At 62.2% G+C, this 110,882-nt stretch carries 122 protein-coding genes (2 of these 122 only partly in view); 37 read left to right on the top strand and 85 right to left on the bottom strand.

Going from position 1 to position 110,882, the window contains the following annotated elements:
- From Clow_RS02765 to upp, 5 genes are all read right to left on the bottom strand, one after another.
- Window positions 1–1,624, bottom strand: the start of a protein-coding gene (locus tag Clow_RS02765; RefSeq protein WP_245625672.1) for a pyruvate carboxylase. It extends 1,805 nt beyond the left edge of the window; the window shows 1,624 of its 3,429 coding nt (coding positions 1–1,624); its start codon is at window positions 1,622–1,624; its stop codon lies beyond the left edge, outside the window.
- An 87-nt stretch (window positions 1,625–1,711) separates the two neighbouring features.
- On the bottom strand, window positions 1,712–3,121 hold the full coding sequence (locus Clow_RS02760; RefSeq protein ID WP_156334548.1) for an NAD(P)H-quinone dehydrogenase: 1,410 nt from the start codon (window positions 3,119–3,121) through the stop codon (window positions 1,712–1,714).
- Between the two features lie 144 nt (window positions 3,122–3,265).
- Window positions 3,266–4,462: an amidohydrolase gene (locus tag Clow_RS02755; RefSeq protein WP_245625671.1), complete on the bottom strand. Its 1,197-nt coding sequence runs from the start codon at window positions 4,460–4,462 to the stop codon at window positions 3,266–3,268.
- A gap of 97 nt (window positions 4,463–4,559) precedes the next feature.
- The gene (locus tag Clow_RS02750; protein ID WP_156334546.1) at window positions 4,560–4,979 is read right to left on the bottom strand and encodes a helix-turn-helix domain-containing protein; all 420 of its coding nucleotides are present in this window, start codon (window positions 4,977–4,979) and stop codon (window positions 4,560–4,562) included.
- A 148-nt stretch (window positions 4,980–5,127) separates the two neighbouring features.
- Window positions 5,128–5,763 (bottom strand): uracil phosphoribosyltransferase, encoded by a 636-nt coding sequence (gene upp / locus Clow_RS02745; protein WP_055175871.1) that lies wholly within the window; start codon window positions 5,761–5,763, stop codon window positions 5,128–5,130.
- A gap of 76 nt (window positions 5,764–5,839) precedes the next feature.
- Here upp and Clow_RS02740 point away from each other — a divergent pair, with 76 nt between their 5' ends.
- The 4 genes from Clow_RS02740 (at window position 5,840) to Clow_RS02725 (ending at window position 9,665) form a co-directional block, all read left to right on the top strand.
- The gene (locus Clow_RS02740; protein WP_055175868.1) at window positions 5,840–6,127 is read left to right on the top strand and encodes a hypothetical protein; all 288 of its coding nucleotides are present in this window, start codon (window positions 5,840–5,842) and stop codon (window positions 6,125–6,127) included.
- Window positions 6,124–7,008: a C40 family peptidase gene (locus Clow_RS02735; RefSeq protein ID WP_055175865.1), complete on the top strand. Its 885-nt coding sequence runs from the start codon at window positions 6,124–6,126 to the stop codon at window positions 7,006–7,008. Before Clow_RS02740 ends, Clow_RS02735 begins: the two co-directional genes overlap by 4 nt.
- A gap of 22 nt (window positions 7,009–7,030) precedes the next feature.
- Entirely contained in the window at window positions 7,031–8,260 is a 1,230-nt protein-coding gene (locus Clow_RS02730) for a hypothetical protein (protein ID WP_055175862.1), read from the top strand.
- Window positions 8,261–8,327: 67 nt separating this feature from the next.
- A complete protein-coding gene (locus Clow_RS02725; protein ID WP_055175859.1) occupies window positions 8,328–9,665 on the top strand; it encodes a D-alanyl-D-alanine carboxypeptidase family protein in 1,338 nt (445 codons plus the stop codon).
- Here the strand turns inward: Clow_RS02725 and Clow_RS02720 are convergent.
- From Clow_RS02720 to trpS, 3 genes are all read right to left on the bottom strand, one after another.
- On the bottom strand, window positions 9,634–9,855 hold the full coding sequence (locus tag Clow_RS02720) for a hypothetical protein (protein WP_055175858.1): 222 nt from the start codon (window positions 9,853–9,855) through the stop codon (window positions 9,634–9,636). The genes Clow_RS02725 and Clow_RS02720 overlap by 32 nt on opposite strands.
- Before the next feature lie 19 nt (window positions 9,856–9,874).
- Window positions 9,875–10,957 carry a YhjD/YihY/BrkB family envelope integrity protein gene (locus Clow_RS02715; protein ID WP_055175854.1) on the bottom strand — a complete coding sequence of 361 codons (1,083 nt, stop codon included), beginning with the start codon at window positions 10,955–10,957 and terminating at the stop codon, window positions 9,875–9,877.
- An 89-nt stretch (window positions 10,958–11,046) separates the two neighbouring features.
- Window positions 11,047–12,069 carry a tryptophan--tRNA ligase gene (gene trpS / locus Clow_RS02710; protein WP_055175851.1) on the bottom strand — a complete coding sequence of 341 codons (1,023 nt, stop codon included), beginning with the start codon at window positions 12,067–12,069 and terminating at the stop codon, window positions 11,047–11,049.
- Window positions 12,070–12,172: 103 nt separating this feature from the next.
- Here trpS and Clow_RS02705 point away from each other — a divergent pair, with 103 nt between their 5' ends.
- From Clow_RS02705 to Clow_RS02695, 3 genes are read left to right on the top strand one after another with little or no spacing between them, the layout of a single operon-like run.
- Entirely contained in the window at window positions 12,173–12,544 is a 372-nt protein-coding gene (locus tag Clow_RS02705) for a GntR family transcriptional regulator (RefSeq protein WP_055175848.1), read from the top strand.
- Entirely contained in the window at window positions 12,531–13,349 is an 819-nt protein-coding gene (locus tag Clow_RS02700) for an ATP-binding cassette domain-containing protein (RefSeq protein ID WP_055175845.1), read from the top strand. The genes Clow_RS02705 and Clow_RS02700 overlap by 14 nt, the downstream gene beginning before the upstream one ends.
- Window positions 13,342–13,962, top strand: a complete 621-nt coding sequence (locus Clow_RS02695) for a hypothetical protein (RefSeq protein WP_055175842.1) — start codon at window positions 13,342–13,344, stop codon at window positions 13,960–13,962. Before Clow_RS02700 ends, Clow_RS02695 begins: the two co-directional genes overlap by 8 nt.
- 100 nt (window positions 13,963–14,062) lie before the next feature.
- Here the strand turns inward: Clow_RS02695 and Clow_RS02690 are convergent, their stop codons facing one another.
- The 3 genes from Clow_RS02690 to Clow_RS02680 form a co-directional block, all read right to left on the bottom strand.
- On the bottom strand, window positions 14,063–14,239 hold the full coding sequence (locus Clow_RS02690) for a hypothetical protein (protein WP_245625670.1): 177 nt from the start codon (window positions 14,237–14,239) through the stop codon (window positions 14,063–14,065).
- Between the two features lie 72 nt (window positions 14,240–14,311).
- Complete coding sequence (locus Clow_RS02685; RefSeq protein ID WP_055175836.1) at window positions 14,312–15,190, bottom strand: trimeric intracellular cation channel family protein; 879 nt, start codon at window positions 15,188–15,190, stop codon at window positions 14,312–14,314.
- Entirely contained in the window at window positions 15,190–16,101 is a 912-nt protein-coding gene (locus tag Clow_RS02680; RefSeq protein WP_055176309.1) for an exodeoxyribonuclease III, read from the bottom strand. The genes Clow_RS02685 and Clow_RS02680 overlap by 1 nt, the downstream gene beginning before the upstream one ends.
- A gap of 93 nt (window positions 16,102–16,194) precedes the next feature.
- Between Clow_RS02680 and Clow_RS02675 the strand changes: the two genes are divergently transcribed.
- The 4 genes from Clow_RS02675 to Clow_RS02660 all read left to right on the top strand — a co-directional run bounded on the left by Clow_RS02675 (window position 16,195) and on the right by Clow_RS02660 (window position 20,538).
- The gene (locus Clow_RS02675) at window positions 16,195–17,088 is read left to right on the top strand and encodes a siderophore-interacting protein (RefSeq protein WP_245625669.1); all 894 of its coding nucleotides are present in this window, start codon (window positions 16,195–16,197) and stop codon (window positions 17,086–17,088) included.
- A 92-nt stretch (window positions 17,089–17,180) separates the two neighbouring features.
- Window positions 17,181–19,400: an NADP-dependent isocitrate dehydrogenase gene (locus Clow_RS02670; protein ID WP_055175832.1), complete on the top strand. Its 2,220-nt coding sequence runs from the start codon at window positions 17,181–17,183 to the stop codon at window positions 19,398–19,400.
- Between the two features lie 153 nt (window positions 19,401–19,553).
- Window positions 19,554–20,042: a hypothetical protein gene (locus Clow_RS02665; RefSeq protein ID WP_055175830.1), complete on the top strand. Its 489-nt coding sequence runs from the start codon at window positions 19,554–19,556 to the stop codon at window positions 20,040–20,042.
- Between the two features lie 94 nt (window positions 20,043–20,136).
- The gene (locus tag Clow_RS02660) at window positions 20,137–20,538 is read left to right on the top strand and encodes a hypothetical protein (protein ID WP_055175827.1); all 402 of its coding nucleotides are present in this window, start codon (window positions 20,137–20,139) and stop codon (window positions 20,536–20,538) included.
- Here Clow_RS02660 and Clow_RS02655 read toward each other — a convergent pair.
- Both Clow_RS02655 and Clow_RS02650 read right to left on the bottom strand, forming a co-directional pair.
- Window positions 20,535–20,732 (bottom strand): YbdD/YjiX family protein, encoded by a 198-nt coding sequence (locus tag Clow_RS02655; protein WP_055175824.1) that lies wholly within the window; start codon window positions 20,730–20,732, stop codon window positions 20,535–20,537. The two genes, Clow_RS02660 and Clow_RS02655, sit on opposite strands and share 4 nt — an antisense overlap.
- Entirely contained in the window at window positions 20,729–22,924 is a 2,196-nt protein-coding gene (locus tag Clow_RS02650) for a carbon starvation CstA family protein (RefSeq protein ID WP_245625668.1), read from the bottom strand. The genes Clow_RS02655 and Clow_RS02650 overlap by 4 nt, the downstream gene beginning before the upstream one ends.
- A 178-nt stretch (window positions 22,925–23,102) precedes the next feature.
- Between Clow_RS02650 and Clow_RS02645 the strand changes: the two genes are divergently transcribed.
- A complete protein-coding gene (locus Clow_RS02645) occupies window positions 23,103–24,419 on the top strand; it encodes an O-acetylhomoserine/O-acetylserine sulfhydrylase (protein WP_055175821.1) in 1,317 nt (438 codons plus the stop codon).
- Window positions 24,420–24,516: 97 nt separating this feature from the next.
- Here Clow_RS02645 and Clow_RS11290 read toward each other — a convergent pair whose 3' ends face one another.
- Window positions 24,517–25,035 carry a TetR/AcrR family transcriptional regulator gene (locus tag Clow_RS11290; protein WP_082418479.1) on the bottom strand — a complete coding sequence of 173 codons (519 nt, stop codon included), beginning with the start codon at window positions 25,033–25,035 and terminating at the stop codon, window positions 24,517–24,519.
- A gap of 92 nt (window positions 25,036–25,127) precedes the next feature.
- Here Clow_RS11290 and Clow_RS11630 point away from each other — a divergent pair, with 92 nt between their 5' ends.
- From Clow_RS11630 to metX, 3 genes are all read left to right on the top strand, one after another.
- Window positions 25,128–25,901, top strand: coding sequence for a hypothetical protein (locus tag Clow_RS11630; RefSeq protein ID WP_156334544.1), 774 nt, complete (start codon window positions 25,128–25,130; stop codon window positions 25,899–25,901).
- Window positions 25,902–26,014: 113 nt separating this feature from the next.
- The gene (locus Clow_RS02640) at window positions 26,015–26,464 is read left to right on the top strand and encodes a DUF4442 domain-containing protein (protein ID WP_055175819.1); all 450 of its coding nucleotides are present in this window, start codon (window positions 26,015–26,017) and stop codon (window positions 26,462–26,464) included.
- Between the two features lie 87 nt (window positions 26,465–26,551).
- Window positions 26,552–27,697: a homoserine O-acetyltransferase MetX gene (metX, locus tag Clow_RS02635; protein WP_055175816.1), complete on the top strand. Its 1,146-nt coding sequence runs from the start codon at window positions 26,552–26,554 to the stop codon at window positions 27,695–27,697.
- A 19-nt stretch (window positions 27,698–27,716) separates the two neighbouring features.
- On the opposite strand, the gene Clow_RS02630 is transcribed toward metX, so the two are convergent.
- Both Clow_RS02630 and Clow_RS02625 read right to left on the bottom strand, forming a co-directional pair.
- Window positions 27,717–28,043 carry a DUF3017 domain-containing protein gene (locus tag Clow_RS02630; RefSeq protein WP_055175813.1) on the bottom strand — a complete coding sequence of 109 codons (327 nt, stop codon included), beginning with the start codon at window positions 28,041–28,043 and terminating at the stop codon, window positions 27,717–27,719.
- Window positions 28,033–28,890, bottom strand: a complete 858-nt coding sequence (locus Clow_RS02625) for a bifunctional methylenetetrahydrofolate dehydrogenase/methenyltetrahydrofolate cyclohydrolase (protein WP_156334542.1) — start codon at window positions 28,888–28,890, stop codon at window positions 28,033–28,035. The genes Clow_RS02630 and Clow_RS02625 overlap by 11 nt, the downstream gene beginning before the upstream one ends.
- A 44-nt stretch (window positions 28,891–28,934) precedes the next feature.
- Between Clow_RS02625 and Clow_RS02620 the strand changes: the two genes are divergently transcribed.
- The 7 genes from Clow_RS02620 to Clow_RS02595 all read left to right on the top strand — a co-directional run bounded on the left by Clow_RS02620 (window position 28,935) and on the right by Clow_RS02595 (window position 35,397).
- Window positions 28,935–29,408, top strand: a complete 474-nt coding sequence (locus Clow_RS02620) for a tRNA (cytidine(34)-2'-O)-methyltransferase (RefSeq protein WP_055175809.1) — start codon at window positions 28,935–28,937, stop codon at window positions 29,406–29,408.
- Between the two features lie 112 nt (window positions 29,409–29,520).
- On the top strand, window positions 29,521–30,384 hold the full coding sequence (locus Clow_RS02615) for a MetQ/NlpA family ABC transporter substrate-binding protein (RefSeq protein WP_055175806.1): 864 nt from the start codon (window positions 29,521–29,523) through the stop codon (window positions 30,382–30,384).
- 27 nt (window positions 30,385–30,411) lie between these two features.
- The gene (locus tag Clow_RS02610) at window positions 30,412–31,461 is read left to right on the top strand and encodes a methionine ABC transporter ATP-binding protein (protein WP_055175803.1); all 1,050 of its coding nucleotides are present in this window, start codon (window positions 30,412–30,414) and stop codon (window positions 31,459–31,461) included.
- On the top strand, window positions 31,458–32,135 hold the full coding sequence (locus tag Clow_RS02605) for a methionine ABC transporter permease (protein WP_055175801.1): 678 nt from the start codon (window positions 31,458–31,460) through the stop codon (window positions 32,133–32,135). The genes Clow_RS02610 and Clow_RS02605 overlap by 4 nt, the downstream gene beginning before the upstream one ends.
- Before the next feature lie 249 nt (window positions 32,136–32,384).
- Complete coding sequence (locus Clow_RS11285) at window positions 32,385–32,687, top strand: lactococcin 972 family bacteriocin (protein ID WP_082418478.1); 303 nt, start codon at window positions 32,385–32,387, stop codon at window positions 32,685–32,687.
- 66 nt (window positions 32,688–32,753) lie between these two features.
- Window positions 32,754–34,739 (top strand): hypothetical protein, encoded by a 1,986-nt coding sequence (locus Clow_RS02600; RefSeq protein WP_055175798.1) that lies wholly within the window; start codon window positions 32,754–32,756, stop codon window positions 34,737–34,739.
- A gap of 13 nt (window positions 34,740–34,752) precedes the next feature.
- On the top strand, window positions 34,753–35,397 hold the full coding sequence (locus tag Clow_RS02595) for an ABC transporter ATP-binding protein (protein WP_055175795.1): 645 nt from the start codon (window positions 34,753–34,755) through the stop codon (window positions 35,395–35,397).
- Here the strand turns inward: Clow_RS02595 and Clow_RS02590 are convergent.
- From Clow_RS02590 to Clow_RS02575, 4 genes are read right to left on the bottom strand one after another with little or no spacing between them, the layout of a single operon-like run.
- Entirely contained in the window at window positions 35,394–36,278 is an 885-nt protein-coding gene (locus Clow_RS02590) for a ferredoxin family protein (RefSeq protein ID WP_082418477.1), read from the bottom strand. The genes Clow_RS02595 and Clow_RS02590 overlap by 4 nt on opposite strands.
- 20 nt (window positions 36,279–36,298) lie before the next feature.
- Window positions 36,299–37,225 (bottom strand): iron-siderophore ABC transporter substrate-binding protein, encoded by a 927-nt coding sequence (locus tag Clow_RS02585; RefSeq protein ID WP_069724551.1) that lies wholly within the window; start codon window positions 37,223–37,225, stop codon window positions 36,299–36,301.
- A gap of 35 nt (window positions 37,226–37,260) precedes the next feature.
- Entirely contained in the window at window positions 37,261–38,403 is a 1,143-nt protein-coding gene (locus tag Clow_RS02580) for a hypothetical protein (RefSeq protein WP_055175792.1), read from the bottom strand.
- Window positions 38,403–38,972 carry an ABC transporter ATP-binding protein gene (locus Clow_RS02575; protein ID WP_245625667.1) on the bottom strand — a complete coding sequence of 190 codons (570 nt, stop codon included), beginning with the start codon at window positions 38,970–38,972 and terminating at the stop codon, window positions 38,403–38,405. The genes Clow_RS02580 and Clow_RS02575 overlap by 1 nt, the downstream gene beginning before the upstream one ends.
- Window positions 38,973–39,046: 74 nt before the next feature.
- Between Clow_RS02575 and Clow_RS02570 the strand changes: the two genes are divergently transcribed.
- Genes Clow_RS02570 through Clow_RS02560 form a run of 3 tightly spaced genes read left to right on the top strand, consistent with a single transcriptional unit; the run spans window position 39,047 to window position 41,310 of the window.
- Window positions 39,047–39,688, top strand: a complete 642-nt coding sequence (locus tag Clow_RS02570) for an AMIN-like domain-containing (lipo)protein (RefSeq protein WP_055175786.1) — start codon at window positions 39,047–39,049, stop codon at window positions 39,686–39,688.
- Window positions 39,689–39,697: 9 nt separating this feature from the next.
- On the top strand, window positions 39,698–40,138 hold the full coding sequence (locus Clow_RS02565; RefSeq protein ID WP_055175783.1) for a hypothetical protein: 441 nt from the start codon (window positions 39,698–39,700) through the stop codon (window positions 40,136–40,138).
- 59 nt (window positions 40,139–40,197) lie between these two features.
- Window positions 40,198–41,310, top strand: coding sequence for an AAA family ATPase (locus Clow_RS02560; protein WP_055175780.1), 1,113 nt, complete (start codon window positions 40,198–40,200; stop codon window positions 41,308–41,310).
- 22 nt (window positions 41,311–41,332) lie between these two features.
- Here Clow_RS02560 and Clow_RS02555 read toward each other — a convergent pair whose 3' ends face one another.
- From Clow_RS02555 to guaB, 7 genes are all read right to left on the bottom strand, one after another.
- The gene (locus tag Clow_RS02555; protein ID WP_069724564.1) at window positions 41,333–41,752 is read right to left on the bottom strand and encodes an imm68 putative immunity domain-containing protein; all 420 of its coding nucleotides are present in this window, start codon (window positions 41,750–41,752) and stop codon (window positions 41,333–41,335) included.
- A gap of 267 nt (window positions 41,753–42,019) precedes the next feature.
- Window positions 42,020–42,481, bottom strand: a complete 462-nt coding sequence (locus Clow_RS02550) for a DIP1984 family protein (protein WP_055175774.1) — start codon at window positions 42,479–42,481, stop codon at window positions 42,020–42,022.
- A gap of 4 nt (window positions 42,482–42,485) precedes the next feature.
- Window positions 42,486–44,066, bottom strand: a complete 1,581-nt coding sequence (guaA, locus tag Clow_RS02545) for a glutamine-hydrolyzing GMP synthase (RefSeq protein ID WP_055175771.1) — start codon at window positions 44,064–44,066, stop codon at window positions 42,486–42,488.
- Between the two features lie 56 nt (window positions 44,067–44,122).
- Complete coding sequence (locus Clow_RS02540; RefSeq protein WP_055175769.1) at window positions 44,123–44,320, bottom strand: hypothetical protein; 198 nt, start codon at window positions 44,318–44,320, stop codon at window positions 44,123–44,125.
- A gap of 32 nt (window positions 44,321–44,352) precedes the next feature.
- Window positions 44,353–45,195, bottom strand: coding sequence for a GAF domain-containing protein (locus tag Clow_RS02535; RefSeq protein WP_055175767.1), 843 nt, complete (start codon window positions 45,193–45,195; stop codon window positions 44,353–44,355).
- Window positions 45,196–45,219: 24 nt separating this feature from the next.
- Complete coding sequence (locus tag Clow_RS02530) at window positions 45,220–46,362, bottom strand: GuaB3 family IMP dehydrogenase-related protein (protein WP_055175764.1); 1,143 nt, start codon at window positions 46,360–46,362, stop codon at window positions 45,220–45,222.
- Between the two features lie 24 nt (window positions 46,363–46,386).
- Window positions 46,387–47,904 (bottom strand): IMP dehydrogenase, encoded by a 1,518-nt coding sequence (gene guaB / locus Clow_RS02525; RefSeq protein WP_055175761.1) that lies wholly within the window; start codon window positions 47,902–47,904, stop codon window positions 46,387–46,389.
- A 211-nt stretch (window positions 47,905–48,115) separates the two neighbouring features.
- On the opposite strand from guaB, the gene Clow_RS02520 reads away from it, so the two are divergent.
- Together Clow_RS02520 and Clow_RS02515 are read left to right on the top strand one after the other, a co-directional pair.
- Window positions 48,116–48,487: a DUF5319 domain-containing protein gene (locus tag Clow_RS02520; RefSeq protein ID WP_055175759.1), complete on the top strand. Its 372-nt coding sequence runs from the start codon at window positions 48,116–48,118 to the stop codon at window positions 48,485–48,487.
- A gap of 203 nt (window positions 48,488–48,690) precedes the next feature.
- Window positions 48,691–49,746: an alpha/beta hydrolase gene (locus Clow_RS02515; RefSeq protein ID WP_211256911.1), complete on the top strand. Its 1,056-nt coding sequence runs from the start codon at window positions 48,691–48,693 to the stop codon at window positions 49,744–49,746.
- A gap of 51 nt (window positions 49,747–49,797) precedes the next feature.
- On the opposite strand, the gene Clow_RS11280 is transcribed toward Clow_RS02515, so the two are convergent.
- The 4 genes from Clow_RS11280 to Clow_RS02500 are packed head-to-tail and all read right to left on the bottom strand — an operon-like array spanning window position 49,798 to window position 52,225.
- Complete coding sequence (locus Clow_RS11280) at window positions 49,798–50,151, bottom strand: type II toxin-antitoxin system death-on-curing family toxin (RefSeq protein ID WP_082418476.1); 354 nt, start codon at window positions 50,149–50,151, stop codon at window positions 49,798–49,800.
- A 23-nt stretch (window positions 50,152–50,174) separates the two neighbouring features.
- Window positions 50,175–50,741 (bottom strand): Panacea domain-containing protein, encoded by a 567-nt coding sequence (locus Clow_RS02510; RefSeq protein ID WP_211256910.1) that lies wholly within the window; start codon window positions 50,739–50,741, stop codon window positions 50,175–50,177.
- Between the two features lie 33 nt (window positions 50,742–50,774).
- The gene (locus tag Clow_RS02505) at window positions 50,775–51,665 is read right to left on the bottom strand and encodes a hypothetical protein (RefSeq protein WP_211256909.1); all 891 of its coding nucleotides are present in this window, start codon (window positions 51,663–51,665) and stop codon (window positions 50,775–50,777) included.
- On the bottom strand, window positions 51,665–52,225 hold the full coding sequence (locus Clow_RS02500) for a sigma-70 family RNA polymerase sigma factor (RefSeq protein WP_055175748.1): 561 nt from the start codon (window positions 52,223–52,225) through the stop codon (window positions 51,665–51,667). Before Clow_RS02500 ends, Clow_RS02505 begins: the two co-directional genes overlap by 1 nt.
- A 251-nt stretch (window positions 52,226–52,476) precedes the next feature.
- Between Clow_RS02500 and Clow_RS11275 the strand changes: the two genes are divergently transcribed.
- On the top strand, window positions 52,477–52,827 hold the full coding sequence (locus Clow_RS11275) for a WhiB family transcriptional regulator (protein WP_082418475.1): 351 nt from the start codon (window positions 52,477–52,479) through the stop codon (window positions 52,825–52,827).
- Here the strand turns inward: Clow_RS11275 and Clow_RS02495 are convergent.
- Together Clow_RS02495 and Clow_RS02490 are read right to left on the bottom strand one after the other, a co-directional pair.
- Window positions 52,758–54,470 (bottom strand): glycoside hydrolase family 13 protein, encoded by a 1,713-nt coding sequence (locus Clow_RS02495; RefSeq protein ID WP_055175745.1) that lies wholly within the window; start codon window positions 54,468–54,470, stop codon window positions 52,758–52,760. The genes Clow_RS11275 and Clow_RS02495 overlap by 70 nt on opposite strands.
- A gap of 2 nt (window positions 54,471–54,472) precedes the next feature.
- On the bottom strand, window positions 54,473–55,342 hold the full coding sequence (locus tag Clow_RS02490) for an endonuclease/exonuclease/phosphatase family protein (protein ID WP_055175742.1): 870 nt from the start codon (window positions 55,340–55,342) through the stop codon (window positions 54,473–54,475).
- 216 nt (window positions 55,343–55,558) lie between these two features.
- Here Clow_RS02490 and Clow_RS02485 point away from each other — a divergent pair, with 216 nt between their 5' ends.
- The 3 genes from Clow_RS02485 to Clow_RS02475 are packed head-to-tail and all read left to right on the top strand — an operon-like array spanning window position 55,559 to window position 58,814.
- On the top strand, window positions 55,559–57,505 hold the full coding sequence (locus tag Clow_RS02485; RefSeq protein WP_082418501.1) for a PTS sugar transporter subunit IIBC: 1,947 nt from the start codon (window positions 55,559–55,561) through the stop codon (window positions 57,503–57,505).
- 51 nt (window positions 57,506–57,556) lie between these two features.
- The gene (locus tag Clow_RS02480; protein ID WP_156334540.1) at window positions 57,557–58,360 is read left to right on the top strand and encodes a MurR/RpiR family transcriptional regulator; all 804 of its coding nucleotides are present in this window, start codon (window positions 57,557–57,559) and stop codon (window positions 58,358–58,360) included.
- Entirely contained in the window at window positions 58,344–58,814 is a 471-nt protein-coding gene (locus tag Clow_RS02475) for a hypothetical protein (RefSeq protein ID WP_055175736.1), read from the top strand. The genes Clow_RS02480 and Clow_RS02475 overlap by 17 nt, the downstream gene beginning before the upstream one ends.
- A gap of 89 nt (window positions 58,815–58,903) precedes the next feature.
- Here the strand turns inward: Clow_RS02475 and Clow_RS02470 are convergent, their stop codons facing one another.
- From Clow_RS02470 to groES, 4 genes are all read right to left on the bottom strand, one after another.
- Window positions 58,904–59,206 (bottom strand): pentapeptide repeat-containing protein, encoded by a 303-nt coding sequence (locus Clow_RS02470; RefSeq protein WP_169786561.1) that lies wholly within the window; start codon window positions 59,204–59,206, stop codon window positions 58,904–58,906.
- A 44-nt stretch (window positions 59,207–59,250) separates the two neighbouring features.
- Entirely contained in the window at window positions 59,251–59,619 is a 369-nt protein-coding gene (locus tag Clow_RS11885; protein ID WP_169786560.1) for a hypothetical protein, read from the bottom strand.
- Window positions 59,620–59,999: 380 nt separating this feature from the next.
- Entirely contained in the window at window positions 60,000–61,613 is a 1,614-nt protein-coding gene (groL, locus tag Clow_RS02465; protein ID WP_055175730.1) for a chaperonin GroEL, read from the bottom strand.
- 10 nt (window positions 61,614–61,623) lie between these two features.
- Window positions 61,624–61,923 (bottom strand): co-chaperone GroES, encoded by a 300-nt coding sequence (gene groES / locus Clow_RS02460; RefSeq protein WP_055175727.1) that lies wholly within the window; start codon window positions 61,921–61,923, stop codon window positions 61,624–61,626.
- Between the two features lie 220 nt (window positions 61,924–62,143).
- On the opposite strand from groES, the gene Clow_RS02455 reads away from it, so the two are divergent.
- Window positions 62,144–63,529: an amino acid permease gene (locus Clow_RS02455; RefSeq protein ID WP_055175725.1), complete on the top strand. Its 1,386-nt coding sequence runs from the start codon at window positions 62,144–62,146 to the stop codon at window positions 63,527–63,529.
- Here the strand turns inward: Clow_RS02455 and Clow_RS02450 are convergent.
- The 16 genes from Clow_RS02450 to glmS all read right to left on the bottom strand — a co-directional run bounded on the left by Clow_RS02450 (window position 63,526) and on the right by glmS (window position 78,298).
- Window positions 63,526–64,035, bottom strand: coding sequence for a GNAT family N-acetyltransferase (locus Clow_RS02450; RefSeq protein WP_055175722.1), 510 nt, complete (start codon window positions 64,033–64,035; stop codon window positions 63,526–63,528). The genes Clow_RS02455 and Clow_RS02450 overlap by 4 nt on opposite strands.
- A complete protein-coding gene (locus Clow_RS02445) occupies window positions 64,025–65,314 on the bottom strand; it encodes an MFS transporter (RefSeq protein WP_069724563.1) in 1,290 nt (429 codons plus the stop codon). Before Clow_RS02445 ends, Clow_RS02450 begins: the two co-directional genes overlap by 11 nt.
- A gap of 36 nt (window positions 65,315–65,350) precedes the next feature.
- Window positions 65,351–65,731, bottom strand: a complete 381-nt coding sequence (locus Clow_RS02440; protein WP_069724550.1) for a hypothetical protein — start codon at window positions 65,729–65,731, stop codon at window positions 65,351–65,353.
- A gap of 80 nt (window positions 65,732–65,811) precedes the next feature.
- The gene (locus Clow_RS02435) at window positions 65,812–66,588 is read right to left on the bottom strand and encodes an ABC transporter permease (RefSeq protein WP_055175710.1); all 777 of its coding nucleotides are present in this window, start codon (window positions 66,586–66,588) and stop codon (window positions 65,812–65,814) included.
- Complete coding sequence (locus tag Clow_RS02430; RefSeq protein ID WP_069724549.1) at window positions 66,588–67,322, bottom strand: hypothetical protein; 735 nt, start codon at window positions 67,320–67,322, stop codon at window positions 66,588–66,590. Before Clow_RS02430 ends, Clow_RS02435 begins: the two co-directional genes overlap by 1 nt.
- Window positions 67,319–68,287, bottom strand: a complete 969-nt coding sequence (locus Clow_RS02425; protein ID WP_055175704.1) for an ABC transporter ATP-binding protein — start codon at window positions 68,285–68,287, stop codon at window positions 67,319–67,321. Before Clow_RS02425 ends, Clow_RS02430 begins: the two co-directional genes overlap by 4 nt.
- 93 nt (window positions 68,288–68,380) lie before the next feature.
- Window positions 68,381–69,424 carry a tRNA (adenosine(37)-N6)-threonylcarbamoyltransferase complex transferase subunit TsaD gene (gene tsaD / locus Clow_RS02420; RefSeq protein WP_055175701.1) on the bottom strand — a complete coding sequence of 348 codons (1,044 nt, stop codon included), beginning with the start codon at window positions 69,422–69,424 and terminating at the stop codon, window positions 68,381–68,383.
- Window positions 69,421–69,888 carry a ribosomal protein S18-alanine N-acetyltransferase gene (gene rimI / locus Clow_RS02415; protein ID WP_055175698.1) on the bottom strand — a complete coding sequence of 156 codons (468 nt, stop codon included), beginning with the start codon at window positions 69,886–69,888 and terminating at the stop codon, window positions 69,421–69,423. The genes tsaD and rimI overlap by 4 nt, the downstream gene beginning before the upstream one ends.
- On the bottom strand, window positions 69,867–70,550 hold the full coding sequence (gene tsaB / locus Clow_RS02410) for a tRNA (adenosine(37)-N6)-threonylcarbamoyltransferase complex dimerization subunit type 1 TsaB (protein WP_055175696.1): 684 nt from the start codon (window positions 70,548–70,550) through the stop codon (window positions 69,867–69,869). The genes rimI and tsaB overlap by 22 nt, the downstream gene beginning before the upstream one ends.
- A gap of 31 nt (window positions 70,551–70,581) precedes the next feature.
- Entirely contained in the window at window positions 70,582–71,793 is a 1,212-nt protein-coding gene (locus Clow_RS02405) for a Dyp-type peroxidase (protein ID WP_055175693.1), read from the bottom strand.
- Window positions 71,793–72,962 (bottom strand): iron uptake system protein EfeO, encoded by a 1,170-nt coding sequence (efeO, locus tag Clow_RS02400; protein ID WP_055175690.1) that lies wholly within the window; start codon window positions 72,960–72,962, stop codon window positions 71,793–71,795. The genes Clow_RS02405 and efeO overlap by 1 nt, the downstream gene beginning before the upstream one ends.
- Window positions 72,963–72,965: 3 nt before the next feature.
- Window positions 72,966–73,922, bottom strand: a complete 957-nt coding sequence (gene efeU / locus Clow_RS02395) for an iron uptake transporter permease EfeU (RefSeq protein ID WP_055175687.1) — start codon at window positions 73,920–73,922, stop codon at window positions 72,966–72,968.
- 178 nt (window positions 73,923–74,100) lie between these two features.
- Window positions 74,101–74,721 (bottom strand): vitamin K epoxide reductase family protein, encoded by a 621-nt coding sequence (locus Clow_RS02390; protein WP_055175685.1) that lies wholly within the window; start codon window positions 74,719–74,721, stop codon window positions 74,101–74,103.
- A 45-nt stretch (window positions 74,722–74,766) separates the two neighbouring features.
- Window positions 74,767–75,279, bottom strand: coding sequence for a tRNA (adenosine(37)-N6)-threonylcarbamoyltransferase complex ATPase subunit type 1 TsaE (gene tsaE, locus Clow_RS02385; RefSeq protein WP_055175681.1), 513 nt, complete (start codon window positions 75,277–75,279; stop codon window positions 74,767–74,769).
- Entirely contained in the window at window positions 75,276–76,409 is a 1,134-nt protein-coding gene (gene alr / locus Clow_RS02380; RefSeq protein WP_055175678.1) for an alanine racemase, read from the bottom strand. Before alr ends, tsaE begins: the two co-directional genes overlap by 4 nt.
- Window positions 76,410–76,435: 26 nt before the next feature.
- On the bottom strand, window positions 76,436–78,298 hold the full coding sequence (glmS, locus tag Clow_RS02375) for a glutamine--fructose-6-phosphate transaminase (isomerizing) (RefSeq protein WP_082418468.1): 1,863 nt from the start codon (window positions 78,296–78,298) through the stop codon (window positions 76,436–76,438).
- 194 nt (window positions 78,299–78,492) lie between these two features.
- Here glmS and Clow_RS02370 point away from each other — a divergent pair, with 194 nt between their 5' ends.
- Window positions 78,493–79,338 carry a dienelactone hydrolase family protein gene (locus Clow_RS02370; RefSeq protein WP_055175676.1) on the top strand — a complete coding sequence of 282 codons (846 nt, stop codon included), beginning with the start codon at window positions 78,493–78,495 and terminating at the stop codon, window positions 79,336–79,338.
- A gap of 18 nt (window positions 79,339–79,356) precedes the next feature.
- Here Clow_RS02370 and Clow_RS11625 read toward each other — a convergent pair whose 3' ends face one another.
- Entirely contained in the window at window positions 79,357–79,635 is a 279-nt protein-coding gene (locus Clow_RS11625) for a hypothetical protein (protein WP_156334538.1), read from the bottom strand.
- A 1,478-nt stretch (window positions 79,636–81,113) separates the two neighbouring features.
- Between Clow_RS11625 and Clow_RS02365 the strand changes: the two genes are divergently transcribed.
- Window positions 81,114–81,329, top strand: a complete 216-nt coding sequence (locus Clow_RS02365; RefSeq protein WP_055175673.1) for a hypothetical protein — start codon at window positions 81,114–81,116, stop codon at window positions 81,327–81,329.
- A gap of 206 nt (window positions 81,330–81,535) precedes the next feature.
- Here the strand turns inward: Clow_RS02365 and Clow_RS02360 are convergent, their stop codons facing one another.
- The 9 genes from Clow_RS02360 to Clow_RS12005 all read right to left on the bottom strand — a co-directional run bounded on the left by Clow_RS02360 (window position 81,536) and on the right by Clow_RS12005 (window position 90,043).
- On the bottom strand, window positions 81,536–81,835 hold the full coding sequence (locus tag Clow_RS02360; RefSeq protein WP_156334536.1) for a hypothetical protein: 300 nt from the start codon (window positions 81,833–81,835) through the stop codon (window positions 81,536–81,538).
- 101 nt (window positions 81,836–81,936) lie between these two features.
- Window positions 81,937–83,280, bottom strand: coding sequence for a phosphoglucosamine mutase (gene glmM / locus Clow_RS02355; RefSeq protein ID WP_055175669.1), 1,344 nt, complete (start codon window positions 83,278–83,280; stop codon window positions 81,937–81,939).
- A 102-nt stretch (window positions 83,281–83,382) separates the two neighbouring features.
- Window positions 83,383–83,928 carry a 30S ribosomal protein S9 gene (gene rpsI, locus Clow_RS02350; protein ID WP_082418466.1) on the bottom strand — a complete coding sequence of 182 codons (546 nt, stop codon included), beginning with the start codon at window positions 83,926–83,928 and terminating at the stop codon, window positions 83,383–83,385.
- Window positions 83,925–84,368 carry a 50S ribosomal protein L13 gene (rplM, locus tag Clow_RS02345; RefSeq protein WP_055175667.1) on the bottom strand — a complete coding sequence of 148 codons (444 nt, stop codon included), beginning with the start codon at window positions 84,366–84,368 and terminating at the stop codon, window positions 83,925–83,927. The genes rpsI and rplM overlap by 4 nt, the downstream gene beginning before the upstream one ends.
- A 249-nt stretch (window positions 84,369–84,617) precedes the next feature.
- The gene (locus Clow_RS02340; RefSeq protein WP_055175665.1) at window positions 84,618–84,905 is read right to left on the bottom strand and encodes a WXG100 family type VII secretion target; all 288 of its coding nucleotides are present in this window, start codon (window positions 84,903–84,905) and stop codon (window positions 84,618–84,620) included.
- A 44-nt stretch (window positions 84,906–84,949) separates the two neighbouring features.
- The gene (locus tag Clow_RS02335; RefSeq protein WP_055175661.1) at window positions 84,950–85,267 is read right to left on the bottom strand and encodes a WXG100 family type VII secretion target; all 318 of its coding nucleotides are present in this window, start codon (window positions 85,265–85,267) and stop codon (window positions 84,950–84,952) included.
- A 175-nt stretch (window positions 85,268–85,442) separates the two neighbouring features.
- A complete protein-coding gene (locus tag Clow_RS02330) occupies window positions 85,443–86,426 on the bottom strand; it encodes a type VII secretion-associated protein (protein WP_055175658.1) in 984 nt (327 codons plus the stop codon).
- Window positions 86,423–89,077 (bottom strand): type VII secretion protein EccCb, encoded by a 2,655-nt coding sequence (eccCb, locus tag Clow_RS02325; protein WP_245625666.1) that lies wholly within the window; start codon window positions 89,075–89,077, stop codon window positions 86,423–86,425. The genes Clow_RS02330 and eccCb overlap by 4 nt, the downstream gene beginning before the upstream one ends.
- Window positions 89,078–90,043, bottom strand: coding sequence for a hypothetical protein (locus Clow_RS12005; protein WP_245625665.1), 966 nt, complete (start codon window positions 90,041–90,043; stop codon window positions 89,078–89,080).
- A gap of 154 nt (window positions 90,044–90,197) precedes the next feature.
- Here Clow_RS12005 and eccD point away from each other — a divergent pair, with 154 nt between their 5' ends.
- Together eccD and Clow_RS02315 are read left to right on the top strand one after the other, a co-directional pair.
- Window positions 90,198–91,526 (top strand): type VII secretion integral membrane protein EccD, encoded by a 1,329-nt coding sequence (eccD, locus tag Clow_RS02320; RefSeq protein ID WP_055175656.1) that lies wholly within the window; start codon window positions 90,198–90,200, stop codon window positions 91,524–91,526.
- A complete protein-coding gene (locus Clow_RS02315; RefSeq protein WP_082418465.1) occupies window positions 91,523–92,716 on the top strand; it encodes a S8 family serine peptidase in 1,194 nt (397 codons plus the stop codon). Before eccD ends, Clow_RS02315 begins: the two co-directional genes overlap by 4 nt.
- On the opposite strand, the gene eccB is transcribed toward Clow_RS02315, so the two are convergent.
- The 22 genes from eccB to Clow_RS02205 form a co-directional block, all read right to left on the bottom strand.
- Window positions 92,713–94,020 (bottom strand): type VII secretion protein EccB, encoded by a 1,308-nt coding sequence (eccB, locus tag Clow_RS02310; RefSeq protein WP_055175652.1) that lies wholly within the window; start codon window positions 94,018–94,020, stop codon window positions 92,713–92,715. The two genes, Clow_RS02315 and eccB, sit on opposite strands and share 4 nt — an antisense overlap.
- Before the next feature lie 72 nt (window positions 94,021–94,092).
- Window positions 94,093–96,609 carry a DUF6541 family protein gene (locus Clow_RS02305; protein WP_055175649.1) on the bottom strand — a complete coding sequence of 839 codons (2,517 nt, stop codon included), beginning with the start codon at window positions 96,607–96,609 and terminating at the stop codon, window positions 94,093–94,095.
- Window positions 96,610–96,638: 29 nt separating this feature from the next.
- Window positions 96,639–97,520, bottom strand: a complete 882-nt coding sequence (gene truA, locus Clow_RS02300) for a tRNA pseudouridine(38-40) synthase TruA (protein WP_055176289.1) — start codon at window positions 97,518–97,520, stop codon at window positions 96,639–96,641.
- The gene (locus tag Clow_RS02295; protein WP_055175646.1) at window positions 97,517–98,164 is read right to left on the bottom strand and encodes a hypothetical protein; all 648 of its coding nucleotides are present in this window, start codon (window positions 98,162–98,164) and stop codon (window positions 97,517–97,519) included. The genes truA and Clow_RS02295 overlap by 4 nt, the downstream gene beginning before the upstream one ends.
- Before the next feature lie 127 nt (window positions 98,165–98,291).
- Window positions 98,292–98,774 (bottom strand): 50S ribosomal protein L17, encoded by a 483-nt coding sequence (gene rplQ / locus Clow_RS02290; protein ID WP_055175643.1) that lies wholly within the window; start codon window positions 98,772–98,774, stop codon window positions 98,292–98,294.
- 39 nt (window positions 98,775–98,813) lie between these two features.
- Window positions 98,814–99,830, bottom strand: coding sequence for a DNA-directed RNA polymerase subunit alpha (locus Clow_RS02285; RefSeq protein ID WP_055175640.1), 1,017 nt, complete (start codon window positions 99,828–99,830; stop codon window positions 98,814–98,816).
- Window positions 99,831–99,899: 69 nt separating this feature from the next.
- Complete coding sequence (gene rpsD, locus Clow_RS02280; protein ID WP_055175637.1) at window positions 99,900–100,505, bottom strand: 30S ribosomal protein S4; 606 nt, start codon at window positions 100,503–100,505, stop codon at window positions 99,900–99,902.
- Window positions 100,506–100,527: 22 nt separating this feature from the next.
- On the bottom strand, window positions 100,528–100,932 hold the full coding sequence (rpsK, locus tag Clow_RS02275) for a 30S ribosomal protein S11 (RefSeq protein WP_055122250.1): 405 nt from the start codon (window positions 100,930–100,932) through the stop codon (window positions 100,528–100,530).
- A gap of 3 nt (window positions 100,933–100,935) precedes the next feature.
- Window positions 100,936–101,304, bottom strand: a complete 369-nt coding sequence (gene rpsM / locus Clow_RS02270) for a 30S ribosomal protein S13 (protein WP_018118369.1) — start codon at window positions 101,302–101,304, stop codon at window positions 100,936–100,938.
- 185 nt (window positions 101,305–101,489) lie between these two features.
- Entirely contained in the window at window positions 101,490–101,708 is a 219-nt protein-coding gene (infA, locus tag Clow_RS02265; RefSeq protein WP_018118368.1) for a translation initiation factor IF-1, read from the bottom strand.
- 195 nt (window positions 101,709–101,903) lie between these two features.
- Complete coding sequence (locus Clow_RS02260) at window positions 101,904–102,728, bottom strand: L,D-transpeptidase (protein WP_069724548.1); 825 nt, start codon at window positions 102,726–102,728, stop codon at window positions 101,904–101,906.
- Window positions 102,729–102,763: 35 nt separating this feature from the next.
- Window positions 102,764–103,564: a type I methionyl aminopeptidase gene (map, locus tag Clow_RS02255; RefSeq protein ID WP_055175632.1), complete on the bottom strand. Its 801-nt coding sequence runs from the start codon at window positions 103,562–103,564 to the stop codon at window positions 102,764–102,766.
- A 153-nt stretch (window positions 103,565–103,717) separates the two neighbouring features.
- On the bottom strand, window positions 103,718–104,269 hold the full coding sequence (locus tag Clow_RS02250) for an adenylate kinase (RefSeq protein WP_055175630.1): 552 nt from the start codon (window positions 104,267–104,269) through the stop codon (window positions 103,718–103,720).
- Entirely contained in the window at window positions 104,266–105,591 is a 1,326-nt protein-coding gene (gene secY / locus Clow_RS02245; protein ID WP_055175627.1) for a preprotein translocase subunit SecY, read from the bottom strand. Before secY ends, Clow_RS02250 begins: the two co-directional genes overlap by 4 nt.
- Before the next feature lie 178 nt (window positions 105,592–105,769).
- Window positions 105,770–106,135 (bottom strand): hypothetical protein, encoded by a 366-nt coding sequence (locus Clow_RS02240; RefSeq protein WP_055175624.1) that lies wholly within the window; start codon window positions 106,133–106,135, stop codon window positions 105,770–105,772.
- Window positions 106,136–106,269: 134 nt separating this feature from the next.
- The gene (gene rplO, locus Clow_RS02235; protein ID WP_055175621.1) at window positions 106,270–106,719 is read right to left on the bottom strand and encodes a 50S ribosomal protein L15; all 450 of its coding nucleotides are present in this window, start codon (window positions 106,717–106,719) and stop codon (window positions 106,270–106,272) included.
- A gap of 7 nt (window positions 106,720–106,726) precedes the next feature.
- On the bottom strand, window positions 106,727–106,912 hold the full coding sequence (gene rpmD, locus Clow_RS02230; RefSeq protein ID WP_055122255.1) for a 50S ribosomal protein L30: 186 nt from the start codon (window positions 106,910–106,912) through the stop codon (window positions 106,727–106,729).
- Between the two features lie 2 nt (window positions 106,913–106,914).
- Window positions 106,915–107,541: a 30S ribosomal protein S5 gene (gene rpsE / locus Clow_RS02225; protein ID WP_055175618.1), complete on the bottom strand. Its 627-nt coding sequence runs from the start codon at window positions 107,539–107,541 to the stop codon at window positions 106,915–106,917.
- A 40-nt stretch (window positions 107,542–107,581) separates the two neighbouring features.
- Entirely contained in the window at window positions 107,582–107,989 is a 408-nt protein-coding gene (gene rplR, locus Clow_RS02220; protein WP_055175615.1) for a 50S ribosomal protein L18, read from the bottom strand.
- Window positions 107,990–107,991: 2 nt separating this feature from the next.
- Window positions 107,992–108,528, bottom strand: a complete 537-nt coding sequence (rplF, locus tag Clow_RS02215; protein WP_055175611.1) for a 50S ribosomal protein L6 — start codon at window positions 108,526–108,528, stop codon at window positions 107,992–107,994.
- A gap of 19 nt (window positions 108,529–108,547) precedes the next feature.
- Window positions 108,548–108,946, bottom strand: coding sequence for a 30S ribosomal protein S8 (rpsH, locus tag Clow_RS02210; protein ID WP_055175607.1), 399 nt, complete (start codon window positions 108,944–108,946; stop codon window positions 108,548–108,550).
- Between the two features lie 333 nt (window positions 108,947–109,279).
- Window positions 109,280–110,575: a lipase family protein gene (locus tag Clow_RS02205; RefSeq protein ID WP_069724547.1), complete on the bottom strand. Its 1,296-nt coding sequence runs from the start codon at window positions 110,573–110,575 to the stop codon at window positions 109,280–109,282.
- Between the two features lie 179 nt (window positions 110,576–110,754).
- On the opposite strand from Clow_RS02205, the gene cynS reads away from it, so the two are divergent.
- Window positions 110,755–110,882, top strand: partial view of a cyanase gene (gene cynS / locus Clow_RS02200; protein ID WP_055175603.1) — the 5' end (the start) only. Its footprint extends 337 nt past the window's final position; the window shows 128 of its 465 coding nt (coding positions 1–128); the start codon lies at window positions 110,755–110,757; its stop codon lies beyond the right edge, outside the window.

The following is a 110,882-nucleotide window of genomic DNA, read 5'->3' as shown; positions in this document are numbered from 1 at the left end:
TGGTATCCGTAAGCGCCAGGGCGTCCTGGGAACGCAGTTTCTCGGCAAAGCGCTGGGGGCCAAGGTGCAGCAGTTCATCGCGGGAACCGCGTTGCAGGGGCTCGTCGGGGAGCTCGGGCAGTTTATCCAGCGGGTTGAGGTCGGTGGGGCGCGGACCGTGGGGCTTATTCACGGTGACGTCCGCCAGGTAGTCGAGAATCCGCGAGGGTTCATCGTCGGCGGGCGGGGCCTGGAGCAACCAGGGGTGATCCGCGATGAAGGAGGTGGCGATGCGCTCATGCTGGAAGTCCTCCTCGCGCAGCAGGGCGCGCAGGAAACCGATGTTGGTGGCCACGCCGGAGACGGTGAACTCCGCCAGGGCGCGCTGGGCGCGGGCCACGGCGGTGGCAAAATCCGAGCCGCGGCAGGTCATCTTCACCAGCATGGAATCGAAGTTCGGGGTGATCTCGCCACCCAACATGGCCGCGCCGTCCAGGCGCACGCCCGCGCCACCCGGGCTGCGGTAAGCCGTGATCGTGCCGGTATCCGGGCGGAAGCCGTTATTGGGGTCCTCGGTGGTGATGCGGCATTGCAGGGCCGCGCCGTGAGTGACGATCTTCTCCTGGCTCAGCCCCAGATCCTCCAGGGTGGCCCCGGCCGCCAGGCGCAGCTGCGCCTTCACCAGGTCCACCTGGGTGACCTCCTCGGTCACCGTGTGCTCCACCTGGATACGCGGGTTCATCTCAATGAACACGTGGTTGCCCTGGTCATCCACCAGGAACTCCACGGTGCCCGCCCCCTGGTAGCCGATGTGCTCGGCAAAGGCCACGGCATCGGCGCAGATGCGCTCGCGCAACTCGGGGTTAAGGTGCTGGGCCGGGGCGATCTCCACCACCTTTTGGTGGCGGCGCTGCAAGGAGCAATCGCGCTCGTAGAGGTGAATCACGTTGCCCGCGGCATCACCCAGAATCTGTACCTCGATGTGCTGGGGGTTGACCACCGCGCGCTCCAGGTACACGCGGCCATCGCCAAAGGCTGCCGACGCCTCCCTCGACGCCTCCGCAGCCAGCGCGGGTAGTTCCTCCGGGCTGCCCACGAAGCGCATGCCGCGCCCGCCGCCACCGGCCACGGCCTTCACGAAGATGGGAAACTCGCGATCCTTAGCCATCTCCACCAGGTCGTCAATGTTCTCGGAGGGCTCGGAATCATCGAGGATCGGCAGGCCCGCCTCGCGGGCGGCCTCCACGGCGGCGGCCTTATCGCCGGTGAGGTCCAGCACCTCGGCGGGCGGGCCGATGAAGGTCAGGCCATTTTCCACGCAGCGGCGGGCTAGGGTGGCGTTCTCGGAGAGGAAGCCGTAGCCGGGGTAGATGGCATCGGCTCCGGTCTGCTTGGCGGCGCGAATCACCTCGTCGATGTTGAGGTAAGCCTTCACCGGGGAATCCCCGGCACCAATGCACACGGCCTCGGAGGCAAAGGAACGGTGGAAGGAGTTGCGATCCTCGGCGGGGTACACCGCCACTGTTTCCGCGCCCACCTCGTAGGCGGCGCGGAAGGCCCGCACGGCGATCTCGCCTCGGTTGGCTACGAGGATTTTTTCAAATGTGGGCAGGGATTGCGCTACCACAGCGATGTCCTTTCTCACAGATGTGAGTGTGAGCGGTGTTAAAAAGCTACTGCGTAGTGTAACGCACCGCCGGGACGCCGCTTTGCGCTTCCCCTGCCTGCCGGATTAGCCCAGGTCGTCGTGGGAAACCAGGCGGCGGGCTGCCTCCGTGATGGAGCCCGAAAGCGAGGGGTACACGGCAAAGGAATCCGCCAGGGAGTTCACCGTAAGGTTATTATTCACCGCCACGGAAATGGGCAGAATCAGCTCCGAGGCCGTGGGGGCCACGATTGCGCCGCCGATGATGATGCCGGAGTGCTCGCGGCAGAAGAGCTTGACAAAGCCGTGGCGCAGCGAACGCATCTTGGCGCGCGGGTTGGTTTGCAACGGCAGGGTAATGCTGCGGGCGCGCACCTCACCGGATTCGATCTGGTGCTGGGTCACGCCCACCGAGGCGATCTCCGGGCGGGTGAACACGGCGGTGGCCACCGTCTTAAGGCGCAGCGGGGATACCCCCTCACCCAGGGCGTGATACATGGCGATGCGCCCCTGCATGGCCGCCACGGAGGCCAGGGGGAAGAGGTCGGTGCAGTCACCGGCGGCGTACACGCCGGCCACGTTGGTGCGCGATACGCGGTCCACGTGGATATGCCCGGAGGGGGTCACCTCCACACCCACGCCTTCGAGCCCCAGATCCTTGGTGCTGGGCACCGAGCCCACCGTCATCAGGGCGTGGGAGCCCTCGATCTCGCGGCCGTCGGCGGTGCGCACCACCACGCCGGAGCCGGTGTTGACCACCTCGTCCACGCGGGCATGCTTCACCAGCTTCACGCCACGCTCGGAGAGCACCGTTTCCAGCACGTCGGCGGCGTCGGCGTCGTCGTGGGGCAAAATGCGATCGCGGGAGGCCACCATCGTCACCTGCACGCCCAGCTCCGCAAAGGCGGAAACGAACTCCGCGCCGGTCACGCCGGAGCCCACCACGATGAGGTGTTCGGGCATTTCTTCGAGGTCATAGACCTGCTGCCAGGTAAAAATGCGCTCCCCATCGGGGCGGGCACCGGGCAAAATGCGCGGGCGCGCGCCCGTGGCCAGGAGCACCAGATCACATTCGAGGATTTCCTCGGTGCCATCGGCGTTGTGAGTGGCCTTGATGTAGTGGGTGGTCTGCTTGGGCTTGTAATCGTCAAAGCGGGCGATACCGTCGATCACCCGCACCCCAATGCGCTCCAACTGGGCGCGAATGTCCCCGGACTGGTCGTTCGCCAGGGAACGTACACGCTTATTCAGGGCGTCGATGTCCAGGCGAGCCTCGGTGACGTCCTTGCCCAGGCCCATCGCGTCGGCGCGGCGCAAGTCGGTCTTAATATTGGCGCCGGCGATGAAGGACTTGGAGGGCACGCAATCGTGAATCACCGCCGAGCCTCCCGGCCCGTCGTTTTCCACCAGGGTGATCTCCGCGCCGTACTTCGCTCCCGCCAGGGCGGCCTCATAACCTGCCGGGCCGCCGCCGATGATAACGATGCGCTTGGACAAGGGGTAACCTCCACAAATGCTTATTGTCGTTTTTGGTATTCCACGGGGTGCAGTGCGCCTGCAAGTCTAACCCACCCGCCCCCGCGCCTCCCGCTAACGGCTATTCCGCGCTATTTCCCACCGGGCTCTACGACGCCCCCGCTGCTACCCCTCGCCAAAGCGATGCCGCTGTACTACCTCGGCAAAAAGGCGCACCCCCATATCCACGGCGCGCTCGTCCACCCGCAGATCGCCCTGGTGCAAATCCTGGGGGTTACCTTCCCCGGACCAACAGCCCAGCCGCGCCATCGCCCCCGACGTTTTTTGCAGGTACCAGGAGAAATCCTCGCCGCCCGAGGATTGCGGGGCCTCCGTCACCGCCTGCGGGTCGAGGTGCGTGGCCCCCTCCGCCAGGATCGCGGTGGCCGCGGCGTCGTTAAGCACCGGGGGCACCCCGCGCAGATAATCCAGCCGGTGCGCGCAGCCCGTGGGGGCGAGCACCTGGGTTACCAACTGTTCGATCAGCGGTTGGGCGGTGCGCCATACGCCCATGTCTGCCGTGCGCAGCGTTCCGCTGAGGCGGCCCGCCTGCGGAATGGCATTGGGGGCGTCGCCCGCCTTGATAGAGCCAAAGACCAGCACGGTTCCGGTGCGCGGGTCCACTCGGCGCGAAAGCAAGCCGGGCAAGTCCGTGACCAGCTTGGAGAGCCCATAAACCACATCGGCAGAAAGGTGCGGGCGCGAGCTGTGTCCGCCGGGGCCGGTGACGTCGATGGTGAGCAGATCGGTGGCGGAGGTAATCGCCCCGCTGCGCAGCCCCACCTTGCCCACCGGGAGCTTCGGCTCCACGTGCAGCGCATAGATCGCCCCCACGCCATCGAGGGCACCGGCGGCGATCACCTCGGAGGCTCCGCCCGCCAGCACCTCCTCGGCGGGTTGGAAAATCACCCGCACCGGGGGCACCTGCTCCCCGCTTTCGCTTTTCGACGCCACCTCGGCCAAGGCGCAGGCCAGCGCGAGCGCGATAGTCGTGTGCACATCGTGCCCGCAGGCGTGCGACACCCCGGCGGCGGTGGAGGAAAAGGGCAGACCCGTGACCTCCCGCACCGGGAGGGCATCAATATCCGCCCGGAACGCCAGCCTGGGGATGGAGGCGTCCTGGGCACCCACATCCACGGTGAGCCCCGTGCCCGGCAATAACCGCGGCTCTAGGCCGTGCTCGCGCAGCACCTCGGCAAGAAAAGCCGTGGTGGAGTGCTCCTCATGGGAGAGTTCCGGGTGAGCATGTAAGTGACGGCGCCACGATATTACTTCGTCGCGGTGGGCGGTTAGCCATGCTCTCACGTGGTCTGCCAGGCGCACGGGTCTCTCTCGCCTCCTCATCGGTGCCATCAACGCGGCTACTTTTCAGCGTTATCAGCGTTAAGCGTATTTGGCTATAGTAGCGCCCCCGATGAGCTCACTGTTGATCCCCTTCGGATTCCTGCTTCCAGCGCTGCCACTGCGCAACAAGCTCGCGCGGCCGGAACGCGAGGGTATCCTCCTCCGAGTTCGGCCAGGCAAAGGAAACCTCAATCCCCTCGCGCGAGTGGCAAATGAGATCCACCGAGTGCCCCACGCCGGGAAGTAATACCGCGGGTGGAACCTGAAGAGCCCGGGCTAGCTTGTACACGGTGGAAAGTACCGGATCGGAGGATTTGGTACTGGTGTTCTCGTTGCGTTCGAGATTGCTTACCTGATTGCGGCTTATTCCTGCGAGATCCGCAAGCTCCTGTTGGCTGAGCCCACGCATTAACCGCAGCTCTTTGAGATTGCGTCCCAGGGCATGCCCGTAGCTCGCCCATTGGACCCAATTTTCCTCGCCGCTCATAGCGACCATCCTGCCCACTACAACAGGAATTGTCTGCCAATTACATTGTGCAGGCTTGGTTTCTCCCTCGCTTTATATCCAAAAGTACGCACCAGGGCATCGGGATTAAGTTCACCTTCATGCACATACAGGGAGGAAAATGCTCTTCACGCCACACCTAGAGATCAATATTCCGCGGGCCATAAAGACGATCGCCGGCGTCCCCCAATCCCGGAACAATGTACGCATCCTCGTTGAGGCCGGGGTCCACGGTGGCGGTCACGAGCCGCACGGGCAGCCCGGACTCCGCCAGAGCGTCCACCCCCGGTTGCGCGGAGACCATGCACACCGCCGTAATATCCGTGGCTCCGCGCTCGGCTAAGAGACGCACCGCGTGCAACAGAGAACCCCCGGTGGCCAGCATGGGGTCCACCACGAATACCGCGCGCCCCCGCAAATCCTCCGGCAGGGCCTCCAGATAAGGCACGGGTTCGTGGGTGGTTTCATCGCGCGCCAAGCCGATGAACCCCACCTGAGCATCCGGGATCATCGACAGCGCGGGATCAATCATGCCCAGCCCGGCGCGAATCACGGGAACGATAATCGGGGGATTTTCCAGGCGAGTACCGCGCGCGATAGCCACCGGGGTTTCGGTATCAAAGTGCTCCACGGGCAGATCGCGGGCGGCCTCGTAGATGAGCATGGCCCCTAGGTCCGCCAGCGCGGCGCGGAAAGCTGCGTTATCACTGCGATGATCGCGCATGATGGTCAAACGGGAGGCGGCAAGCGGGTGGTCAATCACGGTGATGTCCATGCTGCCTATCCTAAGCCGCGTGGCCCCATTCTGATTTCACGGGAACCGTTCCACGGTGGGGGCAGTCTAAGAGACCATGCTTAGTATTGATCTCTCCCACGCCCGCCGCCTGGCCGCGGAACTCGCGCACTGCTGCGCTCCCCAGCCCGCCCCCGCCTTTTCCATTCCTCCCTCCGTGCCCGCCACCGAGGCTTTTCAGTCCCAGCTAACCCAGGCGGTAGACGCATTACACCAGCGTCACGACGCCCTCCTAGCTCACGGTCGGCGCCTCGCCGAGGATTCCCTGCACGCGGTGGACCGCATGGAGGACCACGATTCCGGCCTGGCTCACCACCTCGATACTCAGCGGAGGGCACTGCCGTGATAGCGCTTCTGCCTTATCTTTCCACCCTCGCGCGCTTGGTTCCCGCGCCTTTGCCCCTACCCGCGCTGCGCGAGGTACCCGATCTCCAAGCGGCTACTCCCCTGGGACGCTATTTTCGGCCCGACCCCTTTCCTCTTACCGATCACGCCCAAGCGCTCCTGCGCGATAGGCAACGCACCCTCAATCTGGCCGGGGCCGGTGACCACCTCATCGCAGCGGCTCGCGGCGATCTCCTGCGCATAGCCCTCGATCTCCTCAATAAAATCCCCCTCCTGGCGGCTCAGGCCGCCGGTGGCCCCGCCGCCTGGGCCACGCTCCAAGCCCAGGCCCGCCTGTGGGGAGAACAAGCCCTTGCCGCCGCCCAGCAGCGCAGCACACAATTAGAGGCCGATCTCGCCCCCGTGGCCGCACAACTGGCTGATACCCCGGAGCAGCCAGAAGCCATTCCCCGCGCGCCAGAAGCACAACCTGCCGAAGCTCCCCCAGAGTCCACCCCCACAGAGCCGACCCCCACAGAACCAAGCAGCTCCGACCCCACCGGCTCGGGTGAGCAGGCAGTGGCCGCGGCACGCAGCGCGATCGGCACCCCGTATTCCTGGGGTGGCACCACCCCCGAGGGCTTCGATTGCTCCGGGCTCACGCAATGGGCGTGGCGGCAGGCCGGGGTGGAACTTCCCCGCCTCGCCCAAGATCAGGCGGTGGGCCGCCCGGTAGATGCCTCGGAACTACAACCCGGCGACCTAGCCGTGTGGGATGGGCACGTGGCTATGTATTCGGGAAACGGCATGATGATCGAGGCGGGCGACCCCGTTCAGGAGAACCCCGTGCGCACCTCCAATATGGGAATGACCTTTCAGGGGTTCTACCGCCCCACCGGCTAGCCCCTCGGGTACAATCCCCGCCATGAGCATGAGAGCTATCCTCCCCGTGAAGCTATCTCTAACCGAGGGCGATTACTACACCCTGTGGGCACCGGAATGGCGCGAACACGGTTCCAAGTGGCAGGGCTTCCTCGGCGCGGGGGAAAAGCTCTATTTCTTTGAGTCTCCCGCCGCCATGCTGGCCTTCCTGGAATCCGGCGCCTCCCACGACCTCACCGATCATCCCCGCTGGCAGGCCTTTGCTCAGTTGCCGGACAATCGGGTGGAGCCCTCCAAGCGCGAGGTCTTTGACATCATCGGCATGCCTTCCCTCCTGGCTCAACGCGCCTCCTACGACAATGTGGCGTCCGTGGCCGCCACCATGCGCATTACCCGCGCCCTGGCGGAGGTGAGCGGGGCACCCGAGGCCACGCGCTTCTTCTCCTCCCACTCCATTCTGGGCAACCTAGAGCGCGGTTTTGAGCACTACCGGGGCGATAACGGCCAGCAAGAGTGGTCCGGCGTGGGCCGCGTGGTGCTGAATAACTGGGAAAAGGTCGTGCGCGATCTCGATTCCACCTTCGAGGTCATTACCCCCGAGGAATCCCAGGTTGCCCAGGCCAAGGAGCGCCTGGAACAGGCTCTCGCCGCGGCAGAGGAAAATCGCTTGAAGGAAGAGAAGCGGGAGAAGGAGGCCCAGGCTGCCGCCGACCCCTACGACTCCACCGTGTGGGCCGCCGCTGGCATTGACCCCATCAAGATCAGCATTGACGGCAGCACCCTGTACACGCTGCGCACCTATCTCAATGGCTCCCCGGTATTCCTGGGCCGCTACGGGGAGATTTTCACCTTCAATAACCGCAAGGCCCTGGTGCGCTGGCTCATCTCCAACGAGAACCACGATCTCGCCTCCGCCTCCACCTGGGAGGACGTGCTCACCGCCGCCAATGGTGGCGAGCTAGAGGTCACCGTGCACGCGGATAATGTGTACTCCTTCAATGGCATGGAGAACGCCATCACCAAGAGCGTGGACTCCGTGGACACCGCACAGATGGCCCGCTGCTACGAACTGCTTGCCGACGCCGCCGACTGGGCCGGGGATGATTCCCTCAACTCCTTCTTCCTCGCCCACCCCAGGATGCAGGACTACATCTCCTACATGCTCGGCTCCACCGAGTCCGCCGGCTACGTGCCTTCTGCACCCTTTACCCAGCACTCCAATGACTGGCGCGAGATGGAGCAAATGCTGGTCAAGCGCTTCTCGCGCACCTAAATTACCCCGATGAACACGCCGTGGTGATGCGAGGATTAATACTCGGGGCCGTCTAGGATATGTCACGATGTTGAACTCCACCGCCCGTCGTATCCTGGCCACCACCTGTGTGCTCATGCCCCTCGGCCTGAGCACGGTGCTCCCCGCCGCAGCCCAGCAGGCAACGCCGCCCAACTCCGCTCCCTCTACGGGCGGCGCGGCGGCGCTGATTCAGCAGGCCCCCGGCGTCGATAGCTCGGCGGATCATGCGGAGGATTCCGCCAACCAGGAAGAGGCCACCGACACCCCGGAGCGTGAGGCCGCGCCGGATACCAATTCCTGCCCGCACGCGCAGCGCCCCGGCGATCCCACCACGACCTCCGAGGCCCTTGCCCCTGGGCAGCAGGCTCCCACCCCGCCGCCGGTGACCTATCGGGGTTCCTGCGGGGTGACGGCGGCGCCCGGATACCGCGTTCCGGAGGAACAAACCGCGAGTGCTTGGCTGGTTTTTGATATTGATTCCGGCGAAGTCATCGCGCAGAAGGACCCCCACGGGCGTTACCGCCCGGCCAGCGTCATTAAGGTGCTGCTTGCCCTGGTGGCTCTGCGCGACCTCGACTATCACGCCGTGATTCCGGTGAGTGAGAGGGCCGCGAACATGGAGGGTTCCGCCGTCGGGATCGGCACCACGGGCACGTACACCACGGAGGACCTGCTCCACGGTTTGCTGCTGGCCTCTGGCAACGACGCCGCCCAGGCCCTCGCGGAAGCCCTCGGGGGCGAGCAGGTAGCCCTGCGTAAGGTGAACGAGCTGGCTCAGCAGATCGGCGCCACCGATACCCACGTGGGTTCCGTGACCGGCCTGGATACCGCGGGCCAAATGACCTCCGTGACCGATCTGGCCCGCATGTATCGCTATGCGTGGACGAATCCGACCTTCGCGGCCATCGTGAACACCGAGTTCTGGAACTTCCCCGGCTACGAGGACCATCCCGGATACGAAGTGTGGAACGATAACGGGCTCTTCCTCAACGACCCCGACGGCATCGGCGGCAAGACCGGCTATACGGACGACGCCAACCACACCTTCGTGGGCGGCATGGATCGCAATGGGCGCCGCCTGGCCGCCGTGATTCTGGATACCACCATTGATAAGGGCCGCCCCTGGGAGCAGGCGCAGCGCTTCCTCCACGCCGCCTACGCCCTACCCAAGGGCGCCTCCATCGCTTCGCTGAACGACGCCCCCGCCAGCAGCGACCAGCCCAGCGCGGCACCCACCGCCCCCACGGAAAGCCCCGATGCCGATGCCAGCAGCGAGGATAAGCGTAGCGACGCCCTCCTGGGCGCCAGCATTGCCGGGATCGTGGTGCTCTGCGCCCTGCTCGGAGTGATGCTCAGTGTGACTCGGGGGAAGAAGCGGCGCTAAAACGCCGCACCAGGGGCACGATCATCAAGAGCGGTAATAACCCGTGCACCACGATGGCTAACCAAAACTGATCGTCGTGCGGCCCCGGTAGCCCGGCGGGGTCTAGTTTCCGCCACACCTCAAAGTAGAAGAACCACACGAGGGCTTCCGCCGGAAGCCAGCAGGCCAGCACCACGAGCGCTTTCTTCATTTTTACTTCTTCTTCATTTTTACTTCTTCTTCCACCAGCGCCAGGCGGCGGCACCGGCAGCCGCACCCAGCGCGGCACCGGCACCGAGTGCCGCGCCCGTGGAAACGCCGGGCTGCTGCACCTCGTTGCGCACGCGAATCACGGCGGGTTCAGGGGCGGGCACCGGGGTGGCGGCCAGGGATTCCTCCGTGGTGGCCGCCCAGGCGGAGACGTAAAGCAGTACTCGCCAAATCAGGTACATGAGCACCATGAGGCCGATAATCGGGCCGAAGGTGGCACCGGCGGGGTTGCTCAGTGCATTGGAGGCAAAGAGAGAACCCAGCTGCTTGATGACCTCAAAGGCTACCGCTCCGATGAGCGCGGCCTTGAGCCCGGAGCGTCGCGGCACGTAGGTGCGCGGCAGGAAAATAATCATCCAGGCCATGACCAGGAAGTTTGCCAGCAGGCCCAGGAGAAGAGCCACGGCCTTGACGGCATAGCCTACGCCGGGGACATCATCAAGCCCCACCATCTCTAACAGGCGGGTGGTGATTCCCGAGGAACCCACGGCGGTGATGCCGAAGGCCACGGCGAAGGAGAGCAGCAGGCCGAGCAGACCCACGAGATCGAGGATTTTCTTGACGGCAAAGTTGCCATCGGTGGGGTCCACGCGCCACATCTTAGAGATGCCATAGCGCAGGTTGTTCATCCAGCCGAGCCCGGACCACAGGGCGGTCACGGCACCGATACCGGCCACGGTGCCGCGCTGGGCGATGGCGGTGTCGAGGATTTCATTGACCATATCCCCCATCTGCCCATCCAGGCTGCCCGCGATCTTGTCTTGGAGCTCGGAGAGCTGATCGGGGTTAGCGGCCAGAACGGAGGCCGCCACGGCCACCACGAGCATGAGGATGGGGAACATGGCCAGAACGGAGAAATAGGTAATACCGGCCGAGTATTGGTTACCGCCCATGAGACCGTAGCGCTCCTGCATAAGCATGATGTGGTCAAACCATGCCCACTTGGCGCGGAGTTTGTCTATCACTCCTGGCTCGTCGGTGCGGATGCGTTCAATGCCGTATTCATCCGTATCGCGCTTGTCGGCGCTGGTGACGGTGGCCACGGGTGGGCTCCTCTCTTCGCGGTAAAAAACTCGGCGGGCTGCTGTGGTGCCCACCGGAACCACAGTAAACCATGAGGGAGCTCAAACCTCTAGGAAGAACGCGGGGGTAGGAAACCCATCTTGTCGTAAACCTCGGCCAGCAGCGGTGCGGCTTCCTCGGAGGCGCGCTGTGCACCGCGCGCCAAGATGTTTTCCAATTCCGCGCGGTCGCTCATAAAGCCCTCGTAGCGGGCGCGCAGCGGGGTGGTGAAGGCCTCCAGGGCGTCGGCGGTATCCACCTTGAGAGCGCCGTATCCCTTGCCTTCATAGGCGGCCACGAGGTCCGCGATGGGGGTGCCGGTAAGCGCGGATTGAATGCCCAACAGATTAGATACGCCGGGCTTATTTTCCCGGTCGTAGGCGATCACGCCGTCGTTATCCGTCACGGCGGAGCGGATGCGCTTGGCGGAGGTCTTGGGGTCGTCAAGCAGGTTCACCAGGCCCTTGGGGTTGGTGCCGGACTTGGACATCTTAGAGGTGGGGTCTTGGAGGTCGTAGATCTTGGCCGAGCCTTCGGGAATGAAGCCCTCCGGCACCACGAAGGTCTCGCCGTAGCGGTGGTTGAAGCGCTCCGCGAGGTTGCGAGTGAGTTCGAGGTGCTGGCGCTGGTCCTCCCCCACGGGAACCAGGTGCGGGCGATAAAGCAGAATATCCGCCGCCATGAGCATGGGGTAGGCAAAGAGCCCAGCGGAGGTGCGCTCGGAGCCTTGCTTGGCGGACTTGTCCTTGAACTGCGTCATGCGGGAGGCCTCGCCAAAGCCGGTGAGGCAGGTGAGCACCCAGGTTAGTTCCGCGTGGGCGGGCACCTGAGATTGCACGAAGAGGGTGGACTTCTCCGGGTCAATACCCAGGGCCAAGAGCTGGGCGGCCCCGGCCAGGGTTCGGGCGCGCAGTTCCTGCGGGTCCTGCTCCACGGTGATGGCGTGGAGGTCGGGGATGAAGTAGAAGGCATCGTAGCCATCTTGGAGTTCAATCCACTGTTTCAGCGCTCCGAGGTAATTGCCCAGGTGGTAGGAATCCGCGGTGGGTTGGATACCGGATAGGACGCGCTGCTGCCCCTGCTGTTCGCTCATATTTTATCAGTGTAGAGGTTTCCCTCCCGCGCCTCCCCCTCACCTACCTACATGGTTACCCACCTAAGTGGTATAGTGCGAAACCGAAGGAGGTACCCATGACATGACAGCCGATTCCCGCCCCCTCTACCAGCGCATTGCCGATGAACTCCGCGACCTCATCGCCGCAGGCACCCTCGCGGAGGGCGACCGCGCCCCCTCCACCAACGAGTTATCCACCTTTCACTCCGTCAATCCCACCACCGCCGCCAAGGCACTCACGGCCCTGCACCAAGAAGGGCTCGTGGAAAAGCGCCGAGGCCTGGGCATGTTCGTCACCCCCACCGCCCGGGCACAAATCCTCGATCAGCGCCGCGAACACCTCGCCCGCGATTACATCCGCCCCCTGCTGCGCGAGGCGGCGTCGCTAGGCATGGACAGCGCCGCGCTCCACGCCGCCATTGAGCAAGAAAGGAAGAACCATGATCCAGCTTGACCGCGCCGTGGACCGCCGCGGCATTCTTTCCCCCGTCACCTGGGAGCTCGGCCCCGGCGCGCACGGCCTCATCGGCCCCAACGGTTCCGGTAAAACCACGCTGCTGCGCACCATAGCGGGGCTCACCCCGCTGCGTTCGGGCACCCGCCGCGTGGACACTGCCGCGATGTCCCCCACCGGGGGCGACATCGCCTTTGCCGGTGACAGGCTCCACGATCACTTTGCCACCGCCACCCTCATTCATCCCCGCTTTGACCACGAACTCGCCGGACAGATCATCGCACTGCTCAACCTCAGCCCCGATCAGCGCGTGCGCAAGCTCAGCGTGGGCGGGCGCCAACTCGCCGCCGTAGCCACCATCCTCGCCAGCCGCGCGGAGGTCATGCTTCTCGACGAACCCTTCACCGGCCTCGACGTCACCGCGCGCGATGGCCTGCGTTCCGCCATCCTCGGGCTCATGCAGGGCAGCCCGGAACTCACCATCATCATTACCTCGCATCGCTCCGAGGACCTGGCCGGAATCGTGGAGGACGTCACCCCCATTAATCGTCAACGGTTAGGCGAAACCGCCTCACTCGACGCCCTGCGCACGCACTTCCCCACCCTGAGTGGTCCCGCCGAGGCCGTGCGCCAGGCCGCTGGTTCGCGCCCCATCGTCAAGGAGCAATCCCTGGGTTCCATATTGCGGCTCACCGTGGCCGGAGCGATAGAGAACACTCCGCCCGAGGTCAGCGTGGATTACCCCGATGATGCCGCCGCTATCGACGCCCTCGTGTACCAGGAAAGGAATCACGCACATGCTTAAGGTTTTCTATCAGCCCTCCCGGCGCGAACTCACCCTGGGCACGGCGCTCATTGCCGTGGTGGTGGGATTAGGTGATGTTTTCGCTCATGCCCAAGGGTTTTGGTTTTTCTACGTACTCTCCCCCCTCACCTTTGGGTTGCTCTGTGTTCCTGGTGCCCAAACGCGCGCGGCCCTTTCTCTTGGCGCCCCCTGGAAGCAATGGGTGGAGAGCAATGTTGCCGTAGCCTTCTGCATAACGCTTATCCTGTCCATCATCTGCACCATCACCACCGCCATCAATGGCTTTGACGGCCCTTTCCGCACCTTTCTCACCAATAACGATTCCCCCGTAGCGCTAGTTCATATAGAAAAGACGCTCATCACGTTCAGCGTATTCTTCTGTGCGATCTTCTTTGTCGCCGTTCTCGGCAGCACAATAGGCGCCCTTCAATCTCAATCCCAGAGCTCTCGGGCACTCTTTTACTTTGTCGGCGCTTTTTTCATCGCCGCTATCCTTGGTTTCATTCTCGGGTTTTTCAATGTCTCACTAATCCCCGGCGTCTACATCTTCTGCCTGCCCCTGAGCACAATCGCCCTCGGGGCCACCGCATTCAGCGCGCGGCGCGGCCTCTAAACCAAGCGCGGCCTCTCCAGCCCCCTCAACCCCAACAAAACACAACAAAAGGGCGGTTCCCCTCTAGCACAGGGGAACCGCCCTTCGATCTATGCGCTGCCTAGAGCTTCTTCGAGGTGGGGCTGATCTTATCCGCCACCACGGCCCAAGCGGCGGTGATGAGGGAGCCACCCACGGCGATCACCAGGGCCGCGAGAATGGCGGCGATGGTGTGTCCGGCCGCCGCGGCCCACAGGAAGCCGCCGATCACCCCGGCCAGCCCGAGAACGAATAACACTATCGCAAGCATAAAAAGATCCAATCAAACGGGAGGTGTCTTATCGGAGTGAAGTATAAGACACGTCCACAGTTATTCACCACCGGGGGCGGCCTTGCGGGCCTTCTTGGGAGGCCAGGCCTGCACCTTATCCCGAGCGTGCTTGCGGCGCTTCTTGTTATCCAGCTCCACGTTCAGCGACCACTGAATATCCTCGTTCTTCGGTTTGCGGTGGTGCCGTCCGGCCTGCCGGTTGAGCAGGGCGTAGCGGGCGGCGTCGTAGCCGGAGCGGCGTCGAGCGCTGCGCCAGCCGCGCCGCAGCAAGTGGTACGAGAGGCGCACGCGGGGGTCGATGGGTTGATCGCGGCCCAGGTATTCAAAGACGGGCAGGCCTTTGTCGTAGTAAATGGCCAGACAGCGCGCCCCAAAGCCGATGATGAGCGTGGCGATCACCACCCAGTGCTCCGTTATTCCCACGTGCAGCAGCCCCATGTACGTGACGGTCACCAGCACCGAGATGGAGGCATAGAGTTCGTTGGCAAAGACCAGCGGCATGCGGTCGGACATGAGATCGCGCAGGATACCCCCGGCCACGCCCGTGACCACGGAGGAGACTGTGGCGATCACAAATCCGTGGCCTAATTCCAGGGCGATGCGGGTGCCCAGCACGGAGAAGGTGGCCAGGCCCACGGCGTCGAGCACCAAAAAGAGCACCCGGAAGTAGTGCATGAGGAAGGAAAGCGAGATGGTCACCAGCGCCGCCACCATCACGATGATGAGGTAGATGGGCTTTTCCACCCAGGTCAGCGGGTAGTTATTGAGGATGACATCGCGCACCACACCGCCGCCCAGGGCCGTCATGCAGGCCACCATCACCACGCCAAAGACGTCCATCTTCTGCCGCCCCGCAGAGAGGGCGGCGGTCACGGACTCGGCGGTAATACCTACTACATAGAGAACCGAGAGCAGCATTATGCGTAGGTGACGTTGAGGGGAGAGTGGTCAGACCAGCGCAGTTCCACCGCCTCGGCTTTATCCACCCAGGTGCGCTGGGCGCGTTCCAACATCGCGGCGGTGGCCGCCTGGTAGTCGATGCGCCACCCGGCGTCGTTGTTGAAGGCCTGGCCGCGGTAGGTCCACCAAGTGTAGGGGCCGGCATCGTCCGGGTTGAGGCGGCGGGCCACGTCGAACCACTGGGGATTCTCGGCGGCGGCGCGCGGGGCGCCCCCGGCGTATTCCACGGCACCGAAGAAATCCCCGATTCCGGCCTCTACCTGGGTAGCCTCATCTGGGAAGGAGCCGAAAACGGAGTCCATGAAGGCGCGCTCGTCGGGCAGGAAGCCAGACTTCTTCATGTTGCCCTTCCAGTTCTTCAGGTCCTCGCGGCGGTGGCAGATATTCCAATCGCCGCCGATGACCATGTTGGGGTATTCCTCGGCGCGCTGGGCCAGCAACTCCTGGAACTCGTCGAGGAAGCGGTACTTCTCGTCCTGTTTCTCGGTGTTCTCGGAACCAGAGGGCAGGTACAGGGAGGCCACGCGCACCTCGCCAAAGGAGGCCTCCACCGTGGCCTCGATCCAGCGGCCGGAATCCTGGAAGGAACCGAAGCCCACGGAGACGTCGGCAAGCGGGGTGCGGCTGAGAATACCCACCCCGGCGCGTCCCTTGGCCGCCGCCGGTGCCCCGGCGTAGTGCCAGCCCGCCTCTAGCGCGGGGGCCAGGGCGGCGCGGGTTTGGCCCTCGCTGGCCCGCACCTCTTGGAGCAGCACCACGTCTGGCTTGTTTTCTTCCAGCCAGGCGTTCATGCCGAGGTTGTCCTCGCTGCGCTTTTTTGTGGCGGCGCGCACGCCATTAACGTTTACGGAGGTGATGGTCAGCGTCATGCGCACCACAATAGACACCGCCCGTGGAGCCTTCCACCGGCCCCACCCCTTAGGTTAGGGTGGACTACCTTAGCCAAAGGAAAGGAGCAGGCGGTGTCCTATATCGTGACGCGCGTGCAGGTCATGGAAGCCCAGCGCCTCTCCCCGCACTGGGCGCGTATCACGCTGGGCGGGCCGGGCATGAGGGAGGTGGGAACCCCGGCTAGCCCGGTATATGACCAGCGCATTAAGGTCCTCGTCCCCCGCACACCGCACCCCCTGCCACCTTTGGAAGGCTCGACCGAATGGTATCGGGATTGGTTGGCCTTGCCCGAGGCCCAGCGCGGCGATCTGCGCACCTACTCCATCCGTCACATCACACCAGGGCTAAGCCTCACCGTGGACTTCGTTCTGCATTTAACTGGCGACGCCACCGGTCCCGCCGCCCAGTGGGCCGCTAGCGCCCAGCCGGGCGATGAGGTGCTCATCGTGGCTCCGCGCCGAGGGCCCGAGGACACCGCGGGCATTGCTTTCCATCCCGGCCGCTCCCTCGAGGTCACGCTCTGCGGCGACGAGACGGCCGCCCCCGCCATCGCCCGCATTCTCGAAGATGTGCGCGCTCATCTCCCCCACCTCTGCGTGCGGGCCTATATCGAGGTGCCCACCAAGGCCGATTGCCTCGCTATCGACGCCGCCCCCAACGCCACCGTGGAATGGCTGCCGCGCGAGGGTGCGCCCCTGGGGAGCCTGCTGGAAGCCGCACTGCGGGCGCATATGAGTGAGCACGGGGGCGTCGATAAGCATGAACCGGAAGCCCTGCCTGCGGTGAGCACCGCCGAGGTGCTGTGGGAGGTGCCCGAGGAGGCCGGGGCTGGTGAGTACTACTGGATAGCCGGGGAATCCGGGGTGGTGCGCGGGCTGCGGCGCTACCTCATGCGGGAGGCGGGGGTGGCGCGCTCGCAGGTGGCGTTCATGGGATATTGGCGCCGGGGAGTGGCAATGGTCTAGTCAGCGGATCGGCCCCGCCGCACCCGTGTTCCTATATGGAGGTATCCTGGATAGCCGTTGAGATGACGTGCATCTAAGAACGAGGAGTGACTATGGCTAAGATCATTTGGACCCGCACCGATGAAGCGCCGCTGCTGGCGACCTATTCCCTGAAGCCCATCGTGGAGGCGTTCGCTTCCACCGCCGGGATCGAGGTGGAAACGCGGGACATTTCCCTGGCCGGGCGTATCCTCGCGCAGTTCCCCGAGCGCCTCAGCGCGGAGCAGCGCCTTGACGATGCCCTGGCCGAGCTCGGTGAGCTTGCCAAGACTCCCGAGGCGAACATCATTAAGCTCCCGAATATTTCCGCCTCCCTGCCGCAGCTCAAGCGCGCCATCGCGGAGCTCCAGGCCGCGGGCTTTGATATTCCCGATTACCCGGATCACCCCCACACCGACGAGGAGCGCGAGGTACGGGCGCGTTACGACGCCGTGAAGGGCTCCGCCGTCAACCCCGTGCTGCGCGAGGGCAACTCCGACCGCCGCGCCCCGCGCGCCGTGAAGAACTTTGCCCGCAAGCACCCGCACAAGATGGGCGCGTGGAGCAAGGATTCCAAGACCAATGTGGTGACCATGAGCGATAGCGACTTCCGCCACAACGAGAAGTCCGTTATCATTCCCGCCGCCGATACCCTCTCCATCGTGCACGTGGGCGCGGACGATCACGAGATCACCCTCAAGAAGGCCCTCGACGTACTCGAAGGCGAGGTTATCGACGGCACGGTGCTCTCCGCCAAGGCCCTCGACGAGTTCCTGATCGCCCAGGTGGCCCGCGCCAAGGAAGAGGGCGTGCTCTTCTCCGCTCACCTCAAGGCCACCATGATGAAGGTTTCCGACCCCATCATCTTCGGCCACGTAGTACGCGCCTACTTCAAGGACGTATTTGACCAGTACGGCGAGGAATTGGAAGAGGCCGGCCTCAATGCCGAGAACGGCCTGGCTGCCATCTACACCGGCCTGGAGAACCTGCCCAATGGCGCCGAGATCCGCGCCGCCTTTGATAAGGCCCTGGAAGAAGGCCCCGCCCTGGCGATGGTGAACTCCCACAAGGGCATCACCAACCTGCACGTTCCCTCCGACGTCATCATCGACGCCTCCATGCCCGCCATGATCCGCACCTCCGGGCACATGTGGAACAAGGATGACCAGGAGCAGGACACCCTGGCCGTAATCCCCGATTCCTCCTACGCCGGGGTGTACCAGGCCGTGATCGAGGACTGCAAGGCCAACGGCGCCTTCGACCCCACCACGATGGGCACCGTGCCGAACGTGGGCCTCATGGCCCAGAAGGCCGAGGAGTACGGCTCCCACAACAAGACCTTCAAGATTCCCGCCACCGGCCGCGTAGAGGTACGCAACTCCGCCGGTGAGGTGCTTATCTCCCACGAGGTTGAGGCCGGGGACATCTGGCGCGCCTGCCAGACCAAGGACGCCCCGATCCGCGACTGGGTGAAGCTGGCCGTTAATCGCGCCCGCCTCTCCGAGACCCCCGCGATCTTCTGGCTCGACCCCGAGCGCGCCCACGACCGCAACCTCACCGACCTGGTGAAGAAGTACCTCGCAGAGCACGACACCGAGGGCCTGGATATTCAGATCCTCTCCCCCGTGGAGGCCACCAAGGCCAGCATCGCCCGCGCCCGCCGCGGCGAGGACACCATCTCTGTGACCGGCAACGTGCTGCGCGATTACAACACCGACCTCTTCCCCATCCTGGAACTGGGCACCTCCGCCAAGATGCTCTCCATCGTGCCGCTCATGGCCGGTGGCGGCCTCTTCGAGACCGGCGCGGGCGGCTCCGCGCCCAAGCACGTGCAACAGGTCCAGGAGGAGAACCACCTGCGCTGGGACTCCCTGGGCGAGTACCTGGCCCTGGCCGAATCCCTCCGCCACTTTGCCCAGGGTGGCGGCGATAACGAGCGCGCCGCCGTGCTGGCCACCGCCCTCGATGAGGCCACGGAGAAGCTGCTCGACGAGGGGAAGTCCCCCTCCCGCAAGGTGGGCGAGATCGACGACCGCGGCTCCCACTTCTGGCTCTCCCTCTACTGGGCTCAGGCACTCGCCGCCCAGCAGGACGACGCCGCCCTGGCCGAGGCCTTCGGCCCCGTGGCCGAGGCGCTGGCGGCCAAGGCCGAGCAGATCGACGCCGAGCTGATTGCAGCCCAGGGCCAGCCCGCCGACCTGGGCGGCTACTACTGGCCCGACGAGGAAAAGACCACGGCGATCATGCGCCCGAGCGCCGCCTTCAACGAGATCATTGACGGGATTAAGGGGTAATTAACCCGTTCCTCTCTGAGCTTCGTGAGCCCCCGCTGGTGAGTTTTTCGCCGGGCGGGGGCTCTTTTTGACTTGTTTTTTGGGGAAAGGTGCTTGGGTTCTAGTGGTTGGTACGGCTGCGAGACCCCGGCCTCATCACATACCGTGGGTGACATGAATCTACGCGCCCTCTCCGTTACTGCCCCGCTTTGTGCCGCTGCCTTTGTTCTTGGCGCCTGCTCCGGTGGCGACGATGGCAGCAGCGGCGCGGAGGCTACCGAGGGCACTTCGAGCGCTTCGGCGGTGGCTTCTGCTTCTACCGTCGCTCCCGAACCCGGAGTGCTGCGCGATTGCAAGGGCACCGATTACTCCGGGTGGAATAACTTTGAGCAGGCCAGCGCGTTTCTTAACGAGAAACACGGCGCAGCGGAGAACAACACCTGGAAGGCCGAAAATAACGATGCGATGTGGGATACCTGGTGTGCCGCCACCCATTCCTCCGGGCAACTGGAAAGCAACGGCGCGGAGGTAGTGGTTGTGGGTGACCAGAAGATCACCCACCCCGAGGACGGCACCACCGTGGTTCTAGAAAAAGAAGGCCTGCCAGAGAACCTGCGTATCAGCATTGCTGCGGGTGGAGAGGAATATGAGGTGATGGAATGAGGAAACTAGATAACACGGTTTACCAGCAAGCCCCAAAAACTCACACGAGGCCACAGCAATGAAGCGTTTTCTATCGGTACTCACCAACCCACTCGTGAAGTCACTAGATTCACAGAAGCTATCCAAAGAATTAAAGCACGATAACGCGCTCAAAGAGCTACAGGTGAGGCTCGAAGAGCTTGGCGATCAGGAAACATCCACCTCCATAGGCGATTATCGCAAGCAAAGGCTCCAGCAAAGCTACAGGAGGGAGATTGACAAGACTCACGAGATGAACACGTCTGGAGCACTCGGCACGATGGGGATTCTTATACTCATATTCCTTGTGCTATCAATACTCAATCCCCTCATCGCCCTAGGCCTTGCATTTCTAGTAGTTATATTAAGCGCCACCATTGCATACATACGCCAGGCAATATCACTGGAAGAATCAAAAGAAGAACGAAGGGAAAAGTGGCTTCCCCGCGATAGCGAAAAAGCCACATCAGATTCCTAGCAACACCGCGCCCCAGGGTTCTTCTCCTGCTCCGCCCACTTGTGCCGCCAGAACTCCTTTTCGCTGGTAATGGCGGCCTCGGGGTGGTGGGCGCGCAGGTGTTCTACGTAGTGGTGGTAGGCGTTCTCCCCCAGCATTTCCGCCACGTACCAGTAGGCCCTTTTCAGCAGCGCCGACAAAGACAAAGCCGTCATTGCCTCATCACTTCCTTCTCCTGGGCCGTGGCCACCAGGCCGGAGGGGGCGAAGATATTGGAGGGCGCAAAGGCTTCCTCGCTGGTTTCCGGTTCCCCACCGGCGGCCCGCACCCGTATGGCCTTGATACAAGCCACCAGTGCGGAGGCAATCACCACAATTACCAGCACGGCGAACACAATGGAGAGCACGCCCTGGACGGCGGTGTTGCGCACCACGGCGTCGATAGCCTCGGGCGAGGAGGCGCTACCAAAGGAATCAAGCCCCTGGTTGGCGGCGTCGCGGAAGCGGGAGTGCTGCGCCCAGTAGCCGATAGTCGGGTCGGAGGAGAAGATTTTGTGGTAGCTGGCCGTCATGGTCACCACGAGGTCCCAGGCCAGGGGCAGGCCGGGTATCCAGGCCCAGCGGTAGAGGCCCTTCTTTATCACCACCACCAGCACCAGGGAGAGCGCGATGGCGGCGAGGAGTTGGTTGGCGATGCCAAAGAGCGGGAAGAGCACGTTGATTCCGCCCAGGGGGTCGCTCACACCCATAATCAGGATGGAGCCCCACAGCCCGCAGACGAGGAAGGTGGCAATCCAGCTACCGGGCTTCCAAGAGGGATCGCGGAAGCGCTGCATACCGGGGATCGCTGCGAGGGTATCCGTCATCATAAAGCGGGCCACACGGGTGCCGGCGTCCACGGTGGTGAGGATGAACAGCGCCTCGAACATGATGGCAAAGTGGTACCAGAAGGCCTGGAGAGAGGCGTTGCCAAACACATCGGTAAGAATCTCCGACATTCCGTAGGCCAGGGTGGGCGCGCCACCCGTGCGCGAGATCACGGTTTCCTCCCCCACCGCCGCGGCGGCGTCGCTAAGCTGCTGCGCACTGAGATCATTGCCGGGCAGGCCCAGGGAATTAACCCAGGTGGCCGCGCTTTCTGCGGTGCCTCCGGTGAGCGTGGCGGGGGCGTTCATCACAAAGTACATGTGGCGGTCAATCACCACGGCGGCGATGAGCGCCATGACGGCCACGAAGGATTCCATGAGCATGCCGCCGTAGCCGATCATGCGCATTTGTGATTCCTTTTCCACCAGCTTGGGCGTGGTGCCCGAGGAGATGAGCGCATGGAAGCCGGAGAGCGCACCGCAGGCAATGGTGATGAAGAGGAAAGGGAAGAGCGAGCCGGAAAACACCGGGCCGCCGCCCTCGCGGGCGCATTGCGTGATGGCGGGCATCTGCACCTCGGGGCGCACGATGATGATGCCCACGGCCAGCAGCGCGATCACGCCGATCTTCATAAAGGTAGAGAGGTAATCGCGCGGGGCGAGCAGCAGCCACACCGGCAGCAGCGCCGCCACCACGCCATAGGCAATGAGGCACCAGGCCAGCACCGTGGGCGAGAGGGTGAACCACTGTTCACCCCAGGAGGTCTCGGCCACCCAGCCACCGGCGATAATCGCGGCCAGCAGGAGCACCACGCCGATGGCGGAAACTTCTACGATGCGCCCAGGGCGCAGGTAGCGCATGTACACGCCCATGAACAGCGCGATAGGAATGGTCATGGCGATGGAGAACACGGCCCAGGGGCTATGCGCCAGCGCATTGACCACGATGAGCGCCAGCACCGCAATGATGATGACCATAATGGCGATCACCGCCACGATTCCGGCCACGCCACCCACGCGCCCCATCTCATCGCGCACCATCTGCCCCAGCGAGCGGCCGCGACGCCGCGTGGACACCCACAGCACCAGGTAATCCTGCACGGCTCCGGCAAAGATCACGCCGAGCACAATCCACAGCGTTGAGGGCAGATACCCCATCTGGGCGGCCATGACCGGCCCCACCAGCGGCCCAGCCCCGGCAATGGCGGCAAAGTGGTGCCCAAAGAGCACGCGACGGTCCGTGGGCACGAAGTCCTTGCCGTCCGCGTGCTGCTCGGCGGGGGTGGCGCGATCGTCGCGCGGGCGCACCACCTTGTATGCGATGAGCCGGGAGTAAAAGGTGTACGCGATGAAGTAGGAGCCCACCGCAGCGGCCACCAGCCACACGGAGTTGATGGGCTCCCCACGATTGAGGGCAATCGCCGCCCAGCCCGCCGCAGCAATCAGGGCGATCACCGCCATGACTACTTTCGACGCCCCCGAGGGCCGCTGTTCTGCCACGCCCACGGGCTTCCCCGTGGCCTCGTTGCGCAGGATGGTCACCGCTTTTCTCCCTTCCCTGCCCCACATCTCCAACAGGAATGTGAGTGGCTTAACTTTCTCGCAGTATTGCCAAAGAAGATACAGGGAGGGTGGGAATGAATATAAATCTTCCATCTAGACAGAGCGGTTCACTATGGTGGGGTGCCATTCACATGCAAGCACAACAGGAAGGCAGATCATGACCACCAAGTACGATAATTCCCAGGCAGCGCAGTGGAACTTTGAGACCCGCTCCATTCACGCCGGACAGGCGGTAGATTCCGATACCGCCTCGCGCAACCAGCCCATTCACCTGACCAGCTCCTACGTGTTCAACTCCGCCGAGCACGCCAAGGAGCGCTTTGCCCTGGAAGATGCCGGCCCCATCTACTCCCGCCTCACCAACCCCACCACCGAGGTTCTGGAAAATCGCCTGGCCTCCCTGGAAGGCGGCACGCACGCCGTGGCCTTTGCCTCCGGGCAGGCCGCCGAGACCGCAGCGATCCTCAACCTCGCCTCTGCGGGCGATCACATCGTGACCTCCCCGCGCCTCTATGGCGGTACCGAAACCCTCTTCCAGGTCACCCTGGCCCGCCTGGGCATCGAGGTCACCTTCGTGGAAAACCCCGATGACCCCGCCTCCTGGGAGGCCGCCGTACGTCCCAATACCAAGGCCTTCTACGGCGAGACCTTCGCCAACCCCCAGGCCGATGTGCTCGATATTCCCACCATCGCCGCCGTGGCCCACGCCCACCAGGTGCCGCTCATCGTGGATAACACCATTGCCACCGCTGCCCTGGTGCGCCCGCTCGACCTCGGCGCAGACATCGTGGTGGCCTCGCTGACCAAGTTCTACACCGGCAATGGCTCCGGCATCGGCGGAATCCTGGTGGACGGCGGCAGCTTCGACTGGACCGTCGAGCGCGACGGCACCCCCGTGTTCCCCTACTTCGTTACTCCCGACGCCGCCTACCACGGCCTCAAGTACGCCGACCTTGGCGACGTCGCTTTCGGCCTTAAGGCGCGCGCGGGCCTGCTGCGCGATACCGGCGCCACGCTCTCCCCCTTCAACGCCTGGATCACCCTCCAAGGCCTCGATACCCTCAGCCTCCGCGTGGAGCGCCACAACGCCAACGCGCAGAAGGTGGCGCAGTTCCTCAGCGAGCAGCCGCAGGTGACCAAGGTGAACTACGCGGGCCTTCCCGCCTCCCCCTGGTATGCCACCAAGGAAAAGTTGGGGCTGGAATACACCGGCTCCGTGCTTTCCTTCGACGTGGAGGGCGGCAAGGACGCGGCGTGGCGCTTTATCGACGCCCTGCGCCTGCACTCCAACCTCGCCAACATCGGAGACGTGCGTTCCCTGGTGGCCCACCCCGCCACCACCACGCACTCGCAGTCCGACGAGCACGGCCTAGAGCGCGCCGGAATCTCGCCCGCTACGATTCGCCTTTCCGTGGGAATCGAGCACATCGACGATATTCTTGCCGATCTGCGCCGCGGGTTTGAGGCGCTGTAGGGGTACCATCAAAGACAACGCCACTCGTTACGGCGAGATCGGAAGCCGCCTCCCCCAGTGCTCCGGCCGGACGACCGGACCTGGGGGAGACGCATATTTAGCGTGATGGAATAATCTCTTTAAGCAAAAACTCCGGTGCAATAGAAACAACTTCCAAGGCCCTCCGCGCCGATAATGCCGCGACTCCATGAACGCTAGCCCACAAGGCTATCGCTCTTTCCTTTGTAAAATCTGGGTTTTCTCGCAAGCAGCAGTCGCACCAATTATCAAGCAATGATAATGACACTGCCCGCAAACCCCTACCACTGGAATTAAGCACATCATGGCGAGTAATCAACTCAAAAGCATCTGGACGGTCAGCAGCATAGCGAACATATGCCACCGCCATTGCCATAAGGCCATCTCCACTTGCATCAATAGAGTCCCTCAGCTCATCCATGCAGCCCTCAGCAATCGCCGCCAACAAAAGGGTTATCGTAGGATAATATCGGCGCGGCGCCCCATGCGAGACTCCACACCGGCGAGCAACTTCACGAATCGTCACCGCTTCAATCCCTCGCTCTTCCAATAAGGCTCGCCCTGCATCGACCAAGCGCTGTTCCAAACCTATAGCCATAGATTCCAGAATGCCGCATCTGCGAATCATTCGCACCTATGGTAGACAGTGTCTACATGGACAACGTTGGAACCGCACTCTTACTCGTGTGCATGAGTTCCATCCTTCACGGAACCTGGAATGCACTACTAAAACGCGCCAAGACATCCAGCATGGTATTTACATGGACATATAGTGCCTGGACAACCCCTCTATGGAGCGCAATTCTCATCTACTCATTAAGCACAGGAACCCTCGGCGCAACATGGTGGCCCGCAACCATCAGCGCAATACTCCACACAACATATGCAGTCATCCTCCAGTGGGCCTACACCAAAGCCCCACTCACAACCGTTTACCCCATATCCAGAGGAATCTCCCCCACCCTTATCACCATCGCTACAATTCCCCGCCTCGGAATGCCGTACCCCACGCAAATCCTTGCCTTACCGATAGTGCTACTTGGAGTTTTACTCTCCCTCACCCCCACCCATTCAAAAACAGTACAAGTACATAATTTATGGCCCGGCCTCATCGTAGCCTCCTGCATTACCTCTTATACCCTGTGGGATTCTTTTTCTGTCTCCCATCTAAACGTAAACATAATTTCATACATAGCACTCTCTTCATTGTTTCAATTCTCAGTACTGACAGCAGCCCTGGTAGCAAAAACGCACCACATCCCCACTGTCACCACCGCTATCTGGAAACAAACCTTCCCCGTATCCATACTCGTACCAACCAGTTACTTCCTAATCCTCGCCGCAATGAACTATGCTCCTCCATCCACAATAAGCGTTCTCCGATGTGCAAATATCGTACTCGGTAGCCTAATCGGAGCATGGATGTTAAAAGAAAAATCAGTAAAAGGTGCTTATTTGGTTTAATCATCATTACCATAGGGGCAGCGCTAAGCATCCACACCCCATGACAGATCCCCCCTCACCATCCACCCTCCTGCTATCATTTAACCCACATCACAACCAGGAGGACTTCACCCATGCAATCACCCCGCTTCATCCGTCACTTCATGCAGATTTGGCCGCCCTACCTGGGCGCCGGAGTGAGAATCAAGGAGATAGCGGAGGACGGCTCCCGCGTTCTAGTCACCCACAAACCCAATAAACTCACCCAAAACATCGTGGGCACCGCCTTCGGCGGCACCATGCTCTCCATGACAGACCCCTTCTTCATGCTCGTGTCCATGTATCAACTGGGCTCGGACTATTACATCTGGGATGTGGGCGCGGAGATTAAGTTCGTCAAGCCGGGGCGCAGCCGTATCAGCGCAGATATTTCGATTGACCCCCAGACCATCGAACTCATCAAGAGCAAAACCGCCGATGGCTCCAAGTATCTGCACTGGTTCGAGGTGGACATCAAGGATGAGGAGGGCAACGTGGTAGCCCACGTGCGCCGCCAGGTGTACTACCGCCGCAAGAAGCACTAGAGAAAGAAAATCGCCCGCACGGCACGGCCTTTCGCTACCATAACGAACCAAGCTGTCTATACAGAGTTGTCTAGCGGAAGGTTCGCCATGAGCCACCTCGCTCCCGAGGGCCTCCTCACCCAGGTGCCCATCGGTACGTTCACCACCGAGGCCGGGGCCACCATTCCCGGCGCGCAGATCGCCTACCAGCGCTGGGGTACTCCCCTGCCCGATCACTCCAATGTCCTGCTCATCGAGCACGCGCTCACCGGTGATTCCCGCGTGGACCAATGGTGGGGCGATCTCTTAGGCCCAGGTCAAGCCCTGGATACGCGCCGTTACTGCATTATCAGCACCAATGTGTTGGGCGGTTGCCAGGGCTCCACCGGCCCTTCCTCCCCGCACCCGGATAGCAGCAACCCTGCCGCACCCGACGTCGCCAGTAAAACCAGCAATACCAGCACCGCCTGGGGTTCCCGCTTCCCCGCCCTCTCCATTAGGGACCAGGTTCATGCGGAACACCTTTTCCTCCGCGCCCTGGGCATTGAGCGCGTGCATGCGATTATCGGCGGCTCGATGGGCGGGGCTCGCACCCTGGAATGGGCGGCCCTGTACCCGGAGTTCCTGCAAGCCGCAGCGGTTTTTGCCGTCTCCGCCCGCGCGAGTGCCTGGCAGATTGGTATTCAATCCGCCCAGATTTCCGCGGTGGAAAATGATCCGCACTGGCATTGCGGGGATTATTACCACACCGGCCAATCCCCCTTAAAAGGTTTAGCCACGGCGCGGCGGATAGCTCACCTGACGTATCGGGGGGAGCTAGAGCTTGATGAGCGCTTTGGCACCTCGGCGCAGGAGGGGGAGAATCCCTGCGGGGCTTATCGCAGCCCGCAGCAGCGCTTTGCGGTGGAAAGTTATCTGGATTACCAGGCGGCTAAACTCGCGGAGCGCTTCGATGCCGGTTCCTACGTCACGCTTACCGACGCCCTGAATCGCCACGACATCGGCCGGGGGCGAGGTGGCTTGAATAAGGCGCTGGGTAATATCTCGGTGCCGATCTTCGTCGCCGGGGTGGACACGGATATTCTCTACCCCTATCACCAGCAGGAGCACCTTTCACGGAATCTGGGCAGGCTGCTGGGCATGTCCAAAATCGTCTCCCCCGTGGGTCACGATGCCTTCTTGGCGGAAACCCGCCAGATGGACCGGATTATCCGCCGTTTCCTCGACCGCGCCGCCGAACTTCCCAGAACTTAAAACGAGGCCTAAGCGGCGCCTAACTGCCCAACGAATCCACCGAGACCGCCAGGAAGGCCATGCAGGCACCCAGGGTGGCGCTAAAGAGGGCGTCGAAACGCCGGGAGCGCACCGCGAAGATGCCCACCACGTGGGAGTCGCAGAGCAGGCGCGCAAGGGCCAGCCAGATCATCGAGGCTCCCAGCCCAAAGGTAGCCCGGCGCCAGTGCTCGGTGAAGGCAAAGAGCGCGCTGGCCACAAGCCCCAGCAGGAAGATCCCCATGATGATCCGCTGCACGGCGCGCGGTAGACGCGAGGGCGGCAGGGCGACGTCGTGGGGATTGTCCAGGTAGGTTTTAGGATTCATCGGCCAGGCGTTCCGCCCGTTCCACGATGTTGGTGAGCAAGAAGGTACGGGTCATGGGGCCAACGCCGCCGGGGTTCGGGGAGATGGCACCGGCGACCTCCCAGCAGTCGGGGTGGACGTCGCCGGTGGTCTTGCCGTCCACGCGGGAGACTCCGACGTCGAGGAGGGCGACGCCCGGCTTAATCATGTCGGCGGTGAGCATGTGGGGCTGGCCTGCGGCGGCGATGATGACGTCGGCAGCGCGGGTTTCGGCGGCCAGGTCCTTGGTGCCGGTGTGGCACAGGGTCACGGTGGAGTTCTCGGAGCGGCGGGTGAGCATGAGGCCGATGGGGCGGCCCACGGTCACGCCGCGGCCGATCACCACGACCTTGGCACCGTTGAGTTCCACGCCAAAGCGGCGCAGCAGTTGAATGGAGCCATTGGGGGTGCACGGCAGGGGCGCGGGTTCACCGAGTACGAGCTTGCCCAGGTTCACCGGGTGCAGGCCATCGGCGTCCTTGGCGGGGTCAATGCGCTCTAGGATGGCGTTCTCATCGAGGTGCTTGGGCAGGGGGAGCTGCACGATGTAGCCGGTGCAGGCGGGGTCGGCGTTGAGTTCGTCGATCACCGCTTCCAGTTCCTCCTGGGTGGTGGATTCCGGGAGGTCACGGCGGATGGAGGTAATGCCCACCTCCTCGCAATCCTTGTGCTTCATGCGCACGTAGTTCTGGCTGCCGGGGTCCTCCCCCACTAGCACGGTGGCTAGGCCGGGGGTGATACCCCGTTCCTTGAGGGCGGCCACGCGGTCACGCAGGTCCTCTATCAGTTCGGCGCGGTAAAGCTTTCCATCGAGTTTCGTCGCAGTCACGGCACCTATTATTCCTGCCTCGCCGCGCACCTACAATGAGGGCCATGCCCGCGCCCTTTCACGTGATCTTTGATAATCCGGTTATCCCCGGCAATACCGGCAATGCCATTCGCCTGTGCGCCAATACCGGAGCGCACCTGCACCTGGTGGAACCCCTGGGGTTCAACTTCGACGATAAGCACCTCAAACGCGCGGGCCTGGATTATCACGACCTCGCAGACGTGCAGATTCACCCCACCCTCAACGCCTGCTTTGCGGCGCTGCCAGGCTCCCGTATCTTTGCCTTTACCTCGTGTTCTAGCACCTGGCACACCTCCGTGGAGTATATGGCTGGCGACGCCCTCCTCTTCGGCACCGAGCCCACGGGGTTACCGGAGGAGCACATGGCTCATCCTCGGGTCACCCAGCGAGTGCGTATCCCCATGCTGCCCGCCAGGCGCTCGATGAACCTTTCTAATTCGGCGTCGATAGCCGTTTTTGAAGCCTGGCGGCAGCTGGGCTTTGAGGGAGCCCTCTAGAGGTTGTTCCCGATCACAGACCAGGCACTTTCCCCCTAATAGACTAAGCGGTACGGTGGCTGCTATCGTGCTAACAGATCACTACAGGATTACGAGGAAAGGACCTCGCCTCATGAAGCTTCGCCGCATTATCGCCGCCGGAGTTGTAGCCACGCTCGCCACCACTGGGCTGGCCGCCTGCTCGAACTCCGATTCTTCTATCCGCATCGGCACCACCGATTCCGCCCGTGGCGCCTGGAAGGTCTTTGAGGATAAGGCCTCCGAGGCCGGAATTAACCTTCAGACCGTGGAGTTCAGCGATTACAGCACGCCGAACGACGCCCTCGCCCAGGGCGAGCTGGACGTTAACCTCTTCCAGCACCTCAAGTTCCTGGCCAACTACAACGTGGGCTCTGACCAAGACCTCACCCCCATCGGTTCCACAGAGATCGTGCCCCTGGCCCTGTTCTGGAAGGATCACTCCAACCTCGATGGCATCGAGGGGCAGAACATCGCCATCCCCAATGACACCGTGAACCAGGGCCGCGCCCTGAACGTGCTGGTGCAGGCCGGTTTGCTCACCTTGAAGTCCCAGGACTTGCTCGATCCCACCCCTGCGGATATTGATGAATCCGCCTCCAAGGTGAGCGTCACCCCCGTGGACGCCGCTCAAACCCCGGTGACCTACGGGGAGGGCCGCCCCTCCATCATCAATAACAACTTCCTGGATCGCGCAGGGATTGATCCCACCTCCTCCATCTACCAGGACGATCCCAATAACAAGCTGGCCGAGCCCTATATCAACGCCTTTGTGACCAAGGCCGAGGATAAGGACAACGAGGACATCGCCAAGCTCGTGGAGATCTGGCACTCCACCGAGGTGCAGGCCGCCGTGGAGGAGGATTCCAAGGGCACCTCCGTGCACGTACAGACCGCCCCCGGCAAACTCCAGGAGATTCTGGACAAGCTGGAAAACGATCTGCGCAGCGCCCAATAATCCCATCACCACAACGCAGGTACATCTATGACTGAAACACCCCGCACCGGAACCCGCATTGAGTTCCGCAATACCACCAAGGTATTTCCCGCCAAGGCCCGCAACCAGGCCAAGGACACCACCGCCGTGGATAACGTCACTCTCACCGTGGAGCCCGGCGAAATCCTGGGCGTGATCGGCTATTCCGGCGCGGGTAAATCCACCCTCGTGCGTCTTATCAATGGCCTCGATCAAGCCACCTCCGGGGAATTGCTCTTAGACGGCACGAATATCGTGGGCATGCCAGAAAGCCAATTGCGCACCATTCGGCGCAAGATCGGCATGATCTTCCAGCAATTCAACCTCTTTACCTCCCGCACCGCAGCCGGGAATATCGAATACCCGCTGAAACTCGCTGGCGTGCCCAAGGAGGAGCGTAAAAAACGAGTGGATGAATTGCTGCATTTTGTGGGGCTGGGCGATAAAGGCGGGAATTACCCCGAACAGCTTTCCGGCGGTCAGAAACAGCGCGTGGGCATCGCCCGCGCCCTGGCCACCAACCCCTCGCTTTTGCTTGCTGACGAGGCCACCTCCGCCCTCGACCCCGAGACCACCCATGACGTGCTGGAATTGCTGCGCCGGGTGAATCAGGAACTCGGCATCACCATCGTGGTGATTACGCACGAGATGGAGGTGGTGCGCTCCATCGCGGACAAGGTGGCCGTGATGGAAGGCGGCCGCGTGGTGGAATACGGCAGCGTGTACGAGGTGTTCTCGCAGCCGCGCACGGAGGTGGCGGGGCGCTTCGTGGCGACGTCGCTACGCAACACCCCCGACCACGTGGAGGCCGCCGATCTGCTCGCCCACGAGGGCCGCCTGTTCACCATCGAACTCACCGAGGATTCCGGCTTCTTCGCCGCCGCAGCCACCGCCCGCAACGCGGGGGTGCGCATCTCCATCGTTCACGGTGGCGTGACCACCCTCCAGCAGCACAGTTTTGGCAAGATGACCGTTCGCCTCAGCGGCCCGGAGGACGCCGTAGAAGCATTCCGGGCCACCTTGGCGGAAAGCACGACCATCCAGGAGATCACCCGATGACCACCACTACGCTCGCCGCCGACTGGGACCGCCTGGGCGATACCTTCCTCACCGCCATTGCCGATACGCTCATCATGGTTTCCATCACCATGATTCTTTCCGGGCTCTTGGGCCTGGCCGTGGGTGTGCTGCTTTATACCACCCGCTCGGGCGGTATTCTGAAAAACTCTGCCGTATATGCCACGCTTAATTTGCTGGTGAACTTCGTGCGCCCCATTCCCTTCATCATTCTTATTGCGGCCTTTAAGCCACTGACCGTAGCGGTGATGGGCACTTCCGTGGGGCGCGACGCCGGTATCTTCATGATGGTTATTGCCGCCACTTTCACCGTGGCGCGCATTGTGGAACAAAACCTCGTGGCCATTGACCCCGGCGTTATTGAGGCCGCCCGCTCTATGGGCGCAAGCCCCTGGAAAATCATTACCTCCGTGATTATCCCCGAGGCATTAGGCCCGCTGGTTCTGGGATACACCTTTATCTTTATTGCCATCGTGGATATGTCCGCGATGGTGGGCTACATCGGCGGCGGCGGCCTGGGCGACTTTGCCATCGTGTACGGTTACCGCGCCTTTGATAATGAGGCCATGTACGTGGCCGTTATCGCCATCGTCATTCTGGTGCAGGCCGCCCAGTTCCTGGGCAACTGGCTCTCCAAGAAGATCATGCGCCGCTAACTGCGCCCGCTTATCGACGCCCCCGCTACCCTGCCGCGTTGCAGGTGGCGGGGGTTTCTTTGTGGTATAGAGTACCCCTCTCCTTCAGCATGCTAGGAATACTCTGTGCATGAGATTACAGTTCCCTCATTGTTCATCTAAAGTTCTACCATTCATCACCAAAAAGTCACCTTCGTGGTGTGTTATCTGAATCAGAGTCAGATTCCACCCAGACTCTTCCCACTCTCTCGCCTTAAGGAGGCACACACCATGTCCATCCGCACTAAGTTCACCCGTAGCCTAGCGGCTACCGCTCTGTCCGGTGCCGTCATCGCCGGCGGCGCCACCGCAGCGCTAGCTGCTGTTTCGCATGTCGATGGTGGCACCTGGTACCACGGCGTCAATGACAAGAATGTTTACTCGAATTACTACCATGCTGGCGCAAAGCATGCTTCTTCTGTTCAGGGAAAGTTCAAAGCAGATAGCGGGTGCGTTACTCCTGGAAAAACCTCATACGCATCTGCACCTAAGCGCTGGTACGCCAAGGACACCGCATATTACCGTTTCTGCTAATTCCTCGCCCGCTGCCTCGCTGCGTTGATTCCATCAACGCAGCGAGGCCCTATCTTTAGGAAGATCATGTCCCATTTATTGCGCGTATCCACCGTCATACTCTTCCTTCTCTCTTTCCTCATCGCCTTTCCTCTCGCTCACCTCCGCGATAGCGACCTCGGCTCCGCTACTCGGCAGGTTTTCCTCATCGAGGAATCGTCAGGAGAAACATCTCCCCAGCAATTCCGAGATAGCCTCATCGAGTATGCTGAGGAACATCACATCACCATCGGGCTCAATTACGTTGAAGCCACGTCCACAGACACCAACCGTCACCTCTACGTTGCCGCCGGGGAAGATTCCTCCACGATGGCCCAGTGGTTGCATTCTGGTTATGAGGGCTTCGATCCCAAGGTAGAGGTCACCGTCTCTCCGCTATCAGAGAAAGAGCTCACCGATGCCGGAGGCGACTACCACGTTGCCGGCAGCCCCGAGGAATACCAAGCACTTCAGCGCTACGTGGAGAGCATGGGATTTACTGTATCCCCCTATGACATAAATTGGGCCTACTTCCTAGATCATCCTATTGTCATCACCATCATCGCCATGATGTTCCTCATCGCCACGCTCACCCTCGGTGGGGTGCTTCTTCGGGCGCGGGACTACGCTATCCGCCGTATTCACGGGCACGGGATATGGGCACTTATCGCGCGCGATCTCCGCGACCTCCTCCCCACGGCCTTACTTTCCCTTTTCATCAGCGTTGTACTCAGCGGGATAGCCCTCTATTTCTATAACGGCCTGAGCCTTGTGGGACTGTACCTCCAAGGAGTTCTCGCGCTGCTCCTCTGCGGTGGGATTGTTCTTCTGGTTAGCCTGCTCATGGGAATCGCTCTCCTACATCTCATCGCCCTGATTCCGGCGCTGAGCGGAAAAATACCCGGCCTGCCCACCACCATTGGCGCCTATGCGCTGCGCCTCTGCGCTCTCGTGGTCACCCTTACCGCCGTGGGCTCTGTGGTCTCCACCGCCATAGAGATACAGCACCAAAACAACCAAGAAAAGGCCTGGCGCTCCCATGCCAGGGCAGAAATCATGAGGATCGCCAACCGTATCGGAGAGATTGACCCCCATGTCGCCCCAGCCCTGCGCGAGGCGGATAAAAATAATGAGCTGCTCATGGCAGAGATCAACCTGGGGAATACCGGCAACCCTGAATATATCCTCGCCAATTCCCTCTTTGCGGAGCAGGAGGTTGCCCTGCCGCCCCAAGAAGCCCCCACTCAGGGGGAAGCACTGCTCGTCATTCCCGAGGGAACCTCTCAAGAACTCATAGAAAGTGCTCGTGAGGGTATCTACTGGCAAGCCGAGTACGCGGAAATACCCGCCCCCACCATCAGGGAAAAGACCATTCCCGGCGATACCGAGGTATTTACCTACGCCACCTCCTTTGGGCACACCGCAGCCGATAGCCTCGTGAGCGGGCTGCCCATCGCCGTGCTCTCACGTGGCCTCGAAGGACTAGCCGACCGCAATCTCGTATCCGGCGCCACGCAATCAAATGTGCTCACCACCGGCGCCGAGGCGACCCAAAAGATCATTGACGATCCCCAGGCAGGCCCCTTCATCGGTGGACACCTCACGGCCTTCTCCCAATGGGAGGATTCGCATACCCAGGCCAGGGATCATCTGAGGCTCCAAGCAATCAACCTGGTGATTCTTATTCTGGTGGTCACTGCCTACGTGGTGGGGTCGGCTGCGGTCTATCAGGTACGCCACCGGCAGCGCCTCACCGTCACGGACCTCATGGGGCGTTCCCCGTGGCGAGCTCGTTCCAGCCTCCTCATCGTGGAAGCTCTGTTTCTCCTCGTACCCCTCGCCTGGTTGGTACGGCGGCAATATACCTATGAGCAGTTTTCCCACTACCCCATAGGCCAAGACGTACTCCGCACAATGGCTGTCACCCCGGAGCTCATCGCCGCCATCATCGCCATCTCGGCGCTCTGGACTATCACCTGCCTAGCCATGTCCGCTTACTTTGGCCGCATCTATTCGCGCACCCCCGCTCACTAGGAAGGCACACCTCATGTCTCACGCTATTACCGTCTCTCACCTGGCAAAGTCCTTCGGCTCCCGCACTCTGTGGAAGGAGGTGGAGTTCTCCTGCCCCCAGGGTTCCATCACAGCGCTGACCGGCCCCTCGGGCAGCGGAAAGTCCACCCTGCTCAACTGCATCGGCACGCTGGATACCGCCGATTCCGGCACAATCGTGGCAGCTGGGACCGATATTCAAAGCCTCTCGGCTGGAAAACGCCGCGCGTTCCGCAAACACTCACTGGGCTTTCTTTTTCAGGATTACGCCCTCATTCCCGATAAAACCGTGGAATACAATATCCACCTCGCCACGGTAAATCGGGAGCAAAAGGCCCGCCTCGATTCCGCGCTAGAAACAGTGGGGCTCAGCGGTTACCGCAAGCGCGTGGTTCACGAACTCTCCGGTGGCGAGCAGCAGCGCGTGGCCCTGGCCCGTATCCTGGCCCGTCAGCCCCAGATCATTCTGGCCGATGAACCCACCGGCGCACTCGATCCCATTAACGGGGCCAACGTGGTCAAGCAGTTGCGTTCCCTGGCGGACCAAGGTGCCACCGTGGTGATTGCCACCCACGCCGCCGAGGTGCGCGATGCCGCCGATCAACACATTGACCTCGGCCAATTCCTCGCCGCTGCCTAAACCGCCACCCACACCCGCGCGGTCTTGGGCCTAGCCCCACAGGAGGCCACCACCCCTGGTACCTCTCGTTGTTCGAGGGGCACCTCCCAGGTGCGGCCGTCGCGGTGCCGCACCTCCACGGCCTCCCCGGGGGAATCGCTCACGGTGAGGTCACCGTAATGCAGTGCCTCCCCGGCGTCGATAAGCCTGCGCGCCACGTGGAGTTCCGCCACCTGTCCGCGCGGGCCGTAGAGCCCGCTGCCCCGGTTGGCGGGATAGAAGAATCTGCCGGTAAGCGCGTGTTCCAGCAGGTCACGCCCAGCCTGGGGGTTGAGTTCACCGAAGGAATATCCCCAGGGCATGAGCAACACCGAGGGGGCAAAGCGGTGGCCTTTGGTGTGTGAGGTCTCCCACACCAGCCCCGAGGGAAAAGTAGCGGCCAGTTCCGCCGCGAGGGGGCGGCCCTTGACCGCGCAGCACACGTCGCGGCGGCCATGCGTGCACACCAGCATCAGGGGCGTATCCACTCGTTGCCCACCGTTGCGCCCCGGCCCGCTGAGGTCGAGGGCGAGGAGATCCACGGGGGCGTCGAGAAGCAATAGCTCCATTTGCCCCGTGCGCGCCCACACCAGGTAGCAGCGGTGGCGCGCGCCGATGCGCTGCCCCTCGCGGCCGGGGCGGCGGATTAATTGGAGTGCGGCTTTTCCTTTTAATGCGGCCTTTATCTGGGCACTGAGTTCGGGGCCAAAGGTGCCGCCGTCGAGCACATCGCGGGACCAGCCTCCGGGCCATTCAAAGAGCACATATACGTCCCCTTTCTTGGCCGTTCCCGGCAGGGGTTCACCGTGTATATCGGAGCAGCGCTGGGCCACAGTCTCGGCATCGCTGTGAACAGCGCACATGCGCGCACCCCCTTGCTCGGTTACTGGCTAATGGCTCCCATCATATCGTCAAGCACGCGCTGGGCCGCCACGATGGAGGCGTTGAGGAACCAGGGATCACCGTCCACGTTTTCGGCGCGGCCCTGCTGTACCACCTCTAAATTGAGCCACAGGGAATTATCCAGTATCTCGGCGGCGGGGCCGGAGAAGGAATAAAAGAGGTAATCGGCCTCTAATTCCTGGAAGTTCTCGGGCGAGATTTCCTTATTCGGTTTATCGGTGAAGGTCTGCGATTCGGGGCGCTCAAACCCGGCGTCGCGGGCCACGATTCCAGCCAGGGAGTGCTCCCCGTGCATCACGTACTGGCTGCCCTTGCTGCGCACCAGGGAGATGGTACCGCCGCTGCCGCGCTGCTCGGCCCAATCGCTGGCGCGCTGCTCATAATCGGCCAGCAAACTATCGGCCTCCGCGCGCTTGCCCACCGCATCCGCGATGATGCCCAGGTCCTCTTTCCACTTCTCCGAGCCGCCATTGCTGAGCACCACGGGAGCCAGGGCTCGTAGGCGTTCCAGGAGTTCGGAATCGGCGCGCTGGTTAGCCAAGATGAGGTCCGGCTCCAGGGCCGCGATCTTTTCCACCGAGGGGTTGGAGCGCTCGCCCACCACCTCAATATCATCAAGCAGGAATTGTTGCCCGAACTCCTCCTTCAAGAAGTCCGGCACGCCGGTGGAGGCGGTGGCGTCGGCCGCAGCCGTGGCGATGCCCACCGGCATGAGCCCCAAAGCCAACAGGGTATCGAGCTGCCCGGTGTTAAGCGCCACGATGCGCTGCGGGGTGCCGGTGCTATCGCTGGAGGTCTCCGGGGAGGAATCGTTAGAGCAGGCCGCGAGCGCCACGGCGGCACCGCCCAATAAGCCCAGGCCCAAGAAACCGCGGCGGCTGAGCGCGCGTTGCTGAGAGTTCTTCATAGGTCCCTACCTTAAAGAACAATGGCAAGGCATACCTAATTTAATATCAGTGCGAGGGGAATCAGCGGCCACAGCCCGCGCAAGTAATAGCCCAGAATCTCGGGCGAAAAGCTTACGCCCATGCCGGTATCAAAGAAGGAGAAGGTATCCACCCGCGCGGGCTCCCCGCGCCGCCAACCGATCCAGAACCACACCAGTGGCACCGCCAGTACCTTCCACGAGGCCACGGATACGCCCAGGCCCGCCGAGCCCAGCACCCCATCCAGGCCCAGCAGCCCCACCGAACCCAACAAAGCGGCGGTACCCAGCAATCCAGCCGAACCCAGCCCCACGGCGCACAATAAAAACACCCAACGCGAGGCAGAATCTACACCCATGCGACGAAAGTCCGCGGCCCGATACACCCCGGCGCACAGAAAACCCCAGGCAGCCACGGTGATAAAGGCACCCCCGGCCCCATAGGCCGGGGCGAGTGCGCAGTGCCAGATCAGCACGGCCAGCGCGCCCAGTAAAAGATACGAGCGACGCCACAGTCTGCGCCACGCCAAGCCCAGGGGCGTCGCGGAGCCTCCCCTGCTCCCTCCGCGCGCAGCACCACGCCTCCACCCAGCACGAGAACCAGCACCAGAACCCCAGCGTGAACGCCCTCGCAGCCAGTGGATAGCCAAAAGATCGGCCACCACCTCCGTGTCTTGGAGCCCGGAGAGGTTTTCCATCAATTTCCGCGTGCGCCCGGCGCGCAGCAAGGTGGGCAGATCATCGCCGCGCGCCCTCACATATCCCACCATTCCCCGAGCCACCACCGCAGCAACCGCCATCGCTCCCGCAGCCCACAGGCTGTGCCCCGCCGCCGCGCCGAGAAAGGCCCCCACCACAGCGCTTATGCCCAGGTGAATCGCGGTCACGCTATCGGTGCGCGGCAACCTGGCGCGCGGCCGGTAATGCCACACCCACTTTTCCTGGGAGATACCCCGCAGCGGAACGAGCCTTTCCGCGAGCACCAGCAGCAGCACCGCCACCGCCAGGACCGCCGCCCAACGCAGCGGGGCGGCCACGATCTCCCCGGAATCCCCCGGTTGCACGCCACGTACAAAGATGCCTCCCAACAGCGCCGCCACGATGCTGCCGAGGAAGATCGGGGACAGATAATCGCTGGCCTTATCTATCAGCGCAAACATCACTCCTCCCCCAGGCGCAGCACCTCATCGCAGCCCTCCATCACCCGCGGGGAGTGGGTGGCCACCAGCACGCATACCCCCTGCTCGCCTAAGTATCTCAGATGTTCGATGAGAAAGTCCGTCCAATCGCTATCCAGGTGACGCTCGGGTTCGTCGATAAGCAATACCTCGGCGTGCGCGCCGAGCTGCATTCCCAGATAAGCGCGCTGGCGCTGCCCAGAGGAGAGCGCCCACAGGGGTGCGTTGAGGATATTGCTTAGCGCCCACGGCTCCACGATGTTTTCTCTTCTGAGTTTCAACAGGTCCAGGTGTTCGCCCACGGTGAGATCGGGGAAGAATACCGACTCCGCGATGAGCGACACCCCCGTGGTGCCCGTGCTCGTGGGGGTGGCGTCGTAAAGCACCTCGCCGTCGAGCGGCGCGAGTTCCCCCGCGATGGTGGCCAGCAGAGTTGATTTACCGCTGCCGTTGGGGCCGGTGAGGGCGTACATGGTGCCGGGATGGAATTGGTACCGCAGGCTCCCCAGGGGTTCGCCGTGACCGTAGGTGCAATTCACATTGAGTGTCACATTTTCCTTAAACTTTGGTCTCATTTTGCCATATGTATTTCACAATATTTCATCGCACGGTATACGGTAAAAGTATGTCAGCGCTTATCGACGCCTCCGCGCCCCGCCGCGCCCGCCACCTTAGCGTGGCAGCGATAGTGACGGCGGGGTCCCTTCTACTCGCCGCCTGCGGCACGGAATCCGATACCTCGACCACCCCCTCCCAGGCCGCCACTCAACGTTCCTCCGACGGTGAAAGCACCGGTGCCCAGGCCACCACCGGAGCGGGCCTGACACCCCTGGGCGATGCCGACATTTCCATGAAAACCATGCGCCCCTCAGAACCCTCCGAACTCGTGGTGACCACCATGCGTACCGGGGTGCACGAGGGCTTTGACCGCGTGGTCTTTGAAATGCGCGGGGAAGGAAAACCCGGCTGGTACGTGGACTACACCGACCACCCCACTCAGCAAGGCTCCGGTAACCCCATCAAGTACCACGGTGCCACCGCCCTCACCGTGAGCATTGACGGCACCGTTTATCCCTTTGACCTCGGCATCGAGGAACCCCATCTGGATCGCATTACCCCCACCGACGGTGGCAATATCACCGACGTCATCAGCGCAGGCACCTTCGAGGGGCGCTCCCAATTCATCGTGGGCATGAGTAAAAAGGTGCCCTATTCCGTGCAGGTTCTCGACGGCCCCACCCGCCTCGTCATCGACCTCGTGCCCTAACCTGCATTCATGCTCCCCTACTCCGATGTGCGTTCGCGCATCACCCCCATCCCCACCCCAGGGCTGGTGCGCCTGAGTTCTAGCCTGCTCGGGGCCGCCGCCGTGGCGCTGCCCTCCACCGACCTCGGCTACGGGATTCAATTCCTCGGGGTACTGCTGTGCTCGGCCCTCGCCATCGCCTTCCCGTTCCTGCACCCTTACCGGGGACGAGTGCGCGCCTATCGCGCAGAAAAGGATGCCCCTTGGCGCCCTCAGCTCTGGCAGTTCCTTCCCCTCTTCTTCCTCTGGCTGGCGCTCATGCTCGCCCCCGTCATCGCACCTGCACCCTGGTGGGGCAGCGCCTTACTCTTTGCCGCAAGCGCCGGGTGGCTCTACCTCACCTTCCCCCACGTGGACGGCACGCGGGCGCTGGCCTATATCGACGCCCCGCCTACCGACGCCCGCCGATAGCCCCGCTCTTTATACATCTTTATAGATCGCCAATCTATAAAGATGTATAAAATAGCCCCATGCAGCCGAGCCCCTATACCCCCGGAGCCGTGGCCCGCGAGATCATTGGACGCGATAAGCAGCTCACCTCCATTCAGCGCAGCCTGGCCATGCTGGTTTCCTTTCCCCGCTTGGAGGGACGCATCCAGGTATTCGTGGGGCCGCGCGGCGTGGGCAAAACATCCCTTTTGCGCACCGCTCAGCACGAGGCCGAGCGCCTTGGCCTACATACGGTGTGGGTCACCGCCGGTGACGGGAACTTCCTTGAAGAACTCCTTTCGCAGTTCTCCCGCTATGCACATCGGTGGACAGACACCGCCTCCTTCTCCTTCGCCGGGGTAACCCTCAATAATAAAACACAAGAAAGCCCCGTTCGCGCTGGGTGGGGGCGTCAATTACAGGCGGTGCTGGAAAAAGCTGGTGAGAGTGCCCAGAAAAACTCCCACAAGGGCCTGGTGATTCTCATAGATGAGATTCAAGCCGCCGACCATGAGGGGTTGCGCGCCCTGGCTTATGCCTGGCAGCACATGCAATCGGAAAACCCCGACCTCCCCCTCATCGCTCTCACGGCGGGGCTCTCCCACACCCAGGACGTCATCACCGATGCCGTGAGTTTTGCCGAGCGTTTTCGCTACGTCCACCTCAACAATCTCGACGAAACCGCCTCGCTCACCGCGCTCACCCGCCCCGCCGAACTCCACGGTGTGCACTGGGCACCGGAGGCCACCGACGCCGCGCTCCGACTCGCCTCGGGCTACCCCTACTTCCTCCAACTCATAGGCGACCTCTCCTGGATAGCCGCCGGAGACCCCGACCCCGGCGGAATCATTCTGCCCACCCACGTGAATACCGCGCGGGAGGACTTTTCCAGTGCGCAAGAAACTCTTTTCCGATCGCGCTGGATGAAGGCCACCGAACGGGAAATAGACATCATGGTGGCTATGGCCCAGCTTGGCGACGGCCCCGTGCGGCGCGGCGACATCGCCAAGCAGATGGGTGCGCGCACCACGGACATCAGCATGGCGCGCCGCTCCCTCATGGATAAGGGGTTGGTCGATTCCCCTCAGCACGGTTTTCTAGAGTTCACCGCCCCCGGCTTTGCCGAGTTCGTGCGGAGTTCCACCGCGGTCTAGCCCGTCCGTGGTAGTCCGCTCGCTAATCCAACCTCCCCCGCAGTTCCTCGGCCTCGTCGGCAAGATCGGCCAGGGTATCCTCGTCCCATTCCTGCGCCACGCGGTGTTCCTCGGGGCTGAGCGCAAAGTACTTCAGGGCCGTGGCGATCTGGGTAATGCGGTGGCCGTCGGCGTACAAGTGTACCTGCCCCTGCCCGCCACCGAGTTCTGCGAGATCCACCACTCTCCCGGCCTCCTTGGCCTGGGCGACCGCGATTCCCAGCGCCGCGGCGAGCAAAAAGGCATCGCCCTGGGGCAAGCGCGAATCCGTGTAATTACCCCCGAGTTTTTCTAATCCCCATTCTTCATATATCTCCGCTAGGTCCACTACCCCTGCGGCGTGGCCCTCCATATAGGCCACCACTACCGCCATTTCCTCGGTGTTTCGCAGAGATACACTCATAGGCTCCCACCCTACGCGCTGCATAGCCAGAAAAGCCCCTTACCCACCCTCACCAATTCTCGCGGTTATCCCAGCACCCGGTAATAATCTGTTATTTGTGAGCGGTACCCTTGTGCGGTGTGATGGGCTTGGTCATTAAATGAGCCGGACTCGAACCGACTGCCCCATACGCCCCACGGGGTGCCATGGAGACACGCAATAAAGGCTGGCGTGTCGCAGCCTGGTGCTCGCTGATAAGGCGAAAAATTGGCTACCTGCTTCTGGCCTTTAATTCTCGATCAAATCGGTGCTCCAATTCACCTGCTGGATACCCGTATCCCACTGGCGATATTCCTTGGCCGCCGTATCCATAAGGGCACGCATCTCGGCCACATTCACGCTGGCCACGTAGCGGATCTCGCTGCGGGAATAGCGATCCTGCCGGGTGCTGGCCGCCTTAGCGAGGTCGGCATAGAGCGTGCGCCGCTCCTTGGCCTCATCGCGCAGGGCGATGGCGTCGGTGAGCGTGTGCTCCTTATCAAAGGGCGTCGCCATGTTCGTGGCATTAATCCGGCGTACCAGCCAGGTAATGCGCTCTAACAGGTGCTCGGCCTCGGCCAGCAGGGCAGCGGGGTCCTCGCCAGGCTCCTCGCCCTCTTGCACCCGCGCCACCAGCCTGAGGCGCTCCCGAAGTTGTGCGTAGCGGCGCTGTGCCTCCGCGCGTTCGGCTAGTGCCTCTGCCAGTTTCATCGTTTTACTCCCATTCAATCGTTGCCGGGGGCTTGGAGGTCACGTCCAGTACCACCCGGTTAATCTCTGCTACCTCGTTTGTAATGCGCGTAGAAATCTTCTCCAGCACGTCATAGGGAATACGCACCCAGTCTGCCGTCATAGCGTCCTCGGAGGCAACCGGACGCAACACAATGGGGTGCCCGTAGGTGCGGCCGTCGCCCTGCACGCCCACCGAGCGGACGTCCGCAAGCAAAACCACCGGGCACTGCCAAATCTGCTCGTCGAGCCCGGCATTGGTGAGCTCCTCGCGGGCAATGGCGTCGGCGGCCCGCAGAATCTCCAGGCGCTCCTGCGTAACCTCACCGATGATGCGGATACCCAGGCCCGGGCCGGGGAAGGGCTGACGGTTCACGATCTCCTCCGGCAGGCCCAGCTCGCGGCCGACGGCGCGCACCTCATCCTTGAAGAGCAGGCGCAGCGGCTCCACCAGGGTGAACTCCACATCATCGGGTAGCCCGCCCACGTTGTGATGGCTCTTGATATTCGCGGTGCCGGTGCCACCGCCGGACTCCACCACGTCCGGGTACAGGGTGCCCTGCACCAGGAAGTCCACGCTGGACCCCTCCGGGGCACCGTCGAGCACCCCGGCCACGGCGCGCTCGAAGGAGCGAATGAACTCCGCACCAATAGCCTTGCGCTTGGCCTCCGGCTCGGACACCCCGGCCAGCTTATTCAGGAAGGCCCCGCGCTCGTCCACGGTAATCAGGCGAGCGCCGGTGGAAGCCACAAAATCCTTCTCCACCTGCTCGCGCTCGCCCTGGCGCAGCAGACCGTGATCCACAAAGATACAGGTGAGGCGATCACCGATGGCGCGCTGCACCAAGGCCGCCGCCACGGCGGAATCGACGCCGCCGGAAAGGCCACAGATGGCACGCCCCTCGGGGCCCACCTGCTCGCGCACGGAGTCAATGAGCTGCTGGGCAATATTATCGGCGGTCCAGTTCTGCGGCAGGCCCGCGATCTCGGTGAGGAAGCGCGTGAGCACCTCCTGACCATGCGGGGAGTGCAGCACCTCGGGGTGATACTGCACGCCGGCCATACGCTTGGCAGGGTTCTCAAAGGCCGCCACCGGCGCGCCCGCCGTGGTCGCCGTGACCTCGAAGCCCTCCGGTGCCTGGGCCACGGAATCACCGTGGCTCATCCACACCTTGTGCGTGACTTCGAAGCCGCGGTGCAGGTTGCCGCCGGAAACCTCCATGTCCGTGCGGCCATACTCGCGTTGACCGGTGGCGGCCACCTCGCCGCCCAGGGCATTGGTCATCAACTGGAAGCCGTAGCAGATACCAAAAATAGGCAGGCCCAGATCGAAGATCTCCGGGTCCAGGGAGGGGGCACCCTCCGCGTACACGGAGGAGGGACCGCCGGAAAGAACCAAGGCAGCGGGGTTCTTTTCCTTAACCTCCGCCGCCGTGATCGTATGCGGCACTACCTCGGAGTACATGCGGGCCTCGCGCACGCGGCGGGCAATGAGCTGCGCGTACTGGGCACCAAAATCGACAACGAGAACCGGGCTGGGGAGATGAGTCTGCTGCGCTTGAGTCACAGCCCATTACCCTACCCGAGGGGTGTCAATTCCCCTAGAGCGAGGCTCTCACCCCCTTAGCTCCACCACCACCGGCGCTTGCGCTCCTTGCGGCGCTTCCGCCAAGGCTCAAGCTCATCAAGGGCCCGCAGCTCCCACGCCGGATTGGGATACTTGCGAAAGTACTGTTTGGGGTCGGCCATGAGGAGGCTTACAAGCTCGGCATCGGTGGCATCAAAAAAGTTGCCGGCCACGGGTTCGTTTTTATTATTCATTGCTTTCCTCCCGATTTCTTACCCCTCCCACTCTACTGAGCCTCACCCCGGAAGTCACCGCTTCCTCTAGACATATCTATGTACGGCACCTCCTTCTGGGCCGCAAAGGTCACCGCCAATAGGGAGGCTAGGTTCATCACGATCTGTTCATCCACCGAGGTAAAAGCGCCCGTTTCCGCAGAATCAACCAGTAACAGGCCATAGAGGCATCTCCCCGCAAAAACCGGGGCGGCAACAAAGGAGCCTGGCAGCAGGCCTTTTCCTTCTTCTCCTAGATTCTGTGCATCGGCGATCAAACAGCTCTCACCCCTCATCGCCCGCATAAAGGTTGCATCGGGCGCGGCAAATATCCTCTCGGAGGATCGCCCCGAGCTTCCCGCCATGCCCCAATCCGGCGCCTTCAACCAGGCATCGCCCATGCGCTCTACCCCGAAGTAATGGGCCCGCACCTCGCTTAATTTCGCCTCACTCTGCCCAGCGAGGTTCCTCGCCTGTTCCACCACTATCATGCGCGCCCCGTGCAGGTATTCCCGTTGTTCACGCTTGCGGGCCAGGTTCAGCGCTGCACGGGCAGGCACGCTGGCCATATTCAGATTTCTAATGATGTACTGTGCCTGCCGCTCCTTTGCTGCTTCGCGCAATTCCGCTACCTTCCTGCGCCGCGATTCCTGATAGGAGCGAATCAGCAGGGCCAGCACCACGCATCCCGCCCCTACGAGGAATAACAGCGCGCGGCTCCACCCTGACACAAAGGAGGCCGCCGCCACGAGCAGAGTCCCCACCACGCCGCATAGTTCCACCCACAGGGCACGCACCCCAGCCACCCTGCGCAGAAGAGGCGGCTCCGGCAGAGCCACCTCAGCGTAAGCGTTCACCAATAATCCCCCCGATCCCCGTTCTTACCCCGTTACCGCAAGCCCCACCTTTTGAAAGGACTTCAGATCAGTGTAGCCACACTTGGCCATCGCGCGGCGCAGCCCGCCCACGATATTTTGCTGTCCCAGGGCATCACGGGAGGGACCGTGCAGAATCTTCTCCAAGGTGGAGATGTGCTCCGAACCTCCGAACATCTGCGGGCTCTCCACCAGGCCGCGCGGGAAGCGCGGGTGGGCGGCCGCCGAGGGCCAGAAAAAGCCCTTGCCCCCGGCCTCGGCCGCGTTGGAGAGCGGAGAACCGAGCACCACGGCGTCGGCACCGCAGGCGATGGCCTTGGCGACGTCGCCGGAGTAGGAAATATCTCCATCGGCCAGAATGTGCACGTAGCGGCCACCGGTTTCGTCCAGATAATCCCGGCGCGCGGCGGCGACGTCGGCAATGGCGGTGGCCATCGCGGGCTCGATTCCCAGGGCGAGCCCATTGGTATTATCCCCGCCGCCCACGATCACACCCGCCGCACCGGTGCGCATGAGGTGTAGGGCCGTGGTGTAGTCGGTCACGCCTCCGGCGATCACGGGAACCTCAAGGGAACCGATGAAGTCCTTGAGATTCAGCGGCTCGCCGCCTTGGGTGACGTGCTCGGCGGAGATGAGCGTGCCCTGAATAATCAGCAGTTCCGCCCCGGCGGCGATCACCTTGGGGGCGAGTTCGCGGGCGTTTTGCGGAGAAACGCGCACGGCCACGATGGCGCCCTCGGCGCGCACCGCCTGGATTCTCTCGGCCAGTAGATCATCGTCGATGGGCGCGGAGTGAAGCTCTTGGAGCACCCCGATGGCCTCGGAGGATTCGAGCCCCGTGGCGCGCTGAGCGGCGTCGATAACGCGCTGGAGCGCCCCCTCCAGGTCGGCGTGACGGCCCCACAGCCCCTCGGCGTTAATCACCGCCATGCCTCCCTGCTTGCTCATCTCCACCACGAACTCCGGGGTAGCCAGGGCGTCGGTGGGGTGCGACATCACGGGAATATCGAAGGTGTAGGCATCGATGTTCCAGGTGGTGTCCACGTCCTTGGAGGAGCGGGTGCGCCGGGAGGGCACGATGGACACATCCGATAGGCGGTAGGTGCGGCGCGCCTCGCGGCCAATGCCGATCTCAACGTAATCGCGCATGAGGGTGCTCAGTTCTCCTTGGGATTAGTGGTAGTTGGGGGCCTCGACGGTCTGGGTGATGTCGTGCGGGTGGCTTTCGCGCAGGCCAGCGGTGGTGATCTGCACAAAGCGAGCCTTCTGCAAATCGGGGATGGTGGCCGAGCCGGTGTAGCCCATCGCCGCGCGCAGACCGCCCACGATCTGATGGGTGATGGTGTCGATGGAACCGCGGAAGGGCACGCGCCCCTCGATACCCTCCGGCACCAACTTGTCCTCGCTCTTCACGTCCGCCTGGAAGTAGCGATCCTTGGAGTAGGAGCGCTTCTCCCCCGTCAGGCCGCGGCCCTGCATGGCCCCCATCGAGCCCATGCCGCGGTAGCGCTTGTACTGCTTGCCGCCCACCACAACGATGTCGCCGGGGGCCTCGGTGGTGCCCGCCAGCATGGAGCCGAGCATGACGGTGCTGGCACCGGCGGCCAGGGCCTTAGCGACGTCGCCAGAGAACTGCATGCCACCATCGGCAATGATGGGCACGCCTGCCGGAGCGGCGGCAGCGGAGGCCTCCAAGATCGCCGTGATCTGCGGGGCACCCACACCGGCCACCACGCGGGTGGTGCAGATGGAGCCGGGGCCGATGCCCACCTTGATGCCGTCCGCGCCCGCGTCCACCATCGCCTGCGCGGCCTCGCGGGTGGCGAGGTTGCCGCCCACCACGTCCACGCGATCGCCAAAGTCCTTCTTCACGCGGGAGACCATCTCCAGCACGCGGTTATTGTGCGCGTGGGCGGAATCGACGATGAGCACGTCCACGCCCGCATCAACGAGCTGGCCCGCGCGCTCGTAGGAATCCTCGCCGGTACCGATGCCCGCGGCCACCAGCAGGCGGCCGGAAGAATCCTTGGAGGCATTGGGGTACTGCTCGGACTTCACAAAGTCCTTCACCGTAATCAGGCCCACCAGCTTGCCCTGCTTATCCACGATGGGCAGCTTCTCCACCTTATTGGCGCTGAGCAGTTCCAGGGCTTCTTCCTTGGTCACGCCCTCCTGCGCGCTCACCAGCGGCATGGGCGTCATGACCTCGCTCACGCGGCGGTTCACATCCGGCTCAAAGCGCATATCGCGGTTGGTGCAAATACCCACCAAAATGCCCTCATCGTCCACCACCGGCAGCCCGGAGATACGGAAGCGGGCACACAGGGCGTCTACCTCACCAATGGTCATCTCCGGGGAACAGGTCACCGGATCGGTCACCATGCCGGACTCGGAGCGCTTGACGATCTCCACCTGCTCGGACTGCTCCGTGGCGGACAGGTTGCGGTGAAGCACACCAATGCCGCCCTGGCGCGCCATTGCGATGGCCATGCGTGCCTCCGTCACCGTATCCATCGCCGCCGAGGCGATGGGCAGGCCCAGGCGGATATTGCGGGTGAACTGCGAGGATGTATCCACATCGCTGGGCACAACATTCGATTCTGCGGGCAGAAGAAGCACGTCGTCGAAGGTCAGCCCCCGCAGCAGCACCTTATTGGGATCATCTCCGCCAGTAACCACGTGCTGCACCATAAAACTCTCCTCACTGTTGGTGGCCCCGCAGGGTCTCGTTTCGCTTGCTACATACTCTAACCGCATAACCCCCAAGCCTCTTCCCCGCCGCCTATCGACGCCCCCGTGGCCCCTGTTTTCGTCCCCTGTTTCCACGACCTCACAGGCACCGCTGAGCCGCCGACGCCGTGGGAATTGCCAGTATGTATACCCTAATCATAGGATCGGCCTTGTGAACTTCGATTCTCAGATGCCGCTTGACCCCTTTGCCGACGATCCGAACGACCCCGCCTCGTTCCTCGCCGGTGACGAGCCCATGCCGCCGCTGACCGACGAAGAACGCTTGGGAATTGAGCGCGACCTCGCCCTGGTTCACGAGTTCAAGGCCCTGCTAGAACCCAAGGGAATCCTAGGTATCTTTTTCTTCTGCGAGGACTGCGAGGAAAACCATTACTTTAGCTGGGATATTCTGGCCGCTAACATGCGCGCGACCCTAGAAAACACCCTCAGCCCCGTGCACGAGCCAGGCGCCGCCCCCGATATTCACGCCTACGTTCCCTGGGACTACGCCCTGGGATACCTCGATGGCATGCGGGATAGTTAGAACCGCCCTTGAGGTAACCTTTATCTTTGTATGCACGGACCAGAGAGAAAACAATACCTCTCATGGCCCGCTCACTCCAGCACAACCGCCGGAGGCATTTATTCCTCCTTCTTCTGTACCGGGTCCGCTTGGTACGCGGAAGAGTGAAACTCGATAAAGAAAATATTATGAAATCAAATAGAATAAATACCCTCATGGGAGTAATGGGGACAGCAATTCTCCTCACCGCCTGCGCCACCGATACCGAAAACAATTCCGCCGAGAGCCCCGAGAATACAGCCCTACAGATTGCCGATCAGGGAATATTCTCCGCAGGAGGCGCGGTAACCACCTCCGAAGGAACCTTCAATCCCGCAGATCAATGGGAGGAAACAGGAGCAGGCCAAACCTCTCACGTAGATCACGCTAACGTCTTGTACCAGATTCCCGAGGATGAATCTGGGCTTCCGATGATTTTCCTCCACGGCTACGGACAATCGCGCATGGGATGGCAGACCACCCCCGATGGCCGCGATGGCTGGTCCGATTACTTCCTCAAACAGGGCCATAGCGTCTACCTTGTAGACCAGCCACGCCGCGGTGAGGCCGGGCAAACATCCGTCTCGGGCGACATCAGCACCAAGACATTGGACCAGCGGTGGTACACGCAATTCCGCATTGGGCGCTGGGAAAATGGAGAATCACGAGTCTACGAGGGATCACAATTCCCCAACGACGCGGAATCCCTCAACCAATTCTTCCGCCAGATGACCCCCGATACGGGAATGCGATCAGACATGGGCGCCGATTATGACAACGAGGTTGTCTCGCGCGCACTGGCAGCGACCGTCGATGAAGTCCATGAGCGAACCGGTAAGAAACCCATCCTGGTCACTCATTCGCAAGGAGGAAATGCGGGCTGGACGGCAGCCCGCTACTCGGACAACGTGGCGGCGATCGTCGCCATTGAACCAGGAAGCGCCCCGGCGGTGGATAGCGAAGAGTTCCGGGCCATTGCCGATAAGAACATTCCCGTGGCGTTCTACTATGGCGATTACATTGATAATGGCGATACCGCCGTTCAAGCCACCGCTATGTGGCAGGGCATGCGCCAAAGCGCCTACGATTTTACCGCCGCCCTCAATGAGGCAGGTGGTAACGCGGTAACCGTCAATCTACCCGCCGAGGGGATCACGGGTAACACGCACTTTATCTTCCAGGATAAGAATAGCGATGAGGTTGCCGCACGCGTTGAGGAGTGGATTAAGGAGAACGCTTAGCGGTATTGCCGGTGAGTGGCACCGAGATTCCACAAGGGGCTTCGGAGCCACTTAATCTGCATTCTCTATGAGCCATAAGGTCACGTCGTGATGATTATGACGACCTTCAACGAGATCAATCACTACTTGGCCAGATTCTTCATAACGAGCTGAAATACTAATCCCCTGTATCCCTAGATACGTCATGGCCGCCCACCATGCAGTGCGCTTATTAGCGTCAATAAACGCATGAGCCCTGGCAACCCCTTCCAGCAATACCGCAGCGCGCTCCATAATAGTGGGATAAAGAATCACTCCAAAAACTTCTTGGAGCGGACGCGCCAAAGCGGCCTCTAGCTTCCCTGCGTCTAAAAGCGTAGGACTTCTTCCACATAGTTCTTCATTAAATCTGACCACATCTTTCATGGGCAGACATAGCGGAACATCTATCACTTATCTTTGAGCCATTCAAGCGTGGCAGCCCACTTTTTCGCTTGCTGGCGGCCAACTTCTTCCACTTTCGCCACGTCTGCCGAGGAAAGAGTCTCCGAAGGCGCACTCGGAACGCTACGCCGTTCCTCCATCAGCGCTTGCTTCATGTAAAAGTTTCGCATCTCTTTCACGGTAATTACTTCTCTCCCCCGCTCTTCCTGCTTCAAACCTCGTCGAGCCCGCTGCCACGGTTCCTCTTTATGAGTCCGGTCAGAAAGTTCCTGAGCGGAAAAATCTCCATAAAAATCTACCACCGCTTCCACTACAGCTTTTTGAACATCGCTTAGATCTCTCGAAGCAGCGGCTAACTTTCCGTTCACTCGCTTATATTTATTCTCCCGATATAAATTCGGAACCACCGGCCCATCACGCCATGCCTGAACTTCATCGTCAAAAAGAGGTATCCCCCTCCAAGCCAACGACCATGCCTGAGCATAATAGGTAAGTTTTTGTATTTTCATCGCTCCCCCCTCGTCCAGCGAGACCATTCCCTCAATATATGCTGCCACATCGACAGCACTCACCCGCCTATCCACGGCCGTTCCACCTCCCTGTAATTACAACCCAGCCCCCTCCTGCTGGCCGAGGGAGTCCGTCTGATCTTGATTTGATCCTACAAGTGCTTCCTGAACCGGCGAGGCCGCTCCCGCCGTGGGGTCCACCGCCTGCGGCTCACCATCGGAAACCGCACCCGCGCCTGTGCTATCGCCCAGCCCTGCACCTGGCACGGTCACGGTGGTGGTCACCGTCTGCGTAACGGTCTCCGTCACCATCGCTCGCGGTTCCGTAGCCGGAGCAGGGGCGGGTTGTTGAGCCCGCTCGCCTTCGCGCTGCGGCTGTTCAGAGCCCGGGGCGGGAACCGTGGTGGTCACGGTCACCGTCGTCGTAGCGGCGTCGCGATTGGCATTATTCCGCTCCGCACCGCGGGGAGCACCCGCCGAGGAATCAGGCTGCCGGCCATCCTCCTGCGGCACCCGCGCCGCCTCCTGAATGTCCTTGGCCATGAATCGAGCTTGCTCGATGAGCAGGCGCACCCCATCCATGTCTCCGCGCTCTGCCAGATCATTCATCTCATCGAGAGTGCTGGCGAGCTCCACCACATCATGCGAGGATTCGCTGCGCGGGAAAAGCGTGGTGGAAAGCCCATAGAGCGGGGAATCCGGCCCGGCATTAAACAGCACCGCGCCGCTGCCCGCGATCACCACGGTGGCCGCGGCAGCACCCAGCAAACCGGCAAAAACGGGGCTCATGCGCCGCTTTTTCAGCTCCACCACCTGCGCTTGCAGTTGCGGGGGCTCCGGCATGGGCTTGGCGACGTCGCTACGCAGTTCCAGCAGCATGCCCGCCAACGGGTCCGTGCCCTCGCTGGGGTCTATGCCTTGGGAGAGGTCGTCAAGGAAAGCATCGACGCGATCCAGCTCTTGCTGGTGACGATCATCGTTCATCATCACTCTCCTTGTCCTAGTTCTTTCCGAAGGCTCGCTAGCGCTCGGTGTTGCGCCACGCGAACAGCCCCCGGGGTGCTTCCCACGATGGCTGCGTTTTCTTCCGCCGATAAACCTACGAGCACCCGCAGCGTGATGATTTCGCGGGCTTTCTCGTTAAGTGAATCGAGAAGTTCGCGCACTCTGTTACTACCGTCTGTGACCAGGGCTTCTTCCTCTGGATTCGCCTCCCTTGACGTAGAATCTGGCACCTCATCTGTGGGGTGGGATTGATCGCGCACATCGGTTCTGCGGGCATCCGCTACCTTGTGGCTGACCACCCCGTACACGTAGGCCATAAAGGGGCGTCCGCGATCCGTGTAGCGCTCAATGGAATGTACTACGGCTAGGCAGGCATCTTGCGCTATGTCCTCAGCTCCGGGAATACGCCCATTGCTAATTCGGGCGCGCACATACCGCAGCACCAGCGGATGAATGATCTCTATGATGCGCTGCAATGCGTGACGGTCCCCCGCTACCGCATCAGGTACGAGAGCCTGTAGCTCTTCTTCGGCTTCGCTCACGTCCTATCCTTTTCTCGGCAGCGATGGGCACCGATCAAGCATACGCCAGCCATGCCTTTTGCACCGAACATAAGCACCCATAAAAAGTTCACCTACTTTTAACCTTAAGGAGAAAGTGCAGGTGAAAGCGATTACAAGAAACCCTAAAAGGCCTTAGCTACGCCCTGGTAACCATTTGTCAATCTACTGTTCACCAAGAAGGTACACACTCGCCTCTGATATTCAGACCAGTAGCAAGGAGACCTTCTTCTATGCCGCAGCCTCACCTGCTCCCTGGCCCCAATGCAGACCTTTGGGATTGGCAAATCCACGGCGCCTGCCGTGGAGCGAACTCCGAGATCTTCTATCATCCCGACGGCGAGCGGGGGCGTGCCCGCACGCTCCGGGAGAATAAAGCCAAGGCCATCTGCCAGACCTGCCCCGTGATGGAACTGTGCCGGGAGCACGCCCTGCGTGTAGCCGAGCCCTACGGAATCTGGGGCGGCATGAGCGAATCAGAGCGCATGGTGCAGCTGCGTAAGCGTCGCCACTCCTATTCCTCACTCAACAACACCCGCGCCTCCCAGGGGCGCAGGGTGGACGTGGTGGCGGCTTCCTCGTAATTGCTCAGCACCAACCGCTGCTTCTCCCCGAGCCCCGCGCGCTCGTACTCCACCTCCTCAGAGGTGAAATTGACCACCACGGTCAATTCCTGGCCTCCCCACACCCGCCGGTAGGCGTACACGCTCGAGTTTTCCGGGTCTAGCGGCTCATAGGTGCCCTCGCGCACCACCTCCCGCAACGTGCCCTTGCGCAGGGTGAGGAGGCGTCGATAGTAATTCAGTACGGAGGCCGGATCATCCTGCTGGGCCTCGGCGTTGATCTCGGTGTAGCGGGGGTTCACCGCAATCCAGGGCTCGCTTTGCGGGTTGCTGCCACTGAAACCGCCGTGGGGCTGCGCGCTCCACTGCATAGGGGTGCGCGCATTATCGCGGCCGCGGGCATGCACCCTGGCCAGGGCATCGGAGGCGCTGAGTTCCCCGCGCTCCTCTACCGTGGTGCGATACCAGTTCACGCTATCGAGGTCGCGGTAATCCTCGATGCTGGGGAAGGCCACGTTCGTCATGCCGAGTTCCTGGCCCTGGTAGATGTACGGGGTGCCCTGTTGCAGATAAAGCGCCGTGGCCAGCGCCTTGGCGGAGACCTCGCGGAAAGCCTCGCTATCGTCGCCAAAGCGAGAGACTGCGCGCGGCTGATCGTGGTTATCCCAGTACAGGGCGTTCCAACCCTTGCCGTGTAATTCCACCTGCCAGGAATCCAACACGGCCTTGAGCTCCACCAGGCCGGGGCGATCCAGGCTCCATTTACCAAAGCGCTCGCTATTGCCCAGGCTCACGTGCTGGAAGTGAATGATCTGGCTGAGTTCCTGGCGCTCGGGCGCGGTGTAGAGCACGCCTTGGTCGGGCGTGGGACCATCGAGCTCGCCCACCGTCATAGCATTATCGCGTGCCCAGGCCTGGCGGTTCATCATATTGAGCCAGGTATGCACCTTGGGGCGGTTATTCACGAACTTCATCGAGGAGGTCACCCGGCCCGGCTCCTGGTAGGGATCGTCGGGGAAGCCCTCGGGCTTATCGGCGGTGCCGATGGCGTCCACCCGCCAGCCGTCCACGCCACGATCCTGCCACCAGCGGATCATCTCAAAGATTTCCTCGCGCACGGCGGGGTTTTCCCAGTTCAAATCGGGCTGCTTGCGGGAGAACATGTGCAGGTAGAACTGCTCGGTTTCCGCGTCCCACTCCCAGGCAGGCCCGCCGAACTCCGAACCCCAGTTATTCGGCGGCAGGGGCGTGCCATCGTCGGCATAACCGGCGGCATCGCGCCAGATGTAGTAATCCCGGTAGGCATTATCGCGGGAAGAACGCGATTGCTTAAACCATTCATGCTCGTCCGAGGTGTGATTGACCACCAGGTCCATCATGATTTTGATGCCCAGCTCGTGAGCGGCGGCCAGCATGGCATCAAAGTCCTCTAGGGTGCCAAAGTCCGCCATGATATTGCGATAATCGGAGATGTCATAGCCATTATCGTCATTGGGCGAGCTATACACCGGGGAAAGCCACACCACGTCCACCCCTAATTCCTTGAGGTAGGGCAGCTTTTGAGTAATACCCGGAATATCGCCAATGCCATCGCCATTGGAATCGCGGAAACTGCGCGGGTACACCTGGTACACCACGGAATCATGCCACCATTGCTTTTCCATCTTTATTCTCCTTCTCCGTCAACGTCCAGTTCCACCACAATGCCGTAATGGTCAGAAACCACCGGCGTATTCTTCCCATCAAAAACCACGCGGTGCGAGTCCACCCGCACCGGCGTATTCACCAGCGCATAATCAATCCGCGCCCCCTGCTCGCAGCCTTCCCAGCCAGCAATCTTTCCCCCCATCGTGTCATGTCCCTCCACCAACAGGGCCTCATCGCGGGTATCAATCCACCCCCCGGCGCGCACCAGGCTGTACCCCTCTCCCTCCACGGTGCAGGGACTGTTGAGGTCGCCCAGCACGCAGATCCGCTCGCCCGCGTGCTCTGCGGCAAAGCTATCGACGACCCCCCACTCCCCCGCAAAGAGCTCCTCGCCGCGAGCACGCCACCAGGAAAAATGCCCAGAGATAACCCAGCCCCAGGGGTCTACCTTCGCGGCCAGGGCCACGCGGCGGCGCACATCCTCATAAGGGTGCTCGGCCAGCACGAGGATCGCTACCTCGGTGACCGTGGGGGCGTCGGCAAGCCTGGCGTTGGCGAGCCCGGAGCCCGAGGTGCGCACCAGCAGCCCCACGCCCTCGTCGTACTTGCCAAAGCCCTGGTGAGCCTCCACCCAGTAGCAGGCGTATTCCTCGCCCAGGTGAGCGCAAGCCTCCGCGAGCGCCTGGGCGTAATTATCCGCGCCGATCTCTAGGGTGCTCGGCCCCCGGAAGCGCGGGGAGCGCCACGGCACCGATTCTTGGAGTTGATTGGCCTCTTGGAGCGCCACCACGTCGATCCCCTCGGCCACGATGAGGCGTGCGGTGTCCATGATTTTGGCGGGTTGATCCGCCTCGCACCAACTATGCGCATTGAGGCTGAGGAACTTCACGGCGGGGTTCTCCTTGGGCTGTGCTCGGCGGCTGAGTGAAGGGCTGCCTGCCACCCTAAAGCCGCGGCGGCTTCGCCAGGGGCACATCTGCGCGCAGGAATGGGCATCTGTGCCAAAAGCGTGGAACTTATGCCGTAATCCTCCACGGAGGGTGGTTTGTGAGCCAGAGCGCTTTAAAGTATCCCTGAAAGCCCTGGAAAGAAAAGGTGTATGACCATGATGGAAAAAGTGCAGCGCTTTGGCAGCGCCATGCTCGCCCCCGTGATGCTCTTCGCCGTGGCCGGCTTGGCCGTAGCGCTGGCAATTATTGCCCAAAATGAGCAGCTCATGGGTTCCCTGGCGGCACCCGGCACCTGGTGGAGTAACTTCTGGCAGGTCTGGGAATCTGGCGCCTGGACCGTGTTCAACCAAATGGAACTGCTCTTTGTGCTCGGGCTGCCCATCGCCCTGGCCAAGATGGCCAATGCGCGCGCCGTGCTTGAGGCCGCGCTGCTCTACCTCACCTTCAATTACTTTGTGGCGGGCTTTTTGGAGGTCTTTGGTTCCTCCTTTGGCATTGATTACGCCGCCGAGGCCGGCGGGGAATCCGGCCTGAAAATGATCGCGGGCATTAAGACCCTCGATACCGGCATCCTGGGCGCCATCTTCATTTCCGCCGTGGCCGTGTGGATTCACAACCGCTACTTTGAAAAGAAACTCCCGGAGTTCCTGGGTATCTTCCAGGGCAGCCAATTCGTGTACATCGTGGGCCTCTTCATCATGCTGCCCCTGGCCCTCGTGGTGTGCTTCGTGTGGCCGCAGGTACAGACGGGTATTTCCTCCCTCCAGGGCATTTTGGTGACCTCCGGTTCCCTCGGCGTGGGCCTTTATACCTTCCTAGAGCGCATTCTCATTCCCACCGGCCTGCATCACTTTGTGTACTCCCCCTTCGTCTTTGGCCCCGCCGTGGTGCCCGAGGGTATTCAGGCCCACTGGGTCAATAACCTCAACACCTACGCCGAATCCAGCGCTCCGCTCAACGAGCAATTCCCCGGCGGTGGCTTCGCCCTGCACGGCAACCCCAAGGTCTTTGCCCCCATCGGTATCGCGGCGGCCTTCTACACCACCGCTAAGCCGGAAAAGCGCAAGGCCATCCTGGCCCTGCTCATTCCCGTGGTGCTCACCGCCATGCTCACCGGTATCACCGAGCCCCTAGAGTTCACCTTCCTCTTCGTCGCCCCGGTGCTCTTTGCCACTCACGCCGTGCTCTCCGGCCTCATGACGGGCATCATGTACCAGTTCGGCCTCTCCGGGAACATGGGCGCGGGGCTTATCGACGTCGCCGCGCAGAACTGGATCCCCCTCTGGGCGCAGCACAGCGCCACCTACCTCATGCAGATTGGCGTGGGATTGTGCTTCACCGTGGTGTACTTCCTGCTCTTCCGCTTCCTTATTCTCAAGCTCAATCTCAAGACGCCAGGCCGCGAGGATGACAAGGACGTCAAGCTCTACTCCAAGCAGGAATACCGCGAGGCAAAGAAGAATAAGGCGCCGCAGAAGGAACAGGAAAAGCCCGCTGCCGACGACCCCTTCTCCCAACGTGCGGTGGACTTCCTGCGCCTGCTCGGCGGTGCGGAAAACATCACCTCCGTAAACAACTGCGCCACCCGCCTGCGCGTCTCCGTGGCCGACCCGAGCAAGGTGGCCGACGCCGAGGAGTTCAGCGAGGCCGGCGCCCTGGGGTTGGTGAATAAGGGCAAGGCACTTCAGGTGATCGTGGGGATGGACGTGGCCCAGGTGCGCGATAAGTTCGACGCGCTGGTGGCAGGAGGCTCCGGTGATGGTTCTGCCGGTGAGGCTGCTTCTGCTGATGCTGCCGAAACCTCTGCTGCTGATACTGCTGGTGGCGACGGCGGGGCGTCGGCAAGCGATCCCTTCTCCCAGCGTGCCGTGGACTTCCTGCGCCTGCTGGGCGGTGCGGAAAACATCACCAACGTGAACAACTGCGCCACCCGCCTGCGCGTCTCCGTGGCCGACCCAAGCAAGATCGCCGCGGCGGAGGAGTTTAAAGAAGCCGGCGCCCTCGGCCTGGTGAATAAGGGCACCGCGGTTCAGGTGATCGTGGGGATGGACGTGCCCCAGGTGCGTGACAAGTTTGAGAACCTGGTGAACGCCGGCGCGTAAAAGATACTTCCTCCCCTTCCGTGCGCATTGCTATGCTACGCAGGCAACTGTGTGACCACGCCAGGGGAGGAATACGTGAACCTAGAGAGCATTGTGGCCTCCGCCCAGGGCACCTGGAACGACACCGAGCGGGACATTCTTTCCTATCTCCTCGCCCACCAGGACGAGGCCGCCGAAGCCTCCGTGCAGCAGATCGCCCAACGCACCTATACCTCCACCTCCTCCGTCATGCGGCTGGCTAAACGCCTGGGCTTCTCCGGTTTCGCGGAGATGAAGTACTTTATCCGCACCGCGCTGCGACAATCGGAGGAACAGCCCTCCCCCGATCCCCTGGCCCTTCAGCGCCACGATCTCCTGGATACGCTCGACCACCTCGATTCCCTCTCCATCGAGCCCATCGTGGCGCGCCTCTACCAATCCAATACCGTGTATTGCCTGGGTACAGGCTCCTCTCAACGCCTGGCGGCCTCCGAGTTCGCCAAATCCCTCATGGCCAACGGCAAGCAGGCCACGGTGATTACCGATCTCACCGAGATGAAGGTGAGCCTGCCTATGATGAAGCCCAGCGATACCCTCGTGCTCATCTCCCTGGCAGGCACCAACCCAGACTTCATTGAGATTCCCCGAGCCGCCTCCCTCCGCGGAGTGCCCACCCTCGCGCTCACGCGACTGAGCAATAACCCCCTCGCCTCCGCCGCGCAGTGGAATATTCACTATTGCGCCAGCGCGCTCAATCCCCCGTGGCACGTGGGCGAGTTTTACTCCCTCATCGGCCTGAACGTGGCCGTGGATTACCTCATCCGCGCCTATATGGCTCACCGCCTGGAAAGGGAAAACCATGAGTCTGCTGAGTAATCCCCAACGCCTTGCCACCATTATCATCTGGTATTGGCTGCTCAGCGCCACCGCCCTCCTCCTCTTCGCCGGAGTGGTGGGAATCGGGGCGGGCACCGACATGCGCGCGCTCCTGACCGACCCCATCGCCGCCCTCTCCTTTGCCCAGGCATTTTTGGGGATACTCATGGCGGCCGTGCTGCATCTGATTGGGACGGAGAGCACCTGGACGTTTCCCTTCTGCCTCTTCGCCGTGGTGCAGCAGGTGGCCACCGGGAACCTCGTCGGGGCGGGGCTGGCCGTGGCCCTGGGCTTTGCTTATCGACGTCGTATTGGGGGCGCTTCTACGGCTTCCCATCCTGCTAGCGCTCCCGAAGCTCCCGAGCAGCGGTTTTTGGCTGGGGCGCTGCTGGTGTTCATCGCCCTGGCAAGCCTCTTAGTGGCCTTCGCTCAGTTTTCTCGGCTTGTGGGGTGAGGTGAGGCGGTAGTTTACCCCTATCTACTTCCCACTAGCTTCCCGCATATGTGGGAAGTTCTCCCTCTCCCCATCCTCAAACCCACCGCCTAGTACTCAAACTCCGTAGTTTCGTCATAAATCATCCCCTCATGGTGCGCATACTCCTCCGGTTTTCCGGGAAGAAGCGCACCGCGCACATCAGCACCGCGAAAGTCACAGTCATAGGCGTTGGTAGCGTCGAACCGAGCCCTACGCAGATCAGCGAAGGCAAAAGAAACACCCTTAAACTCCGACCCAATAAAATTAGCCTTCACCAAAACTGCACGCTCAAAACTCACCAATCTAAAATATGCAGAACCAGAGAGAAGGTTTGATAAATCTTCCCCCTCGAAGCTAATACTTTCAATCATGCCGCCTTTAAGGACCGGCCTAGTGATTCCAGATTTCACCGACTTCATTGGAACTGAGGAGACCTCCTTACCCAATCGGGACATTGATCGTTACCATAAACTTTCTGACTCCAAGGGCAGTAGGCAGTAATCATACCCATACTTCCCCTTCCGTCCTTCAGATCACGATAGTTTACAACAGCTTTCATTTCCCTCCTCTCAACCGGCTTACAGCTAAAGATCGTCGCCCCACATTGAATCCGATCAATTGGAAGCCAATAAACATGGGTAGTGCCTTCTCGCTTTATGTTTGGAGCAGCCTGTGTTACATATTTCGCAGCTTTAATACTCAGCAAATGCTTATTTTCTATTTTGTTTTTTGCAAACCGCTGGAGAATTACCTGCTTGCCATCTATACTTATCCAAGAAGCCATAATATCGTAATCCCCAGGATTCCCCACTACCCCAGCCAAGGGGCTATGAAATATATTTCCAGAAGGAACTTGCCCCACAAGATCCATGAGGGCGGCGGGATTTAGTGTTCCGGAAAATCAAAGTTTTTCAAATTTTTCACAGCGGGAAAATTATTCAACGATAGACGCGGAAGCCACTTGCGGCTCAGCAAAAATCATAGCTACAGCCACAATGACACCGATGAAATAATTTTTCCTCATGGAACAAAAATACATGCACGCCGCGACCGCATCTATAGATTTCCTATGCAATAAGTCAGATAAAATCTATAATGAAACCCGCTTTCCTATGCTAGTCACATCACAGGAAAGCGGGTACCTATCACAAGCCCACGGCTTTTCTAGTGGTGGTGATGCCCCTCGGCGGAGGCTTCCTCCTCCTTGGGCTTCTCCACCACGGAGGCCTCCGTGGTGAGAACCATGCGCGCCACAGAAGCAGCGTTCACCACGGCGGAGTGGGTCACCTTCACCGGGTCAATAATGCCCTGCTCGATGAGGTTGCCGTACTCCAAAGTGGCGGCGTTAAAGCCCTCGCCGTTGGCGCGCTCGGCGGTGCGAGCCACCACCACGGCGCCGTCCAGGCCCGCGTTCTCAGCGATCCAGTAGGCGGGCTTCACCAGTGCACGGGAAAGGGCCAGCACGCCGGTCTTGGCCTCACCCTCGAACTGCTCGGCAAAGGCCTCCAGTTCGTGCGCGATCTGCACGAGCACGGAGCCACCACCGGCGATGATGCCCTCTTGCACGGCGGCGCGGGCGGCGTTGATGGCGTCCTCCACGCGCAGCTTGCGCTCGCCTACCTCGGTCTCGGTGGCGGCGCCCACCTTAATCACGGCCACGCCACCGGAGAGCTTGGCCAGGCGCTCCTCGGCCTTCTCCTTGTCCCAGGTGGAGTCGGTGTTTTCGATCTCGCGGCGGATCTGCTCGCGGCGGTTGTCCAGCGCCTCGGCGGTACCGGCGCCGTCCACGATCACCGTCTGGTCCTTGGTGATCGTCACGCGGCGGGCGGCACCCAGCACTTCGGTGCCGGACTCGGAGAGGTTCACGCCCACCTCCGGGTCTACCACGGTGGCCCCGGTGACCACGGCGAGGTCATCCATGAAGGCCTTGCGGCGTTCCCCGAAGTAGGGGGACTTCACGGCGGCGACCTTGATGGTCTTGCGCAGGGAGTTCACCACGAGGGCCTGAAGGGGCTCGCCCTCGATGTCCTCGGCAATGATGAGCGCCTGCTTGCCCGATTCCGCGATCTTTTCCAGGATCGGCAGGAAGTCCGGCAGGGAGGAGATCTTGTTGCGCACCAGGAGCACCGCGGCGTCCTCTAGAATCGCCTGCTGCGCCTCGGTGTCGGTGATGAAGTACGGGGAGAGGAAGCCCTTATCAAAGGAAACGCCCTCGGTGACGTCCAAGGAGGACTCGATGGAGGTGGATTCCTCCACCGTCACCACGCCGTCCTTGCCCACCTTCTCCATCGCGCCGGAGACCATCTCACCGATGACCTCATCGCGGGAGGAAACGGTAGCCACGTTGACCACGTCTTTAGCCGCAGAGACCTCGGTGGCGCGAGCCTTCAGCTCTTCTACGACCTTCTCCACGCCAGCGGAGATGCCTCGGTTGAGCTCGATGGGGTTGGCACCGGCGGCCACGTTGCGCAGACCCTCGGTGATGAGGGCCTGAGCCAGCAGGGTGGCGGTGGTGGTGCCATCACCGGCGATGTCGTTGGTCTTGATCGCCACGGACTTCACCAGTTGCGCGCCGAGGTTTTCAAAGGGGTCCTCAACGTCGATGTCACGGGCGATGGTCACGCCGTCGTTGGTCACGGTGGGGCCGCCAAAGGCCTTATCCAGCACCACGTTGCGGCCGCGGGGGCCAAGGGTGACCTTCACGGCGTCGGCAAGCGTATCGACGCCGCGCAGGATACCCTCGCGGGCCTCCTGGTCAAATGCAATCAGCTTTGCCATGCTTTATCCCCTACTTGCTGACGACGGCGAGGACGTCGCGCGCGGAGAGAATGAGGTACTCCTGGCCCTCGTACTTAATCTCGGTGCCGCCGTAGCGGGAGAAGATCACGGTGTCGCCCTCCTTGACGTCCACGGGGATGCGCTCGCCCTTCTCATCAAAGCGGCCCGCACCCACGGCAATCACGGTGGCCTCCTGGGGCTTTTCCTTGGCGGAGTCCGGGATGACCAGGCCGGAAGCGGTGGTGGTCTCGGCCTCCACGATCTGAACCAGGATGCGATCCTCAAGCGGGGTGATGTTCACGTTTGCCACTGTTATTCCTCCATATGGGAAGTGCTTATTGATTGTGCCGGTTGTGTATGGCCAGCACAGCCGTCGTCGCGGGTGAACAACTGTGTGTCTGACAACCTGACTGGCACTCTACCCCCGTGAGTGCCAGCGTTCAAGCATTCTCATCCCAAAATGGCCCCGCCGCCACGCCCATGCGCTAAAGTTTGAAAAAACCATTCACCGGATAGAAACGGTTTCGCCCATGACCGCCACGCCCCCAACCCAGCCGCAGGAACTGCAACGGCACCTCACCAATCGCCATATTCAGCTCATAGCCATCGGCGGTGCCATCGGCACCGGCCTCTTCATGGGCTCCGGCAAGACGATCTCGCTGGCGGGACCCTCTATCCTCCTGGTGTACGCCATCATCGGCCTTGCCCTGTTCATGTTCATGCGGTGCATGGCGGAACTGCTCCTGGCGAACCCGGAGTTCCACAGCTTCTCCGACATCGCCCACAAGTACCTGGGCGCCTGGGCCAGCTTCGCCGTGAGCTGGACGTACTGGCTGTGCTGGATCGTCACCGCCGTGGCCGACCTCGTGGCCATCACCGGGTATTTCCGCTTCTGGTGGCCCGATCTCTCGATGTGGTTCCCCATTCTGGGCACCATCGCCCTGCTGTTTTTCCTCAACGCGCTCACCGTGAAGGCCTTTGGTGAAACCGAGTTCTGGTTTGCCCTCATCAAGATCATTGCCATCGTGGTGCTCATCATCGTGGGTATCGTGTTGATCTGCCTGGGCCACGCCAATCAATCCGGCTCCCACGCCGCCGTGGAGAACCTCTGGGCTCACGGCGGTATCTTCCCCAATGGCTTCGGAGGCTTCGTCACCGGATTCCAGATCGCCCTCTTTGCCTTCGTGGGCGTCGAGCTCGTGGGCACCGCCGTGGCGGAAACCAAGGACCCCGAGAAGGTGCTACCCAAGGCCGTGAACACCATTCCCTTCCGCATCGGGCTGTTCTACATCGGCTCCCTGGCCGTCATTATGATGGTCACGCCGTGGAATGAGATCGTCCCGGAGAACTCCCCCTTCGTCACCATGTTCGCGCTCACTGGAATCCCGGCGGCGGCCACCATCATCAACCTCGTGGTGATTACCTCCGCGGCCTCCTCGGCCAACTCCGGCATTTATTCCACCTCCCGCATGGTCTACGGGCTGGCTCAAAAGGGCCTGGCACACCGCGTATTCGGCAAGCTCTCCTCGCGCCACGTGCCGCTCAACGCGCTCTTCCTCTCCTGCGCTTTCCTTTTCTCCGCGCTCATCATCATGGCCGTGGGCGATAGCGTGATCGAGGCCTTCACTATGGTCACCTCCATGTCCGCCACCCTCTTCGTGGCGGTGTGGACAGCGATCATCTGGTCCTACCTCAACTATCGACGCCGCGAGCCCGCCGCCCACGGTGCCTCTAAGTTCCGCGCCCCCGGTGGCACCGGCACGGCCATCGGCCTGCTCGTATTCTTTGCGCTCATGTGCGCGGCCCTGGCCTCGGCGGCGGATACCCGTGGCGGGCTCATCGCGGCGCTGGCGTGGGTGGCCGCCATTTGCGTGGCAGGCGTGCTGCAACAGCGCAGGATGGCCCGCAGCGCCTAGCAGCGCTTAAGGGGCAGACTCATGATGACCTTGCCCTGCTCACCCTCTTTGCCCTGAGTACGGCTGTGCGGGCGGAAGCCCAGTTTCTCCTGTACCCGCTGTGATTGAGCATTATCGGCGTTGGAGCTACACCACAGCACCGTGATTCCCTGTTCCTCCACCGCATAACGGATAAGGCGGCGGGCGGCCTCGTGCATAATTCCCTGGCCCCAATAAGGAACGCCCACCCAATAGCCAAGCTCGGCCTCATCGGGGCTATCGGTGAGCTCGGTGGCGCTGCCGGTATGCAAAGAGATGGAACCAATCGGCAGGCCCGTCTCCTTAAGCACGATGGCGTAGGTCCCCGGCTCGCTCAATACTCCCGCGATGCTTGCGCGGCTATCTTCCACGCTCTCGTGCACCGGCCAGCCCGCCCGCGGCCCCACGAGAGGATCAGAGGCGTAGCGGAATAGTTCCGCACTATCTTCTTCCTGCCACGGACGCAGAATCAACCGCTTAGTTTCCATCAATTACTCCTAGTGGTACTCGCGCCCGCTCCCGCATGAGCATGATCGCCGGTATCCCGGCCAGGGCGCACAGAATGGCCGCGTAGTAGGCAGGAGCGAGGGGATTGCCGGTGCTATCCATCAGCCAGGTCACGATCATCGGGGAGAACCCACCGAAGAGCGCTACCGCCAGGTTATAGCCAATGGCCATACCGGAAAAGCGCCCGGAGGCTGAGAACTGCTCTGGAACCGCAGAGGCCGCCACCGCCGACCATCCCGCCGCCGGGATAGCCAGCACCGCTATACCGATGAGGGCCAACTGCGTGCTCGCTCCCTGGAAAAGCAGATAGGCCGGTATCGCCCCGCCCACGGCGAGAAGGCCGATGAGCACAAAGCAGATTCGCCGACCATAGCGATCTGCCGCTAGGCCCACGAAGGGGGTCACAGCGATGACCACCACGGCGGCCAAGGCTCCCAAGAAAAGCGACTCCGAGGTATCAAAATCCGTGGCCTCATCGAGGTACGAGGGCACATAGGTGATGTTGAGGAAGTACGTGGCCGAGCCCACCGTAGAGATGAGAAAAGCCACGAGAACCGCGCGGGGATGAGTGCGCAGCACCTCAATCAGCGGGGACGCGGGCTGCTTCTTTTCCTGCTGTTCGTTAAAAGAATCCGTTTCTACCATGAGCCTGCGCAGCGGAATCATGGCCGCGGCCAAGAGACCACCGATGATAAAAAGCAGCCGCCAGCCCCACCCCTGCATATTCTCGGGCGAAAGTACGGCGGCCAATCCCGCGCTGAGCCCCACCGCTAAGAGTCCTCCCACCTCGGAGTTTGCGGCAGCCCAACTCGCGGCAAAACCACGGCGATCATCGCGGGCGGATTCCATCAAATACACCATAATTCCGGTGTATTCCGCCCCCACGGAAAATCCCGCCAGACAACGCAGCAGCACCACTCCCGCGGCGGCCCATCCTCCCATCACCTCATGCGTGGGCATGAGCGCAATGCCGAACATAGATATTGCCATGAGACCTGCGGAAATAACCAAGGCCTGCCGCCTGCCCAGGCGATCTCCAATGTGCCCAAAGACCATCGCACCCAGGGGCCTAAAGAGAAAACCCACCGCCCCCGTGGCGAGTGATAGAAGAAAAGACCCCTCGTAGGGCGCATAAAAAGCTACGGCAAGATACGTGGAAACATAAAAGAAAAGGGAGAAGTCATACCACTCCACCACCGTGCCGAAAGCGGCCACCGCCATAGATCGACGGCGGGGACTACGCAGCAGGTTTCCAACCATAGTGGCCAAGGGTAGCCCCTCGGCCACGCTCATACGCTAAATATTTCCCGCAGCGGCCTTCCACAGGGCGTATTCCTCCGGGTAATCCTCGCTATAGGCCTGGGCCGCGCGCACAATCTCCCCGGCGGCATCGAGGTTTTCCTCCGTGACATCGCTGCCATCGGCGCGCACGCATACGACGTCGCCAACGAGCGCCTTGGTGGGATCGGCAAAGAAAGCCGGGTTACCGGTGGACTGCTGATTGCGTGCCATCGACGCCGCCGGGTTGGGCGCACCGGCGTCCTCCACCGGGTAGGCCACAAAAGGCGTGGATTCGTCCAGGTATACGGGCGTGGCCTCGGCCTCGCGCAGCTCACTCAGTTCCACCGCCACGGCGCGGAAAGTGAAGTCCGGGGTGATAAGGATTCCTTGGGTCACTCTTGCGATGCTAAAGCCTTCGCCTCACGCTGGCTATAGATGCCACCAAGATTTCACGCGCTGTTTACCCTCCGTATCCTTTAGAGCACCTCACCGCTGTACTTGCCCGAGCGCATGCGCGACCACGCCACGTACAGGCCCGCCACTCCACCAAGAGCCCAAGCAATAGCTATCGACGCCTCCGCCACCAGCGGCCACGCGCTCGCCTGCCCCGAGGTGGCGTCGCGCAGCCACTGCACCAACCACGTGCCCGGTAGCACGGCGCTCACGGGTTGCAACCAGCCGGGATAGGAGGACAGCGGAGCGATCACCCCGGCGGTGACGGGAAGCAGGGCGCCGAGCACGTTGGCGGCCATGAAGGGATCGCGCCCCGTCAGCGCCACCGCGCAGCAGGCCAAGCCCACGCAGCAGCCCACCAGCACCGCCATGAACACGCCGAGCAGCGCGACACCCAGCACCCGCGCGCTGTGGCTGGGTTCTACGGCCCACACCACCAGGCAGCCCATGGCGGAGGTGAGCAGGGCAATGCCCGCAGGCAGGAAGAGTTTGCCACCCCAATAGGTGAGCGACCACGGTGCCACCGCCAGGGCCTCCTCCACCACGCCGATGCCGCGATCGCGCACCACGGCCCCAACCACCTGGCCCACCACCATGCCCAGGGCGGAAACCACAAAGCCCGCATAGGCCACCGTGGCCGCCCCAGGGACGTCGAAGGAGCGCGCCACCGTCACCAATAACGCAACCTCCAGCAGCGGGATAAAGGCCAGGGTGGTCAGCGCCGTGCCCACGGTGCGCAGCGAGGGCGCGCTGGTGCGAGCCACCCGCAGCGCCACGGCCATTCTGGATTCACGCCACATCAGCCCACCACCTCCAAGGAGGCGCGTACCGTGGCCCGGTGCACCATGCGGTTGAGTAAGAGCACTGCCACCGCGCCCCAGGCCAGGGCCACCGCGCAGGCCACCGGAGCGGAAGCCATATCCCCATCGAGCAGCACCCTGGCCGCCCAGAAGATAGGAATAGCTTTGCCCGCCTGGGCGAACTCCCCGGATACCGCGCCATACCCCACCATGCCGCTGAGCAACACGATGGGAATATTGAGCAGCGGCTCATAGGTGATGGCGTTGGGGGTGAGCACAAAAAGCGGCGCGATGACCACGCTCACCGATACGCAGGAAACCCAGCACAGAACGATCCCCAGCAGCAGAGCCGCACCACCGGGATAGGCCATCTCCGCCCCACTGATAGCCGCACAGACCCAGGCCAATGGAAAGGCCAGCAGCCCAAAGGTGGAACTGGCCGCTACCAGGGGAAAGAGCGCCTTAGCCGGATGATACGGCCCCAAAAGCAGATAGGCCAGCGTGCCCTGAAAGCGCTGAAAACCGATGATTCCCGCAGAAACCGTGCTCACCGCCCACATGCCCACCAGGGCGGAGCGCAGCCACAACTCCCCCTCTGCCACTCCCGCATAGCGAGCGCCGAGGAGCTGCAAAACGAAAATGGACACCGTGGAGGTCACAGCCAATTGCACAAAGTACGGAGTGCGGGCAAAAAGCCGAAAATGAAAATACAAGGCGCGGATAAGAGGCATCATTGCTGCCTCACCAGGGCCAAGTAGCCCTCCTCCAGGCTGGGCGGGCGAGTGACTACATCGTCCAAGTACAGCCCCTTATCCAGGGCCACCTCACTCATGCGGGCCTCCGAATCTCCGATAGACCACGCCACCGTGAACAGGAAGCGCGTATCCACCCGGCGGAAACGCACCTGCGTGACTCCACTCATCGCCTCTATTCCCGTCTGCAAGCGCCGGCACGCCTCCTCCCCCACCTCGGCGTCGAGAGTAAAGGTGGATATGCTCTCTACGCCTGCGGCCTGGGCGATCTCGCGGGCCGTGCCCGATACCCCAATGCGGCCCTTCATCAGCACGTGAATACGGTCGGCCAACTTCTCCATCTCACCCAAAAGATGCGTGGTGAGCACGATGGCCGTGCCGTGCTGGTGAGCGAGGGCGTCGATAAGCGCGGTAATGCCCTCCGCAATGTCGGGGTCCAGGCCGTTGGTGGGCTCGTCGAGAAGGAGGAGTTCGGGCTCATGCAGCAACCCGCGCGCGATGTGCAGGCGCTGCCGCATGCCCCGGGAGTAGTTTTCCACGGGGTCATGCTCCCGGTCCTTTAATTCCACCATGCGCAGCACCTCGTCCACCCGCTTGCGACGCTGCGCGCCGGGCACGCCTAAGATGTCTGCGAAGAAAAGTAGGTTATCGCGCGCCGAGGCGCGCAGGTAGAAGCCGCGTTCCCCGCCAAGCACCACGCCGATGTGGCGACGGGCCCGGCGCGGGTGCGCGGTGACGCTGATACCGCACACCTCCACGCTCCCCGAGGTGGGCGTGAGCAACGTGGAACACACCCGCACGGTGGTGGTTTTCCCCGCCCCGTTGGGGCCGAGCAGGCCCACGATCTCTCCGGCGCCCACGGAAAAACTCACCCCATCGAACACCCGGCGCGAACCCCCGGCGAAGTCTCTGCGCAGGGAATCGACGCGCAGTATGGGCTCGCCCATGAATCACCCCTCAACGAGAAAAGACGGGCATGCACCCGCCTTCAAGGAAACACTATCCCAAAATTATAGTGACCCAACTCTCAAAGTCAATGGCTATATGAGGGGAACCTCCACCTCCAAGGAGGGATCGGTACCCGCACTCAGCCCCGAGGGTTGTGCCCCCTCGTGAATCAACTGCGCGGCCACCGTGGCGATCATCAGCCCGTTATCCGTACACAGTGGGAAGCTGGGCACGCGCAATTCGATCCCGGCCTCCGCGCAGCGCTGCCCTGCAAGCTCCCGCAGCCGGGAATTAGCCGCCACTCCCCCGCCGAGCAGCAGCACCGTGGCACCCACATCCTTACAGGCGCGCACCGCCTTCATAGTGAGCACATCGCACACCGCCTCCTGGAAAGAGGCACACACGTCCTCCACGGAGATCACGCGACCCTCACGCTCGGCGGCCTCCACGTAGCGGGCTACAGCGGTTTTTAGGCCAGAAAAGGAGAAGTCATGCCGGTGGCCGCGCTCCTCGTCCGTGCGCTTGGTCAAACCGCGCGGGAACGCGATGGCCTTGGGGTTGCCCCGGCTGGCCAGCCGATCAATCACCGGGCCACCGGGATAGCCCAGCCCCAGCAGGCGGGCCACTTTGTCATAGGCCTCACCGGCGGCGTCGTCCAGCGTAGAACCCAATTCCTTCATGGGCCTGCCCACGGCCTCCACCTCTAGCAATTGGGTGTGCCCGCCGGAGACCAGCAGCGCCACCGAGTGCGGCAGCGGCGCGCCCTCCAGGTTAGCCACCGCCACGTGCCCGCCCAGGTGATTCACCCCGTAGAAGGGCACGTCCCAGCCCGCTGCATAGCCCTTGGCTGCCGACGCCCCCACCAACAGCGCCCCGGCCAGGCCCGGCCCCACGGTGGCCGCCACGGCGTCGGGACGCTCAATGCCAGCCCTATCCAGTGCCTCCCGCATGACGGGAACCATCGCCTCCAGGTGCGCGCGCGAGGCAATCTCCGGGACGACGCCGCCGAAGCGGGCGTGCTGCTCCATCGAGGAGGCCACCACATTGGCCAATTCCTCCACGCGACCATCGGCGCTCAGGCGCACTATTCCCACGCCGGTTTCATCGCAGGAACTTTCAATACCGAGGATAATCATGATGTTTTAACAGTAGCCTCGCGCATCATCGTGTACGCATCGGCCCCGGAGGGCTGATAGTACCTGGGGCGGGTACCGGTAATGCGGAAACCGCAACTTTCATACAGGCCAATCGCGGGGGCATTATCCGTGCGCACCTCCAAGAACACCGGGGCTCTTAAGCGATCGGCGGTGTGTAAGAGCTGGTCAAAGAGCGCGCGCCCCACACCCTTGCCCTGGTGCGAGGGCGCCACGGCGATGGTGTACACCTCGCACTCGGGATATTCGCGCGGTCCCAGCACCGCCAGGCCCGCATAGCCAATGAGTATCCCCGCTTCGGTCGCGCCCACATAAAAGGAGGAGGGATCGGGTATCTCCTTTTCAAAAGCCTGCACCGGCCAGGGGCTATCTCCGGGAAAAAGAATCTGCTCTAATTCCGCGCAACGCGGGGCATCGGCGGCGCTTAGCCTTCGCAGCTCCACCATTTATTCACCTCCGGGATCGCGGGGGAACGCGGCACCTGCTTGGGTTCCTTGGCATCCGGGCGGCGCAAGTACAAAGGTTGCAGGGGTTCGGGTTTCGCCTGAAGATCGGCCACCGCCACGAGGGAGGCCGGGGTGGGTCCGAGGTGGCTGCGCGGCACCTCCGCCAGGAACTCGGGCAACTTCTCCACCAGGTGTTCCGGGATACTCAGGTGCGCAGGTGTTGCTACCGAGAGCGATTCCGGGGCCACCACATCGGGGCCCTCGGCCCGCTTTCCGTATTCGTAGGTGGCCCAGTAAACCTCGCGGCGGCGGGCGTCGGTAGCCACCAGCGCCGTCGCATGCTCGCGCAACTGGTAGCCGATGGCGTCCAGGGAGCACACCCCGTGTACCGGCAGCCCCAGGGAGTGTCCCAGAGCCTCGGCGGTCACCATGCCCACGCGCAAACCGGTAAAGGGCCCTGGGCCGCAGCCCACCACCATCGCCTGCATTTCCACCAGGCGCAACCCCTCTTCGGCCAGCATCTCCTTGATGGTGGGCACCAGCAGCTCGTTGTGCGCGCGGTTCTCTCGGAAGATGCGCTGCGATACCACGGTGTGCTCGGTGGTATCCACGATCCCCGTCACGAGGTCCGCGGTGGCTGTATCAATGGTGAGAACTAACACGCCACCAAGGATAGCCCGCCGCTACCTCCGGCTATTCCAGGAGCCGCTGGCCCACGTAGGAATCTCCCTCCCGGATACCCGGCGGCACCAGGTAAAGACCCGTGGCGATGTGTTGCAGGTACTCGGTGAGCAGATCCTCCGACATGCGGGAGAGCACCGGGATAAAGTGCGTGCGCGGATCGCGCACATAGGCGATGAAGAACAAACCAGCTTGGAGGCGCCCCAGCTCCGTGAGTCCCTCGGTGTAGTTATAACCCCGGCGCAACATGCGCACTCCGTTGTTATGCGCGGGGTGCACGGTGGACAAATGGGAGTGGACATCAATGCCGCCGTGGTTAAAGTCCGGCGCTTCAAACTCCGAACCACCCGACATCGGCCCGCCCTCGATCTTCTCGCGCCCGATGATGCGCTGCTGCTCCGAGAGAATCAGCTCATCCCACACCTCCATCATCATATGAATCTTGCGCACGCACAGATACGTTCCACCGGCAGCCCAGGCCCCGCTCTCATCGCCGGACTGTATCCACAGGTGCTCGTTGAGCTCCGCCGCAGAATCCTCCGCCTTGATATTGGCGGTGCCGTCCTTAAAACCAAAGAGATTCCGGGGTGTTTCTTGTTCCGTGGAGGTAGAGGCCGTGCGCCCATAACCCACCTGCATCCACCGCACCACCGCCGTGCCAAAAGCCAGGCGCTTGAACTGGTGCATGGCGTGCAGCACCACCATCGGATCTTCGGCGCAAATCTGAATCACCAGATCCCCATGCGAGCGCTCTTCCTCAATCTTCTCCGCCGCCATGCGGGGAATCCCCTGTTGCAGGGGCTCCGGGCACCGCTGCTCTAGGCCAAAGGACTCTTTAAACAGGCTGGCCCCAAAGCCAAAGGTGATCGTGAGCCTCGCGGCCTCCAACCCCAGCGCCTCCCCCGTATCATCCGGGGGCACATCATCGCGCGCCTTCGGTGTATTCACCGGCTCCCCCGCCTGCATGCGCTCTGCCGCCAGCGTCCACTTTTCTAGCAACGCCACCAGGTCTTCCCGGCGCGTACCCACCATGTCAAAGGCCACCATGAGCATCTGCTGCTGCGCGGGGGTGAGGATTCCCGATTGATGCTCCCCGCGGAACTCCACTGTTTGCTCCGCATGGCTTATCGACGCACCCCGCCCCAGGGCGAATCCGCCCAAGGCGGTACCGGCACTCATGCCGGTACCCAGGAGCATGGCGCGACGGCTGATCTTGGGGGACATTAGACAATGGCCTCGGTGAGCGTAGCCAGCGGCACCCGCAGCGCATCCACCAAGTTGGAGAGTTCGCGGCGAGCCTTCTCATCCAGGGAGTCATAGGAAACGAACCCCTCGCTCTCGCGGTGAGTATCCAGCGCCTTTTGCAGGGCCTCAAAGCGAGCCGTGATCGTATTCGCCAACTCCTCATCGTTGCGCTGCGCCAAAGCCTCCACCGTGCCATAGGCCACCCGGGCGCCCTCGACATTGCCCTGGAAGTCATAGAGATCCGTGTGGCTAAAGGCTTCTTCCTCACCCGTGATCTTGGTGGTGGCCACCTCTTCCAGCAGAGCGATGGCGCCATTGGAAATATCCGCGATGGTCACGGAGAAGTCCGGGGAATACACCAGGTCATAAAGCTCCTGGGTATCGGATACCAGGCGATCCGCCAGTTCGGTTCGCCCTTGGGCGTCCTCCCCCTCGTATCCCTCGGGGCGCCACAGATCCTTTTCGATGCGGTGCCAGCCCGTCCAGGGGCGCTCGCCCGCCTCCTCCGAGGCCTGGTGATCGGCCTCGCGCTCATCCAGGGCGGGATCGAGGTCACCAAAGGCCTCCGCGGTCGGCTCAATCCGCTCATAGAACAAGCGGCTGGGAGCATAGGCCTCGCGGGCTGCTTGTTCGTCTCCGGCGCGGTAGAGATCCGCAAAATCCTTCGTGGCGGCGAGCAATTGCCCCACCTGATCGCGCGTATAGGCGGTGTAATTGGTCACCGCGGCGTCAATGAGTTCCTTCTCATCGGCGGATACCTCTACCGCCTCGCCCTGGGTGACGGTGAAGTCCCGGACATCCACCAAGGCCCCCACCATATTCTTCTTGCACGCCGTGACGTAGTTGCCCGGTTCCAGCAACACCGTGTAGTCCGTGCTCGTGCCCGGACCGAGGTTTTCCCGCTCGCCCACAATCCGCAGCCGATCTTCCGCCAGCACCTCAAACTCATTGCGCACCGTGCCCTCATTGCGCAGGTGGAAGGTCACCCGGCCAGAGGGAGTCTCCGCCGTGGATACCTCGCAGGTGTCATCGGTGATTTTGACCTCGATGGTCTCCTGAGCGTTCGATACCTCCTCGGGGTCATTAGCCACGCACGCACCCAACGCCACGGCGGGCACCAAAACCGGAATCACACGCACAAACTTCATAACTCAAGACCTCTCTTTTGCTGCGGGCGCTGCCTTCGTAACGGCGCTGTTGCTAGCCGTGCTGTTGCTAGGAGCGTTATTGGTGGCGCTGTTAACGGCGCCGTTCTTGCGGGCAGCGCTGCCCTGTGATCGGTGCTGCTGCCACCAGAACAAGGGCAGCACTATGAGGAGATAGGAAACCCAACCCACCACCTGCACCACGGTGGGGGCGAGATTGACGTTGAACATGGCCTCAGCCAGCACAAACCACCATGCTCCGGGGTGAACGCCAGGAATGTGACCATCAAAGTAAGGCGAAAGATCATACGCACTCACGCCCCAACCGGGGATAACACCGGCCTCCTGAAGGTCCCCGAGACCATAGGACACGATTCCGGCCGCCACAACAATGAGGAGGTAGCCGGTAAGGGTGAAAAAGCGCCCCAGATTAATCCGCGCCGTTCCCCGATACACCAACCAACCAATCAACACCGCGACCAACAGGCCAGAGATCACGCCGAGCGTAGGTTGCCAGAGCCCGCCGTCAGCGGTGGCACGCACGGTGGCCCACACGAAGATGGCGGTTTCTAGCCCTTCGCGGCCCACGCTAATCACGGCTATCCACACGATGCCCCAGCCCGAGGAATTGTTCAGCGCCGTGGCCGTCTGCTCATTCAAACTCTTGCTGAGCTCCCGCGAGTTCTGGGACATCCACAGAACCATCCCGGTAATCATCGCCACGGCCACGAGGGAAAGCAGACCGCCAAGAATCTCCTGAGCCTGGAAGGTCAGCGTGTACGGCCCCCACGTCATCAACGCTCCTGCGAGCAGCGGTACGAAGGCCGCCAACGCCACGCCCAACCACAAGCGCGGCAGAACATCGCGTCGATCCATCTTGACCAAGCTAGCCACCAAGATCCCCACGATGAGGGAGGCCTCTACCCCCTCGCGCAGAGCGATAAGAAAATTAGCAAGGAACACTCCACCCTCCGCCTTTCCCGGTCTATACCGAGAGAGGCCCTGGACAGATCCCCTCTCCCCCACAAAAGTTAGCCCTGCCTTTCCTGAGAGGTCAATGGGATAACCCCACCATTTACCCCCACATGAGCGCTATCTCACAGGAAGAATACAGACTACTTTCATCCCTCGAGTGCAAGCACTAAAAATACGACCAGAACTGCACCACAATAGCCACCCCGATGACCACCAACCACAGCAGGGCGATCAACAGCTTCCAACGATCAAAACCGCGGATAAAGGCAGAACCAGCCCCCTGGCCCGAATCCCCATAAGTTCGCAGATTAAAGGCCGTGACGTACACAAAAAGCACGATGCTCACCGCCCACACCCCCATGCAGTAAGGGCACAGAGCATTAATCACGTACACCGCCTGCACGAACAGCCAATGCACAAAAAGCACCGCAAAGGTCATCCCCGCCTGTGCCCCGAACCAGAACCAACCGGCAAAACGACCCCCTGCGGCCACCGCCGCTCCGATGAGGGCCACCATGCCAAAGCCTACGAGCCCGATGAGCGGATTCGGGATACCAAAGGCCGCCGCCTGCACGGAGCGCATCACGTTGCCGCAGGAAACCACAGCGCTGAGATCACAAGTGGTGGTGTAAGAAGGGTCCTCCGCCAGCTTCATCTTCTCCACCATGATGATGCCAGAGAGCACGATCCCCACGATTCCACCCAGCACATACAACCAGCCCCAGCCGACAGAGGGTGCCTCCCCCCGCTGTACATCGCGGGCTTCTACCGCCTCTGCCGTAGCCATCACGCTTCCATCCTTTTCTTTCCGCGCACTATTACTGACCTCATCTTAGGCCCCACCACGCCACTGCCACGATATGATCCTGGCTTCAGAATCGGGGTCCTCCTCCACCGCCGTGGTGCGATCGAGGTGCAGCCACAGGTACTCCCCAGCGATCTGCTCCACGAGGCCGCCACCCCATTCCGCCACCACCACGGCGCTTTCTAACTCAGAATCCAAGTCCAGGGAATCAAGAGCCCCCACCGGATCGGCGGTACCTGCCGCACCTGAACCCGCCTCCTCACCCAAGAGGCGGTAGGCGTCCACATGAATGAGCGCGGGACCACCCTGCGGGTGGCGGTGCTCCCGCGCAATGGTAAACGTCGGGGAGGTAACCCTCCCGCGCACCCCCATCCCACGGGCGATCCCCTGCGTCAGCGTGGTTTTACCAGCGCCCAGGGGGCCGTCGAGAAGCACCACATCACCGGCCTCCAAAGCCGCTCCCAGCTGCTCTCCGAGGGCCTGGGTATCCTCAGCCTGCTCGCAACGCAGCGAGCCCTGCGCCGGAAAACTCTCCCTCACCGCTCTACCTCCTGCACATAAACCCGCTGTGTGCGGCGCCTCGGCCCGCACACCACCTCGTAATTAATCGTCCCGACGCGCTGCGCTAGTTCCGTGGCACTCATGCCGCCCTGGCCAAAAATCACCGCCTCGTCCCCGGCGGAAACTCCGTGTTCATTTGTACCCAGCCACACCAGAAATTGATCCATGCACACCCGGCCCACCTGTGGATAACGCCGGTTATCCACAGTCACCTCCACGTGGCCTTGACAATAACGCGGCAGACCATCGGCATAACCAGCGGGAATCACCGCGAGAAAACCATCGTGAGGGGCACACCAGGTCAAGCCATAGGAGGCGGCCTCCCCCGCGCGCACGGGCTTAACCAGTAGAACCCGGCCCACCCAACTCATCGCCGGAATCAAACCATGATCGCGCTCCGCAACCGGCTCCAAACCATACAAAGCCACCCCCACGCGCACCATCTCGTGGTGCAAATCAGGACGGGTGAGCGCACCGGGAGAATTACACAAGTGATTGACCGGCACCTCTAAACCTCGCTCACGGGCCAGCGCAATAGCCTGCTCAAACCGCGCGGCCTGCTCATCGGTGGCCGGGTCCTCCGGCTCATCGGCGCAGGCCAGGTGGCTCATCAATCCCGTTACCTGGATGAACGGGCAATCCCGGAGCAGATCAAAAACCTCCGCCCAATCCTCCGGGTCCACGCCGCTGCGGTGCATGCCGGTTTCCACTTTTATCGTGGCTTCCGCCGGCTTATCGACGCCCCCTTGCCCTGCTTCCTGTGCGGTGCGGGCGGCGTCGATAAGCACCCGCGCGTGCTCGCGCGAGGGGACCGCCAGGCGTATTCCCCGGTGGATTGCGGCGGAAATGTCCTGCTCCGGTGACCATATCCAGGCCAAAATGGGCGCGGTAATCCCGGCCTCCCGCAGTTCTATGGCCTCCGCAAGCGTGGCCACCCCCAGCTCCTGCGCGCCATTGGCTAGCGCCACGCGGGCCACCTCCACGGCACCGTGGTTGTAGCCATCAGCCTTGACCACGGCTATGAGGCGGGCGGGGGCCACCCAGCGCGCCACCTCGCGGGTGTTATACGCAATAGCCCCCAGATCAATGCGAGCAGTAAGCAGATCCATGAGGATCTATTGTGCCACCAGTGGAATTATTCCACAGTGACGGACTTAGCCAGATTCCTCGGCTTATCAATATCCTCATTGCCACATTCCTGGGCGATATAAGCCGCCAAGAATTGCAGGGGCACCGTGGCCAGCAGCGGCTGCATGATCGTGGAGGATTCCGGCAGGCGGATCAGCCAGTTAGCAAAGGGCTCCACGGCGGTATCGCCCTCTTCCGCGATCACGATGGTCTTAGCGCCGCGCGCGCGGATCTCCTGGATATTGGATACCACCTTGGAGTGCAGCAACTTCACCCCGCGCGGGCTGGGAACCACCACGACCACCGGCAGATCGTCCTCAATCAAGGCGATGGGGCCGTGCTTGAGTTCACCGGCCGGGAAACCCTCGGCGTGGATATAAGCCAATTCCTTGAGCTTAAGGGCACCCTCCAAGGCCACCGGGTAACCCACCCCGCGCCCCAAGAAGAGCATGGTGCGAATGGCCCCCAGGGTGGTGGCAATGTTGCGGCACTGCTCCGAGGAAGGCAGGAGTTCCTCAACCTTGGCGGGAATCTCCGCCAGAGCCTCCCAAATCTCCTTGATCTCATCCGGGTACTTGGTGCCCTTGGCCTGAGCCAGGGCCAGGCCCACGATGTAGTTAGCCGCCACCTGTGCCAAGAACGCCTTGGTGGAGGCCACGCCGATCTCCGGGCCGGCGTGGGTATAAAGCACGGCGTCCGACTCGCGCGGAATCTGCGAGCCATTGGTGTTACACACCGCCAGCACCTTCGCGCCCTGGGCCTTGGCGTAACGCACGGCCTCTAGGGTGTCCAGCGTCTCGCCGGACTGGGAGATCGCCACGACGAGCGTGCGGGCGCCGAGAACCGGGTCGCGGTAGCGGAACTCGCTGGCCACCTCAATCTGCACCGGGATACGCACCCAGTGCTCAATGGCGTACTTAGCCAGCAGGCCGGAGTGATAGGCCGATCCGCAGGCCACCACGAAGATCTGATCCACGGCGCGCAAATCCTCGTCGGAGAGGTTCTGCTCATCGAGCACAATGCGCCCATCCTGGAAGTGACCGGCCAGGGTATCGCGCACGGCGGCGGGCTGCTCGTGAATCTCCTTCATCATAAAGGAGCTATAACCGCCCTTTTCTGCGGCGGCGAGGTCCCAGTCGATCGTGAAGGAACGGCCCTCGGCGGGGGTGCCATCGAAGTTCAGAATCTCGTAACCATCGCGGTTAATCACCACGGCATTATCCTGGTTGAGCTCCACGGCATTCTTGGTGTGCTCGATAAAGGCGGCCACATCCGAGCCCAGGAACATCTCGCCCTCACCCACGCCCACGATCAAAGGCGTGGAACGGCGGGCAGCGATAATCTGATCCGGGTAATCGGCGTGCATCACCAGCAGCGTAAAAGCGCCCTCTAAGCGGCGCAGCACCTTCAACGTGCTGGCGCGAATATCGCCCGCCGTGTCGCCCTCGTTATAAGCCAGGGCGATGAGGTGCGCGGCTGTCTCGGAATCGGTCTCCGAGACCATCTCAATGCCGCGCGCATCCAACTCGGGGCGCAGGACGGCAAAGTTCTCAATAATGCCATTGTGAACGATTGCCACCTTGCCGTCATAGGAAAGGTGCGGGTGCGCATTCTCATCGGTGGGGCGCCCGTGCGTAGCCCAGCGCGTGTGCCCAATCGCGGTGGTCCCTTCCAGGCTCTCCTCGCCAACCTCCGCGATCTTATCTTCGAGGTTGGCGAGCTTCCCGGCGCGCTTGGCAAAGTTCAAGCCACCGGAGTTCGCCACGGCAATGCCCGCCGAATCATAGCCACGGTATTCCATGCGACGCAGCGCATTAAGGGCCAGGCCGAGGCCCTGGCGGTTGCCGACGTATCCAACGATTCCACACATAGGCGCCACAATAGTGTACAGATCAATCAGGCACCATCACCGCCCTTCTTCGCAGGTCATCTGCTTACTTTTCTTCGGACCTCCCGTTATCCTCGGGCCTCTTTCTTTGTGGTTATCCCCCGTTCCTGTCCCCTGCGCCTCACACCCGTCCCCGCGTCCGCCCACAGGTCTGGCTCGTTTACTATCCTGTAGGAGTGTCTGAGAATCTGAATAAGCATCTGCCCAAACTCTCCAAGCGCGGGCCACATCGCGTATTGGTAGGTGACCTCGCCTACGCCGGGCTTCCCGGAAAGGTGTACACCCCGGCCGAGGGCAACGGCATCCCCGCCGTCGCCTTTGGGCACGATTGGATCACTAATATCAAGGCCTATCACGCTACCCTGCGCCACCTGGCGAGCTGGGGTATCGCCGTAGCCGCTCCCGATACTCAAACCGGTTTTAACCCAGACCACCGCAGCCTAGCCGCCGACCTCAATACCAGCCTGCAAATCCTCGCCGGAGTAAAACTCGGCCACGGCAACGTTATTGTCTCCCCCGGAAAACTCGGCCTCGTGGGGCACGGGATGGGAGCCGGAGCCGCCGTTCTCGCCTCCGCTAATGAGGAGAAGGTGCGAGCGGTGGTCTGTGCTTACCCGGCCGTTACCTCCCCGTCCGCGGAAGAGGCCGCCCGCGCGGTGAATGCCCCCGGCCTCATTCTCGGCTCGGGCCGCGATAGGCTTCTCGACGCCGGGAACCCCGCCCGCGTTGCACATAACTGGAAGGGTGAAGTGGCTTACCGCGAACTCAACGACGGCACTCAGCAGGGCTTTAGCGAAAATACCCTGCGCAACCTGCTTATAGGGGCCGCTGGCCCCCAGCACGCCGCCAAAGAAACCGCGCGCGGCCTCATCACCGGCTTTCTTCTCCACCAGCTTGCCGGGGAAAAGAAGTACTCCGGTTTCTCCGCCGCCGAGGCCACCGCTAAGAAGGTGGAATCTTTTAGCGCCGAAGAGATCGAAGAAAAGGCTAACGCCAACCGCAAGGTCTCTATGCCCTTGTAATTTTCCGCAGCAGATTTTTCAGTTTTTCCTCAGCACCCCTTGCACCGGTCTTTTTGTTCTTTGCCCTGGTTCTCCTGCGCGTGCCATCGGCTCGCGTAACATATGCTTATGTAACACCGTTTGCGGTGTAGGAGGATCGGCGGAGGTGTTCTTTCCCGGTGCCACTCCCCCACCATTTTTTCTATTCCGCGCCGCTTTTTCCATATCGCGGCGGCTTTGCTCCAGGGCTACCTCAAACTCCAACATTCTCTGTGTAGCTCGCTCACGGAAGCGGCGGGCAAACTCTTCAAATTCCATTACCAGGCACCTGCCTTTCTAGCCCCATTTGATCGCGGTTCACCCGGAGGCCCCGCGTTTCCCTCTATCTCCGTGGGTTCCTCTATTGGTGAAGGTTTTTCCGCCGCATTGACCTCAGCCGACTCAGCCGACACGGAAGGTTGCTGCTCAGGTTCTACCTCTGTGCTTTCCTGCTCCGCCACGGGAACCACGGGTTCCGCAAAAGCCCCATCAAATACCTCACCCGACACCGAAGCATTGGAAGCTGCCTGCATGTGGGCCACCTTTTCTGCGGGTGGAGGCGGCTCGGGCACCGAGGCAAGATCTACCAGCTCTGGTGCAGGAGCCGGGGCGGGTTCTTCTACCGCACATTCCTCCATTGGTGGTGGCATCGAGGCCGGTTCTTCCCGGGCAGCGGGAGGACATTCTAGGGTTTCTTGCCCACAAACGCCCTCCGGCGTGGCAGAACTTACGACCTCATTTACCGCCTTTTCCGCCGGAGGATTGTCACAGGCCGCTATCTCTGTGCGAGGCGCATCTGCACAGGGTTCATCTGCGCAAGGTTCAAGATTCGGCTCCACCGATTCCTGTGCCTCCTCTACAAAGGAGCCCACCGCCTCTAGCGCTCCCTCAGCTGCCTGCTGCGCTATGCCCATTCCCCACTTCACAGCGTCCAAACCCGCTGTTGTTGCCTGAGTCATCACCGTTTTTATCTCGGTCATATCAGCCGTCTCAGCACACCCGCGTGGTTTTTCCGGTGCTCCTTGTGGCTCATTCTCGGCACATGTTTTCTCTGCACTCGGCGCTCCAGAGGCAGGCGATACCTCCAGCTCCGGGGTACCATCACGCGAGGAAGCGCCATCGTGCGGTGGCAGATGATCGCCTGCCGGTTGGGCATCGCGCGGCGGCGCGCACTCCCGTGGGGCAGCACCAGTTTCTTTGGTTTCCGGTTCCACAGGAAGATCAACAGCACCCGCAGGCACCGTGCTAGCGGTCACAGCACTAGCAGGCGCAACACTCGCAGAACCAGTGCCCGCCGTCGCGCACGATGAAGCCGGTTCACCCACTGGGGCTGGAGCCGGAGCTGGAACTGGAGGCCCCAGTGTCTTTTCCGGTGTCGGAGACACACAGGCGGCCGCTGGCTCGGTAACAGGCGGCGAAGAAGGAATCGGGGTGCGCTGCTCCTTCTCGCACTGCTGACTCGCACCGCTCTGTGTCGCTGCCGTATCGGCCCCCGCCGGAGCCGCAGGAGTCGTTGGGGCTGTAGGAGCCGCGGGTGCCGTAGAAACTGTCGGCGCCGTGGCCGGCTGCGGCGCCTCGCATACCTGACTGGTGCGTTCCACCAATCTCTCCATGCAACCCGCCACTGCCTCATCTCTATCCCGGCACAGGGCGGTAATAGAGCCCGCCGCCTCATCTACCAGGGTGGAAGCCGTGCTCAGCGTCGATTGAAAGGCCGCTTGATGCTCCAGCCCTGCGCTCGGGTTAAGGCAGCGAAGATGCTGGCACAGTACCGCTACGCTCTGTGCGAGCGCAGAAATGATCTCCTTCGCTGCGGTATCGGAGGTGCAGGTAATATCGTTCAGCGCATCGGTGGCTTGTTTTCCCTCCTCATCGAGCTGCTGGCTATCGCCGCGGTTTTTCCACCAACCCTGCACTCCTTCGGCCACGGTATCCCCGATGAGCCCAAAGGCAACGTGCTTGAGTATCTCTAAGAGTGGACGCAGCCATCCCTTGCCGCTACCGGTCACATCCGTGTTTCCCACGGCCAAACTCATGTGCTGGCCTATAGCCGCGGGATCAAGTCCCTCCACGCTTCCCAATGCCCGTTCAATATCGGCCACCGCGATCTTCGGGCCCGCATATTGTCCACGGGAGGCCTGGTGCAGATCGGCCAGGATTGAGCCGTATGTTTGCGCGCTCATCCGATGCGCTCCAAGTCCTCGGCATGGCGGCTATTCGCGGCGTCGATAGCTTCTATTTCCCTCAATGTCGAGCGCAACATCCCCAATAGCGTTTGCATTCTGCTCATTTCCACGGAATGTAAACGCATATATGCCTCTGCGAGGCGTCGCCCATAATCTCCAAATTGCTGCCCTGCCGCCACGGCGGGAAAACCCGGTGGCGCGGACTGGTGCGCTCTTATGCGTTCCTCTAATTCCTCAAGTCCACGCCGCACCATTCCCCTGGCGGCCTCTGGTGTGATGGATAGTTCCTCCACGTATCCCCCTCGTGCTGGTAGGAGCCAATCAAAGAGTTCTCCATTACTTTGACTGGCCCCGCACCCCCAGCGGTTCCCAGCACGGCCAGATTATGGGAAAATCACACGGCAGCGACCACGGCGGCCAGCTGTCCGGCCACCTTGCGGGCCTGCTCCTCCTCGGCGGCCTCCACCATCACGCGGAAGAGTTCCTCGGTGCCGGAGGGGCGCAGCAGCACTCGGCCGGTTTCTCCCAGCTCCGCCTCTGCCTCCTTCATAGCGGCAATAACCTGGTCATTGCCCGCAATGGCGCTCTTATTAGATACCGGAACGTTGATAAGCACCTGCGGCAATACCTTCATTACTTCGGCCAATTCCGCCAAGGTTTTCTTGGTTTCCGCCATACGAGCCATGAGACTCAAACCCGTGAGAACACCATCACCCGTGGTTCCATACTCGGGAATAATAATGTGCCCAGATTGCTCACCACCCAGGCTAAAACCGGAGGCATTGAGTTCCTCCAACACGTAGCGATCGCCCACCTTTGTAGGTACCACGGTGATCCCTTGTTCTTCCATCGCCAATCGCAAGCCAAGGTTACTCATTACCGTGGCCACCAGGGTGTTCTTTTTCAGCTCGCTATTGTCCTTCATCGCCACGGCCAGGATCGCCATGATCTGATCCCCGTCCACCACGCGTCCCTGAGCGTCCACGGCAAGGCAGCGGTCGGCGTCGCCATCGTGGGCAAGCCCCAGGTCAGCACCGTGTTCGAGCACCGCGCGCTGGGTCTGCTCGATGTGGGTGGAGCCGCAGCCATCGTTGATGTTGTAGGCATTGGGCTCGTTATGAATGGCGATAACCTCAGCCCCGGCGCGTCGATAAGCCTCCGGAGCGATCTCTGAGGCCGCGCCATTGGCGGCATCGACCACCACGCGCAGACCGGAAAGATCCACCTTCACCGCCTCGTGGAGATGAGCCAGGTAGCGCTCGTGAGCGTCGCGCGATTCCTCAATCACCCTGCCCACGCCGTGCCCCGTGGGCCCCTCCTCCACGAGCTGCGCCATCACGGCCTCAATCTCATCCTCCACCGCATCGGGCAGCTTGCGCCCGCCCGCAGAAAAGAACTTGATTCCGTTATCCGGCATGGGGTTGTGCGAGGCAGAGATCATCACGCCCATATCCGCCCCGTAATCATCGGTGAGGAAGGCCACCGCGGGGGTAGGCAGCACCCCCACGCGCAGCACATCGACGCCCCGAGAGGCCATGCCCGCCGCCAACGCCGCCGCCAACATCTCCCCGGAGACGCGGGGATCGCGCCCGACGATGGCCGTGGGCCGCCGCTTGGATGATTGCTTCTCGGCAGTGAGAACCTGCGCCGCCGCGGCCCCCAGCCTCAACGCCAACGAGGCCGTGAGATTCTTATTCGCCAATCCGCGCACGCCATCAGTACCAAAAAGTCGAGTCATGCGCTCCATTATGCCTGCCGACGCCCCCACTCTCGCCCACCGACCCACATACGGCAAACGCCGCCCCTGATAACCAGGAGCGGCGTGCGCGAAAGCGAAAACTTAACGCTTGGAGTACTGCGGGGCACGACGTGCCTTGTGCAGACCGGCCTTCTTGCGCTCGACGGCACGAGCGTCACGGGTGAGGAAGCCAGCCTTCTTCAGCGCCGCGCGATCCGCCGGAGCGTAGGCGTTGAGGGCGCGAGCGATGGCGAGGCGGAAAGCACCGGCCTGGCCGGTGGGGCCGCCGCCCTTGAGGTTGGCCTGGATGTCGAACTGGCCCTCGCGGTCCAACAGCACCAGCGGGGACTTCACGGTCTGCTGGTGAATCTTGTTGGGGAAGTAATCTTCCAGGGAACGACCGTTGCACACGAACTCGCCGGTGCCCGGCACGAGGCGCACGCGCACGATGGCGCGCTTACGACGACCCACGGTCTGGATGGGGCCTTCCACGCCAGCCTGCTCGACCTCTACCTCGACCTCGGTTTCGGTCTCAGCAACCAGGTGGTCACCGATGGTGTTGGTGAACTCCTCGGTGGCTGCCGCAGCGGCGGCCAGATCCTCGGCATCCGCCACGTTGTTCTCGATGTTGTTGTTCGGCTCGGTCACTGGGCCACCACCTTGATCTCGTAGTTCTCCGGCTTCTGACCAGCGTGCGGGTGCTCGGAGCCGGTGTAAACGTGAAGCTTCTTAATGGAAGCGTCAGACAACTTATTGTGCGGCATCATGCCCCGGATGGACTCTTCCACGGTGCGCTCCGGGTGATCGGACAGAGCACGACCAAGGGTCATGGTCTTAAGGCCACCGGGGTAACCGGAGTGGCGGTAGCGCATCTCGCGCTCGCGCTTGTTGGAGCTCACGGCGACCTTGTCAGCATTGATGATGATGACGTGATCGCCGCAATCGACGTTGGGGGCGAACTGGGGCTTGCCCTTGCCGCGCAGCAGGTTAGCAGCGTGGGTGGCAAGACGACCCAGAACCACATCAGTGGCGTCGATGACATACCACTTGCGGGTAATGTCACCGCTCTTCGGGTGATAAGTAGACACTTAAGTGACTCCTTGAAGGTCTTATCTACAGGACTGCCGGCCAATAAGTGTGCCCCGCTGCGATCACGGCGGCCGGTGGGGACCCGAGATCAAGCATCGTGCGCGCAACACACAGGGGTTCAACTCTAGTACACCGAGTTCATACAACAAAACACATAAAAATAATCACGGCGGCAAGGTTGCTACCCCATCGCACCAGCGCCTGCCCTAGCGATGACGAAGCCCGCCGCCGTGATTACGGAACGCGGCTTAGCCCCAGGAGGCCGCCGCCGCGCGGTTCACATCGGCCATGCGATCATTGCCCTGGGTAACGGTGCGTGAAATCGTGCTGAGAATCTGGTTCAGATCCTCCGCCGAGCGATCCCATTTTTCTTGCGCGGCCTGATAGGCCAACGCGGAATCGCCTTCCCACGCCGCGACCATCGGTTGCAGCAGGGCTTTGAGTTCTCCCAGCAGCCCATTAATGCGCCCCGAGGTTGCCTGAATGTCCCCTGCGGCCGCCTCAATGGCGCCAAAAGAATACTTAATGTGATCCATCGTGTTCCCCCTTCTCTTGGTAGTTACTGTGTGGCCATGCCCTATTACAGGGCGAGACCCGCTCCACCCACGGCGCTGAACGCCTGGGCATTTTGTGCTTCCATGTCCTCGAAGTTGCGAGCATTGGAACGGATATTCTCGCTGATGGAGGTCAGTGCCTCACGCAACTCTCGCGCCGAGGTATTCCAGCGCTCCATGAGGTTGTCAAAGCTCACCTGCGCGCTACCAGCCCAGGAACCTCTCACCCCATCGACCACCGATTGCAACCGCGTCAATTCGGATTGCACCTGACCATTCGTGTCATCCACGCGGCCAGCGGTGGCCACCATGACGTCAGCTTCTGTTCTGAACATTCCTGACATATCTTTCCCCCTCGTATTTCCTCTCAAATGAATAGTGACGGGCGAAAACTCCACCGCAGTGGAGCCTTCTATTTACTTTGACTCCGCCCAGAGGCTTTTGGTTCCCGCACCATCCCCTCAATTTTCTTTCCCCGTCCCTCATCCCCTCCCCAGCCCCACAGAGCATCACAACACCTCACAGCAATCCCAGAGATTCTTCGGCCATCCGGCAGGCTGCGCGCTGCACCAGCGTGGGGGCCGTGCGCGTCTGACACCCCACGCTCATGTGGTGCTCCGCCGCTATCCAGGCGCTCCACTGCACCTGGGAGCCATCGCCGGGTTCTTCCCGATACCGCACTTTCCCCTCCTCGTCGCTTTCCGCACTAAGGGTGGGGTCCCGCTCCACCGTCGCGCGCACCTCTTTGAGCACCTCTTCCGGCGGTACGGAGAAAAGCGGATCCGCAGATATTCGGATGCGCAAATCTTCATCCTCTCCGAGTAAAACCACCGTATCTCCCTGCATCTCAGCCCTGAATCCCGCCGCCGTGGACACCCTTAATCCAGCTATCTCGTGCACCACGGTGGGAGAAGCAGGAGCCTTCTCCCGCTCCACTGCGCCCTGCCCCTCGGGGTTTTCCACAGCCTCGGAGCCTTCCACAACTTCGGACTGAGCCGCAGACTCAGACCGCACCGCAGCCCCAGACTGCACCACGGGCGCGGGCTGAGTGGTGGGATACCTCTCCCCCACCGCCCACCAGGAAAGAGCGAGCACCACCACGATCACCCCCGCCATTGCCGCGTGCCACCAGGTAAACCGCCGCCATAAGTCCTTGGTGGGTGCTCTCCGCCTGTGCGCCGCACTCCTTATATCCGCCAGTATTTCCGTGCTGTCATCGGCTTCGCCGGTATCCAGGTTCTCTGATATTTCCTCCTTCTGCCCCACCCCGGCGTCGCGCAGCGCCTCTTCCACGGCGGCGGCTTCCTGCTCGTATCCCTCCGATTCCACCCGCACCTCGGCACCCCGCCACTGCCCATCCAAGAGGGCCTGCGCCTGCTCTACCACGGCTTTCAGCGCCCACGGCTGCGTGAGTACCGGAGCCACCAGGTCATATCGGTACACCGTATCCGGCCCCTCACAAACCGTGGCTTCCTCCAAAATCGTCACGGTTAGCGTCGTCATGCGTCCTCCTCCACGCAGGCCACCTGTATCACCTCGGGTTGTGATCCCGGAGTGAGCCAGCGTCCACGGCCCGGGGGCTGCTGCGTGGGTTTCATCCCCAGAATGGTGCCCTCTTCCTTATCCGCATTAAGCAGCAGCACCGCTGGATTTTGGTCTCGTAGTGCCGCGAGAAAAGGCTGATACAGAGCCCTGCTTATTCCCCCGGATTTCTGCGCCACCACCATGCGCAGACCTATATCGCGTGCATGGGGCAAAAGCGGCGTAATCTCCGCGAGCGCAGAAGGGTCTACGAGGTCCGCATCGTCAATCACCACGTAGATTTCCGGCCCCGTCCACCAGGTGCGTTCCCGCAACTCTTCCGCGCTTATATCCGGGCCGGGAATACGCTCTTTTAAGGTCACCGCCGTGTTGCGCAATGCCTCCGCGGTAGCCGGGGAAGAAGCACTATAGGCCGCCAACATATGCTCCGGTACCACTCCCAGGTGAGCGCGGCGATGGTCTATCAGTACGATTCTCGCCCGGTCTTTTCCTTCTACACTTATTCCTTGGATCAGGGTACGCAGCACCGTGGATTTACCCGCTCCATGAGAACCCACGCAAAGAAGATGCTCATCGCGCCAGCACACGGTATCCATCTGTATTCCGCCTATGCCGAGGGGATAGCCTTCCGCAGCGTCTGAAGCCAAAGATGCCAAGGACGCCAGGGGAAGATAATCGGGCAACATCTTGAGCTTTGGCACCGGCTCTTGGTCCGCAGAGGCAATGGTGATGTGCGCAATGTCTTGTGGGGAGCACAGACACCACAGCATGTGTTCCCCATCCGGGGTAATTCCGCGCCCCGGACGTGCCGGTATTTTCTGTTGTTCTTTGCGGTCGATCAGGGAATCCATCGCCTCCCCCAGCTGCAATTCCAGGCGATAATCAATCAAATCACGGATAGCGGGGCGCAGCATTGTCCACCGCGGGGTGGAAATAAGCACGTGCACGCCCGCCGCCGCGCCGTCGGCTACGAGGCGAGTCACCCGCTCTACTTCTTCCTCGCAATCGGAAACCAGGGCGTGCCACCCGTCAATCACCACAAAAGTCTGCCGCCCATCAGCGGGCGGACCGGCTTCTACTAAGGCCGTCACCTCATCAAATACGCGGTGCACGCGCCCTACATCTTTTTTATTAGCCACCCCGGCCACGTGCGGCAGGCGGCCTAATACCTCCTGGCTTTCCCCTCCCATATCCACCACATAAAAGCGCACCTGCTCCGTCGTATGCGTGGCGGCCAGGGAGGCCACGATGCTGCGCAGCGCCGTGGATTTTCCCGTGCGCGGCCCTCCGCACAGCGCGAGGTGTCCGCCGCCCACGCCAAAATCTAATACCAGGGGATCTTGGCGCTGATGGTATGGGCGGTCAATGATGCCCACTGCCGCTTTGAGCTCCCCCATCGGTTCCACCACACCGGCGAGTTCCACCACGGCAGGCAGCGGAGGAAGCCACAGCGTGCGTGCCCTCTGGTGGCGTTGCTGCGCGGTGGCGCAGGCGGCGTCCACCACGGCGTCGAGAAGCGTGCGGCCCTCCTCCACCTCGATGATCTCGGCTGCGTGGTGCTCCACGTCCGTCCAGTCGTGGAAAAATCGCACGCGGTGGTGTTCATCGGCGGTGGTTCTGCGGTGCTTCACCGGCCCCGATACATAGGCGGCACGGAAGCCCACCACCTCCTGCGGCCCCGCTTTGAGGAACCCCATGCCCGGCACCGTGGGGAGCTCGTGGGCGTCGGAGACTCCTAAAACCTGCCGAGATTCCGCGGCGGAAAACGTGCGCAAACCAATTCGGTAGGAAAGGTGGGAATCTAAACCGCGCAGGCGGCCCTCCTCTAATCTCTGGCTCGCCAACAATAAATGCACGTGAAGGGAGCGACCTAATCGCCCCACGGCAACAAAAAGATCGGCAAAATCCGGGTGCTGCCCCAGTAATTCGGAAAACTCGTCCACCACTATGAGCAGGGCTGGCATCGGTTCTAAGTCCGTTCGCCCGGCGCGCCGCGCCTGCTCATAATCATGCACATTGGCAAAATTGCCGGCCTCGCGCAGTACCTCTTGCCTGCGATTCATCTCTCCCGAGATAGCGTCGTGCATTCTTTCTACCAGCACCGATTCTTGTTCCAAGTTCGTAATCACGGCGGAGGTATGCGGGAGCCGATCAAGGCCTAAAAACGTGGCCCCGCCCTTGAAGTCCACCAGCACCAGCGTGAGTTCTTCGGGGCTGTGGGTGGCGGCAAGAGCCACCACGAGTGTGCGCAGGAGCTCGGATTTTCCCGATCCGGTGGCACCAATGCACAGCCCGTGCGGCCCCATTCCCCCGTGCGCAGATTCCTTCAAATCAAGCCATAAAGGTGCGCCCGTGTGCGTTTCTCTTCCTATCGGAACGCACAATCGGGTTTCGGCTTTCTCGCGCGCGGGCCACATGGTTTCCGCAGTGAGATCATCGCTATCGTTCACCCCGATCAAGCGCATGAGGTCATCGCCCTGTGCACTTTTATCAGCGTGCACCGTAGCGTCCCGCCGGTGATACGGGGCCATGCGTCGCGCCACGGCCAAGGCTCGTTCCTCCGATAATAAATCCGGGGCACCTAGCCTTTCTCGCCCCGAGGCCGTGTGCACCTAGATCCCCTCCTCCAGGGACAAAGCCAGCCCTTCCTCCTCGGCGCGGCGTCGCAAAGCACCATCTCCGCCGGCCTCCACGATCGTCTCTGCCTCGCCCGCCTCCCGGCCCTCCCAGGGAGAATCCACCACCACAATGCGGTGCGCCGCGCGCTCGGGGTGGCGCGTGTGCGGCAGCCACTTCAGCCATGCCCACGCGGCGGAACCCGGAGGCATCTCAATGCCCACCGTCTCCGGGCCGTGGGAGAAGGCAAGGCTGCATAACAGGGCTCGGAGGCAATGTTGTGCCTGCTCACCGGCGATGGAGAGGTAGCGAAAGGCCCGTAATTGCACGACAACGGGAGTATTGGGCACCGTGGATACCGCCCGCACGGTGCTGCGCAGGGACACCGCACACACCGGGTCCAAGTCCTCCGTCGAACCCGAATCCGCAACGTCAACGGGGGTACACAGCGAGGTCACGCCCACCCCAATCCGTACTTCCAGGGCGTCCGCGTCCTGCGCCGCGCGCTCCCACATTCTCTCGCTCCCCACCAAGGCCCACATATCCTCGGGAGCCGGGTAGCGGTGGACCTCGTGAGCGCGCTGCGCCTCGGCGTTGTCCAAGGCTGTTCTGCGGAGTTGAGCCAGATGGCGCAGGTAGGTGCGGCGAGTCTCGTCCGCGTCATTTCCTCCCTGCGGGGAAAACATCATGAGGAATCCCATAGCGGTCATGAGCGGCATGACGAGCATCATGGGGTGCACGGAGCCCGCGGAAAGGAACATCACGAGCACCATCGCCCCCATCGCCGCCACCATCACCACCGGCATGAGGAGACGCAGGATCGGCATGGCGGCGGGCTTATGAGCTGGGGGAACGGGAAGTGCTTTGAGCGTTCCCTCCGGGCGAGGTGGCGCCGGTACGCGCTGCTGTGCGCTTCGATACTCCACGCATAGCGCGGCGTCGCCGGATATAGGTGCTTCCATGACTCCCCCTCGTGCGTCATGCTCTCTGCCACAACCCCCTGCTGTGGACATAGCTCACAGAATAGACCATGATGGAGAAAAATGATGAGCGTGCTCCGCTATGGGGGTGGAAACGCACGAGCATCCACGAACTCGGGGGAGTTGATTTTCCACCATGACCACCAGCCATATGCTGCGGCTTCGTATCCTCATGCACGCAGGGTCGTATCACCGCCAAGCCGATCTCGCCGTACCCGCACAATCCTCGCTCGCGGAATGTCTCGATGAGCTCCTCGCGATTCTCGACGCCCCGCTGCTGCCGCGCCCCTGGCAGGCTCGCACGGCGGCGGGAACGCTTATCGACGCCACCGCCTCCCTCTCCCAGGCCGGGCTCCGCGATGGAGACTCGCTTTTTCTCTCGCCTCAGCAGGAGATTCCGCACCCCGTCATCCGCGATGCCACGGAGGCCCTTGCCGAGGATTCCGCCGTGCCCACCCAATCCGTGACGCCCCTCCACTGCGCCCACGCCGCCGCCACGATGGCTCTGTGCGCCCTCATGCCGGTTCTCAATACCTGGTTGAACCCGTGGCTTTCCTGCCTCTTGTGCTGCCTTATCGCCCTGCTGCTCACCCTGTGGGCTAAGCCCCTTCCCGGTCTCATCATCGGCGGAATCGGCCATGCCTCCGCCGCCGGTTTTCTCTGGGTTCGCCACACGGCTACCCCAGGGTGGTTAGCGTATGCGCTCCTGGCCGCCCTTCTCTGCGCCACCCTGGCGCTGTGTCTTTTCGGCCTCGCCGCGCGGAACATATCGCTGCGTATCATCGCCGCCGCCAGCATGATTTTTATTCTCAGCGGCAGCGCATTACTTCTATGGTGGTCCACTCATCGCCTTTCCGCCGTGGCCGCCGGAATGATTCTCTTTTCCCTTTTGGCGATATTCCTTTCTCCTCGACTTTCCACCTCGCTCGCCGGACTCCACCCACCCCGGCTTCCCTCCTCGGGGCAAAACCTGGATATTTCCGATTCCCCCGCGATTCCAGTGGAGGAACAAGCCCGGCGCGCTCACCTTCTCTACGAGGGGTTGTATATAGGAATCACTTTTGTATTCCTCCCCGCACTGATTCTTCTGGGGTTCAGCACTTCCCATTCTCCGGCGCAGGCCGGTTTTAGCGCCGCGCTGCTTCTCGGTGCAGCACTCGCCACCGTGCTCCACGCGCTGCGCCATCGCAATCCGCTCATTCTCTGGGCGCACCTCATTATCTCGCTCGGCGCGCTGGTGGCCCTCTCATTCTTGGCCGGTATCCACCTCGTCTTTGCGCTCCTCGCCCTCGTTCTCCTGCTGATATGCCTCACGATGCCGTGGTGGTTACCGCGCCTCCCGGCACCCGAGCCCACTCATATGCTCTGGTGGGAGCGCTGCGAATCACTCGCTATCGCGGCCATCATCCCGCTGTGTGCTCACCACATGGGGCTATTCTCCGCGATCCGGGGGTTGGGATTATGAGCCGCGTACCCGCTCTTATGCTTTCCTTCGCTATTCTCCTTGCCATCGCACCGATCCACGCGGCTCCCCTCCGCGCCGAGGAACGCTGCGTGGCCGGCATTCCCCTTTCCGCCGCGCCGCCTCCGCCGGACTCAGCGCGCTCCCCCTTCGCCTCGGGGGCGGGAATCACGGTGGCCGTGATTGATACCGGGGTAGCGCCTCACGAACAGCTCACCGAGGTGATCCCCGGCTCCGATCTCGTCTCACCGGAGGCACCCGCCCCGCTTCACGATTGCGATGGGCACGGCACCATCGTGGCCGGAGTGATCGGTGCCCGCGATTATGGCGTGGCACCGGGAGCACGGATTCTCAGCATCCGGCAATCCAGTTCCGCGAGTACCCACCAGGATGAAGAATCACGTACCCGCGGCACCCTCGCCTCGCTTGCGCAGGCCCTCCGGGAGGCGGTGGATCGCGGCGCCCGCGTCATTAATATCTCCGTGGTGGCCTGCCTTCCTCCCGAGCGCGCCCACGCGCTCGACACCACAGCTCTCGACGCCGCCCTTGACCACGCGGAAAGGCACGGCGCCGTGGTGATCGCGGCGGCGGGTAATCGCTCCGTTACCTGCACCGACACCTCGGTGGTATATCCCGCCTATTCCCCCACGGTGATCTCCGTTGGCGCATTAGAAGAGCCCCACAGCTTAGCCCCGTACTCCCTTCCCGGTGGTCCGCTCCGTTTGGCGGCACCAGGTGCTCTTAGCGCTGGCCTTAATCCCGCGGGGCCGGGATGGATTAAAGCCGTGGGTATTCCCGACCCTTCCGGTTTTATCACCTCACCCCAAAAACTCAAAGGCACGAGTTTTGCCGCCCCCGTTGTCTCCGGGATCGCGGCGCTGCTTCTTGAGCGCCACCCGTATTACAGCCCCGCCCAGGTACGCGCCCATCTTCTCTCCGCCGCTCAGCCTCCACACGGGGCGATCACCGCCCAAGCGGCCATCGCGGCCGTGCTACCGCCACCGCTCCCGGATCGCTCACCGGCTCCTATCACCCTGCCGGGTCCTCCCGATTCCCAGGCCCGAGCCAAGGCCCTGCTCCTCATGGGCTTGGCCTGCGTGGGTGTTCTGGCGTTTTCTCTCTCGGCCGGTTTCACCGCGCGATACAGAGGCGGCAGATACCGGGGTGCTAAAAGCGATAGCCCCGCTGCTTAATTCCCCCGCAGCGCCTCCTCGGCGTTAAGCGGGGAACCCTCCGGCAATAAGGCCAGGGCGGGCCACCACCCCGGTATGGCTTCCGCAAAACCCATCGCCTCTAGCCCCTCGCGCTGCGCCACGCTGTGCCGCACCCCATGAGCGGTGACCACGTGATAACCAAAGCCCGTGTCCACCGCGATGGCCCCCGGCAGGTGCGTGACAAAGGAATCCGCCACGGAAAGCCGCTCACCCGCGCCCTCCTGTATCCCCAACTCTCCTCGATACTGATGGGTCTCCGGCAGGGGCACGGGCCGCATGAGGTGAGGCGCCCTCCCCACCTGCCCTTCTTCACCAAAAACGCAGAGGTCAGTATCGCCTGGGTCGAGCACGCGCACTTTTTCCTCCGGCAACATCAACCGCTCGGTCAGCTGTGGGCGCGCCGCTATCTCCGCGCGCGAGGCTCTACGGCTGGCCGCACCCATATCGCTGAGCATTTCTGCTTGCAGCTCACTAATTTCCCGCGCTCCCTCGGCCTGGGAAATCCACGCTCCTTCTTCCGTGTGCACCACCTCGGGAAGGCGAGCGGGAAAAGCAATATCGGGCTGCCGCGTGATCGCCGCGATCACGGGAGCCGGTGGGGTCCACACCGGGGAGTGCGGTTCTATGCCCAGCCGCCGACGCACCACGACACCCTCCGGGGTACCAGCGGAAGGCAGCAACGCGCGGCCCCGGGACGTCGCTAAGTAATCCGCTGGCTCCGGTGAGGTGGTATCGCGCAGCAGCACGGCCTCTCCCTCCCCTAGGGCGAGCGGTGGTGTTCCCACGGAGACCGTGATCTGATCCCCCATCGTGCACACGGCCCAGGTGCGTTCCTCCTCCGCGGGGTTTTCGGCGGCGAGGAAGCCGGGGGCGTCGGCAATGCCCACGGGGCGGCCATGTCGCAGCTCGGCAAGGGCCTCATCGGATATGTCTGCGGGTTCTGCGGGCTGGCCCACGATGAGCCGCGCGGAGGACAAATTGAGCACCGGGTGAACGTCCTCGCCCACCCGGACGTAGAGCGCCCCGCTGGCGGCCCGCAATATGGGAGTATCCTCGCCCGGCATTGGCTTGGGGTCCATGACGGCGAGGAGACCCGAACCCATGAGCAGCAGCACGGTAATAACCAGGCCGAAGGTGGCCGCCCGCTGCCGCGTGGCGAGGGGATCGTGAATCATGCGTATATCACCCAGCACGAGGCCGTGGTGCATCCTGCGCATGAGAAATCGGTGCCCGGAAACCTGGGCGTGGCTGGTGGGCGGAAATAGAGCGCGGTTGTGCGGCATCCCCGATGGACCTTCCCCCGAAAGTTCTGCTATCGCGCCTTACTCTAGCAGTTATCGCGGCGGGGAGAACCCCTATTCCACGGGTATCGGGGCTCCACCTTCCATCACGCCGCCCTCCACAGGCCAGTTCGCGTCGTTTTCCGCGTCCTCGCTGGGAACGTCCTCGCGGTTATTGGGCTCCGTGGGGCGGTGGAAGTAAGGCTGATTTTCCTCCTCCGGGGAGGTAGCCACTCCCGCCTCGCCCTTGGTGGGCACCGGGTGGAGCTCGTCAAGCGGCTCGGGGGAATTACCCGGCTCGCGCATCTTTTCTAGTTCCTCATCGGTGAAGGCCTCATTGACGGCAAAGATCGCCACGTTTTGCTCCACGTACACCGGAGTCACGCCGGGGGTGAACCACAGGCCATCCATCATGCGCTCGTTGCGCGGCTGGGACATCCAGAAGTTCTCGGGCGAGATCACGATGTAATTCACGCCCATGTGCTCGGCGGCCTCGTCCACGTGGTTGCGCTCGTTCGGGGCGTCGGGGTTGCCCGCGCCCAGTGCGTTGGGCCACCAGTAGAGCAGACGGGTATCGGAGTCCTTGGTATCGGCCGGCCAATCGTAGTGGCGCATCACCGTGGGCAGGCCATTGTAGGCGTACATCCAGCTGTGGCCGTCGGCGGGTTCGCCCATGATGTATCCCTCATAGGCGTGAGGCTGGCGCGCGAGCCAATCGAAGGCGCGCAGGTCCACCGCGCTCACCATGCGGTCATCCTCGCGGGAGGCGTTAATGGCCCACTCTGCGCCCGTCTTGATCTGCGACCACAAATTAGCGTAAATGCCCCAGCTCACCGGGATCACCACGATGATGGAGGCAATGGCCGAACCCGTGGCCCACTTGCGCACCGGGGCGAGGCACACCAGGCGAATCAACACGGCCACGCCAATACCTGCGGCGGCGAAGAGAATCATGGCCACCGGAATGATGAGGCGGTGCGCCATCGAGTAGTGCAGCCCGCCGATGGGGCTGAGAATATCGCCCCACACCCCGCCGAAGGGACGCAGAGCATTCACCACGAGGGCCAAGGAGAAGAAGTAAAGCAACGGCGCCCACAGATTGCGCCGCCACACGAGCAGGGCCACCCCGCCGATGGCCGCCGCCCACAGCACCCAGGTGAGGTCTATGCCCTCAAAGGCACTGACGTGGCGGGTATTCATCCACAGGGCCTTGGACCAGGCCTCTCCGTAGGAAATATCCTCCACCCCGGAGAAGGCCGCGACCTCCTCGGTCACCTCCGAGCCCATCAAAATCTGCGGGAGCAGCAGCAAGGTGCCACCCAGACCGGTGGCCGCAAGCAATCCGACGTCGCGCAGGCGCACCATAATCGCCTGGCGCGCACCGTGAGCCGGGCGTGCGGGGACCCACAGCAGCCAGCACAACCACCACAGCAGCAACGCGCCAACGATGATGGTGACCGCCGAGGGGTGCATCTGCGTGACACCCATGAGCGCCATTGCGGCGGCAAAGCCATAGCGTGGATTGCTCGGCACGTTCATAAAGAGCGCGATGACCACGCCGGTCAGTGCCACGGCGGCAACATAGGGCCAGGCGCCCACGTAATTGCCCACCCAGTACCCCGCCGGGGCACCGAAAATCATCAGGGCCGCCAGGCCAGCACCAAGCTGAGCCGTGATGGAACGCCCACGCATCATCTTCCACGCCAGCAGCCCCACGGAAAGCGGGAAGCCCACTCCGGGGATGACGGCGCTGGCGACGTTGACCGCCTCAATGGGGGAAACGCCACCAATATCAGCAATGAAGTAGGTGCCGGCGTGCCACCCGCTCGGGTAGAACATCGTTTTCTGCGTCTCAATGTTGTGCAGCTCGCCCATGCGGGTGGGAGAGGCAATGCCGGATTCCATGATCCAACGCACCACGTTGGCGTGCCACTGCACGTCCCATCCCTGGAAAACGTTATTGAGCCCCTCCGGGGCACGCGAGATAAAGTCCAGGGACTTCCCGATGATGATGCGCGCCCCGGCGATAACCCCCACCGCCGGGATGATCCACGCGGGATCGACAAAGCTCCCCGGCTTCTTCCACCACGGAGTCTTTGCCTCCTCCGTTTGTTCAGGCGCAACAGCCTCCTGCGCCACTGTCTCCTCTACCACGGGCAGCAGGGCATTTTTGTATACCGAGGGCTTGGCCCGCAACGCCGTGGCCTTGCGCAATGCGGCGCTATTTTCAAGAATGTCCGCGTGCGGGTGCAGATAGACCACGATAGCGCGCAGGTCTCGCCCCTTATCACGGCGCTGACGCCAGCGGCCCCGCTCCCCGCGCGCAGAGCCAAAACCAAACCTGCGCTCATAGCCATAGCGCCAGGCCAGCGCCAGGAAAAGCAGCAAAACCCACAGCCCCGTGACGGAGAGCAGATCGTACCGCCACGGAGTGAGACCGATCAGCCAGGCCGCAAGACCAAACACCCCAAAACTCACCGGCATGGCCGCCGCGGCAGCCCAGGGAACCTTGATCCCGGAAGCCCAGCTCAGGAGGAATCCTGGCAGGGTAAAGATCAATACCGCGAGGTAGGCGATCTGGGCAGTATCCATGAAGGGAGGCCTTAGGTTCCTTTCTTGGTCTAGGTGAGACCCCTAGAGTGTATAGGTACCGGGGCATAAGGCGGTATCGCCTCACGCCGATCACGAGTTATGAGGGTACGCGCGGAGAGTTCTCTATCATCAGGATAGTCCACGCCCACCAAGCTCAACCCCTTGGCGGCCGCCACGGGCACCCTGGAGGAACGAGCGCGCTCGTCGAGAAGCTCCAGGGCCCTCGATGGCGGAAAGCGCCCCTCCCCCGCCGCCAAGCAGCATCCCACCAGGGCGCGGACCATCGACCAGCAAAAGGCGTCCGCCACCACCTCCGCCTCATAGAGCTGGGGCTCCTGCTCCGTAGAGCGATCGCGCCAACGCAGTATGTGGAGATCGCGCACCGTCGTGGCGTTGGGCTTGGCCTTGCAGAAGGCCGCGAAATCATGCAGGCCCACCAGGTGATCTGCCGTTTCTTGCATGAGCCCGAGATCCACCGGCTTGGGCCACGGGGTCGTATCGCGCACCCGCGTGGGCAGCGGGCCGCCGGGGGCGGTGCTTACGCGGTATGTATAGCGGCGTCGCAAAGCCGAAAAGCGAGCATCAAAGCCCTCCGGAGCCCTCGTGCAGGCGCTCAGCCGAATATCCTCCGGAAGCAGGCGCGAAAGACGGCGCACCAGGCGCGCGGGGTCACCGTCGATGGAGCGCTGTTGCAGGCTCTCCTCCGGCACGTCCACGTGCGCCACCTGCCCGGCGGCGTGAACCCCCGCATCGGTGCGACCCGCCACCGTCAATTCCACGGGCACCCGCAACACCAGGGCCAGGGCCTCCTCCACCGTGCGCTGCACCGTGCGCAAGCCGGGGTCCTTCTGGCTGGCCCAGCCGTGAAAATCCGTGCCGTCATAAGCGAGGTCCAGGCGCAGGCGAATCATCGGCGCCACCACCCCGAGGCCAGAGCCAGCATCCACAGCGAGGGCGCATCCACGGCAAGGCGCTGATACAGCCCCACGGGATTACTGCTGCCCGAGCCCAGCGCCGCGGCGATCAACAGGGCCGTGCCCAGCAGCGAAATCCCCCACAACAACCACGTTAAGGGCACCAGCGGCCCACCCATCGGGGCGCTTATCGACGCCCCCTGGGCCACCATGGCGCGCTGCATTCTGGTGGCACGAGCCGCCGTGACCATCACCGCCCACAGCGCAACGAGCGCCGCGAGCATGAGGCCATAATGCCAGGCGGGATTATCAGCGACGCTGATTACTAAGCCCCCGCCCCTCAAGGTGCCCACCGCTATCAAGCCCAGGCCCATCGGCCTCGCCGCGCTGAGCGTGCGACCTTGCCGCATCACCAACGCACCGGCTCCCACCAGTAACGCGGCCGATACCGCACTGCCCGCAATAAACCATTGATAGTGCGGGCTACAGGCCACCCTGGGGATAAAGAAATCCTCCATCGGGGCGCAGTGATGAACCCCCAGATCACCGATGAGGTTTAAGCGCAGGGAATACTCCCCCTGCCATCCCAAGACGGCAACCACTCGCCCCGCATACCAAGCCACCAGCGAAAGCAGCAGCATGAGAGCGGGATATTTTGTGTTTACTCGATCCACCCTTAGCACGCTACCGGAAGGGTGGGACAAGAAAGGAGCCGAGTTCAAACGCTCGTGAACTCGGCTCCTTGAACGGGATCGCACCGCGGGGAGATTACTTCTCCTCGGTGGTCTCCTCAGCGCTTTCGGCAGCCTCGGCGGCTTCGGGGGCCTCAGCGGCCTCCTCCGCCTGCTTGGAGGCAGCGGCACGGGTGGCGCGGGTGGCCTCGGTGCTCACGGTCTCCTCCAAAACCAGGGAGATCTGAGACATCGGGGCGTTATCGCCGCGGCGATTCTCCAACTTCACGATGCGGGTGTAACCGCCCTCGCGGCCCTCAAACTTGGGGGCAAGCTCGTTGAAGAGGTAGGCCACAACGTCCTTCTGCGGGACCTTCTTGAGCACCTCGCGGCGATCCGCCACGGTACCGCTCTTGGCCTTGGTGATGAGCTTCTCCGCGTAGGGGCGAAGCATCTTGGCCCGTGCATCGGTGGTCTTGATGGCACCGTGCTCGAACAGCTGCGCAGCCAGGTTAGACAGAATCTTGCGCTGGTTGCTGGCAGAACCGCCGAGTCGTGCGCCCTTCTTCGGGGTAGGCATGAATAACTCCTCGTGTGAAAATTGAGTTGAGCGGGCGTCTTACTCGTCGGAATCTTCTGCTTCGTCATCCACGAAGTCGCCGGTGGCGGCGTCGTAGCCTTCAAGGACCGTCGGGTCAAAATCATCGGGGGCGTCCTTGAGCGTCAGGCCCAGGTTCGCCAGCTTGATCTTGACCTCATTGATCGACTTCTGCCCAAAGTTGCGGATGTCCAGCAAATCCGATTCGGTGCACTCTGCGAGCTCACCAACGGTGTGAATCTCCTGGCGCTTCAGGCAGTTATAAGAACGAACAGAGAAGTTGAGGTCCTCAATCGGCATTCCATAGGCAGCCATGAACTCGGACTCGCGCGGGGAGGGGCCAATCTCGATGCCCTCGGCGGAGGTGTTGAGTTCGTGCGCAAGGCCAAAGAGCTCCACGAGGGTCTTACCCGCAGAGGCCATTGCGTTGCGCGGGGTAATGGAGTTCTTCGTCTCCACGTCAATAATCAGCTTGTCAAAGTCGGTGCGCTGCTCCACACGGGTGGCCTCGACCTTGTAGCTGACCTTGAGCACCGGGGAGTAGATCTGATCCACCGGAATCCGGCCGATCTCTCCACCGCCGGTGGCAGCCGCCGGCACGTAGCCGCGACCGCGCTCAACGATGAACTCGATTTCCAAGCTGCCCTGCTCATTGAGGGTGGCGATGTGGAGATCCGGGTTGTGGATCTCCACGCCAGCGGGAGGCTGAATATCCCCCGCCGTGATCTCGCCTTCGCCCTGCTTGCTCAGGTACATCACCACGGGCTCCTCGGAATCCGAGGACAGCACCATAGATTTAACGTTCAAGATGATGTCAGAAACATCCTCTTTCACACCGTTGATCGTGGTGAACTCGTGGAGCACACCGTCGATCTTCACGCTGGTCACCGCCGCGCCCGGGATGGACGACAGCAGGGTACGACGCAGCGAGTTACCGAGGGTGTAGCCAAAGCCCGGCTCCAGCGGCTCGATGACGAACCGGGAACGCGACTCCTCCACAACCTCTTCGGTGAGGGTAGGCCTCTGAGAAATAAGCATGGAACTCTCCTTTGGCGCCCGCTATTTGACGCCGGTAGACGGAAAGGGATGGATGACGAGCTAAGAAGATTACTTCGAGTAGAGCTCGACGATCAGCTGCTCTTGCAGCGGGACGTCGATCTGTGCGCGCTCGGGCAGCTGGTGCACGAGGATGCGCAGGGTATCCGGGACGACCTGAATCCAGGCCGGTACCACGGCGTCGGCAAGCTGCTCCTGAGCCTCTTCGAACCACAGCATCTTGCGGGAACGCTCACGAACATCAATGATGTCGTAGCGCGAGACGCGGAACGAGGGGACGTCGATCTTCTTGCCGTTCACGGTGAAGTGACCGTGGGAAACCAGCTGGCGAGCCTGGCGGCGGGTGCGCGCCAGACCAGCGCGGTACACGACGTTATCCAGGCGGGATTCCAGCAGAACCAGCAGGTTCTCACCGGTCTTACCGGGCAGGCGGTTGGCCTCCTGGTAGTAGCGGCGGAACTGCTTTTCCATCACGCCGTAGGTGAAGCGCGCCTTCTGCTTCTCCTGCAACTGGAGCAGGTACTCGGATTCCTTGATACGAGCGCGGCCAGCCTGGCCCGGGGGGTAGGGGCGACGCTCGAAGGACATGTCGCCGCCGACGAGGTCAACGCGGAGACGACGGGACTTACGGGTTGCGGGGCCGGTGTAACGAGCCATAGTTAGTTACCTTTCCTTTCCCTTAAACGCGACGACGCTTCGGCGGGCGGCAGCCGTTGTGCGGATGCGGCGTCACGTCGGAGATCGAGTTGACCTCAAGGCCAGCAGCCTGGAGGGAACGGATAGCGGTTTCACGGCCCGAGCCCGGACCCTTGACGAATACGTCAACCTTCTTCATGCCATGATCCATCGCCTTGCGGGCGGCGTTCTCAGCGGCCAGCTGCGCGGCGAACGGGGTGGACTTGCGGGAGCCCTTGAAACCCACGTGGCCGGAGGAGGCCCAAGAGATCACATCGCCGTTGGGGGCGGTGATGGACACGATGGTGTTGTTGAAGGTGGACTTGATGTAGGCGTGGCCCTGGGCCACATTCTTCTTGACGGCGCGGCGGCCAGTACGGCGGGCGCCGGAGCGAGTCTTCGGAGGCATAGATTACTTCTTCTTTCCGGCGATCGTCTTCTTCGGACCCTTACGGGTGCGGGCGTTGGTCTTGGTGCGCTGACCGCGAACGGGCAGACCGCGACGGTGACGCAGACCCTGGTAGCTTCCGATCTCAATTTTGCGGCGGATGTCAGCCTGAACCTGGCGGCGAAGGTCACCCTCCACCTTCCAGGAAGCCTCAATCACGTCACGCAGAGCAGAAAGCTGCTCGTCGTTGAGGTCATCGGTACGCAGGTCGGGAGAGATGCCGGTCTCCTCAAGCAGCTTGGCCGAACGGGCCGGGCCGATGCCGTAGATGTAGGTGAGTGCAACCTCCATGCGCTTATTGCGCGGGAGGTCCACACCAGCAAGACGTGCCATGTGGCAGTACCTTTCCGGTTGTTACGGTGGTTTTCTCCCCGCTCACCCCTGCCACGCAGCGCTTTATCCGGGCCGTAGCCGGACGTTGGGCTGTGATTCGCAGGGCTCCAGCCACCGTGGCCGAAGGTTATGCAGCTTTCCGCGCACTAATTAGTACGCGGAGCCTGGAGCGAGGAGGCGAAAAATTACTTGTAGCGGTAGACGATGCGGCCGCGGGACAGATCGTAGGGGGAAAGTTCCACCACGACGCGGTCCTCCGGCAGGATACGGATGTAGTGCTGGCGCATCTTGCCACTGATGTGGGCGAGAACCTGGTGGCCATTATCGAGCTCGACCTTGAACATTGCGTTCGGCAGGGGCTCGATGACCCGACCCTCCACCTCGATGGCGCCTTCCTTTGCCATATCCTCCAACTCTCCGCTGACATTAGGTGTTCAGATCACGCCAGCCCAGCGCAAGAGCGCAGGACGAACTAAGACATGATCCGTGGTAACTCTACACGCCACGGCGGCGGGTTTCAAAAGGCGGCATCAAAAAAGGTGAGTGGGGTGTAATCCCCACTCACCTGAGAGTTTCGCGTTACCGCATGCCTCGCAGCACTAGTAGACGTAAACCATATCGCCTATCTGCAACTGATCGAAGTACTGCACCGCATCATCGTGGTTGAGGTGAATGCAGCCGTGCGAGAGCAAAGCGGTGTTTCCCTGGTGGAAGGCGATGCCGTTGTTGGTGAAGTACACCGCATACGGCATGGGAGCCATGTCAAACTCGTAGGAAACCTCGTCCTTCACCTTGCGGTTCACGTAGAAGGTTCCGGTGGGGGTAGCGGTCTCCGGGCTGGGGGCACCGGCGGACATCTGCACCGGGCCGTAGGTGACCTCGCCATTTTCCTGGAGCCAGGTGCGGTTGCCCTGGAGGTCAATGCAGGCGCGAGCCTCAGCCGGGCAGGGGTTATCGGCAACCTCGGCGGCGCGGGCCTCAGCCCGGCGCTGCTCTTCGGCACGCGCAGCCTCGGCGCGTTCGGCCTCCGCACGCTGCGCTTCCGCCTGCTGGGCTGCCTGAGCCTGCTCGGCCTCCGCGCGGCGCTGCTCCTCGGCAGCAGCGGCGTCGTCAACAGCGGGAGCCGGCTGCGTGGGCGCGTCCAGGATGCCGGGGAAGGCCGTCTCCACGGAGTTATCCAGCAATTGCAGGGCCGGATCGGCCAACTCGGGAGGAAGCTGCGCGGCCTGCTCGTGCAGGGCATCGCGGACCTGGAGAGCGCGCTGCTCCAGGTTCACGTTTGCGGCCGGGGCGGGGGCGGTTTCCGCAGCCGAGGCGACAGTAGGAGCAGCGAGGAGGGCACCCGTCGCAGTACCAGCGGCAGCGATGGAGGCCGCCCGACGCCGCGTGGCAGAGGGCTTAGCATGGCGGGGCTTGTATGACATGACCGCAAGTATAGACTCCATCGGCCTATATTCCCTCATCGGCGCGGGGAACGCGGAGTAAGAATCCTCGGGCCCCGGCTCGTGGCCGCCACCGTGTGCTCCCAATGAGAGGCCCAGGAGGCGTCGGCAGTAACTACCGTCCAACCATCGCTGAGCTCCTTGCTCTCCCAGGTACCCAACGTGAGCATGGGTTCCACGCACAAGGTGGTGCCCTCCTGAAGCACCGGCCCACGGCCCGGGCGGCCCTCATTAGCTAGAAAAGGATCCTCGTGCATGGTTCGCCCAATGCCGTGCCCGCCATAGCCATCGACGATCCCCAGGGGCACCCCAAAGCGCTTCTCCGCCTGCCGCGTGGCCGTTTCGAGAGCATGAGAAATATCGGTGAGCCGCGCCCCCGGCACCACGGCGGCGATGCCCTGCTCCATCACCCAGCGCGTGGCGTCATTGAGCGCTTCCACCTCGGGGGCCACCTCCCCCACACCGAAGGACCAGGCGGAATCGCCCACCCAGCCGTCGAGGGTGGCGCCACAATCAATGGACACCAGATCCCCCTCCCCCAGCACCGCCTCGGCGCTCGGGATGCCGTGCACGATCACCTCATTGACGGAAGCGCAGATGGAAGCCGGGAACCCCTCATAACCGAGGAAGGTGGGATAGGCCCCCGCATCCCGGATCACCGCCTCCGCCACGGCGTCGAGTTCCAGGGTGCTCACCCCCGGTTTGGCCGCCTCGCGCACCGCTTGCAGTGCGCGGCCCACGATCTCCCCGGCGGCCTGCATGGCGTCGAGTTCCCCAGGGGTCTTACCCGGAATCTTCTTCCTCGTGCGGAATACCATCGTTCCTCCTCGTTTTTGTTCCCATCAGGGTGCTTTGCGACGCCGCCTGCGCGGGGATGTTGCCTATGCGGGGGGCGCCGCCTGCGCCGGGACGTCGCAAAGCAAAAGCCCCCGCGGGAAACCTCCCTGCGGGGACTGCGGCCTCAGTGGCTTTTACTTACGATCTTCCAGCGCGGCCAGGGCGCGCTCGTTAACCTCGTTGACCTCACCCTCAGCCTCAATGCTGATGATCTCCGAGCCGTAGTGCTCGATGAGCGGGGCGGTCTCCTCGCGGTAAACCTTGAGGCGGGTGCGAATCGTCTCTTCGTTATCGTCGGCGCGGCCGCGGGCGAGCATGCGCTCCACCACCACGTCCTCCGAGATGCGGAAGTTCAGCACGCCGTTGAGTTTAAGGCCTTTCTTTTCCAGCAGCGCGGTCAGGATTTCTGCCTGCTCCACGGTGCGAGGGAAGCCGTCGAGGAGGAAGCCCTCGGCGGTATCCGCCTCGTCCAGGCGCGATTCCACCATGCGCGCGGTGACCTCGGTGGGCACAAGCTTGCCAGCATCAATGTACTGCTTGGCCTCGATGCCCAGCGGGGTGCCTTCCCCGATATTGGCGCGGAAGAGATCGCCCGTGGAGATATGCGGTACGCCCAGCTTCTCCGAGAGCAGAGCGGCCTGCGTGCCCTTGCCGGCACCGGGGGGTCCAAGAAGTACGAGTCTCATTTGAGCAACCCTTCGTAGTTACTTTGCAGAAGCTGGCTTTCGATTTGCTTCACGGTAGTCAACGCCACGGACACGAGGATCAGCACCGCCGTGCCACCGAAGGCGCCCATACCGGCGCTGCCCTGGTGACCGATACCAAAGTCCAGCGCGATATTCGGCAATACCGCGATCACACCAAGATACAACGCGCCCACGAACAGCAGACGATTCATCACATATGCCAAGTACTGTGCCGTGGGGGGGCCCGGGCGGATTCCGGGGATGAAGCCACCGTACTTCTTCATGTTATCGGCCTGCTCGTTCGGGTCATACTGCACCGAAACGTAGAAGTACGAGAAGAAGATGATGAGCGCGAAGTACAGGACGATGTACTGCCAGGAAGAGGGGGTTTGCAGCACCGAGATGACGTTGCGCTGCCACCAGTTATCGGTGGGCTCCAGGTTGCCGGAGTACACGATCTGCGTGATGAGCACCGGCATGTAAATCAGCGAGGAAGCGAAGATCACGGGGATCACGCCCGCCTGGTTTACCTTTAGCGGCAGGTAGGTGGAGGAACCGCCGTACTGACGACGACCCACCATGCGCTTGGCGTACTGCACCGGGATACGGCGCTGACCCTGCTCCACAAAGACCACGCCCACGACGAGCACGATCACCGCAGCCACCACCACAGCGAACATCAGGCCGCCGGAGTTATTGAGCACCGCGAGGCCATCGGTGGGCAGGCGGGTGGCGATACCGGCAAAGATCAGCAGGGACATACCGTTGCCCACGCCCTTATCGGTGATGAGCTCGCCCATCCACATCACCAGCACCGCACCGGAGGTCATGGTGATAACCAGCACCACCAGATCCCAAATGCTGCGATCCGGCACCAGCACCTCAATGCCCGCACCCAACAACTGCTGGCGATCCGCCAGGGCCACGATGCCCGCCGATTGCAGAAGGGCCAGGGCCACCGTGAGGTAGCGGGTGTACTGGGTCATCTTTGCCTGACCAGACTGCCCCTCCTTCTTCAACTGCTCGAAGTGCGGGATCACCACGGTCAACAGCTGCACGATAATCGACGCCGTGATGTAGGGCATGATGCCGATGGCAAAGATAGAAAGCTGCAATAGAGCACCACCAGAGAACAGGTTAATCAGCGAGTACACGCTGCCCTGCTCCTGAGTGAGCTCACGCAAACGACCACTAATCTGCGCGTAATCCACCCCTGGGGCGGGGATCTGCGCACCAACGCGGTACAAGACGATCATCGCAATGGTGAAGAGAATCTTCCGGCGAAGATCAACATCCTTAAAAGCCTGGATAACGGCGGACACTTACCCTCCTGGCTCCACGCACGCCGCCTACCCGGCAAAGGCAGACTCAACGCGGCAGAGTGTTCTATTCGTTCCAGCCCCTACGCCCCGCATACACGAAAACTAGGGGCGCCGGACACAATTGACTCCACTACCTTACCAGTCCCCCACGCTTTTCCCACCCGGGGGTACGAGTGCTTTAGGCCATAACGCCGCGCTGCTTGGGTAGCCCCACCCACAGCAAAGCCGTGACCCCCGCACCCAGGGCCGCAAGAATAACGGTGAATACCACGTCCTCCCCATCGGAGGTTCCCGTGCTAAGCCCCGCGATCAACCTCCCCCACCACAGCAGGAGCGCCCCCGTTAGCACTGCCTTGGTGAGCCTAGCCGAGACCTTCGGCAGGAAAAAGAGCACCACGCCCACCAGCATGGTGATGGCGCTCCCGAGGGAAAGCCCCCTCAACAGGAGCGCATCCTCCCGCACGAACAGCACCGAGGCAATCTCCATGACCATCGCCACACCCATGAAAATCGCCGCGATCTTGGCCCATAGCTGCGTATTCATGGCGATTAATCTACTCCGGTTATGAAGAGATCGCAGCGGGAACAGCAGGACGTGAGGCAGACATGGGCCAACCATAGAAAAGACCCGCTTCCTATTTAAGGAAGCGGGTCTTTAAATTAATCCGAGTGCGAAAGCTACTTGGTAGCGTTCACGGATCCACCAGCGGCCTCGATCTTCTCCACAGCGGACTTGGAGAACTTCTCGGCGGTAACGTTCAGCTTCACGCTGAGGTCACCGGTGCCCAGCACCTTCACGGGCTGCTTGGGGCGCACCAGGCCCTTGGCCACGATGTCAGCCACCGTCACCTCGCCGCCCTCCGGGAAGGCCTTGTTCAGGTCACCCACGTTGACAACCTGGTAGTAGACCTTGTTCGGGTTCTTGAAGCCCTTGAGCTTCGGCAGGCGCATGTGAATAGGCATCTGCCCACCCTCGAATGCGGCCGAAACCTGCTTGCGGGCCTTCGTACCCTTGGTACCGCGGCCAGCGGTCTTACCCTTGGAAGCCTCACCGCGACCAACGCGGGTCTTAGGCTTGTTCGCGCCCTTGGACGGGCGCAGATCGTGGAGCTTGATGATATCGCTCATGTGTTATCTACTCCCCTGCCACTTCTTCGACAACCACCAGGTGACGCACCATGTTGATCTGGCCGCGCACGGCAGCGTTGTCCTTCTTGATAACGCTGTGGCGGATGCGCTTGAGGCCCAGGGCCTCAAGGTTGGCCTTCTGCTTCGGGTTCGTACCCACGGTACCGCGGATCTGCGTGATCTTCAGTGCCATGATTAGGCCTCCTGTCCGGCGCGAGCGCGCAGCATACGGGCGGGAGCAACCTCTTCGATGGTCTTGCCGCGGCGGGCGGCCACCTCTTCGGGTCGCACCAGCTGCTTGAGACCAGCGACGGTCGCGTGAACCACGTTGATCGCATTGTCCGAGCCCAGGGACTTCGAGAGGATGTCCTGCACACCGGCGCACTCCAGCACGGGGCGGGCGGCGCCACCGGCGATCACACCGGTACCGGGAGCAGCGGGCTTGAGCATCACGCGACCGGCAGCGGCCTCACCGATCACCGGGTGGGTGATCGTACCGGCCACCATCGGAACGCGGAAGAAGTTCTTGCGAGCCTCTTCGGCGCCCTTCTGGATGGCGGCGGGAACTTCCTTGGCCTTGCCGTAGCCCACGCCGACCATGCCCTGACCGTCGCCCACGATCACCAGAGCGGTGAAGCTGAAGCGACGACCACCCTTAACCACCTTGGACACGCGGTTGATGGTCACAACGCGCTCGATGTACTTATCGCGCTCGTCGTTAGCGTTGCGGCGATCGTTGTTGCGGCCACCGCGGCGCTCGTTGTTGTTCTTCTTGTTCTCGTCGGCGGAGCGTCCGCCGTCACGCCGTTCACGTCCCGGCATTACGCGATCCTTCCGTTGATGTTCTGCTGGGTGGCAATCATTAGAACTTCAAACCACCTTCGCGGGCTGCATCGGCCAGCGCGGCAACGCGGCCGTGGTACTTGTAACCGGCGCGGTCGAACACGACCTTCTCGATGCCGGCTTCCTTGGCACGCTGGGCGATCAGCTCGCCCACCTTGGCGCCCTTGGTCTTTTTGTCGCCTTCCATCGCGCGGATCTCCGGCTCGATGGTGGAGGCGGCAACAAGGGTGTGGCCGATGGTGTCGTCGATGACCTGCGCGTGCATGTGACGCGAGGAACGGTGCACCACCAGGCGCGGTGCCTCGAGGGTACCACGCAGGTTCTTGCGGACGCGGAAGTGACGGCGGGCACGGGCAGCGCGGCGACGCGAGGAGATGTCCTTGCCCACCGGAGTACGCTTCTTGTTCTGTTCTGCGTTGTTGCTCATGCTTACTTACCCGTCTTTCCGACCTTGCGGCGGATCTGCTCACCCTCGTAGCGGATGCCCTTACCCTTGTAAGGATCGTCCTTCCGCAGACGACGGATGTTCGCGGCGATCTGCCCAACCTGCTGCTTGTCGATACCGGCGATGGAGAACTTGGTGTTTCCGTCCACGGCGAAGGTGATGCCCTCCGGAGCCTCAATGAGGATCGGGTGGGAGTAGCCCAGGGCGAACTCCAGGTTCTTGCCCTTGGCCTGGACGCGGTAGCCCACGCCGAAGATTTCCATTTTGATGGTGTAACCCTCGGTGACGCCAACCACGCAGTTGTTAATCAGCGAACGGGAAAGACCGTGCAGGGCACGGTTCTTGCGGTTATCGTCCGGACGGGAAACCACAATCTGGTTTTCCTCGACGGCCACGGCGATCGGAGCCGGAACGTCCAGGCTCAGGGTGCCCTTGGGCCCCTTGACCTCTACGTGCTGGCCGTCAATCTTCGTTTCCACACCGGAGGGAATGGTGATGGGAGCCTTACCAACTCGCGACATTGCTTATCACTTCTCCCTATTACCAGACGTAGGCGAGAACTTCTCCGCCTACGCCCTTCTCGGTAGCCTGGCGATCGGTCAGCAAGCCCTGGGAGGTGGAGATGATCGCCACGCCCAGGCCACCAAGGACCGTCGGCAGTTCGGTGGACTTTGCGTACACGCGCAGACCCGGCTTGGATACGCGGCGCAGACCGGAGATGGAGCGCTCGCGCTGGGGGCCGTACTTCAATTCGAGGGACAGGGTCTTGCCGACCTTGGCGTCCTCGACGGTGTAGTTCGCGATGTAGCCCTCTTGCTTCAGGATCTCAGCGATATTCGCCTTGATCTTGGAAGAAGGCATGGACACGACGTCGTGGTGCGCGTGGTTTGCATTGCGCACGCGCGACAGCATGTCCGCGATAGGATCAGTCATGGTCATAGAAGCGACCTATTGCCTTTCTCGTTGCGGTTCCCTGCCCACCGGTGAAGCGTTCTCCGTGTCTCTTTGGGCCACTTGCGCTCTCCTCCGCTCAGTAACGGAGGGTGCTCGCTGCCGCACCACACACGGTGCGCATACCCGGCGAGGGGCCTACAACAAAGTAGGTGTTCGTTTCAGTTATGGAACATCGGCGCAGCACAAAAGTGCGCAGAAGTCCGAGGGGCAATCCTACCGATCTCCTCGCTCCAAGCAAAATCGCATAGCAAAAAGGCTCACGGCAATGCCGTGAGCCCTTGACCGGCGCGCTACTACGCGCCCAAACTTTATGTGCCCTTATGCCCCGCAGGTGCTGGGAGCCGCCTTGCCGTCAAAGCGATCAAAGAGCCAGCCGGCAGACTTCACGTACCACGGCACCGCGGTGCCCATGTGATCCAGCGGAAGTTCCTCGTACTGCACGGCAGCACCACCCTCGCAGTACTTGTCCGCCAGAACCTTGGAGTCCCCAGCGATCATCACGCCGTCGCCAGGCCCAATACCCGGCTTATTCCCCGGCGTACCCACGATGTCACCCGCGGTACCCGTGGCGTAATAGAAGGGCACGGTGGGATTCGGGCCAAGGTGCATATTCACCTTGTCCAGCACCTCGCCCAGGCCCGGAATGGAACGCGGGTTCGCATACTCCGGCTTCATCAGGGATTCCCAGGTCAGGCCCGGGGCCGTGCCGTGAACCTCCGTGATAGCAGCCTTCTCCACGCGATTGACCATGAAGCGACCAAAATCGCTGAGATAGGGGTCAAGGTCAAGGTCATAGGAACGCGCCAATCCCGCAATAGCCATGAGCTGAATGGGCGCCCACAAAACCGAACCGCTGACGTAGTTGATATTGTTTTCCGGATTCACCAGCACACCACCGGTGGCCGCTCCCACGAGGTTGTCGTTGATCTCGGGAGCATAGGTGGGGGCAAGCTGAGCGGCCCAGTTGGTAGCGATGGAGCCACCCGAGTACCCGAGCAGACCCACCTGGGAATCCTGATTCAGGCCCGTCTCCGGGGCGTGAAGGGCCGCGCGGATACCGTCCAGGGTGGTGGTTCCGTATTCCGGACCGGCGATGAAGTGCGCGTCTTGGCCCTCAATATCGGGGATGGCCACGGAGTAGCCCCGGTTGAGGAAGGAAATAATCATGGCGGTCTCACCCGAAGCGGCGAGATTACCAAAGCTCACATCGCCCGCAATGCTGCGCGAAGGGCTGTGCTCGGGGTCCAGGGAATCGTACACGGAGTGAACGGAGACGAGCTTGCCGTTGCTCGGGGCAATCGGGTTGACCACGGAGGTGATGCCGTGCACCTTGTTCCCCTGCGCGTCGGTGGTCACGTAGCGGATCTGTGTCACGTTCAGGGGCGTTTGCAGGCCAAAGGCGCTGTAGGCGATATTGCGCGTTGCCAGCACCTCGCCGGGCTGGCGCTGGGAGAGATCCTCGTGATTCTCAAAGAAGGTGCGATCGCCACCCCGCACAGAGGAACCGCCGAAAGGGGCGCCGGGGTGCGGTCCATTCACGGAGGCCACGGCCGGGGTCAAGGAGGTCAGCAGGGCACAGGCCGTGAGTACAGCCACCAATGAGGTTTTTTTCATGTTATTTTTCCTTGTTCACGAGGACACGCCGGGAGCAATATAACCATACCGGAAGCAATTTCCTCCATAACCCTAACAAAATAATGTTTCAAATGTTACTCAAGGGGCTGAAGTAACTAATGGTATAGCCTTTTCCATCGCCCGCAATACGCCCCCCCCACAGATTCCAAGGAGTATCCATGACCACGCCTATCCTGCCCAAACACGAGGCCGCCGCCCTCATCGACGCCCAGCGCATCCGGCATAACCTCACGTGGGAAACCCTCGCCCAGCATATCGACGCCCCCGTGGTATGGAGCACCGCCGC

The organism is Corynebacterium lowii (assembly GCF_001412085.1).
Taxonomy (GTDB): Bacteria; Actinomycetota; Actinomycetes; order Mycobacteriales; family Mycobacteriaceae; genus Corynebacterium; species Corynebacterium lowii.
This window is presented reverse-complemented; position numbering and strand designations above follow the sequence as displayed.

What these genes read in the sequence shown, in the direction of transcription:
- Clow_RS02430 (WP_069724549.1), bottom strand. Translation starts at nt 67,322, where the DNA reads ATGATGCCTCTTATCCGCGCCTTGTATTTTCATTTTCGGCTTTTTGCC.
- Clow_RS02495 (WP_055175745.1), bottom strand. Translation starts at nt 54,470, where the DNA reads ATGGAAAAGCAATGGTGGCATGATTCCGTGGTGTACCAGGTGTACCCG.
- Clow_RS02530 (WP_055175764.1), bottom strand. Translation starts at nt 46,362, where the DNA reads ATGCGCGATTACGTTGAGATCGGCATTGGCCGCGAGGCGCGCCGCACC.
- rplQ (WP_055175643.1), bottom strand. Translation starts at nt 98,774, where the DNA reads ATGCCTACCCCGAAGAAGGGCGCACGACTCGGCGGTTCTGCCAGCAAC.
- Clow_RS02730 (WP_055175862.1), top strand. Translation starts at nt 7,031, where the DNA reads ATGAGCATGAGAGCTATCCTCCCCGTGAAGCTATCTCTAACCGAGGGC.
- Clow_RS02640 (WP_055175819.1), top strand. Translation starts at nt 26,015, where the DNA reads ATGCAATCACCCCGCTTCATCCGTCACTTCATGCAGATTTGGCCGCCC.
- Clow_RS02610 (WP_055175803.1), top strand. Translation starts at nt 30,412, where the DNA reads ATGACTGAAACACCCCGCACCGGAACCCGCATTGAGTTCCGCAATACC.
- Clow_RS02740 (WP_055175868.1), top strand. Translation starts at nt 5,840, where the DNA reads ATGCTTAGTATTGATCTCTCCCACGCCCGCCGCCTGGCCGCGGAACTC.
- Clow_RS02250 (WP_055175630.1), bottom strand. Translation starts at nt 104,269, where the DNA reads ATGAGACTCGTACTTCTTGGACCCCCCGGTGCCGGCAAGGGCACGCAG.
- Clow_RS02515 (WP_211256911.1), top strand. Translation starts at nt 48,691, where the DNA reads ATGGGGACAGCAATTCTCCTCACCGCCTGCGCCACCGATACCGAAAAC.
- Clow_RS02565 (WP_055175783.1), top strand. Translation starts at nt 39,698, where the DNA reads ATGCTCCCCTACTCCGATGTGCGTTCGCGCATCACCCCCATCCCCACC.
- Clow_RS02685 (WP_055175836.1), bottom strand. Translation starts at nt 15,190, where the DNA reads ATGCTGCTCTCGGTTCTCTATGTAGTAGGTATTACCGCCGAGTCCGTG.
- Clow_RS02720 (WP_055175858.1), bottom strand. Translation starts at nt 9,855, where the DNA reads ATGAAGAAAGCGCTCGTGGTGCTGGCCTGCTGGCTTCCGGCGGAAGCC.
- Clow_RS11630 (WP_156334544.1), top strand. Translation starts at nt 25,128, where the DNA reads ATGAGTTCCATCCTTCACGGAACCTGGAATGCACTACTAAAACGCGCC.
- Clow_RS02505 (WP_211256909.1), bottom strand. Translation starts at nt 51,665, where the DNA reads ATGATGAACGATGATCGTCACCAGCAAGAGCTGGATCGCGTCGATGCT.
- Clow_RS11285 (WP_082418478.1), top strand. Translation starts at nt 32,385, where the DNA reads ATGTCCATCCGCACTAAGTTCACCCGTAGCCTAGCGGCTACCGCTCTG.
- rplR (WP_055175615.1), bottom strand. Translation starts at nt 107,989, where the DNA reads ATGAGCAACAACGCAGAACAGAACAAGAAGCGTACTCCGGTGGGCAAG.
- Clow_RS02455 (WP_055175725.1), top strand. Translation starts at nt 62,144, where the DNA reads ATGACCGCCACGCCCCCAACCCAGCCGCAGGAACTGCAACGGCACCTC.
- Clow_RS02725 (WP_055175859.1), top strand. Translation starts at nt 8,328, where the DNA reads ATGTTGAACTCCACCGCCCGTCGTATCCTGGCCACCACCTGTGTGCTC.
- Clow_RS11275 (WP_082418475.1), top strand. Translation starts at nt 52,477, where the DNA reads ATGCCGCAGCCTCACCTGCTCCCTGGCCCCAATGCAGACCTTTGGGAT.
- Clow_RS02585 (WP_069724551.1), bottom strand. Translation starts at nt 37,225, where the DNA reads ATGAAGAACTCTCAGCAACGCGCGCTCAGCCGCCGCGGTTTCTTGGGC.
- Clow_RS02485 (WP_082418501.1), top strand. Translation starts at nt 55,559, where the DNA reads ATGATGGAAAAAGTGCAGCGCTTTGGCAGCGCCATGCTCGCCCCCGTG.
- Clow_RS02335 (WP_055175661.1), bottom strand. Translation starts at nt 85,267, where the DNA reads ATGTCAGGAATGTTCAGAACAGAAGCTGACGTCATGGTGGCCACCGCT.
- Clow_RS02285 (WP_055175640.1), bottom strand. Translation starts at nt 99,830, where the DNA reads ATGCTTATTTCTCAGAGGCCTACCCTCACCGAAGAGGTTGTGGAGGAG.
- Clow_RS02680 (WP_055176309.1), bottom strand. Translation starts at nt 16,101, where the DNA reads ATGACGCTGACCATCACCTCCGTAAACGTTAATGGCGTGCGCGCCGCC.
- Clow_RS02540 (WP_055175769.1), bottom strand. Translation starts at nt 44,320, where the DNA reads ATGAATAATAAAAACGAACCCGTGGCCGGCAACTTTTTTGATGCCACC.
- Clow_RS02295 (WP_055175646.1), bottom strand. Translation starts at nt 98,164, where the DNA reads ATGCTGCTGCTTTCGCTGGTGGCTTGGTATGCGGGGCGAGTGGTTGCC.
- Clow_RS02205 (WP_069724547.1), bottom strand. Translation starts at nt 110,575, where the DNA reads ATGAAAAAAACCTCATTGGTGGCTGTACTCACGGCCTGTGCCCTGCTG.
- groL (WP_055175730.1), bottom strand. Translation starts at nt 61,613, where the DNA reads ATGGCAAAGCTGATTGCATTTGACCAGGAGGCCCGCGAGGGTATCCTG.
- Clow_RS02550 (WP_055175774.1), bottom strand. Translation starts at nt 42,481, where the DNA reads ATGAAACTGGCAGAGGCACTAGCCGAACGCGCGGAGGCACAGCGCCGC.
- map (WP_055175632.1), bottom strand. Translation starts at nt 103,564, where the DNA reads ATGGTATTCCGCACGAGGAAGAAGATTCCGGGTAAGACCCCTGGGGAA.
- Clow_RS02570 (WP_055175786.1), top strand. Translation starts at nt 39,047, where the DNA reads ATGTCAGCGCTTATCGACGCCTCCGCGCCCCGCCGCGCCCGCCACCTT.
- rpmD (WP_055122255.1), bottom strand. Translation starts at nt 106,912, where the DNA reads ATGGCACTGAAGATCACGCAGATCCGCGGTACCGTGGGTACGAACCCG.
- Clow_RS02695 (WP_055175842.1), top strand. Translation starts at nt 13,342, where the DNA reads ATGCTTAAGGTTTTCTATCAGCCCTCCCGGCGCGAACTCACCCTGGGC.
- Clow_RS02705 (WP_055175848.1), top strand. Translation starts at nt 12,173, where the DNA reads ATGACAGCCGATTCCCGCCCCCTCTACCAGCGCATTGCCGATGAACTC.
- Clow_RS02580 (WP_055175792.1), bottom strand. Translation starts at nt 38,403, where the DNA reads ATGTTTGCGCTGATAGATAAGGCCAGCGATTATCTGTCCCCGATCTTC.
- tsaD (WP_055175701.1), bottom strand. Translation starts at nt 69,424, where the DNA reads ATGATTATCCTCGGTATTGAAAGTTCCTGCGATGAAACCGGCGTGGGA.
- rpsK (WP_055122250.1), bottom strand. Translation starts at nt 100,932, where the DNA reads ATGCCTCCGAAGACTCGCTCCGGCGCCCGCCGTACTGGCCGCCGCGCC.
- Clow_RS11625 (WP_156334538.1), bottom strand. Translation starts at nt 79,635, where the DNA reads ATGGAATTTGAAGAGTTTGCCCGCCGCTTCCGTGAGCGAGCTACACAG.
- rplF (WP_055175611.1), bottom strand. Translation starts at nt 108,528, where the DNA reads ATGTCGCGAGTTGGTAAGGCTCCCATCACCATTCCCTCCGGTGTGGAA.
- alr (WP_055175678.1), bottom strand. Translation starts at nt 76,409, where the DNA reads ATGGATCTGCTTACTGCTCGCATTGATCTGGGGGCTATTGCGTATAAC.
- Clow_RS02365 (WP_055175673.1), top strand. Translation starts at nt 81,114, where the DNA reads ATGCTGGCACAGTACCGCTACGCTCTGTGCGAGCGCAGAAATGATCTC.
- Clow_RS02555 (WP_069724564.1), bottom strand. Translation starts at nt 41,752, where the DNA reads ATGAGTGTATCTCTGCGAAACACCGAGGAAATGGCGGTAGTGGTGGCC.
- Clow_RS02700 (WP_055175845.1), top strand. Translation starts at nt 12,531, where the DNA reads ATGATCCAGCTTGACCGCGCCGTGGACCGCCGCGGCATTCTTTCCCCC.
- Clow_RS12005 (WP_245625665.1), bottom strand. Translation starts at nt 90,043, where the DNA reads ATGGAAGCACCTATATCCGGCGACGCCGCGCTATGCGTGGAGTATCGA.
- glmM (WP_055175669.1), bottom strand. Translation starts at nt 83,280, where the DNA reads ATGACTCGACTTTTTGGTACTGATGGCGTGCGCGGATTGGCGAATAAG.
- Clow_RS02630 (WP_055175813.1), bottom strand. Translation starts at nt 28,043, where the DNA reads ATGAATCCTAAAACCTACCTGGACAATCCCCACGACGTCGCCCTGCCG.
- Clow_RS02590 (WP_082418477.1), bottom strand. Translation starts at nt 36,278, where the DNA reads ATGTGCGCTGTTCACAGCGATGCCGAGACTGTGGCCCAGCGCTGCTCC.
- upp (WP_055175871.1), bottom strand. Translation starts at nt 5,763, where the DNA reads ATGGACATCACCGTGATTGACCACCCGCTTGCCGCCTCCCGTTTGACC.
- Clow_RS11280 (WP_082418476.1), bottom strand. Translation starts at nt 50,151, where the DNA reads ATGAAAGATGTGGTCAGATTTAATGAAGAACTATGTGGAAGAAGTCCT.
- Clow_RS02330 (WP_055175658.1), bottom strand. Translation starts at nt 86,426, where the DNA reads ATGACGACGCTAACCGTGACGATTTTGGAGGAAGCCACGGTTTGTGAG.
- Clow_RS11290 (WP_082418479.1), bottom strand. Translation starts at nt 25,035, where the DNA reads ATGGCTATAGGTTTGGAACAGCGCTTGGTCGATGCAGGGCGAGCCTTA.
- Clow_RS02425 (WP_055175704.1), bottom strand. Translation starts at nt 68,287, where the DNA reads ATGGGCGAGCCCATACTGCGCGTCGATTCCCTGCGCAGAGACTTCGCC.
- eccB (WP_055175652.1), bottom strand. Translation starts at nt 94,020, where the DNA reads ATGCCGCACAACCGCGCTCTATTTCCGCCCACCAGCCACGCCCAGGTT.
- Clow_RS02240 (WP_055175624.1), bottom strand. Translation starts at nt 106,135, where the DNA reads ATGAATACGCAGCTATGGGCCAAGATCGCGGCGATTTTCATGGGTGTG.
- truA (WP_055176289.1), bottom strand. Translation starts at nt 97,520, where the DNA reads ATGATTCGCCTGCGCCTGGACCTCGCTTATGACGGCACGGATTTTCAC.
- Clow_RS02655 (WP_055175824.1), bottom strand. Translation starts at nt 20,732, where the DNA reads ATGACGGCTTTGTCTTTGTCGGCGCTGCTGAAAAGGGCCTACTGGTAC.
- Clow_RS02445 (WP_069724563.1), bottom strand. Translation starts at nt 65,314, where the DNA reads ATGGTTGGAAACCTGCTGCGTAGTCCCCGCCGTCGATCTATGGCGGTG.
- Clow_RS02605 (WP_055175801.1), top strand. Translation starts at nt 31,458, where the DNA reads ATGACCACCACTACGCTCGCCGCCGACTGGGACCGCCTGGGCGATACC.
- guaB (WP_055175761.1), bottom strand. Translation starts at nt 47,904, where the DNA reads ATGGTGCAGCACGTGGTTACTGGCGGAGATGATCCCAATAAGGTGCTG.
- glmS (WP_082418468.1), bottom strand. Translation starts at nt 78,298, where the DNA reads ATGTGTGGAATCGTTGGATACGTCGGCAACCGCCAGGGCCTCGGCCTG.
- Clow_RS02470 (WP_169786561.1), bottom strand. Translation starts at nt 59,206, where the DNA reads ATGATTGAAAGTATTAGCTTCGAGGGGGAAGATTTATCAAACCTTCTC.
- Clow_RS02560 (WP_055175780.1), top strand. Translation starts at nt 40,198, where the DNA reads ATGCAGCCGAGCCCCTATACCCCCGGAGCCGTGGCCCGCGAGATCATT.
- Clow_RS11885 (WP_169786560.1), bottom strand. Translation starts at nt 59,619, where the DNA reads ATGGCTTCTTGGATAAGTATAGATGGCAAGCAGGTAATTCTCCAGCGG.
- rimI (WP_055175698.1), bottom strand. Translation starts at nt 69,888, where the DNA reads ATGGTGGAGCTGCGAAGGCTAAGCGCCGCCGATGCCCCGCGTTGCGCG.
- Clow_RS02450 (WP_055175722.1), bottom strand. Translation starts at nt 64,035, where the DNA reads ATGGAAACTAAGCGGTTGATTCTGCGTCCGTGGCAGGAAGAAGATAGT.
- Clow_RS02260 (WP_069724548.1), bottom strand. Translation starts at nt 102,728, where the DNA reads ATGTCATACAAGCCCCGCCATGCTAAGCCCTCTGCCACGCGGCGTCGG.
- infA (WP_018118368.1), bottom strand. Translation starts at nt 101,708, where the DNA reads ATGGCAAAGGAAGGCGCCATCGAGGTGGAGGGTCGGGTCATCGAGCCC.
- Clow_RS02405 (WP_055175693.1), bottom strand. Translation starts at nt 71,793, where the DNA reads ATGTCCCCCAAGATCAGCCGTCGCGCCATGCTCCTGGGTACCGGCATG.
- Clow_RS02670 (WP_055175832.1), top strand. Translation starts at nt 17,181, where the DNA reads ATGGCTAAGATCATTTGGACCCGCACCGATGAAGCGCCGCTGCTGGCG.
- Clow_RS02615 (WP_055175806.1), top strand. Translation starts at nt 29,521, where the DNA reads ATGAAGCTTCGCCGCATTATCGCCGCCGGAGTTGTAGCCACGCTCGCC.
- Clow_RS02750 (WP_156334546.1), bottom strand. Translation starts at nt 4,979, where the DNA reads ATGGTCGCTATGAGCGGCGAGGAAAATTGGGTCCAATGGGCGAGCTAC.
- Clow_RS02645 (WP_055175821.1), top strand. Translation starts at nt 23,103, where the DNA reads ATGACCACCAAGTACGATAATTCCCAGGCAGCGCAGTGGAACTTTGAG.
- metX (WP_055175816.1), top strand. Translation starts at nt 26,552, where the DNA reads ATGAGCCACCTCGCTCCCGAGGGCCTCCTCACCCAGGTGCCCATCGGT.
- rpsH (WP_055175607.1), bottom strand. Translation starts at nt 108,946, where the DNA reads ATGACCATGACTGATCCTATCGCGGACATGCTGTCGCGCGTGCGCAAT.
- Clow_RS02390 (WP_055175685.1), bottom strand. Translation starts at nt 74,721, where the DNA reads ATGGCTACGGCAGAGGCGGTAGAAGCCCGCGATGTACAGCGGGGGGAG.
- Clow_RS02305 (WP_055175649.1), bottom strand. Translation starts at nt 96,609, where the DNA reads ATGGATACTGCCCAGATCGCCTACCTCGCGGTATTGATCTTTACCCTG.
- eccD (WP_055175656.1), top strand. Translation starts at nt 90,198, where the DNA reads ATGACCACCAGCCATATGCTGCGGCTTCGTATCCTCATGCACGCAGGG.
- efeO (WP_055175690.1), bottom strand. Translation starts at nt 72,962, where the DNA reads ATGAAGTTTGTGCGTGTGATTCCGGTTTTGGTGCCCGCCGTGGCGTTG.
- Clow_RS02665 (WP_055175830.1), top strand. Translation starts at nt 19,554, where the DNA reads ATGAATCTACGCGCCCTCTCCGTTACTGCCCCGCTTTGTGCCGCTGCC.
- Clow_RS02315 (WP_082418465.1), top strand. Translation starts at nt 91,523, where the DNA reads ATGAGCCGCGTACCCGCTCTTATGCTTTCCTTCGCTATTCTCCTTGCC.
- Clow_RS02475 (WP_055175736.1), top strand. Translation starts at nt 58,344, where the DNA reads ATGAGTCTGCTGAGTAATCCCCAACGCCTTGCCACCATTATCATCTGG.
- Clow_RS02595 (WP_055175795.1), top strand. Translation starts at nt 34,753, where the DNA reads ATGTCTCACGCTATTACCGTCTCTCACCTGGCAAAGTCCTTCGGCTCC.
- rpsE (WP_055175618.1), bottom strand. Translation starts at nt 107,541, where the DNA reads ATGCCGGGACGTGAACGGCGTGACGGCGGACGCTCCGCCGACGAGAAC.
- Clow_RS02620 (WP_055175809.1), top strand. Translation starts at nt 28,935, where the DNA reads ATGCCCGCGCCCTTTCACGTGATCTTTGATAATCCGGTTATCCCCGGC.
- Clow_RS02340 (WP_055175665.1), bottom strand. Translation starts at nt 84,905, where the DNA reads ATGGATCACATTAAGTATTCTTTTGGCGCCATTGAGGCGGCCGCAGGG.
- trpS (WP_055175851.1), bottom strand. Translation starts at nt 12,069, where the DNA reads ATGAGCGAACAGCAGGGGCAGCAGCGCGTCCTATCCGGTATCCAACCC.
- Clow_RS02435 (WP_055175710.1), bottom strand. Translation starts at nt 66,588, where the DNA reads ATGTGGCGTGAATCCAGAATGGCCGTGGCGCTGCGGGTGGCTCGCACC.
- rplO (WP_055175621.1), bottom strand. Translation starts at nt 106,719, where the DNA reads ATGAGCGATATCATCAAGCTCCACGATCTGCGCCCGTCCAAGGGCGCG.
- rpsD (WP_055175637.1), bottom strand. Translation starts at nt 100,505, where the DNA reads ATGGCTCGTTACACCGGCCCCGCAACCCGTAAGTCCCGTCGTCTCCGC.
- Clow_RS02600 (WP_055175798.1), top strand. Translation starts at nt 32,754, where the DNA reads ATGTCCCATTTATTGCGCGTATCCACCGTCATACTCTTCCTTCTCTCT.
- rpsM (WP_018118369.1), bottom strand. Translation starts at nt 101,304, where the DNA reads ATGGCACGTCTTGCTGGTGTGGACCTCCCGCGCAATAAGCGCATGGAG.